This is a genomic window from Tardiphaga sp. GW822-FHT04G09 (genome assembly GCF_058800725.1).
Map to the genome: position 1 here is coordinate 1 of NZ_JBXAMO010000021.1, position 104718 is coordinate 104718.

Sequence of the window (104718 nt, forward strand, 5' to 3'; positions counted from 1 at the left end):
GCCTCCGCCGATTCGAGATGATAAAGTGAATCATCAAGCCCCCTCCGTGGCGAGGGGGTTCTTCAGCAGACTGCTAGGACCGCTCAGGAACTCAATGGCGGGAGCCTCAAGAGATCTAGCCTTGAAGTAGGACACCGTCAGCGATTGTCTCGATGCGCTCACTCGTCTGGGCATCGTCCTGCGTCTCGGTCCGTGGTCTTCCGCCAAAGCAAAGCGATAGGTCAAGTCACCCAAACTTCATCTCATGGACACAGGATTGGCAACGGCTCTTCGAGGCGAGGACTCCAAAAGCTTTGGCATTGATGCCGACCCCACCGCGTTCGGCTCCCTTTTTGAAACGTTCGTCTTTAACGAGATTTACCCTTTTTTATCCAAGGCGTTGGTCGTTGTGGCACTGGCGCGCCGACACTCGGGAGATCGACTTCCTTGCGGAGGCGCCAGGCCGCTTGATCGCGTTGTTCCAGATGAAGGCAACGTCCAAGATCGACAGCGGTGACTTTCGGCATATCAATTGGTTTCTGTTAGAGGGGCCCGGGAAAGGCTACCGCGGCGTGGGGTTCGTCGTGTACCTTGGAGAGGACTTGCTGTCCTTCGGCCCGGGAAGAATAGCCTTGCCTGCATCGATGCTGTGGTCCTTCTCGCCGTAATAGACGCCTCTGCTTGCAATCACGTGTTTTGCAATAACGTCAGATGATTATGGATGATTTAGTGGCCCTTACTACCTAATGCCGCATCCATGCACCTTCTTTCTGTTGTTTGGCCCATGCACCGAAGAGATAGGCCGCCCGGCAAGTTTTACGCTTACCGTCCTGGGCCAATGAGGTGCATGTCACCCGCCTTGACTATATTCTTGTCCACGAAATCGTATAATTCAAACGAATTCCTTCGCGAAAAATCTGCGCCGACCTGCAATTTGGGTGTAAGCTAGCTTTCCAAGCAAGGTATCCCGTGGAGGCTAAAATGCCTGCGACACGCTGGGGATTTGGTCGTTCAAGCGATGAGGGTGCGTTTCGGCTATTGGCGGCGTTCGCGGGCATACACGAACCGGCGCGCAGGCAAGCTCTCGTCGATTTAGCCGAATGTTTTGAGCGCGAGTCCGTTTCGCCGCGCCACAGGCAGCCGCCGGAGCTGATCCAGGACAACGCGCAAATGCACCTCGTGCGCCCGAGCCCTTAGACTTCGCGCTTACGACGCAGCTGCTCAACAGCCGTCACACCGGCGCTGACCATTCCGCCGAACGTGTACTCGCCCGCGTTCACGCGCTTAAGTATTTTCTTGGCGATGAAGCAGCGGTTCTTGTGGGTGTCCAGTTCGCGCGGCAAAAGCTCGCACGCTTTGGTCAGGGCCATTTCCATTTCTAGGATTGCCCGGTTGCCGAAGGCGTCGACAACCAACGGCGGTGCTGCGGTAACTAACGGTCGGGAGAACACCTCTTCCATAGACATGACTACCTCCTTCGTTTTCCAGATATCGCGCAACCATTCTCTTGGTTCCATAAGAACTCACGCAACTTGTGATGCGCCGCAATCTTCGTTGGGGTATCCGAATTTTCCCGACACGTCCTGCGCGTGTCCTGCCGTCGCTGTCATCGGATCGTGGAAGTCCAAACTTTCGATGCGATCCGCATCTACGGGGCCCATGCGATCTGGAAAGATGTCGGGATGAAGCTGCCCGACGACGGCTGCGGAAAAACGGAAAGGGCTCCTCGAGGAGGACGACTGTTGGCCGTCAATTGAGACGACGTAGCATTTTGATTTTGTATTTTGACCGTTACGCTTGGACGCCCATATGGCTCCGAAATTTCACCCAACGCCCCTATCCGGCGGCGACCGCAAGGCTTTCGCGCGTCCGATCGTCGAACGGATTGCAAAAGCTTTGCAGAAGCGTGCCGCCGCTGCGGCGAGCCGAAGGCAACGGTCGAGATCGACGATCCCATGACCTTCGCACGCACGACGACGTGCGCCGTCAAGACCATCGTGCGCGGTTCCAGCAACGACCTGCTGGTTGAATTGCTCACCGACCTAGCCAACCAAACCGTATGGGAAATCATCTGGAAAACGCCGCTGGACTATTAAACCCGCGACATCAGGATGCTCAGCGCCGACCTGATGGCATCCACGCTGAAAGCGATCCGGCAGCGCAGGCCAAACGCGGCGGTCACACATCTCGGCCAACTGCTGGAAGGCGACCGCGACCGCGCTCTGGCCACCCTGTCGCGCATCCGCGGTGAAACGTTTGACCTGACCGCATTGTCGCACAGCGATGAATCCGGCGGCTTGCCGGTCGACACGGCCCTCAGCAAGACGATCCTGCGTGCCTGAGCTCAACCCTCTCCCGCATGGGCTGCTGGCGGGTTCGACGACCGACGCGATCGGTCCAAAACAAGTTGCGACTGCGCCTCATCGCTGACGCGCACCCGACAACACGCGACCTTAGACCGCGTCTTTCACCACTTTCAGCGGGGAAGCCTTGACCGACCTGCTGGCAGGCTTAGCCGCAAATTCCATCGGCTCCTTGGTGAACGGATTGACGCCGCTGCGTGCTTCGGTCGCCGGTTTGTTGACGACGGACATCTTGACGAATCCGGGAATGACGAATTCGCCGGATTCATTCAACTCCTTATATCCGACGGTCGCCAGATGGTCGAAGACCGACTTGACGTCGTTCTTCGAGATCTGGCTGGCCCCTGAAATCGCTTCGATAAGCTGCGCTTTGGTCATTTTAGGCATCGGAAAGTTCCTTCTGATTCGCTGGGCGCACATTAGGAACTCTCGCGAAGATGTAAAACCACCGCTGCGGGGGCTCTGTATAACTTCTATGGCAGACGGTATTGAATGCTTCCGCACGTCTGCGCATCACCTGATTTTTCGTTTACCCGCCGCCCTGTGCGCCGCGGCATAGCAGACCCATGAAGAGCGGACGCGCATAGAGGCAGGCCACGTTGTCGATCGTCGCGCCGGGCACCCAGCGCTTGATCGAGGCTGACGCATTGATCATGCCATTGATCATTTGCGCGGCGATGGCCGGATCGACCGGGCGAACCGACCCGTCCGCAACCCCATCGACGAGCGCGCCGGCAAAATGCTCGGACAGCCGGTTCATGGTGCGGATAGTCTGCTCTGCTGCTGCTTCAGGCAGTCCGCTTCGTGCAGTGATGCGCAACAGCGGGCCATCCCGAGACAATTGATAGCTCACCAGTGCAGCGGCGGCGGCGCTCAACTTTTGCCATCCGGATTCGCACCCGTCCGCCGCAGATTGCGCGCGGCGTATCACACCGAATGTCCGCTCGAAGCAGGCGACGATCAGATCGTCCTTGTTCTCGTTGTGATGATAGAATGAGCCCTTCGTCACTTTCAACGCGGCCGATATCTTCTCGACCGAGGCACCACGGGATCCCTGCTCGTTGATCAGCCGCGTCGCGGCGCGGAGAAACGCATCAGGCGAAATGTCGTCGAGCGCTGACGGACCAGCAAGCGTCGGCAGCGCCGGCGGCGCCCAGGCCGCCTTTGCCGCGCCGAAGCCGCGCAACAGGATGTCGCTGGCCTGTCCAGCTGCCCGGGCATATCCGGTCACTTCGTAACGATGCACCCAGACGCGCGCCCATTGTGTCAGCGTGAATAGCAGATGTGCCCGCGCATTGCGTTCGGCGCGCGTGAGACCGAGCCGTTCTTCCGGGCCCATCAGGTCGCGGACACGTCGGAACATGCGGGCGTATACCGCGGCCACATCCGCGCGCATCGCGCTCAGCGCATTCACCTCGGAGAAGTTGACGAATTCCGGTCGCAGGCCAGCCTCGACATCGGCGAGCAACTGAAAGAATCCCGTGACGAAGGCCGTGATCCGCCGTTCCGGCGTCTCCGCTCTCTCGGCCTCCGCGAGCAGCGCGTCGAACACCGCGACGGAGCGAAGCACGCAAGCGAGCGCGAGATCCTCTTTCTTGCGATAATAATAGGTGACGCTGTTGGTCACGAGCCCGACGCTCGCCGCAACATCTGACAGCGTGGTGCCGCGAATACCGCGTCGGTCGAAGAGGCGGGCGGCGGCATCGAGAATGGCCTCGCGCTTCTCGACGAAGCGGCGGGTCTGACCCTCGTCAACGATCGGCAGATCACTCATGCGATTCAGTCATGGGGATACATACCGGCCCGGCTGCGTGACGTTCAAGCGACTGCCGCAACGCCGGACTGCGCGGCATCTGCACGTGCTGCGGCCTGCACCGCGTGCGGCAATGCATTGCGATCTATGCCGGTCACTGCTGGGTCGTGCAAGTGGCACGCCGAGGCGCGGCCATCTCCCATCTCCCGCAGGGGAGGATCGACCTCGGCGCAGACCTTCATCGCCATCGGGCAGCGCGGATGGAAGCGGCATCCCGACGGCGGATTGACCACGCTCGGCGGCTCGCCAAGGATCACCTGCTGCGGCCGAAGCGCCTCGGCCGACGGGCTGGGGATCGGGACCGCAGCCAGAAGTCCCTGCGTATAGGGATGCAGCGGCGTCTTGTAGAGTTCGTTGCGCGGCGCGATCTCGACGATACGGCCGAGATACATCACCGCGATGCGGTGGCTGACATGCCTGACCACGGCCAGGTCGTGCGCGATGAAGAGATAGGAGAGACCCAGCCTCTCCTGCAATTCCTGGAAAAGGTTGACGACTTGAGCCTGGATCGAGACGTCGAGCGCCGAGACCGGCTCGTCGCAGATCAGGAGCGCAGGATTGAGCGCGACCGCGCGCGCGATCGAGATGCGCTGCCGCTGCCCGCCGGAAAATTCGTGCGGATAGCGTTCCGCCATATCGGGCCGCAATCCGACCAGCCGCAGCAATTCCTGGATCCGGGCGCGATACACCTCGCGTTCGGTATCGACGCCGTGCACGATCAGGGGCTCGCCGATGATGTCGCCGACCTTCATGCGCGGATTGAGCGACCCATAAGGGTCCTGATACACCATCTGAATGCGCCGCCGGACAGCGCGCATCGCCTTCGCGCCATAGGATGCGATGTCCTTACCTTCGAACTCGACTGTGCCTCCGGTGATCGGCGTCATGCGCAGGATCGCAAGGCCCGTCGTCGACTTGCCGCAGCCAGACTCACCGACCAGGCCCAGCGTTTCGCCCTTGCGCACTTCGAACGACACCCCATCGACGGCGCGCACGCTGCCAACCTGCTTGCGAACGACAACACCCTTGAACAACGGAAAATGCACCTGCAGGCTACTGACCTTGAGGATGGGCTGATCGAACTGGTCAGGCACTGCACGCATCGGCATTCACTCCCTTTGCAACATCGGCGAAGCACGCCCGGAAATGCTGCCCGTCGATATGTTCGAGCGGCGGCGATTCCTGCCGGCACCGTTCGCCGACATAACGGCAGCGCGCCTGAAACGCACAGCCCTGCGGCAAGGCCGACAGATCCGGCGGCTGCCCCTCGATCGGCACCAGGCGCTCCTGGGCGTCCTGATCCAGCCGAGGGATCGAGGCCATCAGGCCGAGCGTGTAAGGATGGCTTGGGCGCTCATAGATCTCGTGCGCGGTGCCGCTCTCCACGATGCGGCCGGCATACATCACGCAGACCCGGTCGGCATATCGCGCGACGACCCCGAGATCATGCGTGATGAGCACCAGCGCCGCTTTGGTTTCGCGCGTGAGATCCTTCAGCAGCGACAGGATCTGCGCCTGCACGGTGACATCGAGCGCGGTCGTCGGCTCATCTGCGATGATCAGCTTCGGTCTGCAGGCAAGCGCCATCGCGATCATCGCGCGCTGCCGCATGCCGCCGGAGAACTGGTGCGGATAGGCCGTGACCCGGCTCGCAGCGTCCGGGATGCGCGCGCGTGATAACAACTCGCCGGCTTTGGCGATCGCCTTCTTCCAGCTGAGCCCATGATGCAGTTGCATCGGCTCGGCGATTTGCAGCCCGACCGTCAGCGACGGGTTGAGCGACGACATCGGCTCTTGGAAGATCATCGCGATCTCGTTGCCGCGAATCGCACGAATCTCCTTGTCAGACAATTTCAGCAGATCACGGCCGTTAAACAGTATCTGTCCGGATTTGACCCGGCTCGGCGGCGACGGGATCAGCCGCAGCAATGACAGAGCTGTTACGCTCTTGCCGGAACCGCTTTCGCCGACGATCGCCAGCGTCTCGCCGGGGGCAACCGAGAACGACACACGATCCACCGCACGGAGCGCCGAGCGACCGACGCCGAACTCGACCGCCAGATCGCGCACTTCGAGCAGCGGCTGCGGCCGCGATGCAGCATCCGCCTGCGGGGAGGTGCCCGTCTGCGGGGGGGCCGGTTCGTTGGGGTCGAGGAGAAGTTGCGTCAATCTCGGCTCCTGGGAAAGTGCGCTTCAGGGCGAGCCATCAAGGTCCCGATGCCGCACGGATGTCGGCATCGGGGAGTTTGATCGCCGGCGGTGCGAGCTTCAGAAGCCCATCTTCTTCTTCATGTCCTGGTCGATCCAGATCCGCGCATAGATCGGTCCCGGTCGCACCGCTCCGGCGCGGAGCTCGCCGGCATAATTCTTCACCCACGGCCACCAGGCCGAATAGATATACGGCGTCGGCAACCAAATATACGGAGCCTTGTCGAGGATCTCGATCGTCATCTCCTTGAGGATGGCCCGACGCTTGGTCTCGTCGCGTTCCTGATAGGCCACCTCCATCTTCTTGTCGTAGGCCGCGTCCGCATATTGCGACGGGTTCCAGGTCTGGCCCGTCACGAAACTCTTGCGGATCGTCGTGGTCGGATTGGTATGACCGTTGTTCATCAGGTAACCGGCCGCATTGGTCTTCGACGTCATGGCTGACAGGAACGCGCCATATTCCATCGGCTGGATCTCGATCTTGACGCCGACGCGTTCGAGATAGGCGCCGATCAATGGCAGGAGATCGAGATGGTCGACCTGACAGGTGCAGACCTGCACCTTGAAGCTGAAGCCCTTCGGCACCCCGGCCTCAGCCAGCAGCTTCTTGGCCTTTTCCGGATTATAGGCGAACAGCTCCTTCACCGTCTCCGGCATCGCGCTGAGCGGTTCGTAATAGCCGTCATAGTCGGGATGCTGCGGATAGGAGAACAGTTCGGCATGGCCGTTGTAATAGGACTTGACGATCTCCTGCTTGTCGACGGCGAGGTTGAGCGCGCGGCGCACGCGGATGTCATCGAACGGCTTGGTGTCGACACGCATCGCAAGGAACTGGCCGTTCATAGACAGCCATTTTGACCATTTGAGCTGCGGCACGCTCTTCTTCAGCTCTTCCATGTCGGTCCAGCGCACGAGTTCGGCAATATCCAGCTTGCCGGTGCGCAGCGCTGTCGTCACCGTCGCCTCGTCCTTGATGTTGCGATAGACGACCTTATCGACGAACGGCAGCCTGAATTCCTCGCCGCCGATCTTTTCCTTATCCCAGTAGACCGGGTTCTTTGAATAAGTGTTCTGATTGCCCTGAACGTGGTCGGTGAGCAGGAACGGCCCTGTGCCGTTCAGATTCTTCCAGTTGTTGGCACCGGCATCGGCGACTTCCTTCGGATAGATGCCGGAATAGTAACCCCAACCAAAACGGTAATCCCATTCGGCATTGTAGGATTTCAGGCTGAACACGACTGTATGCTTGTCGGTCGCCTCAACCTTCTCGATATGATCGAAATAGGTCGCGATCTTCTTCGGGCTCTTGTCGAGGCGCGTATAGCTGAACACGACGTCGTCGGCGACGAGTTCGCGGGACGCCATAATACCGGGCTTCTCCGGGAACATGACGCCCTTGCGCAGCTTGACTTCGATGCGAAGCGGATTCTCCTTCATCTCCCAGCTTTCGGCGAGTTCGCCGCGCACCGCATCGGACGGAATCCAGGCATCCGCATAGTACGGATATTTGCCGCCGTTTCTCTTGGATTTCGAGAGGTCCGCCGAGAACAGCTGCTCGTAGAACTGCCCAGTGTCGTGGTTGACCTTCCAGTTCCAGTCCGCAGGATCCCAGGACAGCACGTTCAGCGCACGGTTGACCGTGGCGACTTGCAACGTACCTCCGTATTGCGGCTTCTCCTCAGCCTGCGCGACCGACGCCGCACCGAACGCGACCGACAATCCCACCGCCGTCGCCAACAGCCGTGTCGTGAACCTGCGCTTCAATAGACTTGTGTTCACCATCACCTCCCGTTTGTCATTCACCGCGGCCTTACCAACCATCGGCACAGCACGTCGACATCATTCATGCCTCACCGCGATCCGCGCATGCGCGGATCCAGCAGGTCGCGCAGGGCGTCGCCGAACACATTGGTCGCATAGACCACCAGCGTCAGGCAGAGGCCGGGCGCCAACGCCAGCCATGGCCCCTGCAGCATGTAGGTCCGGCCGCTACCGGAGAGCATGCCGCCCCATGTGGGCGCCGGCGGCGGAACGCCGAGTCCGAGGAACGACAGGCCGGACTCAGCCAGGATCACGAAGCCGACGCGAGTCGTGAACAGGATGATGATCGGTGGCATTACATTCGGCAGGATGTGGCGGATCAGGATGCGCGGCAGCGACGCGCCCATCGACTGCGCGGCATTCACATACATGTTCTCGCGCACCGAAATAGTCGCGCCCCGGATGATGCGCGAACCGCCGATGCCGAGCAGTAGCCCGAGAATACAGATGATCGGCACGAGCCCCGGCCCAACCACGGATACGACGACGATCAGCACGATCAGATCGGGAAAGCTCATCCATGCATCGACTAATCGTTGCACGATCATATCGAAGCGACCGCCGAGGTAACCCGTGAGAATGCCGACCACGACGGAGATGATCGTTGCTATCCCGGCGCCGCAGAAGCCGATGATAACGGACAGTTGCGCGCCATAGAGGCAGCGCGACAGCACATCGCGCCCCAGATTGTCAGTGCCAAACGGAAACTGCCAGGACGGCGGTTTCAGCCGATTGATCGGGTTGATCTGGTTGTAGCCATAGGGCGCGATGAAATCCGCGAACAGGCCGCACAGCAGGAATAGTATGAAGACAACGGCGCCCGCGGCGCCGAGCGGCTTCTCGCGAAACAACCGCCCGATGAAGGCCCAGGTCGGCGAACGTCGGCGTGGCGCCGGCGGCACGGCGGTCTCGACCACGAGTGTCATCAGCGATACCTCACCTTGGGATCGAGCAGTCCATAGCTGAGATCGACGATCAGGTTGATCACCATCACCGCTATGCCGACCACGAGGAATACGCCAGCTACGATCGGATAGTCACGCTGCGTGACGCCTTCGAGCAGCAACATGCCCATGCCGGGGATGACGAAGATCTGCTCGATGATGACGGCGCCGCCTATCACAAGTGGCGCCTGGATGCCGACTAGTGTGACGACTGGGATCAGAGCGTTGCGCAGCGCATGCCGCGTCACGATCGTCCATTCGCTCAGGCCCTTCGCCCACCCTGTGCGGATGTAATCCTGCCGCAGCACCTCGAGCATCATCGTGCGCGTCAGCCGCATGGTGATCGCAGACAGGGACATACCGAGAATAAGCGCCGGCAACAGCATGTGGCGGATGCTGCCGATCGGATCGGTCGCGAACGGAATATAATTCAATTCCGGCGACCACCCCCACCAGATGGCAGGAAACACCATCACCATAGTGCCGGTCCAGAACGCCGGCACCGCCAGCATCAGAATCGACAACGAGCGCATGATATAGTCACCAGCGGTGTCCTGGCGCAGCGCCGAATAGACGCCGATCGGTATCGCGATGACGAGGCCGATCAGGATGGCGAGGAAGCCGAGGCCGAAAGTGACCGGTAGACGGCTGAGGATCTGGTCGAGGACCGGCGTGTTGTGCCACAGCGACTGACCGAGATCGCCGTGCAGTACGCCGCCGACCCAGCGGAAGTATTGGATATACATCGGCCTGTTGAGGCCGAGCGCCTCCTCCAACTGCGCACGATCTTTGGCGCCAGCAGAGATGTCATTTTGTGACATCATGAGGTCGATCACATCGCCGGGCACGAGACGCAGCGTGACGAACACGATGAGACTTGCGAAGAATATGGTTGGAACCAGAGCCAGCAGACGGCGGGCAGCATAGGCGCGCATCAGCGTGGCGCCTCCGATGCGAGACTCGAATTACACGAACAGCGGTTACGCGGACATGACGAAATGGCAGCGCGACGCTTGCCATGACGCGCGATGGGGCGCGTCGTAGAGATGCATACCCGTTCTTCTAATAGGATATAGACACCCATTAGATTCATGTTTCCACCCTTTGAAGCTTGCAGATGCGTGCATCCTGCTTCTTGATGGAAACATCCTATCGCTTCTAAAATCGAAATGTAAACTGCGACCGAAGCTCACGCAGAGCAACATGCGGACGCGGCCCGTATATTTGCGGAGTTCGCACCCATGAGCTGCGACAGCGGGTCGCATGAATTCACCCAAGGACGCATATGCACAGTGATGGATGCTGCACTGCGACTGCGCGGTCTTTGCGATCGTTCGCTCGCACTTGTCTTCGACACCACGAGAGTTCGTGTCTATAACTGGCGCACAGCCATCCATTCGAGATGGCGCATCAATGCGATCATCGCATCGGGAGAACGACAACAATGAAGACGGCATATGCAGCCCGCCAGACGCCCTACACGCTTGCCCCAGAAGACACGTTGAACGACCTGCGGATGTCGGAGCAGGTTCGACCGCTCTACGACCATGTCCGCAAGTTCATCGCCACGACCGTAGAACCGATGTCGCATGAGTTCTATCGTGCCGGCGAGAAGAAGACGGACCGCTGGTCGTTCACACCAGAGCAATTGGAGATTCTCGGCAAGGCCAAGAACAAGGCACGGGAAGAAGGCCTCTGGAATTTCTTTCTGCCGGATGCCGAAACCGGCGAAGGCCTGAAGAATCTCGATTACGCGTATATCGCGGCCGAACTTGGCAAAAACCCGCTGGCTTCGGAGACGATGAACTGCTCCGCGCCGGATACCGGAAATATGGAAGTTATTGAGCGCGTCGGCACAAAAGAGCAGAAGGAAAAGTGGCTGAAGCCGCTATTGGCAGGCGAGATCCGCTCGGCCTACGCGATGACCGAACCGAATGTCGCCTCGTCGGACGCGAAGAACGTCTCCACCTCGGCCAAGCTCGTCGGCGACGAGTGGGTGATCAATGGTGAGAAGTATTACATCTCCGGGCTTGGCGATCCGCGCTGCAAGATCATGATCGTGATGGTGAAGACCAGTCCCGACGCCGCGCCCAGCAAGCAGCAGTCACAGATCCTCGTCCCCGTCGACACGCCCGGCGTGGAAATCATCGGTCCCATGCATGTGTTCGGCCACGACCATGCGCCCCGCGGCCACATGCATATGCGGTTCAACGATGTGCGCGTGCCCAAGGAAAACATCCTGCTCGGCGAAGGGCGGGGCTTTGAGATCTCGCAGCTCCGTCTCGGCCCCGGCCGCATTCATCATTGCATGCGCACCATCGGCAAGGCCGAGAAAGCGCTCGACATGATGGTGGCGCGCGGCCTGACGCGCGAAGCCTTCGGCAAGAAAATCGCGCATCTCGGTGGCAACCTGCAGATCATCGCGCAGGCACGCTGCGAGATCGAGGCCATGCGGCTGATGGTGCTCAAGGCAGCGAAGGCCATGGACGTGCTCGGCAACAAGGAAGCGCGGATCTGGGTCAGCATGGTCAAGGCCATGGTCCCCGAACGCGCCTGCAAGATCATCGATCAGGCGATCCAGATGCACGGCGCCACCGGCATCTCGCAATGGACGCCGCTGGCTGAAATGTACACCGACGTCCGCCATCTGCGCTTTGCGGATGGTCCGGACGAGGTGCACTGGATGGTCGTCGGCCGCCACGAATTGACTCTCTAACCTCCGGCCGGCTGCCGTTGGACCAACCAACGGCAGCCGGCAAACCAACAGAGACTCCGCCGCTCTTATTCGACTTCACCTACCTCACAGGCGGTGTTGTCGTGCGCGACATTGGGTTCGGTGGACGTCGCACCGATGGACGCGTGATAGCTGGCAGACCCAGCCGCTATATCGGTAGCCGTGGCAGCGGCGATCCCGGAGGCGGCGCTGCAATCACTGCACGGCATCCGGACCAAAAATGATGGCAGGGCTGCATGCGCAAAAGATGTCGAGAACCGCACTCGACAGGTTGGCGGCCAACAGCGCGCGATGGCGAGGCGCCGGCCTCCTCCATTGCGCTTATCCCTGTCGGCGCAGGAAGCCGGTGATCGTGACCGTTTGCCAGATGCCGGCGGCGAAGAACGGATCGGCGTGATGAAACCTTTCGACAGCCGCGCGCTCCGCGGCCTCGACGAGAAACAAACTGCCGATCATGGTCTGGCCGTCATCGGCTGTCAGCGGGCCGGACATGACGATGGTCACGCCATAGGCCGAGGTGTCGGACAAAAAGGCCTTGTGAGCTTCGTAGTGAGACAAGCGCTTGTCGAGCGCCCCGGCATGATCGACGGCATGAATAGCAAACAGCATATGTAGCTCCTGGAAAGCAGAAGACGGCCGCCGACCTGCGGCGACCGTCCTGAAGTGTCGAAGACGTTATTTGGTGCCGAGCTTCGCAGCCTCGTCCCAGCTCGGGCAGGTCCGCGATTCCAGCGGTACGTCGTAGGGCTGATAATTCTCCTTGCCGATCACCGTCGGCTTGAGAACGATCTCATTGATCACCGGCTCATTCCGCAGCGACCGAATGGCGATCATCATGCCGAGACATCCCTGCATGAAGCCGTTGTAGTCGCCGCTCGCCAGCAACTTGCCGGCCTTGATCGCGTCGATCGCCTCCTTGGTGCCATTGACGCCGATCACTTGCGCCTTGCGGTTGGCGCCATCGAGCGCCTCGATCGCGCCGATCGCCATCGCGTCATTAGCAGCCAACACACCGTCGATCTGGGTGTTCGACTGCATGAGATTCTCCATGACCTGAAGCGCCTGCAGCCGCTGATAGTTGCCCGGCTGCGACGCAAGCAGTTTGGCCCCCGGGTTTTCCTTCAAGGCGTCGTTGAAGCCGCGGACGCGGTCGATGCTCGTCAAGGAACCTTTGACACCCTCAATGATCACGAAATTGCCTTTGCCGCCCAGTGTCTTCAGCAGATAGCGCCCGGTCTCGAGACCGAGGCTGTAATCATCGGCGCCGACAAAGGCGACGAACTTTCCGCCGGCGGAACGATCCGTCACGTTCACAACCGGGATCTTTGCGTCATTGATCTTCTCGACGCCGGGGACCATCGCCTTGTAGTCGACCGGAATGAAGACGATCGCCGACGGCTTCTTCACCACCACGTCCTCGATCTGGCTGAGCTGCTCCGGAATGCTGTCAGGCTTTGTCGGGATATAATGCAGCGTCTTTGCCTTCATCGCCTTGGCGGCCGCATCGGACCCGACCCGCACGGTCTGGAAATACGGATTGGTCTGGTTTTTCGTAAACACCGCGATCGTCTCACCGTCGGCGAATGCGTGGGATGAGAGTGATGTCGTCAGGAGCAGTGCAGCAAGCGCGCCATAAGCTTTCTTCATAGTCGTTCCCTCCGTTATATTTTTGAGATCGAACACTTACGCCGCACGGCGCCGTGTTTTCATATCCAGCCATACTGCCAGAATGACGATGACGCCGGTCACCAGTGGCTGCCAACTCGCGTTGACGGACAACAGGTTCATGCCATTGAGGACCAGGGTCAAAATGAGTGCGCCGACGAACGTGCCAAACACTGTTCCGAGACCACCGAACAGCGAGGTGCCCCCGATCAGAACCGCGGCAATCGCTGGAAGTGTCAGGCTTTCGCCGATGTCAGCCTCGGCTGAATTGAGCCGCGCAAGAAAGATGATCGAGGCGAGCCCGGCCATCGCCCCCGACATTGTGTAGACCAGCAGAAGCCGGCGAGCGACGGGAATACCCGACAATCGCGCGGCCACCGGGTTGGCGCCGATGGCATAGATTTCCTGTCCCCACGTGGTGCGCTGCGCGAAAATGGTTCCGATAGCGAGGAACACCAGCAGCAGATAGACCGGGATCGGAAGACCGAGAAAATAGCCACTCCCGATCTGGCGAAAGCCAGCCGGAAAGCCATGCATGGTCTCGCCTCCCATATACCAGTAGGTGACGCCGTGCAGCACCCACAGCATGCCGTAGGTCGCAATGAAGGATGGAATCCGCAGCGCCGTCACCATCACGCCGTTCAGCATCCCCACCGCCCCACCAACGCCGATGCCCGTCAAGACCCCCAAGGTCGGCGAACCCGTCTGGTGGATCACCGTTCCGGCAATACAGGCGGAGATCGCGACATTGGCACCGATCGAAAGGTCGAGGCCACCTGTCAGCACCACCAGAGTCAGACCCGACGCAATGAAGAACAGCAGACTCGCCTGACGCAGGACGTTGAGGATGTTGCCGAGACTGAAGAACGAATTGGTCAGGATGGTCAGCGCCGCACAGATCAAAAACGCGGCGAGCAGGCGATAGAACACCTGAATCATCTCGTCGGAGAGCAACATTCTGCCGCCCGTGATCGGCTTTGAGATATCGGTCATGATCGGCTCCGCAATCCATCGACGAACAACGCTGCAATCACCAGCAAGCCGACGCTTGCCACCTGAATCGAAGACGGCAGCGCCAGCAGATTCAATCCGTTGCGCAACACGCCTACGGTGACCACGCCGAGCAAGGTACCGAGCAGCCAGCCATTGCCGCGCTCGAACGATGTTCCGCCGACGGCGACCGCTGCAATGGCATCGAACTCAAGACCGAGGCCAGCGGTTGGATGCCCGGAGTTCATGCGCGCGGTCATCAGGAGACCGGCGAGGCCAACCATCGCGCCCCCCAGTGCGTAGACCAGGATCAGCAAGCGACGCGCCGAAATGCCGGCGAATTTCAGCGCTTCACGGTTGCCGCCGAGCGCGAAAATATAAGTCCCGAAACGCGTGTGGTAGAGCAATCCGTGGAAGGCAAGGTAGCTTCCCAGCGCCAGCACGATCGGAAGCGGAACGCCGCCGAGCGTTCCGGAATAGACGCCCCGAACGGCGGCCGGCATGCCGACAACGCTCTGGCCATCGCTGACGATCAGCGAGAGCCCCTGCGCCATCCCGAGTGTGCCCAGCGTGGCGACAAAGGGGGGAATGCCGACAACGGCCACCAGCCAGCCGTTGATCGTCCCGAACGCGATTCCAACGGCCAGAGCCGCAAGCAGGCCGAGCAGCAACGAGCCAGTGGCCAAAGCGACGATGGCCACGATCAACGAGGTCAGCGTCAAGACCGCCCCCATCGACAGGTCGAGACCTTCGGTCATGATGATCAGCGTCATCGGCAGCGCGAGCATCAACAGGATCGTCGATTGGACGAGCACGTTGGAAATGTTCGGCACCGTCAGGAAGCCCGGCGTCATCAGGCTGAAGACGACACATAGCAACACCAGCATGACGGCAACGCCGGGAATCCGCTGAAGCGGATTGGTGTTCAATACCATCGCTTGTTCACGCATGATGCATCCCCAGCTTCACAATGTTTTCCTCACTCAGTTCGTGGCGAGCCAGTTCACCCGCGATCCGCCCGTCGCGCATGACATAGGCACGATCGCAGACGTAGCAGATTTCCGCCTGTTCCGACGAGATCATCAGCGCAGCGGCACCATCCGCGACCAGCCGGTCGATGAGCGCGAAGATCTCGGCTTTGGCTCCGACGTCGATGCCGCGTGTCGGTTCATCGAAGATGAACAGCTTGGCGCCGGCCGCCAGCCATTTACCGATGACGACCTTCTGCTGGTTGCCGCCGGACAGAAGACCCACGGCCTGCTTGTCCGATGGCGTCGCGATCCTCAACTGCCGGATCAGATCGTTGGCGACCTGCCTGGATTTCCCCTGGTCGAAGAGGCCACGCGGAAAAATCTTGCGTAGCGCGGAAACGATCAGATTGTCTCCGACGGAGCGGATCAGAGCCAGACCTTCGGCCTTGCGGCTCTCCGGAATCAGCGCGAGCCCCAGTCTGGCCGCTTCATCCGGACCGCCGGACTTCTCCTGGCCGCCGAACAGGATCTGTCCCGCCGTCGCCTTGTCGGCCCCGAAAATGGCCCGCACCACTTCGGTGCGCCCCGAGCCGACAAGCCCGCACAGCCCGACGATCTCGCCCTGCCGCACCACCAGGTCGATGCCCGCAATGCCGGAGGCAGAGGCGAGACCCTTCACTTCGAGCATGACCTTGCCGGGAATCTGGGCGAAGGTCCGCGGGTAACTCATATCGACACTGCGACCGACCATCATCCGGACCAGATCGTCCGACGACACGGCACCGGGTTTCACCTCGTCGATCCTGCGCCCGTCGCGCAGCACCGTGATGCGGTCACCGAGCGAGAACACCTCCGCCATGCGGTGGGAGATGTAGATGATGGCGACGCCGTCCGCCTTGAGCCGCGCGATCAGCGCAAACAGCAATTCCGTCTCGCGATCGGACAGCGCCGCCGTCGGCTCGTCCATCACGAGAATTCGCGCGTTCTGGCTGATGGCCTTCGCAATCTCCACCATCTGCTGCTGGGCAACGCCCAGCTTCTCGATCCGGATCGACGGGTCTATGTCGAAGCCGATCGAATCCAGCACACGCCTGGCATCGGCCAGGATTTGCTTGCGATCGATGGTGCCGGGAACACGTCCTGCCGGCTCACGCCCGAGAAAAATGTTCTGGGCAATGTCAAGATAGGGAACGAGCGAGAATTCCTGGAAGATGACGGCGATGCCGAGCTTTCGCGCATCGGCCGGCGACGCGATCTCGACTGTCTCGCCGTTGTAGTGGAATGAGCCGCTGTCGGCACGATAGGCCCCGCACAGCACCTTCATCAGACTCGATTTGCCTGCTCCGTTCTCGCCGAGCAGCATGTGCACCTCGCCGGGCCAGACCGAGAACGACACATCGTCGAGCGCCTTCACTCCCGGGAAGTCCTTGGAGATGCCGCGTAGTTCAAGCAGTGGTGGTGGGGACTGAGCGGGCACGGCGCGCGCTTCGGATTGTTCGGCAAGCATCATGACTGCACCGCCATGTTGGGCAGGAATATCTTTCCGGGATTCATCATTCCCTTCGGATCGATCGAGGCCTTGATGCCACGCATGATATCGACGGCATCGCCGAGCTCGTCCTGAAGGAATCCGATCTTTCCGGTGCCGATGCCGTGCTCCCCGGTGCAGGTACCCTCCATCGCGATCGCCCGCGCCACCAACCGCGCATGCAGTGCCTTGGCGCGCGCGACTTCGTCGGCATTGTCCTGATCGATCAGGATCAGCAGATGGAAATTCCCGTCGCCGACATGGCCGACGACAGGCGCAATCAGTCCGTTGGCATCGATGTCGCGACGCGTTTCGGTGAGACATTCCGTCAGCCGAGAGATCGGCACGCAGACATCCGTGATCATGGCCTTGGCGCCTGGCTTCAGGCTCAGGCCGGCATAGAGCGTGTTGTCACGGGCATGCCACAGCTTCGTCCGGTCTTCCGCCGCACGCGCCCATTGGAAGCCCTGGCCGTCATGTTCGGCGGCGATCGCCTCGGCCAGTTCGGCCTGCTCCGCTACGCTCGCCTCGGTGCCGTGGAATTCGAAGAACAGTGTCGGCGCCTCGCGATAGCCCAGCTTGGAATAGCCATTGATGCCGCGCATCATGACCTCATCCAGCAATTCCATCCGGGCGACCGGGATGCCCGACTGGACCACTTCGATCGCGGCATCGATCGCCTGGTCGAGCCGCCCGAAACTGCAGACGGCGGACGAGATCGCCTGCGGCCATGGATGCAGCTTCAGCGTAATTTCGGTGATCACGCCGAGAGTGCCCTCGGAGCCGACGAATAGCCGCGTGAGATCGTAACCGGCCGATGACTTGCGGGCGCGCTGGCTGGTGCGGATCACCCGCCCGTCCGGCAGCACGACTTCGAGCGCCAGCACATTGTCCTTCATGGTGCCGTAGCGGACGGCCATGGTCCCGGACGCACGCGTCGAGGTCATGCCGCCGATCGACGCATCGGCGCCGGGATCGATCGGAAAGAACAATCCGGTGTCACGCAGATGCGCGTTGAGTTGCTTGCGGGTGATGCCAGGCTGCACGACGACATCGAGGTCCTTGTCATGCACCCGCAGCACGCGGTTCATCCGCGCAAAATCGATACAGACGCCGCCAGCGACCGATGCCGCATTGCCTTCGAGCGAGGTGCCCGCGCCGAACGGAATGACCGGCATGCCGAACTCACCGCAGAGTTTCACGATCTCGGCGACTTCCTGCGTGGTTTCCGGAAACACCACGACATCCGGCGGACGGCTGGCGTGATAGGCCTCGCTCCGGCCGTGATCATCGAGCACGCCGCGTGCGATCGTCGCACGCGCCCCGATGATCTCGTTCAGACGGACCACCGCCGTCTCGGCGCTCACTGGCGCTCCCATAGCATCCTCCCCTTCCAGATCAGCGCTCAGGCTCTGCGGCCCTTGATGCGCATTGTTAGCTACACAGCATGCGCCTTGTTGGCGTCTGGCTTCAAACCAAAATCGTAGTTCAAATGATAGTATGGCGTGTTCTGCATGCGCCCGTCGGGAGCTTCGCCAGAATCTTTCCGGACGAATTCGCGAATGAGCGTATCCTTGACGCCGAAGACGACATCGGAGTCGAGATACTTGTCGCCGGCGACGAATACATGGGTCACCAGTTGCTCGAAGCCAGGCGCCGAGATCATGAAGTGAACATGGGCAGGTCGCCACGGATGACGCCCCTGAGCCGTGAGCATATCGCCGACCGGCCCGTCATGCGGGATCGGATAGGCTGCCGGCTTGATCGACCAGAACCGGAAACGGCCCTCGGCATCGGCACGAAACCGCGCCCGCATCGCCAGATCGCCGATCTTGTCGAGCTGCTGGACGTCATAGTAACCGTCGTCGTCCGAGTGCCAGACGTCGATCGTGGCGTTTGCGATCGGCTTGCCGTCCGGTGTCGAGACCGAGCCTGTCACGATCATCGGATCGCCCTCCATGCCGCCGGAGATATCGTCTCCAAGCTTCTTCTCCGGAGCTGCCTGGACAAAGAACGGCCCGAGCACGGTCGTGTCCGTCACGCCATCCTCGGCGCCATGATTGATGGCATCGACCAGCATCGACACGCCGAGCGTATCCGAAAGCAGGATGAACTCCTGGCGCTTATCGTCGCACATGTGACCGGTGCGCGTCAGGAATTCGATGCCCTGCTCCCATTCCCGCTGGGTTGGCCGAACCTCCCAGACGAAGGCATGCAGATGACGTACCAGCGCCTCGCTGATCTGCCTGATCCGCGGCTGTCCGGCATCCGTGATGCGATCCAGTACCGCGTCGGTAATGGTGTTCTCGTTGAAATTCCGCATGGCCTTTCCTCACCCAAGCTTCGGCTCGCCGAGACCCGAAAGTCGCTCGACGTAGCGCACGGTGGCAATGAAGTCGGATTCGCCATCGCCCTGTGCAACAAGCGATCCGTAGATTTCCCGCACCTGCGCTGCGAGTTGCAGCGGCACGCCGACGTGATGGCCGGCGCCGATAATGAGGTCGAGATCCTTGGCCATCTGGCGGCACGAGAAAGTGGAATCGAAGTTGCGCGTGGCCAGCGGCGGCGTCTTGTACTTGACCATCGGCGAGGCGACCGCGCTGTCGTCCAGGACTTTGAGGATATCAGGCCAGGAGATCCCACCCTTGCGCGCCAGCGCGAGGCTTTCGGCCATCATTCCGGCGGACACCGCGATCATCAGGTTGACCGCGAGCTTGGCAAATCGCGCCTCTTCAGCCACGCCGAGATAGGTTTGCGCGCGGGTGAACGTCGCCAGCACCGGCTGAACCGCATCGAACGCGTCGCGCGGCCCGGACACGAAGCAGGTCAGCGCGCCGGTATGCGCGATGGCTGCGTTGCCGGACACCGGAGCGCGCAGATAGGCCACGCCCCTTGCCTCAGCCGCGACACCGACTTCAGCCGATATTTCGGCACTGACCGTGCTCGTCTCGATCAGAATCGCACCACGTGTCAGCTTGTTCAGCAGCCCGTCAGGCCCGAGCAACACCGCCCGCAGCGCCGTATCGTCTGGCAGCGATGTGAAGATGATGGAGTGGTTCACCGCAGCGTCTGCGGCCGAGCTGGCGGTCTGAAGCCCAAGCTGCCGTGCCAACACCATGCGCTGCTGGCCCGGGTCGTAACCGGTGACGCGGATACCGGCCTCCACCATACGGCCCGCGATCGGCAAGCCCATCTTGCCAATACCGATCCAGGCAACGGCCTGTGCTTGATCCTTGGACGGAACTGTCATGCCGCTCTCTCCTGACGTTCGATCTCAGAGACGATGCGCATGCCTGATCGCTCGAGTTCATTCTTCTTGTGATCGAGGTTCTCCGCCAGCAGGCGTCCGCCTCGCTTGCGCCAGACGCCGTCGATCATGACCGCCTCGACATTGGCGATGCTGGACTGCATCAGGACCGTGGAAACCGGGTCATGGACCGGCCAGAGGTTAAGGTCGGTGGCATTGATGACGACCAGATCCGCCTTCTTGCCTGGTGTGAGCGAGCCGATACTATCCTCACGCCCGAGCATGCGGGCGCCCTCGATGGTGATCCAGCGCAATGCCTCACGCGTCGTGATCGTCGTGGCGGCGGGGATGGCGCCCGTGGCCTGCCGACTCTCGGCGTTGTCCAGCGCACGCTGCATCGACAGCGCGATGCGACCCACGTTGAACATGTCGCCGGGCAGGACCGATTCCAGATCGACGCCAAGCGATGGCCGTGATCCCAGCTTCAACAGCCGCCCGGTGATCGGGTAGCCGTGGCCCTGATTCATCTCGTTTTCCGGGGTGACCGAGAACGACACGCCGAGATCGACAAGCTGGCGCAGCAGATCGTCCGGCAGATCGTTGCCGTGCACGATGTTGATGCCGGGACCGACGAGACCGGCTGCGATCAGCCTCGCCCAGCCCCCTGGCGTCTTGGCCGGGCCTCCGCCCTGATGCATCGAGGCAATCAGGTCGAACTCACGCGCCAGTTCGAAATCATGGATGGCAACATCCATGGTCGAGTAATGTGGACCAAGAATCGCGAGCCCGAGCGTGACGCGGTCGCTGCGGTTGGACAGTGCCCCTGCCAGGAAGCGCTCGACCTCGTGGCGCGGATGCGGAACCTCGGAGAAGTGCGGCTGCCCAGGCGCCGCCTCCGGTTTCGGCGAGCCGTGGAAGAAGGCGGCACGGATGCCGCTTTCCTTCAGCGCCGCGACGGCGCTATCACTATGCGCAGGTGTTGGGTTGTTGTGACACCAGTCGACCAGCGTGGTGGTACCGCAATTGATCTGGTTCAGCGCCCCCATCAGCGTGCCGATATGGATATCCTCGGGACGGAAGACCGTGGCCAGTCCTGCATGCATGCGTCGGAAATATTCCGGCAGCGTCCAGTTCGCGGAGAAGCCGCGCAAGGCAGTCTGCCACGTATGCATATGCGCATTGACGAGGCCGGGAATGACGATGCGGCCACGACCATCGATGATCTCCGCATCACCCGCATCGAGGCCCGGCCGGATGTCAACGATGCGATCACCCTCCACCAGCAGGTCCGCCAGCGTAAGATCGCCAATCGCATCATCCATCGAAAGGATCGTCGCGGATTTGATGAGCGTGCGCATCGCCGTCATCGCACTGTTTCCTCAACGACAGGAGGCTCGCCCGCCCAGGCCCGCGCGATCAGATCGCGGATGGCATCGCGTTCCAGCGGCCGCGGATTCCAGTAGGCATTGCTGACGGCAAGATCGGCGGCGCGCTCGATGCCGTCCTTCGGCATTCCCAGATCGCGCAGCGCGACTTTGGCGCCGAGGCCCTGCGTGAGATCGAACAATCCCCGCGCGGCCTGTCCGGCGCCAAGTGCGCGCGCGACACGAGCTGCTGCGACCGGCACAGCGGGAGCATTATAGGCCATCGCATGCGGCAGGATCACCGTATGGGTCTCGGCATGCGGCAGATTGAACGTGCCGCCCAGCGTATGGCAGAGCTTGTGGTGCAGCCCCATGCCGACGGCGCCGAGACAAGCCCCGCACAACCAGGCGGCACGCAGGGCATCATCGCGCGCCGTCGCGTCGTCCTCACCACCCGCGAGCTTCGGCAGCGCGCCGGCGAACAGGCGGATACCCTCTTCCGCCATCAACGACACGACCGGATTGGCATCGCGCGCATAGAGTGCTTCGACAGCGTGAGCGATTGCATTGACGCCCGACGTCACCGCAAAGGCAGGCGGCAATGTGCGCGTCAGATCGACGTCATAGATGACCGTTTCGGGAAGTATCTTCGGGCTCGATTGCGTGGTTTTCAGTCCCTCGCGGGTTTCACCGAGGATCGGCGTCATCTCGGACCCGGCATAGCTGGTCGGCACGACGATCTGCGGCAGGTCCGTCCGCAGCGCGATCGCCTTGCCGAGCCCGATGGTCGACCCACCACCCACCGCGACGATGCCGTCCGCCTGGAGCAACCTGACCTGCTGCATTGCAAGTTCGGTCACATCAACCGGCGTATGCATCACGGCGCCCGCATAGACGCCCGCCGCGCGGTTACCGATCAGAGCGGCAATCTGCTCGCCGTGAGATTTTTGCTGGGCTGTGGTCAGAACCAGCACGCGCTTGACGCCGAGTCGGTCGAGCTCGGCGGCAAGATCTGCCAGCCGCCCCGAGCCGAAGACGACCCGCATGGGCGCCGCCTGATAGACGAAGCTCTCCACCATTTCCATCCCTGATCGTCGACGCCGTTAGGCGCGTCTTTGCTGCGTTGCATCAAGAAGTGCCGCAGAGTTTCGCTACCATTGTTCTCGTGCACACGTTTGTCAAGAAACTCTGCACACGTTTGTCATCCTGTGCAAGATGAGGCATTCTCACGTGATCGTTAGCGGACACGATGATGCGCGCGAGCAGCTGGATGGCGATGCCCAAAAAAACCAAGAACACCAAGAACACCAAGAAGTCATCCCCCGCCCTTCAGGAGCGGTCGTCGCGCAAGACGATCATTGATGTCGCGAAGTGCGCCGGAGTTCATTGGTCGACCGTTTCGCGCGGTCTCAATCCCGAGAAACGGCACCTGATCTCGCCGGAGATGATCGAACGCGTCGAGGCCTGCGCGAAGAAACTCGGCTACCGCGCGAATGCCATGGCATCGGCACTCCGCACGCAAAGGTCTCGTACCGTTGGCGTCATCGTTTCAAATCTGGGCGACCCCGTGCATCCGCCAATTGTTCGCGCGATCGAAGACAGCTTCGCCGAGATTGGATATGTCACGATCGTCGGCAATACCGACAACCATCCGCTCCGGCAGGCCGCGCTGATCGATCGTTTCATCCAGCAAGGCGTCGAGGGGCTGATCGTCGCGACCTTCGAGCGAAACGATCCTGGTATCGCGGCCTGCGTCGAGGCCAATATCCCCGTCGTCGCAGTATTTCGCGATCCTGAAAGCGAATTCATTCCGAGCGTCCGGGTCGATGACGCCAAGGCAATGGAACTGGCGGTCCATCATCTCGCCGAACATGGACACAGGCATATTGCTCATGTCGGCGGCCCTCAGAATGTTTCGACGGGCTATCACCGCTATCGCGGCTTCCGGCGCGCTTGCAAAGCCTTGGCTCAAGACGGAGTTGTGCCAACGGCCGTTTTCGGTGAGGCCTTTACGGTCGAGGAAGGCCAGTTCGCATGCGAACGTTTGCTGGCGGAGAACCACGATATTACGGCGATTGTGGCGGGCAACGACATGCTGGCCGTGGGTTGCCTTCGGCACATGAGAAACAGGGGCATTTCGTGTCCCGGCAGCATCTCGCTGGTCGGCATGAACGACATGCTTTTCATGGATGCGATCGCACCGGCGCTGACGACTATCAGTACGCCGACTGCGGAGCTGGGAACGCAGGCGTCTCACATCCTTATTGCGATGATCAAGGGGACGCCGGTTCAGAACGATCGGATCGTGCTGAAGCCGGTTTTACTCGCACGGGATTCTGTCGCTGCGATCAAGCTGCCGGCCAGGACACGCCCGTCAGATTTTTCTGACGCGGCCAAAGGAGAAGTCAGAATACGGTCCCGACAAAGCTGAGCGAACCTGATACCCTCTGCGGCGGTGGCATCGAAAGGCGCCTGCGACTGATCCGAATTTGCCGTCCAAGAGAACGTTCGCAACACGCGAGGCCCACTATCCCCCTCGGCATGCAGCCATCAGCCGCGGAGCGCTTTTCCGTTCAGCCGCCAAAGCTTTTCATCACTGGTCGATACCGCGACAGCACCGTTCTTGATGGCATCCAGCACATGACCGCGATCGCAAATGAAGCCTGATGCGATGATCGGCGGCATTGCTTTTCGATGCTGGGCGGGCACGTAGGACAGCATCGGCGCCGGCATCAGCTGCACAAGATTGGGCTCGCTCTGCCCGAGGGCGGCCACGCTCCTCGGAAAGGTCGAGCGATCCGTCACGAAGACTTTCTGGATAGCAACCAGCCCTGATTTCTTCGCGCGCTGAATGGTCGCCACCCGCGTCGAGACGACGCCTTTAGCGCCGATCTCGACGAGATAGTCGATGCCGCCCTTGTCCTGCGACAGACCATCGGAGCTGTCGATATTCACGACAGGATACTTGTCGGCATCGACAAGTGCCTTGATGACCGCCCCGAGCTTTCGCAACTCGAAATTGGCAACGATCGCTATCTCCGCTTCGCCGCCGAGGAATTCCTCGACGAGCTCGGCGCCATAAAGCGTTGCAATCACGGGGTGCCTTGTCAGGCGCAAGGCCAGAGATTTGTCCATGGCCTCAATCTAAAGTTACGCGTTGATTTTGTCACTCAATCCGAGTTTCCCGGGATTTAGGATATTCTTCGGATCGAAGGCCGCCTTTACCGTTTCGAGCACCGAAAATGCCGAGCCCAACGAATCCGCCATATAGGGCGCGCGAAGCAGGCCGACGCCGTGATGGTGACTCAACGTCGCTTCATATTTGATGATGACGGCGTTGGCCGCATCCCACGCCTGACGGTACCACTTTTGCCGGTTTTCCACCTCGACCTCGCCGCGCAGCGAGAAGTAGAGACAGGCACCATCGACATAGGCATGCGACTGATGCGCCGAACCGGCCAGCGTGCCTGGAACGGCATTGATGGCCTTGACGACCTCGTCATAGATCGCGGGCAGATCGCGCCATGGCCCGATCATTTCCAGGGTGTCGGCAACGAAGCCCGGGCTTGGCGTGAAGCCTTCCGCGCTCTTGCCCGTGAGATAGCGGGTGTCGAGCCAGCGCTCGAGGATCGCCTCGCTGCCCAGTTTGTCGCCGAGCTCTGCGCAAGCTGTTTCGCTGATCGCCATCACCGCATCGACCATCTCGGGCGCGCCCTCATCGGCGATCAGCAGCACATTGCTCTTCGGCATGCCGAACTGGACGCCGCTCTCAAGCTCGTCATAGAGCCGCAGCGCTGCCGGATTGGCCCCGCGCTGCATGATCTGCCGGCAGGCTTCGAGGCCGACCGCGAAGGTCTTGAAGCTATAGGCGATGGCACGGCCGTAGTCCGGCAGCCTGTGCAGCTTGAACCGGATCTTCACGACGACGCCCAGCGTGCCTTCCGAACCGATGAACAACTGCAGCAGATCCGGCCCGACGGCTGCGCGCGAATAGCCGCCGACGGTAATCAGCCGACCATCCGCAAGCACGACGTCCATGCCGAACACCATATCCTCGATTTTGCCATAGCGCGTGGAGAGCTGTCCGGCTCCACGGCAAGCGACCCAGCCGCCCACGGTGCTGATGCCGAAGGACGACGGCCAATGGCCCATGGTCATCTTGTAGTCGCGCTGGATCGTGTTCTCGAAGACGTCGCCGAACATGCCGGCCTCGACCTCGACGATCTGGCTCTGCTCATCGAAGCCAATGAGCTTGCTGAGGTCACAGAGATCCAGCACGATACCGCCGCGGACTGGCAATGCGGCGCCGGTAACGTTGCTGCGCCCCGCGGAAACCGTCACGGGGATGCCGCCGTCATTTGCGATCCGCATCACGCTTTGCACCTGCGCAACGGACGACACGCGGACGACGACCGCGTTCGGCGTTGCCGGCTTCCCGGCAGTTTCGGTCATCATCGATCCCGCCCACCAGTCGCGGGTCCAGGCCACAACATCGGGCGTCTCGGTGATGACGTGGTCCGCCGCCTTGCGCAGCGCCGCAATGATGTCGGGACCGACGGCGACGGGATCGCGTTGCAAACCGGGCGTTGACGACGTCTCCTTGACGCGCGCGACATAGGCCGGTGGCGTATGCGCGCCGACAACGTATTTGCCGCGATTGTAACCGCGACGGATGGCATCTTTGCTCAGCATTTTCTACTCTCCCAGAAGAATGGATTTCTCGCGCGCAACACCGGCCGTGTAGTCGGCTACCTGTTGCGCAACAATCTGTTCGGACAGTCCCAGTTCGGACTGCAGGATCCGGCCGACGCGCACGGCCGCGCACGCCGATGAATCGCGTGCATTCATGCGGGCACGCATGCGGCGCGACAGCACGTCATCGACGGTGCCGGCCATCTCATGGCGCACCGCATAGATCACCTCGGCCTCGCTATGCGGCAGGCCTTCGACGATCGGCACGGCAGAGGCAGGATCGGCCTGAAGGATATCGCTGACGAAGCGCGCCTCGGTGCCATAGCGCTCGCCGAGATGTGCCTGCATACCGCCTGTGGCGGTGATGGCTTGCGCGTCATAGCCGGCGGCGCCGAGCAGATAGGCCTTCTTGGTTTGGCACTTCCCGCTCTTCTCGATCACTTTCTGCGCGGCGTCGATGGTCTGCTCGGCCATATGCCGTGAAGTCGTCAGCTTGCCGCCGACGATGGTGATGAGTCCGTCATCCGCGATCTGGATCTTGTGATTACGCTTGATCTCCAGCGTCTTGCCACCGGGCGGCGCGACCAGCGGCCGGCATCCTGCGATACTGCCAACGGCGTCTTCGGGTCCCAAATCCGTCTTTAGTGCCGACCGGGCACCTTCGAGCAGGAAGTCGAGTTCCTGGCGCGTGCAATGCACGTCATCGAGATCGCCCTGATAGTCCTCATCGGTCGTGCCGAGATAGGAGACGTTGCCCCAGCGTGTGATCGTGGCGCGCCGGCTGCGGCCGGGCACCGGGATCGTCACGGTGCAGTCATTGCGGATCTTCAGCCAGGGGATGGCAACATGGACGCCCTTTGCCGGACGGATCTCCAGCTTGCGTTCCTCGCCCTTCCTGATGCCGCTCCAGTCGCGCAGCCACACGCCGGTAGCCATGACGACGGCTGCGGCACGGACGTTGATCTCACGCCCATCGGCCTGCACGACGGCACCGGTGACCTTGCCATGATTGCTGCGGGTGATCTCGACACCCTTCGTATGATTGGCGATCGCTGCGCCGTGATAGGCAGCCGTCCGCGCCAGGTTCAGCGTCAGACGCGCGTCGTCGACGCGCGCGTCGAAATACATCAACCCTCCGATCAGGTTGTCGTCCTTGAAGGTCGGACAATGCGACAGCACCTCCGCCTTGCTGAGACGCTGATGCAGAATGCCCTCACGCCAGCCCCCGGCGAGATCATATGTCCACAGCAGACTCTCGAATGCCCGAGCGAAGCGCTTGTCGAAGACGCCGTCCTTTTCGAGGATCGGAAACAGGAACGGCAACCGCTGCACCAGATGCCGCGCGTTGCGCCGAAGCCGCTGACGTTCCAGCAACGAATGGCGCACCAGACCGAGATTGCCCTGCTCGATATAGCGCAGGCCGCCATGAACCATCTTTGACGACTTGGAGGATGTTCCCGACGCGAAATCGTCTTTCTCGACGAGCGCCACGCGGAAGCCGCGCAGGCTCGCATCCAGCGCCGCATAGGCTCCGGTCACGCCGCCGCCGATGATGAGAATATCGAAGCGATCACTCTCCAGCCGTGCCAGATGTTCGCTGCGCACGAAGGCGAAAGGCGTCACACCGGTCATTTCGGCGCGCTCGCGATTGGGTTTCAGCGATGGAAAAAAGTTCATGGTCTATAGTTCCGTCTAGTACGCCCCGAACGCTTCGGCATGTTCGAGTTCGGATTTGATACGCGCATGCCACAGCGCGCGACGTTCGGCCCGCATATCGGTCGCCATTTTCGGCTCGAAGACCTGTTCTTCAGTTGCGAATGCCTTGCTGCGCGGGATGTCGTCCCAGAACAGACCGGACGAACCTGCGAGATAGGCCACTCCCCGCAATGTCGCACGCGCCGTATTCGGCTTGCGTCGGATCGGCACGCCGATCAGATCCGCCTGCATCTGCAACAATGGATCGCTGGCCGACAAGCCGCCGCCGACGATCAGTTCGGCGACATCGACTCCCGACATGTCACGGTCGGATTCGAGACAGCTCGCGACGGAATGCGCGATCCCTTCGAGGATGGCATAGGCGACTTCGGGTCGCGTCGACGCCATCGAAATCCCGGTCAGCGATGCGCGTGCGTTGGGCTGCATGTCGGGCGTCCGCAGGCCGGTGAGCGCGGGAATGAAGGTCACGCCATTCGACGACTGGACCTCTGCGGCGAACCGGCTGATCTCTGTCGCGCTCTCGAACCAATGCAATTTCTCGCAAACCCAGTCGAGCGCGGATCCCGTCGTCGCCGCGAATGTCTCGACGGCGAATTGCGACTGACCGTTCCTGCGGCGCGCGACCATGGTCGTGGTGCCGGCAAACAGGCCCGCTTTGGCCGGCTGTTCCGGCCCGATGATCAGATCAACGAAGCTGCCGGTCCCGTGGATGCACATGGCCTGTCCGCGATCAAGACATCCGAGACCGATCGCACCGGCATGCTGGTCACCCATGCTTGCCAGAATCGGGACATCGATTCCGAGCAGCGCCGGATCGGTCCGTCCAAGATCGTCCGCATCCGAGCGCAGCTCGGGCAGCAACTCCTGTGGAAATGCGAGCGCATCGAGCCAGTCGCGTTGATAGCGATGCTCGGCCAGCACGTAGGCGCCGGCCGATGTGGCATTGGTGGGCGTCGTCACATAGATGCGATCGCGCGACAGATGCCACAGCAGCCAGGTATCGACCGTGCCGAAACACAATCGCTTTTCGGCAAAGGCCTTGGCGACCTCCGCGGTATCGCGGATGTGCCGCGCCGCCCACAGATAGGGCGAGCGAACCCCGCCTGCGCGTCCGACCTGCCTGGCAAGAGTTGCATCCCAGGCCGGAGCAAGTTTGTTCAACTCGCTGGCATAGCGCGTGTCCTGCCAGACCATGGCGGGCACAAGTGCCCGCCCGGTGTTCTTGTCCCATAACACGCTGGTCGCGCGCTGGGTGGCGATCGCCAATGCGACGATCCGCAATCCCGCCTGCCCGGCCTGCGCGATGGTCGCGCGACAGGCCGCCACAGTTTTCTCGAGGATTGCGTTCGCATCCTGCTCGACGACGCCCGGTCGCGGCGTGTCGACCTCAAGTGACAGATATTCGAGGCAAGACACGTCGCCGTCGGCGGAGACCGTCGCGGCACGGGTGCCGGACGTTCCCTCGTCGATCGCCAGGATCACGTTTTTGAGCTGACCGGTCATCAGGACTTGGACGGCTGCAGCGCGGCGCTGACAGGAGGTGCATCGTCGGCAAATTGCGGCGCGCCTGCCTCGTTATCCGGATTGATGGCGGTCCGCGTCGGATCCCACTTGATCGAGAAGCAGATGATGCTCGCGATCAGCGGAACGGCCGACAGGATCAGGAACGTATGGTTGAGACCATACCATTCACGGAACAGCGGGAAGACCAGCAGTCCCAGCGCAGCACCGATCGATCCCAAAGCACCGATCACGCCATTGGCGCCGGCGCGAAGTTCGCTGCGGAACGACAGCGACGACAGGCTCTTGCCGTTCGCGCCTGGGCCACCGGAGTGGAACAGGATGAACAGCGACGGCACGATCGCCGCCAGCCAGATCGGCATCTTGTCGCTGAACAGGCCGAGGATCAGCAGCATGACGAAGACTGCGGCAAAGCCCACGGCCGATGCGATGCGCAGCCCGAACACCCGCCCGATCGTCGGCGACAGGAAGCCGCCGAAAATGCCGAATACGTTGAACATCAGCGCACCGAGCGTCGCATAGATGAAGTCCTTGCCGAACAGCGCAGCGCTGATCAGCGGGAGATACCAGCCGACAGCGAAATACTGGATAGACTGTCCAATCTGCACCGTGGCGGCAAGGATCGTGCGCGGGAGATAGACGCCGCGGAAGATCAGCGCGACATTCGCGAAGCCGCGACGTGCCTGATTCAGGACCGGAATGCGCTCTGCGACCGAAGCAGCCACGAAGGTCTGACCGTAGATGCGGGTCATGGCCACGGCCGCTTCATCCAGACGCTCCTTGCGCGCAAGCCAGATCGGGCTCTCGACCAGGAAAGAGTACTGCAGGATCAGGATCGCAATGGCGAAAATGGCCGTCGCAGCGACCGAGTAACGCCAGATCGTGTCACCTACGTCCCATGAGAAGAACAGCAGCGCGAGTAGCAGGTTGGTACAAACCGCGGTGTACCACATCCCCTGCCAGGTATTGAGCCGGCTTCGGAGGCGCGCCGGCGTAAATTCCGCGAGCACGGCCATCGCGATTGCGAAATCGATGCCATAGGCGGCGCCGACGAAGAAACGTCCGACGATGATGGTCTCGAAATTCGACGCGAAGACCACCAGCAAGGCGCCGACGATCGCCAGCACCTTCGCAGTGACAAGAGGCGCCACACGCCCCCAGCGATCGGCCATCCAGCCACCGATCGGGTTGAACGCGATGGCGACCCAGGACGCAAAGGATGTCAGTAGAGCAACCTGCGCAGCCGTGAGCTGGAGGTTACGGGTCATCGGCCCGAGGCCTGCGCTCAAAGCGGAATTGGCGAAGGCGTCAAGAAAAAGCCCGCCGAGGGCCAGCCACCAGATGACGCCGGCACGGCCGTTGATACCAGTGCGTGAATCGATGAACGACAGGATGTCGTCCACGCCACGCAGCTTCATTGTTGTTGATTTCATTTTGCTTTCCTCCCCAGAATTTTGATCTGTAAGGGAGGTCAAAGCAAAGTATAGACGTGCAAGATGACCATCTTACAGACAGTCTTAAATCTTGCTTCTGTGCGGGCAACCTAGGGCGACCTGCTGAAGGTGTCAACGCGTCAATGCAAATTAGTTGAACGGCGCGGCGCAGACGCGCGCGCGATCCGCGAAGAGAGCTGACGTCTGATGATGACCAGCTTCGCTAGCCATGTTCGGGGATTCAGTCACGCATCAAGCCGCAGCGTTACCCGGTTACGTTCCGGCCAGCTCTACGGGAGGTCCGTATGCGTAGACGAGAATACATCGGGTTGCTCAAGCTCGTCCGGCATCGCCCACCCTTCAGCCATCAAGGCGACATGGAGCGCCGTTCGAACTTCGGGCGGCTCAATTTTCCCCAGGGTCGCCTCGTTCAAAACAGCGATCAGCTTCGCCCATCGCGGTGTAGTCTTGGCTTCGCTGTCGACGTAGCGCTGGACCCATCTAATCGCCGCCAGGAGAGAAAAGATCGTGCGGTTCTTCGCCGGGGTTTGCCCGGGTGCATCAGGCATCAATCGAATTGGCTCAAATATCATTTGTGCACAAACCCAATGCCGGCTGTTGCCTCATCGTGCCACAGGGGCAGCCACATGCAACGGGTTGGGACACGACCTCGAAGCAAAAGCACACGGCTCTGAAGTCCGCGATCAAGCGCACGCCCGCCAAACTTCATGATGCATCGGCCGGTGATCACCGATACGACGCCGATCGGCCCGCGCGGCAAGGTGTGGATCGAGACGCCCGCTTCATGAAGCAGAGCCGGCGACTGAACGACGGGCGGAACAGGATCAGCAGAAGGATGTGGCGGGTTGATTGGCGGGCTACACACTGCCCTTGAAGGCTGCCTGAAGAAGACGGGGGTGCGTGCGTCTATGTGGCGTCGGCTGGGACGGCGTGCCAGGTCGGAATGAAAACCGAAACCCGTTCGGAATGACTGGCCACCGAAATTCTAACAAATTGATTTGTTGAGATTTAATGGTGGGCGCACTAGGGCTCGAACCTAGGACCCGGTGATTAAGAGTCACCTGCTCTACCAACTGAGCTATGCGCCCGGATCCAGATCCGGATATCCCCGTGGGGACGGCGTCGTTTAGCAAAGCGATCCCGGGATGTCCAGCGACGCTGTCACAAAAAATGCACCGAATTTCGCATTCGCAAAAATGCGAAAAAGCCGCTGGGATTCAACGGCTTCTTCGTCATTGCGGCAGTGGAAAACAGCCTAGCGTCAGAGCCGTTCGGCGTCTGGCGCGGCGTCGCGGTCGAATCTGTCGCCGGGGGCGCCGGGACCGCGGTCATCATGGTCGCCGAAGCGCGGGCGATCGAAGCCGCGCGGGCCGAATCCCTCGCCTTCGAAGCTGCCGCGCTCATAGCCGGAACGCGGGCCGCGCTGGCGCCAGCCCTCCCCGCCGAAGCCGCGGCCCATATGGGTCAGCACTGCCAAACGGCGCTTCTGGCCATCGTCCAGGGTCTTGTAGAGCGGATCGGCCGCATCGGCGATCTTCTTAAGCGCCGCAGCTGTCGTGGCCATGTCGCTGGCGCGCTGCTGCAGACGGGCGACCGGATTGTCCGGTGTCTCCGGTCCCTTGGCACTGTCATCGCGATTCTTGCGCTCTTCCATCCGCGCATTGGCGCGGTCGATGCGCAGCTTGGCGAAATCGCGCACCGCGCTCTCCACCGCCGGCCACAGCTTCTCCTGGTCCGGCGTCAGCTTGAGCCCGGCCTTGACGGCAGCGATGCGCGCATCGGCGAAGGCGGCGCGGTCTTCCGGATTCATCCAGGCTTGATGATGCATCCAAGGCCGATGCTGGGCATAGACCGCGGTGGAACCGGCGATCACGGCGACAGCGGCACCGGCGAGCAAAATCTTCTTCATGGCAACCTCCTTTGGAAAGTCACCTGAGGATGATCCCGCACCGCCAGACCTTCAACTTACGCTTTGGCCATGTGGTTTCGCGATGTGTCGCCGCAATATTTACCGCCGCAATTTCGTCACAGCATCCCGAGCATGCGCGGCAGCCACAGCGAGATCTCCGGGATGAAGGTCACCGCAACGAGGAACATCAGCATGGTCAGCAGCCACGGCCACACCGCGATGGTGAGTTCCGTGATGCCCATCTTGGCGATGCCTGAAGCCACATAGAGATTGAGGCCCACCGGAGGATGGCACATGCCGACCTCCATATTGACCACCATCAGGATGCCGAGATGCACCGGATGCACGCCGAGCTTGACCGCGATCGGGAACAGGATCGGCGCGGTGATCAGCACGATGGATGAGGCCTCCATCACATTGCCGGCGACCAGCAGCAGGATGTTGACGAAGATCAGGAACGTCCACCAGTTGACGCCCATGTCGACGATCCAGGCGGTAAGCTGCTGCGGGATCTGTTCCGACGTCATCAGGAACGAGAACAGCACCGCATTGGTGATGATGTAGAGGATCATCGCGCTCATGCTGGCCGAGCCGAGCAGCACCCGGGGGACGTCCTTCAGGCCCATGTCCTTGTAGACGAACACCGCGATGACGAAGGCATAGACGGCGCTGACCGCCGCGGCTTCCGTCGGCGTGAACCAGCCGCGATAGATGCCGCCGAGCACGAGGAAGATCAGCAGCAGGCCCCAGATACATTCGCGGAAGGCCTTCCAGCGCTCGCCCCATGACGCCCGCGGCAGCCGCGGATAATCGAACTTCCAGGCGCGATACACCGTGGTGGCGCCGAGCAGCGTCGCCAGCATCAGGCCGGGAATGACGCCGGCGATGAACAACTGGCCGACGGAGGCCGAGGTGACGCGCGCGCCATCGGGGCCGAGCGCGACGCTGCCGCCGGTCGCCACCGCATAGATCACCATCACGATCGACGGCGGGATCAGGATGCCCAATGCGCCCGACGTCGTGATGACGCCGGCGCCGAACCGTTTCGGAAAGCCCTGTGCGACCATGGCGGGCAGCAGGATCGAGCCGATCGCGATCACGGTGGCCGGCGACGAGCCGGAGATCGCCGCGAACAGCGCGCAGGCCATCACGCCCGCGAGGCCGAGGCCGCCATACCAGTGCCCGACCATCGAGGTCGCGAAATTGATCATGCGCCGGGCGACGCCGCCATGGGTCAGGAAATTGCCGGCGAGGATGAAGAACGGGATCGCCATGATCTCGAAATTCTCGATCCCCGTAAAAAGCTTCAGCGCCACCGCCTCGATCGGCACCTGCGTCAGGAAGAACAGGAAGGTCAGCACCGTCAGGCCGAGCGCGATCGAGATCGGCATGCCGGTGAGCATCAGCGCAATCAGCAGCGCGAAGATAATCAGCGTGGTCATCGGACGCCCTCCGGCGTCGGACCAATCGCGGTATCGACTTCGATGCCCTCCACATGGCTGTGGTCATGATGCGGCAGATCATCGAAGCGGAAATAGCTGTAGGCGACCTGCAGGAAGCGGAAACACATCAGATAGGAGCCAAGCGGAATGCAGAGATAGACGATCCAGCTCGGCAGTTCGAGATCGGGCGATGTCTGGTCGGTCTGCGACAGACCCATCACGAAGCTCGCGCCCATGGTGCCGATGATGCCGGTGAACAGCGCGCCGCACAGAAGCCCAAACAGGATGGTGCCCTTGCGCCATTTCGGCGGCAGTTGCAGCACCAGCACATCGACGCCCACATGGATGCCGGTGCGCACGCCGTAGGCGGCGCCGAACTTCGCCATCCACACGAACATGTAGATGCAAAGTTCCTGCGCCCAGGACAAATGGATGCCGGCGAGAAACTTGTAGGCCGTCATCGCGCCGGGCAGATTGCGATACGACACCACGAAATCGGTGGTGTAGCGATGCGCCACAGCGACGAAGATCACCACCGTCGCAGCGCCGATCAGCGTCGCGATCAGGGTTTCCTCGAGACGATCGAGGATGCGTAACAAGAACCGCACGGAATATGTCCCCTTCCCCCTGGCCACCTGGCGGCGGCCTCATGGTGAGGAGCGCGCCTCCTGGCGCGCGTCTCGAACCATGAATGTCGTACCCTCACCCTTCGAGACGCGGCCCAATCAGGCCGCTCCTCAGGATGAAGTCTCAAGCTACATTGCGCCTCAATTGGTCTTGGCGTTGGCTTCCTTCTGGAACGCCGCGATCAGGTCCTTGCCGACGCGCGACGCCATGTCCGCGGTCACCGGCTCCATCGCCTTCATCCATTCGGCGCGTTCTTCCGGCTTCAGCTCGTAGAAGGTGGTGGTACCGGCCTTCTTCATGGCGACGATGGCGTCGTCGTTTTCCTTCTGCGACAGGCCGTTGGCATAGGCCGTGGCTTCATCCATCGCCTTCTCGACCTGCGGCTTCACGTCGGCCGGCAGACCGTCCCAGAACTTCTTGTTCACGATCACCGCGTAGCCGATATAGCCGTGGTTCGAGATCGTCATGTGCTTCTGCACTTCGTGCATCTTCTGGGTATAGACATTGGACGGCGTATTCTCGTTGCCGTCGACGACGCCGGTCTGCATCGCCTGATAGACTTCCGAGAAGGCCAGCACCTGCGGGATAGCGCCGATCGCGCGCATTTCGGCTTCCAGCACCTTCGACGACTGGATGCGCATCTTCATGCCCTGGAAGTCGGCGACCTTATGCATTGGCTTGTTCGAGGTCATGATCTTGAAGCCGTTGTCCCAGTAAGCGAGACCCTTGATGCCCTTGGGCTCCAGCTTCGCCAGCAGGCCCTTGCCGATCGGCCCGGTGGTGATGCGATTCAGCGCCGCCTTGTCCGGCAGGATGTAAGGCAGGTCGAACACCTCGAATTCCTTGACGCCGAGCGGGCCGAATTTGGCGAGCGACGGCGCCAGCATCTGCACGGCGCCGAGCTGCAGCGCCTCCACCTCTTCCTTGTCCTTGTAGAGCTGCGAGTTCGGATAGACCTCAACCTTCACCTTGCCATTGGTGTATTTCTCGGCGAGTTCCTTGAACTTGTCCGCGCCCTGCCCCTTCGGCGTGTTCGGCGCGACGACGTGGCTGAACTTGATGACGATGGGCGATTGAGCGGAGGCCGGACCGGCCAGCGCGAGCGCTGCGATCGACGCTGCTGCCAAAATAAACTTGCGCATGATGTTCTCCCTGTTGGTCGCGCGGAGCTGTTTCAAAAAGTCGCTGCGCTTGGATGCCACGGGCAGCTTTATCGTCATCGGCGACCAAATGCCATCGCTCCCTTCGCAGGGGTTGCAGCAAAAGCTCTACTGCAATGCAAAAAACGCGGCGTCTTGCGACACCGCGTTTCATTGCGCGTATAGGTTTTGGAAAGCGATCAGCTCGCGGCAGCAACCGTTGCCGGCATGTCGCGCTCACGCTTCATCACGATCTTGTTCAACGCACCGAGATAGGCCTTGGCCGATGCGACCAGCGTATCCGGATCGGCGGCGCGCGACGTCATCGAGCGACCTTCATGGGCCAGCCGCACCGATACTTCCGCCTGCGCGTCGGTGCCTTCGGTCACGGCGTGGACCTGATACAGCTCCAGCTTGGCCTCATGCGGCACCAGCGCCTTGATGCAATTGAACACCGCATCGACCGGACCATTGCCTTCGGCTTCCTCGATCTTGGTCACGCCGTCGACGTTCAGCTTCATGGTGGCGCGCTGCGGACCGTGGGTGCCGGCGATCACCGTCAGCGAGGTCAGCTTGATGCGGTCGTGCGACTGCGCGATCTCCTGGTCGATCAGCGCCTCGATATCCTCGTCATAGATATCCTTCTTGCGGTCGGCCAGCGCCTTCATGCGGATGAAGGCGTCTTCCATCTGGTTCTTGCCGAGCTTGTAGCCCAGCTCTTCCAGACGGTGCACGAAAGCATGGCGACCGGAATGCTTGCCCAGCACGATGGACGACTGCTTGAGGCCGACCGAGGCCGGCGTCATGATTTCGTAGGTCGATGCGTCCTTCAGCACGCCATCCTGATGGATGCCGCTCTCATGGGCGAAGGCGTTCCGGCCGACGATCGCCTTGTTGTACTGCACCGGGAACGAGGTCGCCGCCGAGACCACCTTGGACGCGCGGGTGAGCATCGTCGGGTCGATCCTGTTCCAGTACGGGAATTTGTCGTTGCGCACATTGATCGCCATCACGACCTCTTCGAGCGCCGCATTGCCCGCGCGCTCGCCGATGCCGTTGATGGTGCATTCCACCTGACGCGCACCGCCATCGATGCCGGCCAGCGTATTGGCCACCGCCATGCCGAGATCGTTGTGGCAATGCACGGAGAAGATCGCCTGATCGGAATTCGGTACGCGTTCGCGCAGAGTGCGAATGATGCGGGTGTATTCCTCCGGCGTGGTGTAGCCGACGGTGTCAGGAATATTCACCGTGGTGGCGCCGGCCTTGATGACGGCTTCGGTGATGCGGCAGAGGAAGTCGATATCGCTGCGGGTCGCATCTTCGGCCGACCATTCGACATTGCTGACCAAGTTGCGCGCGCGGGTGACGCCGGCCACCGAGGCGTCGATCACCTGCTCCGGGGTCATGTTCAGCTTGACGCGCATATGCAGCGGCGAGGTCGCGATGACCATATGCACGCGGGCACGATCACCGGCAGGCTTCACGGCTTCGGCGCAGCGATCGATGTCCTTCGGATTGACGCGGCCGAGACCGGCGATGACCGAATTCTTCGAGCGCTTGGCGATCTCGTGCACCGCCTCGAAATCGCCTTCCGACGAGATCGGGAAGCCGGCCTCGATAATATCGACGCCCATATCGTCGAGCATCTCGGCGATTTCCAGCTTCTCTTCAAAAGTCATGGTGGCGCCGGGGCACTGCTCGCCATCGCGCAAGGTCGTGTCGAAAATGAAGACGCGGTCCTTGTCGGACTTCGTGGTCGCGGTCATGGGATATTCCTTAAGTCGGGGCGCGGTCTGTGTGGGCGCCAGGGGAAGCTGATGGTCTGCGTGTCATGATCCCCTGAGTACCCAGGCCAGATGGCCCAGACGGCGCTCAGGGGCAGATAAGCAGAAGCAGCCCGCCGAGGAGGGTCGACGCCGAAGAAAGGGACAGCGAGGCAGCCGGAATCGCGTCGGGACCAGCGGCAACAGCCACTCCCCCGGAAACTCCAACCATGTCGCTGCGAATCAGCATTGCCACACCTTCAGGCCTACATCCTCGGCGCAAACCATTGATGGTTCGTTGCCGACCGGAGCCTGAGGTGGTTCTAGACGACAAATACGGGGGCCTGCAACGGCTAAGAGGGTCAGGAAGCCTGACCTAAATCCCTCCGAAAGGCGGCCGGCGCGAACGGCCAACTGGCTTACCCGGAACATCGCCAACTGGACGTTTTCCCGGCCCCCCTTTTGCCCTAAGACCGAACGGTAATGACGAGGACAGGACGATGACTTTCGCCAAGGGATTATCCGCTTTCCCGATCACGCCGATGAACACGAATGGCCGGGTCGATACGCCCGCACTCCAGCGACTGGTAGCGCCGCTGGCGGCCGCCAAGGTGGATTCCATTGGCCTTCTGGGCAGCACCGGGTCCTACCCTTTCCTCACCCGCGACGAGCGCCGCCGCGCCACAGACGCCGCCATCGCCGAGGTCAACGGACGCGTCCCCGTGCTGGTGGGTATCGGCGCGCTGCGCACCGACGAGACGATCAACCTTGCCCGCGACGCCAAGGCGGCCGGTGCTGCCGCCGGCCTGCTGGCGCCGGTGTCCTATACGCCGCTGACCGAGGATGAGGTGTTCGAGCACTTCAAGGCGGTTGCCGAGACAAGCAAACTGCCGATCGTGATCTACGACAATTTCGCCACCACGCATTTCAAGTTCACGCCCGACCTCGTCGGCCGCATAGCGCGGATTCCCGGAGTCGTGGCCGTGAAAGGGACATCGCCTGAAGCGAGCCTCGCAGCGGATCATCTCAAGCAGATGCGCGCTGCCGTGCCATCAGGCTTCTCGGTCGGCTATGCCGGTGACTGGAATTCGATGGAGACGCTGCTCGCTGGCGGCGATGCCTGGTATTGCGTGGCGGCGGGTCTGTTTCCCAAAAGCTGTCTCGCCATCACGCGCGCGGCACAAGCCGGCAATGCCGACGAAGCGCGCCGCCTCAATAGCGCGATGCAGCCGCTGTGGGATCTGTTCAAGCAATATTCAAGCCTGCGCGTGATGTATGCGGCTGCGGATATCATGGGCCTGACGGATGCGAAGCCACCACGCCCGGTGCTGCCATTGAACGATGCGGCGCAGGACAAGGTGGCCGCGGTGTTGAAGGAATTGAAGCTGAGTTAAGCCCACACTGTCATTCCGGGGCGGGATCGTCGCCAGAGGCGACGGGACCGAGCCCGGAATCTCAAAATAGGAGTCTCCCCAGCACTACTTTGGCAGATTTTTGCGATTGATGGGCGCAACTGGATTCCCGAATCAGATTTTCAATGATTCATGGGCGGTCGGCTTTTGGAGGGCCGACCATGGTGGACACGAGGTCGAAGTGGGAAGACGAGCTTGGACGCTGGCTCAAGCCATTCCTGGATCGTCGAGGTCACAAGGCCCAGCGGCGGATGGTCGAGCGGGGCACCGAGCCCTTCATTCCGCCCCGCAAAAACCGCAAGGTCCTGTACGAGTACGACCGCGCCATCTACAAGCAGCGCAACGTCGTCGAGCGCATGTTCTGCCGCTTCAAAGACTGGCGGCGCATCGCAACCCGCTTCGACCGCAACATCAAGCCTGGCCGCCGCCGACATCTGCCGGCTGTAGTGAGTCCGAACCCTAAGCCTTTCCGGGTCATTTTCGGCTCGCGACGCGGCTTTTTTCGGTACAACGGCAGTCAATTATGGACGAGAGGGCGTCACCCCATGACGAGCAAGATCAAGAAGCTGGTGTCGGTGCAATCGACCCTCGGTCACAAGGCCGCTGCCGATGCTTGCGGCTGGCAGAACGAGGTCGTGAAGACCGTGATCGCCAGCACCGCTCCCGATCCGTCGATGTCAAACGCCTATGAGGAACGCGCAGCCTGCCCGCTGTGCGAGAGCATCGGTAGCGGGGCCATCACGCCGGGGTTCAGCTTGCCGAACGGGCTTGAGTACCATCTGCGGGGCACGCACGGCGCGTGGCGGACCCAGTACCCCGTTACCGTCGCTGCCTTTGAGGAAGAGCGGCGGGCGCGGTTTCAGCGAGAGCCGGAAGAGCCGGCTTCCTTTCTGGAGCAGCAGGCCAAGCGCCGGAGCGGGCGATGAAACCGCTCGTCGTTTCGAACCTCGATCCGCTGGCCGATGAGGTGGTCTACTCCAACGATCGCGGCTCGCGGAACGTATCCCGCGCCCTGCGCGGCTGCCCGGCCGGGAAGCACAAAGTCTGGAAGCTCGACGCCGCCGAAGCCTATGAGGCGAGCAAGGCGGTCGAGGTTGATGAGGCCAAGGTCGAGCGGTTCATGCGGACACCGGAGGCGTTCGCGGAGCCGTGCATCGGCATCATCGAGGACGGGGCGTGCTGGTTCATCGACGGGCACCACCGGCTGCGGGCGCTGCACCGGCTGGGCATCAAGGAGTTCGCCTGCGGGGTCATCGAGGAGGGCGACGCCGCGCCCTATCAGGTCTGGTACAACGGGCAGCGCAAGCCGCCGCTCAAACCGTACTGATCCCAGATGCCGATCACGTGCCCACGCTGCGGTGCCGTCAGCCATCATCCAAAAGACGAGCAATCAGGCTATTGCGGTCGCTGCCATGATTTCCCGGACGCCAAGCAGCTGGTGCTATCGTTCGGCGACATGACCGTCGTCGGGCGCTGGCCCGGCAAGATGATAAAGGCGCTGGCGGTGGTCGCGATGCATCTGCACCCGACCTATGACCGGCAACCGGATGCGCCGCCGGGCGGCTCCAAGGTGAGGTGCCTGTTCGCCTCGCTGGCGGTGCGGGACTTCTTGGTCGAGATCGGTTTTAAGGACGCCGCGGTGCGCGGCTGCGGGCTGGTGATGCGTTCATTCGACAAGGCTCGCACCGAGATATATTCGCTCGGCATCGGCGTCCCCGGCGCGCCTGATCACCCTGAGAAATTCAACGGGCACGCGGTGGTCACGGTGCCGTCGCTGCATCTGCTAATCGACATCACACTCTATCAGGCGATCCGCCCGGCATGGGGCGGCGCTCTGCGCGGGATGTTCGCGACCGAATATTGGGCACCGGCAGGTTTCAAGGTCTACGATCGGTTGCCATTCTCCGGCGCGGAGGTCGAGCTTGAAGATCGCCGGTTCGAAATGATCTGGATCGACCGCCCTGAATTGCGCTGGAAGCGCGAGGTCGATTTCGTCAGGTCGCCGCGTCGCCGGGCGCTAACGCGGGCACTAATCGAAGCGTATGGCGCTTGGCACGAATAGCGTCGTCAACGAACCGCTCCATCGCCACGACCGCGTTCTCCATTGAGGCACCTCCGCCGATCTAGTAATGCAGCACGCCCGCCAACCAGAAGCCGGAGCAATCGTTCGCCCTGACCCATTCGATTATCTCGTTTCGCAAATCCAATTGCAGCCCTCCCTTATCGTCTGCATCTCCATGATCTGCCGCCGCCCGTGATGACCTTGTGCATGCCGTGGCGCGTGCAGATGTTGTGGCGGGGCCGTTCGTTGCGCTCCCGGGGCTGGTCGGCGCGGTTCTGCCGGATGTCGGCGACGAACGCCACCGGCTCCGGCTTCGTGACATCGATCGCCGCAGGCGCTGGCACGTTGACCGGCAGGCGATCACCCTTCGGTGCAACGTGTGGCTGGGAAGTCTCCTCGTCTCCTCGATAGGATCGGCTACAAGCTCTCGCGGCGGGTCGCGCTTCGCATGGGGTGAGGAGCGTTACGCCAAATACAGCGAGCGGCATCGGCATGGGCGGCGGGCGTTTGTTCGTCTCGTCCTTGCCCTCGGCAAGGTCAGCCCTCCAAAAAGCCGACCACCCAAAGTAGTGCTAAAGCCAAGCACTCTGGGATTCCGGGTTCGCGCGAGCTACGCTCGCACGTCCCGGAATGACGAGCCAAGTCCTAGTGCTTCGCCGCTTTCTTCTTGGCCTTCTTGGCGACCTTTTTCACCACAGGCGCGCCCTCCCTCGGCGGCCCTTCCTTCTCCAGCGCCTCGCGGATCAGCGTAAAGTCCTTCTTCGCCTCGCCGTCCACGGTCGGAAAGTGCAGGTCGAGCTTCTCCAACGCGTTGACGATGGCCGAACCGATCACCACGCGTGAGAACCATTTGCGATCCGCCGGCACCACATGCCACGGCGCTTCCTCGCAGGACGTATGCCTGACCAGGTCTTCATAGGCCTCCTGATACTTGTCCCACAACGCGCGCTCGGTGATGTCCGCCGATGAGAACTTCCAGTTCTTCGCCGGCTGTTCCAGACGATCGAGGAAACGCTCGCGCTGCTCCTCCTTGGAGACGTTGAGAAAGAATTTCAGCACCACGGTGCCGTTGCGTGCGAGATACTTTTCGAAGGCGGTGATGTCCTCGAAACGCTCGCGCCAGATTCTCTTCGTCACCAGTTCCGCCGGAATCTTCTGCTTGGCGAGGATTTCCGGATGCACCCGCACCACCAGACATTCCTCGTAATAAGAGCGATTGAAGATGCCGATCCGGCCGCGCTGTGGCAGTGCGATGGTGTGACGCCACATGAAATCATGATCGAGCTCGTTCGATGACGGCGTCTTGAACGACGTCACCTCGCAGCCTTGCGGATTGATGCCGTCGAACACGCTTTCGATGGCGCTGTCCTTGCCGGCGGCGTCCATGCCCTGGAAGATCAGCAGCAGCGACCAGCGATCCTGCGCATAGAGCTTTTCCTGCAGCTCCTGCAGCCGGCGGCGGTTGGCCTCGATAATCTTCTTGCCGGTTTCCTTGTGCAGCCCGCCTGACGCATTGGTGTCATGCGCCTTGAGGTGAAAAGCCTTCGAACCATCGACCCGATATGGCTCAATATAGGACTTCAACGCAGACACAACTGGCTTGGCAGACATGAGATCGGCAACTCCGGGACACAGAAGCTCGGAGCGTAGCGCGCCGACGTCCCCGGCGCCAGACGTCAGAGCTTGGCCGCCAGGAAGGCGCGAATATAAGCCGGCATCGTCTCGGTGAAATCGCTGGGGCTCCGTACCAGATGAATGGCGCTCAGCTCCCGATCATCCTGCGTGGCAAGGTTGGCTTCGATCCGCGCCCGCACAGCGTCGCCCGACACGGCTAGATCGAGCATACGGATCATCGCGGTCAGCGATCCGGCCTGCACGATGTCCCACTGATCGGCCGCACAGTAGTCATCGGGCATCAGGCCGACCTCCTCCTCCGTCTCCCGTGTGACGCTGCCGGGAATGTCGACCGTGTCACCGCGCAGGTCATTGAGATCCGGCGTACCAGCCGGAAAGTAGATCTTGCCGGCGTTCGCTGTGTGCTGGCCCATCTCACCGAGCACGAAGGCGCCGTCGTTCGTCCTCAATGCGCCCATACCGAAACCGTTGAACACCGACGCGTCCGGGAAGCCCCAATCGCGCCAGGCAAGAAAACTGGCGAAGTCGGTCTGAAAGTACCGCGCGCTGAACGTATCCCCTGCGAAGACCGGATCGCGAGCCATCAGAATTTGACCGTTGAACATTTCCGGCTTCGCGCGGCGCGCCTCGGCAAAGTGCGCGTCGATCTTGTTGCGATGCTCATGTGCGAACAGCCATTGCCACTCACCAAAGACGAGATCGAGCTTCTTGACGGAACGAAGAACGAGCTCTGCCGTCATTGCGTATCTCTACTTCGCATTCGTTCCCATCGTCCTGGCGAACTGTTCGACATATTTGTTGGTATAGGTCTTGCTGACATCGATATTGGCTTTCGCTACTTCCGGCGAGCCCTCGCTGAATACGGCGAGCACGGCCGCTGCGCCCTTCGGATCCATCAATCCTGTTTCCGAATACATCGGGATCGTGTTCCTGAGTGCGGCGAGATAGAGTTCCTTGTCCTTGCCAACGATGCCTTCGGGCATCTTCGCCATGATTTCTTCCGGCGTATGGCTGTGGATCCATTTCAACGTATTCATGATCGCGTTGGTGAGACCCTGCACTTCCTTCTCGTGACCATTGACCCAGGCCGTCGTCGAATACAGCGCGCCACCGGGATATTCGCCGGAGAACACGGCCATTGTGTCTTTCTGCGTGCGGGTATCGCTGAGAATCGTGAGGTCTTTGTGGCTGCCCTGCAGCACGCTGACGGCAGGATCGAGCATCACGGCGGCTTCGATCTGGCCCTGCTCCATCGCTGCCACCGCGGTCGCGCCGAGGCCGACGCCGATCACTGCCGTGTCGGCCGGATCGAGGCCGTTCTTCTTGAGCTGATACTTCAGAAAGAAGTCGGTGGACGAGCCCGGCGCGCTGACGCCGACCTTCTTGCCGGCGAGATCCTTGATCGACGTGATCTTGCCGGTGTGCTTCGGCGACACCACCAGAACCAGACCGGGATAGCGGTCATAGACCACGAAGCTCTGCAGCTCCTGCTTCTTGGCAGCGAGATTGACGCAATGATCGAAATAGCCGGAAACCACATCGGCGCTGCCGCCGAGGACAGCCTTCAGCGCATCCGAGCCGCCCTTGAGGTCAACGAGCTCGACGGCGAGACCCGCTTTCTCATATTCGCCGAGCTGCTTGGCCAGCACCGTCGGCAGATAGCACAGGCACGCCCCGCCACCGATGGCGATCGTGATCTTGCTTTGCGCTGCAGCAGGCTGAACGAGAAACAGTGACAGGAGACCCGCAAGGAAAAAACGTGCAAGGAATAAACGGCTCAAGCCGGTTTTCATGTTCGTTGTCATTGTTTCCTCCGCTGCTTCGCAGCGCGGAGGATAGATGAGCCTCTGCCGGTTGGAAAGCCGGCACTGGTCAACGGACATCCCGCGACATAGCATCCGCGCGGCAAATCATTGTCATCCAGGGGGAACGTTCATGAAGCGCATTACCGCGACACTCTCCATCACGGCCGCTTTCGCCGCCGGCTGCCTCATCACGCATCTCGTGCCCGAGGGCATCACGCCGGCACAGGCTGCAGAAAACATCACCGCTCAGGTCATCCACGTCCCCGAACTCACGGGCGACGCACTGGGACCCGCCTCGCCCACCGGCTTCCGCTCGAAGATGTTCATGTCCGCCGACGGCGCGACCATCTCGGTACAGGACGGCAATGTGGTGAAGCACATGCATCCCAACACCAATGAGATCCAGTACATTCTGGAAGGCACCGGCACGGTGTGGCTCGGAGACAAGGAAGTGCCGGTCAAGGCCGGCGACCTCATCATCATCCCCAAGGGCACGCCCCATGGCGGCACCAAGCCCGAAGGCAAGCCGTTCCGCGCCATCGCCATCAAGACCCCGCCGCAGGCGCCGGATGATACCAAGGTCCTGCCGTAGGTAGCGACGCTCCTGCTTAACCTCTCCCCGCAAGCGGGGAGAGGTCGGATCACAAGCGACAGCGCGTGATCCGGGTGAGGGCGAGCCAGTGTTTCACGCGCTGGCTTCCCCTCACCCGTCTCGAATGACCTTCGGTCATGCGAGCCACCCTCTCCCCCCAAGCGGAGCGAGGAACCTCTCAGCTCCGCCCATCACTCGTCACCGGTTTCCACACCAGCAACCGTTTCTCGACCATCGTCACCAGCACATCGATGGCGATCACAAACGCCGACAGCACGAACATCCCCGCGAACACGCCGGCCACATCGAACGTGCCCTCCGCCTGCTGGATCACGTAACCCAGCCCGGCCGCCGAGCCGAGATATTCGCCGACCACGGCGCCGACGACCGCAAAGCCCACGGCGGTATGCAGCGACGAGAACATCCATGACAGTGCCGATGGCCAGAACACGTGGCGCATCAACTGCCGCTCGCTCATGCCCAGCATGCGGCCATTGGCGAGCACCGTGGGGCTGACTTCCTTGACGCCCTGATAGACGTTGAAGAAGACGATGAAGAATACCAGCGTGACGCCGAGCGCCACCTTCGACCAGATACCGAGCCCGAGCCACAGCGCGAAGATCGGCGCCAGCACCACGCGCGGCAGCGCATTGGCCATCTTCACATAGGGATCGAAGATCGCGGCGAGCCGCGGCTGGCGGGCAAACCAGAAACCGACCAACACGCCCAGTGTGGAGCCGATGACAAAGGCCAGCACCGACTCCAGCAGCGTGATGCCGAGGTGCTTCCAGATAATGCCTGATGCGAACCAGCTGTAGATCTGGCTGCCGACATCCCAGGGATTTGAGAAGAAGAACGGCGGCAACAGGATGCGGCCCAACACCGGCACGGTGGTGAGCAGATGCCACAGCCCGATGACGACCACGGCAACCAGCACCTGACACAGCAGCAGCACAGGCCGCGTCATGACGCGGCTCCCACGCCGGACGACTGCGCATAGCCCTTCATCACCTCGTCCTTCAGCACGCTCCAGATCTCGCGGTGAAGCGCGTGAAAATCCTTGTCGAGCCGCACCTCGAAAATATCGCGCGGCCGCGGCAACGGCACTTTCCAGTCGCCGATGATGCGCGAGCCCGGCCCCGCCGACATGATGACGACGCGGTCGGCCAGCGCGATCGCTTCTTCGAGATCGTGGGTGACGAACAGCACCGCCTTGCGATCCCTGCTCCACAGATCCAGCAGCAGGTTGCCCATCACCTGCCGGGTCTGCGCATCGAGCGGACCGAACGGCTCGTCCATCAGCAGGATCTTCGGATTGCGGATCAGCACCTGCGCAAGACCGACGCGCTTGCGCTGGCCGCCCGACAGCATATGCGGATAGCGGCCCGCGAAGGCGCCGAGGCCGACCGACGTGAGCCAGTCCTGCGCCCGCGCCAGCGCCTCGGCGCGCGCAACGCCGGCGATCTCCAGCCCGATGGCGACATTGTCGAGCGCGGTCTTCCAGGGAAATAGCGCATCGGCCTGAAACAGGTAGCCGGCCTGTGCGTTCAAACCGTTCAATGGCTGATCGAAAATCCGGACGGTGCCGGAGGCCGGTGCGAGCAACCCGGCGGCGACATTGAGCAAGGTGGATTTGCCGCAGCCGGTCGGTCCAACAATGGCTACGAATTCGCCATCCGCCACCCGCAGCGTCGCCTTCTCCACCGCCGTATAGATGCGATTGTCGGCGACGCCGAATGCCACTGTCGCGTCATCAAGCGCCACCGCCATCGATGCCGCGGCTCCACCTGCCTGCACGCGCGTTCCCCAGAGTGTTTTTGGTCAGGCACTGGCTTAGCGCTGCGAGGCCGACAATTCAACGGCCGGCCGAGCTTGGTGGGTCGCCACGGCTGTGATAGTCCGGGACATGACCTCCGCTGCCCCCCTGATCACCTTCCAGCATGTCAGCAAGAGCTTCGACGGCGGGGCCGTCAACGCCGTCGATGACGTTTCGCTCGACGTTGCCGAGGGCGAGTTCCTCGCGGTGGTCGGCAATTCCGGCTCCGGCAAGACCACGCTGATGCGGCTGGCCAACCGGCTGATCGTGCCGGACGCGGGCAGCATCATCATCGCCGGCGAGGACATCGCGCAGGTCGACCCGATCGAACTTCGCCGGCGTATCGGCTACGTGTTCCAGAGCGGCGGGCTGTTTCCGCATATGAGCATCAAAGACAATATCGGCATCACGCCCAGACTGCTCGGCACCCCGCCCAGGGAGATCGCGGATCGCGTCGACGAACTGCTCGATCTCGTGCGCCTCGATCGCAACCAGCATCGCGATCGTTTCCCGCACGAGCTCTCCGGCGGCCAGCGCCAGCGCGTCGGCGTTGCGCGTGCGCTGGCGGCCAGGCCACGCATCGTGCTGATGGACGAGCCCTTCGGTGCGCTCGATCCGCTGACCCGCGATGCGCTCGGCGACGATTTTCGCGACCTGCATCGCACGCTCAAGCTCACCACCATCATGATTACCCATGACATGACGGAAGCGATCCTGCTGGCGGACCGCGTCGCGGTGATGCGCTCGGGCAAATTACTCGCGCAAGGCACGCCCACCGAGTTGTCCAAAAGCGCTGATCCCTATGTCGGCGAGTTGCTCGGCACGCCGCGTCGGCAGGCAAAGCGGCTTCAGATGTTGCTGCCAAAGAATGGCGCCCCGCCCCAAGGCAATGCGACATGAGCCTGTTCAGCGATCCGCGCTGGAGCGACGCGCTCGGCCATCTGCCGGATTATCTCGGCAATCATGTCCGCGTCAGCCTCGCCGCGCTGGCGCTCGGTCTCGCCATCAGCCTGCCGCTGGCGATCATCGCGCGGCATCGCCCGGTGATGCGCGGCGCGCTGCTCGGCATCGCCAGTATCGTGCAGACGGTGCCCGGGCTGGCACTGCTTGCGCTGTTCTACCCGCTGCTGCTCGCACTTGCGGCGCTGTCACTGCAATATCTCGGCGTCAGCTTCTCGGCCTTCGGCTTCCTGCCCGCGGTGCTGGCGCTGGCGCTGTATTCGATGCTGCCGGTGCTGCGCAACACCATCACGGGATTGAACGGAGTCGATCCTGCCCTCACCGAAGCCGCGCAAGGCGTCGGCATGACGCCGCGGCAATCGCTGACCATGGTGGAATTGCCGCTGGCGCTCCCCGTGATCATGGCCGGCATCCGCACCTCCGCGGTGTGGGTGATCGGCACCGCGACGCTGTCGACGCCGATCGGCCAGACCAGCCTGGGCAACTACATCTTCGCGGGCCTGCAGACCCAGAACTGGGTGCTGGTGATCTTCGGCTGCATCGCCGCAGCAGTTCTTGCGCTGGCCGTCGATCAATTGCTGGCGCTGATCGAAACCGGCATCCGCCTGCGCAGCCGTATCCGCACCGCCATCGGCATATTCGGGATCGCCGCGCTGGTGATCGTGACACTGGCACCGAGTTTTGCTCGCTCCGGCACACGCATCGTGGTCGGCGCGAAGACCTTCACCGAACAATATGTGCTGGCGGCGCTGATGTCGCAGCGCCTGCAGGCCGCCGGGCTCGCGACCTCCACGCGGCAGGGCCTCGGCTCCAGCGTCATCTATGATGCGCTGGTCTCGGGCGATATCGATGTCTACGTGGATTATTCCGGCACGCTATGGGCCAATCAGTTTCATCGCAGCGAGATCCTGCCGCGCGAACAGTTGCTCACCGAACTGAAGACGACGCTGGCGAAAGCCAATATCACGCTGTTCGGCGAACTCGGTTTCGCCAACGCCTATGCGCTCGTGATGCCGCGCACAAAGGCGCAGGCGCTCGGGATCAAGACTGCAGCCGATCTCGCGGCGCTGAGCGGCACCATGACCATTGCCGGCGACTACGAATTCTTCTCACGGCCGGAATGGGCGGGGTTGAAGGCGGCCTATGGCCTGTCCTTCAAGACCCAGCGCACCATGCAGCCTGATTTCATGTATGCCGCCGTCGCCTCCGGCGAGGTCGATGTCATCGCCGGCTACACCAGCGACGGACTGATCGCGAAATATGATCTCGTGGTGCTGGATGATCCCAGACGCGCGATCCCCCCCTATGACGCGATCATGCTGCTGGCGCCGAAACGCGCGGGCGAGCTGCGCGCGGCCCTGCAACCATTGCTGGGCAAGATCGATCTGCCGCTGATGCGCGAGGCCAACCTGCGCGCGTCCGGCAATGATGCGACGAGCTCGCCGGAGAGCGTGGCGCGGTGGATGTGGGAGAAGATGGGGAAGAAGTAGGATGGGTAGAGCGTCTTCGCGAAACCCATCACTGCAGCCCGCTCTGCCGATGGGTTTCGCTGCGCTCGACCCATCCGACGCGCCACACGCGCGTTTACAGATCCTTGATCAACCCCGCATCGATCAGCCATCGGTTGAACCGGCTGGCTTCATCGCCGCCCTTGCAGCCATAGAACACGCCCTTGCAGCGGAGCATGATCTTCTTCTGCTCGACAAAGGACGGATCGAGCGGCACGCGTGCGGCCTCCTGCACCATGAGCGGCAGATAGGCAGCATCGAGCACCGGCAGCGCCGATGACAGGTCAGGCCGGTAGTTCAGCGCATCGATGGCATAATAGGTCGTATAGTATCTGATATCATGCGTCATGATCCGGTCGGCGCGCTGCGGCTGCGGCAGCTCGGGCTCGAGCAGCTTCTGCGCAATCGCCGGCTGGTGATCACCGAACCGCACCAGCAGGAACGGCTCGGCCGGATGATCCTTCTTCAGCTGCGCCACGAAGCCCTTGTAGTCCGCAGCCGTCATGGCCTGGCGGCGGATATACTCATCCGCCTCGGCCGTATTGCCCGACGCCTGCCAGCCGGCGGGCGTCAGGTCGTCGCGATAGGTCGTCGTCCACGGAAAATGATTGGCGGTGAGATAGACCAGCACGAAGACCGGCTGGTCGGTCTTGCTCTCGCGCGCGATGAGATCCCTGGCCTGATCGAAATAGAATCTGTCGGGCTGCATGTCCTCGCTGACGCCCATCGCCGCCATGTCGATGAAGCCATCGATGCCGGCGCCCTGCTGGAAGCTGCGGGCGCTGAGGAAATTGCCGTAGGTCGGATAGAGCGAGAAGGTCTTGTAGCCGCAGCGCTGCAGCGCCTGCGGCAGGCCGCGTGAGATCTTCCCGGCGGCGATGCGGGTCACATAGAATCTCAGCGCGCCGAACGAGCGGGCCGACAAGCCGGTGAAGATGTTGAACTCGGTGTACCAGGTCGGCCCGCCGCTGGATTCGGTGATCAGCGCGCGCTGCTGGCCGTCCGCGGATTTGAAGTAATCATGATAGCCGGCCGGCACCTTGATGCCGGGCGCCGCCGAGATGTCGAAGGACGACTCGTCCAGCACCATCACGATATTCGGCCGCTTCACACCGGGCTCGCAGGTGGTCATCGGCGATGCCAGCGCCGAACTCACGAGGCTCTTGGAATCCGCCTCGATCCAGCCGGTCGCCGTCAGATGCGACACCGAGACGACGCCGGAACGCGCCAGATTGGAAATGTGATTGACGCCCTGGAACGGCTCCCATGGTTTCTCGGGATTGGCCGCCGACAGGCCGACGATCCCCGCCAGGCAGATGCCTGCACAGGCCAGCGCGCTGCGGCGGCGCAGGCGGAACGGATCGGCGCGCCAGATCAGCCACAGGATCGGCAGCGCCACGGCTGCCGCGATCAGCAGCCAGGTGCGCAGTTGCGGGAAGATCGAATGCAGAAACGAGATCGTGTCGCGATCGATGATCAGGAAATCGAGGAAGGTCAGCGTCAACTGCGTGATGCCGAACTTGAATTGCGACAGCACGATCAGCACCGTGACCAGCAGCAGCGACAGCACCGCACTGACGCCGGGCCGCTTGAACAGCGCGAGGAACAGGAAGTTCAGCAAGGCCCAGGTGAGCAGCGCCAGCGTCATGGCGAACGGGCCGTATTCGACCGAGGCGAGAACATAGATCGCGAGGGCATGGATCGCGGCGATCAGCGCCGCGCGCAGCGGCCGGTGCCGGGCATATTGCCAAGCGACCGCCAATCGCTCCCTGAAGCGGCGGCCGGCTTGCGCCGGAGAGGTGGAGATCGGCGACGGCAGCATGGCTTGCCTGCGAACACCCGGCAAGAAGACTGCCCTGTCTGGCAACGGCCAGCCGGCTCACGCCGCGCCCGGACCCTGCGGAATGTCACAAAATCGTAATACAAACGTCATGAACGGACAATGAACCTTTCGACGCAGGCGGTGCCGGTCCGGGCGCCGCCTGCCCGTCGTCATCCCTTGCCTACCGCACTGCGGTCGGCGTCTCGCCCTTGATGATCTCGCCGAAGCGCTCCCAGCGCTCGCCCTTGAAGCTCATCATCTGGAACTGGTCGATGGGCGAGAAATCGGTCGGGCTGGTGTTGACCGTCACGCCCGGCAGCAGTCCGTCGAGCTGCAGGCCCTTCAGGTTGGCCGCCTGCTTCATCAGGTTCTCATGGGTGAGATCGTCGCCGCATAGGCGCAGCGCCTCGACCATGGTCTGGGCGATGCTGTATCCGGACAGCACGGTGCTCTCCATCGCCTTCCCTTCCGGAATGTACTTCTCGACATAGGCATGGAAGTTCTTCATGCCCGGATCGTCCTTCCATTGCGCGTCGGTCGGATCCTTGGCGAAGGTCGCCGAGACGATGTCCTGGGCGTTTTCGAGCCCGGCCGGGCGCAGCACGGTGCCCACCGACGAACTCGCATTCGGCACGATATGCAGCGGCTTCCAGCCGAGCTCGGCAACCTTCTTGATCGACTGCGCGGCGAACTTGCCGGTCGCGAAGGAGAACATCGTGTCGACGCCGGCAGCCTTCAGCTTGACGATGTGGGAGTCGACGGTCGGCTCGGACACCTCATAGCTGGTTTCCATCACGATCATCGTTGCGGCCTTGTCGCCGAGGCCTTCCTTCAGACCCTTCACGTAGTCCTTGCCGAAATCATCGTTCTGATAGAACACGCCGATCCTGGCATCGGGCTTCTCCTTCAGGAGATACTTCGCATAGGCCGCGGCTTCGGCGTGATAGCTCGGCAGCCAGCCCATGGTCCAGGGAAACTGCTTCGGATCGTTCCAGCGCGTGGCGCCGGTCGCGAGGAAGAGCTGCGGCGTCTTCTTGGCGTTGACGTATTTCTGGATCGCGGCATTCGCGGCGGTGCCGACATTGCCGACGATCGCCATCACCTCGTCGCTCTCGACCAGCTTGCGCGTCTGCTCCACGGTCTTCGGCGGCGAATAGGCATCGTCATAGGAGATGAACACGATCTTGCGGCCGTTGATGCCGCCCTCATCGTTGATCTTCTTGAAATAGGCCGCGTAGGACTTGCCGAGAATGCCATAGGCCGAAGCCGGACCGCTATAGGGCACGGTGTTGCCGATCTTGATTTCGGTGTCAGAGGCGCCGGGGCCATATTTCTCCTGCGCCAGTGCCGGGCTTGCGGCCATTACGACAGCCACCGCACAAGCGGCCATCGAGGTTGCAGTCATGGCAATCGTCTTCATACGCATCATACGTCCTTGTTTTGCGTTTCCAGTGCTTGCGGTGGTTACCGCTACGGCCGTTGCCGTATTCGATCTGAGCCTTCCCGTTGGTCGGGATTGTTGTGCGGCTCGTCAGGTGCTTGTGTCGTTCGCGATCAATCCTTGATGACGGAGTCCGTAGCGCCCTGCTCGGCCAGCGCCCGCACGTCTTCGGCTGCGGTCTGCACGTGGCGATGCACCAGCATCGTGGCTGTCGCTTCGTCGCGCGCTGCGATAGCGGCGACGAAGGCGCGATGATCGATGAGCGAGCGCTGGCGGATCTCTGCGGAGCCGAAATAGCGACGGCGCCAGCGCGTGCTCATCAGCATCAGCGGCGTCAGCGTGCGCACCAGCACGCGATTCTGGCTGGCCGCGACCACGGCGAGATGGAATGCGACGTCCTCGTCGGCGAGATTGCTGCCATTGGCGACGAGCGCCGCATAGGTATCGAGCAGCTGATGCAGCTTCGCGAGATCGGCGTCGGTGCGGCGCTGGCAGGCCAGGCGGAACGCCTGTTCCTCGCACAGGATTCTGGCCTCGGTGACATCACGGGTCACCTGCGCATCGAAGGGCAGCCCGAGATCGGCCTGCAGCACCAGCACATCGAGCCCGCTGTCTTCCAGCGCGTTGCGCAGATAGATGCCCGATTTGGGCTTCCGCTCGGTGAGGCGCATGGCATCGAGCACCGCCAGCGCCTCGCGGACAGACCCCCGCGTCACGCCGAACCGCTCCGACAGATCCCGCTCCGACGGCAGCCGGTCGCCTTTCGCAAGCCGGTGATGCCGGACGAATTCGAGCGTTTTCCGAACGGCGTCGGAGGTTTCGGTGCTGACGGTGGCAAGCATGAATTGACCCTACCAATCTGGTAGGACCAGTTAGGCGATTTTGGCCGCGCTGTCGAGGCGACAAATGGCCCCGCTATTTGAGCTGTAATCCCAACTGCTTCGCCATGATCGCATCCAGCCAGCGCCGCGGCAGGCGGCAAGCAATCCATGTCTGGACCGGCTGCGGCGATGCCACCACGCGTGCCCTGGAGCGGGATGCGGTCAGTGCCCGGTAAACCCGCGCGGCGATCATCTCCGGCGACAGCCCGATCCGCCCGAGCTTGAGCAGCATGGTACGGAGCCTCGTCAGCGCCGGCAGGAATGGCGAATTCGCGAAGCGCGCCATGTCGGCGGCCTCACGGCATCATCCGTGACATCGAACAGCAGCGGGACGAAGTTCGCGCCGAACTCGGCTTGCAAGCGCTCTGCATGGACCTGTCTGCGCACGCTGCCGAACACGCGAAAACCGCGCTCCAGCAGAAGCTTCGCGGTGGTATGGCCGATGCCCGTGGAGACGCCGGTGATGACGATGGATCGCATGAAAAGCACCTGAGACTTGTCGATCTGCGACAGCAAGCCGCGCAGGTTCGATGAATATTCGACGCAATCGCTCTTCAGACAGGCTTTGCGATCCCATCAACGAACAGCGTGATGATCGCCTCGGCCATCTGATCTGCCTCGGCATCCGCGACACCCCAGCGCGGAAAATGCCCGTCGATATTCATGCGGGCAAAGCCGTAGACCATTGCGCGACCTGCGATCTTCATGATGCGCAGATCCGCGGAGCGCAACTGGCCCCTGTCCTGCGCATCACCGAGCAATTGCCCGGTTATGTCGATCAGTTCGGCATTGTCCTCGCGCACTGCCGACGACTGGTCATGGGCAAAATACTTTCCGCTCGAGATCACCTCGAAATGCGCGGGATTTTTCATCGCCCAGCGCAGATAGGCCAGACCAAACGCGCGAAACCGAACCAGCGGATCCTCGGAAGACGTTTCGGCGATCGCGGCAGCAATCGCACTACGGAAACGGCGCTGTGCCTCTTCCGCCACCGCGCTCATCAGGTCATTGCGGCTGGGGAAGTGCCGGAACGGCGCCCCCGGCGACACCCCGGCGCGGCGCGCGGCCTCACGCACACTGACGGCATCCGCACCGCCCTCCTCCGCGAGTTCAAGCGCCGCCGCAATCAGCACACGGCGCAGATCGCCGTGGTGATAGGTCCTCGGCGACGGCGTTCGACCTTTGGCAGCGCGCGGCGCGGCGGATGACTGAATGGCTCGTTTTCGAACCGGCGACTTTGGCGCTGATCTGGACGGCGGCGGCTTTGCGGACCTGGACATGCCCCAGCATAGCATCACCGTATCGTGAATGTAATCACCGATTACACAATTGACTGGATCGGCCGCACCGAATGTAACTGGTGATTACATATAGCAATACAGGGGAACGTCATGACACGGGATCGTCGCAACTGGTTCGAAGGCTGGCACCTGCTCGCCATACTGACGCTGGTCCTCACCGCGCTCAGCATCTGGATCGCCGGCATGCGCGGCTTCGAGGTCGACGGCATCAGGATGGCGATCCGCTTCACGGCGCGCAGCTCGCTGCTGTTCTTCTGCCTCGCTTTCGCAGCATCCGCACTCGCCCTGCTCTGGCCGACATCCGGCACGCGCTGGCTGCGGCGGAACCGCCGCACCCTCGGCCTGACCTTCGCGGCGTCCCATGCCATCCATGCCGTCGCCATTATCTGCTTCGCCGTGATGGCGCCTGCTGACTACGCCGCGGCAACGACGCCCGCCTCCTACATCTTCGGCGGTATCGGCTACGCCTTCATTATCGCGATGGCGGCAACGTCATTTGACCAGACGGCGGCGGCGATCGGCCCGCGCGCATGGCGCATCCTGCACACGAGCGGCATCTATTATCTCTGGTTTCAGTTCATGGTCAGCTTCGGCATGCGCATCCCGCAAATGCCGAACTATGTCTGGTTCCTGATGCCGTTGATTGTGGTGATGGCGCTCAGGATCGCGGCGGCCGTGCTGAAGCGCCGTCGGGCGCGCGTGGCGTTGTCTGCAAACTAAAAACGGGACCGCGTTGCCGCGATCCCGTTGGTAGCTGCGATGTGAAAAGCGCTTAGTTCTTGGTCTTGTCGACCAGCGCCTTTTCCTTGATCCACGGCATCATGTCGCGGAGCTTGGCGCCCACTTCCTCGATCGGATGCGCGTTGTTGCGCTGGCGGGTTGCCTTGAACGAGGCCTGGTTGACCTTGTTTTCCAGCATCCAGTCGCGCGCGAACTTGCCCGACTGGATGTCGGTGAGCACGCGCTTCATCTCGGCCTTGGTTTCCGAGGTGACGATGCGCGGGCCGGTGACGTATTCGCCGTATTCCGCGGTGTTGGAGATCGAGTAGTTCATGTTGGCGATGCCGCCTTCATAGATCAGGTCGACGATCAGCTTCAGTTCGTGCAGGCACTCGAAGTAAGCCATTTCCGGCGCGTAGCCGGCTTCCACCAGCGTCTCGAAACCGGCGCGGATCAGTTCGACGGTGCCGCCGCAGAGAACGGCCTGCTCGCCGAACAGATCGGTTTCGCACTCTTCCTTGAACGAGGTCTCGATGATGCCGGCGCGGCCGCCGCCCACTGCCGAAGCGTAGGACAGACCGAGGTCATGGGCATTGCCCGAGACGTCCTTGTGAACCGCGATCAGGCAGGGCACGCCGCCGCCGCGCTGATATTCCGAACGCACGGTGTGGCCCGGGCCCTTCGGCGCGATCATCAGCACGTCGAGATCTTCGCGCGGATCGAGCAGGTTGAAGTGCACGTTGAGGCCGTGAGCGAAGACGAGCGCTGCGCCCTTCTTCATGTTGTCGTGCATGTGGTCGCGATAGATGTCGCCCTGCAATTCGTCGGGGGTGAGCATCATCATCAGGTCGGCCCACTTGGCGGCCTCGGCGACTTCCATCACCTTGAAGCCGGCGGCTTCCGCCTTCTTCGCGGTGGCCGAGCCCTTGCGGAGCGCGATCACGACGTCCTTGACGCCGGAGTCCTTGAGGTTCAGCGCATGGGCATGGCCCTGGCTGCCGTAGCCGACGATGCAGACCTTCTTGCCCTTGATCAGGTTCAGGTCGGCGTCGCGATCGTAATAAACTCGCATGGGTATTTCCTCTCTTCAGCAACTATATTTCAAAGCTGCCCGTTCGAACGGGTCACCACCGCGTGGTGGATGACCATGAATTGCCGCCGGTTTCTAGGGCGACGGGTGCCGCGAGACAAGCCCGCGACGGTGATTTTGCGCTGCGCGTCGGGCTCATAGCTCGACCAGCACGGGATACAGGGAGGCGATCAGAAGCAACGCCATGGTGATGTTGAACACCCGGACCGCCCGCGGCGATTTGACCAGCGATTGCAGGGCACTGCCCGACAGCGCCCAGGCGCCCGATGACAGGCCCCCCATAGCCACGGATACCGCCACCTGCACGCACACGTTCCACGGATAGCTGGCGACCGCGGCATAGGCCGTGATGGTGCCGATGGCCATCACCCACCCCTTCACATTCACCCATTGAAACAGCGCCGCCCCGATGAAGGTCATCGGCCGGCGTGTCTCCGCCTCGCCCGGATCCGGCGGGCCGGAGCGCGCTATCGCAACTGCGAGATAAACCAGATAGGCCGCACCGCTATATTTCAGGATGGTCTGCAAAACGGGAACGGAGGCAAACACTGCTCCGAGACCGATACCGGTGACACCCACCATGAACGCAAAGCCGAAGGTCACACCGGCCATATGCGGCAGCGTGCGGCGGAATCCGAAGTTCAAACCGGACGCCAGCAGCATGATGTTGTTGGGACCGGGCGTGAAGAACATCACGACTGCAAAGACCAGGAATGCGTAGAAGAGTTGCTGCGACATGTCCGCCTCACGCCACTTCGACGAGCGCGGGCGGGCGCTTCGACAGCAGCATCACGGCAATGCCGCAGACGACGACGATCATGCCCGCGAGCCGCAGCGGTCCGAATGTTTCGCCGAAGGTGATGCTCGACGCCGCCGCGCCGATGAACGGCACCAGCAGCGCAAACGGCACGACCTGCGCCGCAGAGTAATCGCGCAGCAGCCGGCCCCAGATCCAGTAGCCCAGCGTGGTGCCGATCACTGCGAGGAACAGCACACAGGCGAAGGCCTTCAGCGATGCATGCGTCAGTGCGTGCCACGTCGCGCTGGCGCCATCGACGCTGAACAGCACGACCAGCAGCGGCAGCAGGGCGACAAGGCTGATCCAGGCAAACAGATCGAGCATCGACACGTTCTTCGCGCGCCGCAGCAGCAGATTGGAAAAGGCAAAACTCACCGGCGCAGTCATCAGCACCGCGAAGGCGAACACGCTGAAATCATAACCGACGGTGAAGCAGATCAGCAGCAATCCGCCCATCGCGATCACGATCCCCGCGACCTGCTGGCCCGTCGGCATCTCGCGCAGGAACAGCGCGGCGAAGCCCACCGTGAACAGCGCTTGGCTCTGCACGATCACCGCGGTCAGGCCGGCCGGCACGCCATGGGCCAAGCCATAGGTCTGCGCCAGAAACTGCGCCACCAGCAGCCAGCTGGTGGCGACGATCAGCAGCCATGACAGTTTCGGCTTCGGCAGGAACAGACACGGCAGCGCCGTGATGCCGAAACGCAGCGTGGTAAGCAGCGTCGACGACATCTCGTCGACCGCCATCCGGGTCAGCACGAAGCCGACGCCCCAGATCACGGCCACCGCAACGGCCAGTGCAATATCGAAGGGTTTCATGACTGCGATGCGCGCGGAGGCTACATCCCCTCCGGTCCGCGGCTGATCGCGGCCACGCCGGTCCGCGAGACCTCGACAAGGCCCAGCGGCCGCATCAGGTCGATGAACTGGTTGATCTTGCCGGTATTGCCGGTGATCTCGAACACGAAGCTCTCGATGGTGGCGTCGATGACGCGCGCACGGAACGCTTCGGCCAAACGCAGCGCCTCGACGCGATGCTCGCCAGTGCCGCGCAGCTTGACCATGGCAAGCTCACGCTCGATGGAGCGACCGGTCAGCGTCATGTCGACAACGCGATGCACCGGGATCATGCGATCGAGCTGATGCTTGATCTGCGTGATCACCATCGGCGTGCCGGTGGTGACAATGGTGATGCGCGAGACGTGCTTGTGGCTCTCGGTCTCCGACACCGTGAGACTTTCGATATTGTAACCGCGGCCCGAAAAGAGCCCGATAACGCGCGCGAGCACGCCGGGCTCGTTGGCGACGAGCACCGTCAGCGTATGCGTCTCATTGGGGTCGTGACGCTCTTCCATGAAATAGGCGGAGGCAGGCTGTTCCATTGTCGTTCCCTGTCGAATTCTCGTTTGGCTTTCGCCACGATGTTACATCCCTCATGGTGAGGAGCGCGGCTTCGCGCGGCTCGAACCATGAGCTTGGACACTCATCCTTCGAGACGCCGCACAAGGGTGCGGCTCCTCAGGATGAGGGCCTGTGTTATCTGCCTCACACCAGCGCCTTGCCGCCCGCGAAAGCCGCAGCCGTGGCTTCGTCATTGGCTTCCAGCGGCAGCAGCATTTCGTTATGGGCCTTGCCGGACGGGATCATCGGGAAGCAGTTCTCCAGCGCCGCGACGCGGCAGTCGAACAGCACCGGCTTCTTCACCTTGATCATCTCCTGCAGCGCGCCGTCGAGATCGCCGGGCTTGCTGCACTGGAAGCCGACGCCGCCATAGGCCTCAGCAAGCTTGACGAAATCGGGCAGCGCCTCGGAATAGGAATGCGACAGCCGGTTGCCATGCAGCAGCTGCTGCCACTGGCGCACCATCCCCATATACTGGTTGTTGAGGATGAAGATCTTGATCGGCAGTTCATGCTGAACGGCTGCCGACATTTCCTGCATCGTCATCTGCACCGAGGCATCGCCGCCGATATCGATGACCAGCGAGTCCGGATGCGCGACCTGCACGCCCAGCGCCGCCGGCAGGCCGTAGCCCATGGTGCCCAGGCCGCCGGACGTCATCCAGCGATGCGGCTCCTCGAAGCCGAAGAACTGCGCCGCCCACATCTGATGCTGGCCGACTTCGGTTGTGATATAGGTGTCGTGACCACGCGTCGCCTCGAACAGCCGCTGGATCGCATATTGCGGCAGGATCACGTCGTCGTTTTTCTTGTAGGCCAGCGAATTGCGCGCGCGCCAGGTGGCGATGGTCTTCCACCAGTCCTTGGTGTCCGGCTTCTTCGCCTCGGATTTGAACACCTGCAGGATGTCGCCCAGCACATTGCCGCAATCGCCGATGATCGGGATGTCGACGCGGATATTCTTGTTGATCGACGACGGATCGATGTCGATGTGGATCTTCTTCGAGTTCGGCGAGAACGCGTCCGTACGGCCGGTGATGCGGTCGTCGAAACGCGCGCCGACGCACAGCATGACGTCGCAATCATGCATCGCCATGTTGGCTTCGTAGGTGCCGTGCATGCCCAGCATGCCCAGCCAGTTCGGGCCGGAGGCCGGATAGGCGCCGAGGCCCATCAGCGTCGAGGTGATCGGAAAGCCGGTGACCTCGACCAGTTCGCGCAGCAGCTTCGAGGCCGCGAGGCCCGAATTGATGACGCCGCCGCCGGAATAGATGATCGGCTTCTTGGCACCCGCCAGCAGCGACACCGCCTTGCGGATCGCGTTGGCATCGCCCTTCACGCGCGGCGCGTAGGAGATATGGACGTCCGACTTGCGCGGCGGATGATAGGTGCCGGTAGCGAACTGCACGTCCTTCGGAACGTCGACGACGACCGGACCCGGACGGCCGGTGGTGGCGACATAGAAGGCTTCATGCAGCACCTTGGCGAGATCGTTGACGTCGCGGACCAGCCAGTTGTGCTTGGTGCAGGGCCGCGTGATGCCGACGGTGTCGCATTCCTGGAACGCGTCGTTGCCGATCAGATGCGTCGGGACCTGGCCGGTGATGCAGACCAGCGGGATCGAATCCATCAGCGCGTCAGCCAGCGGCGTCACCATATTGGTGGCGCCGGGACCCGAGGTCACCAGCACGACGCCCGGCAGGCCGGTGGAGCGCGCATAGCCTTCGGCGGCGTGGCCGGCGCCCTGCTCGTGGCGGACCAGAATGTGCTCGACCTCAGACTGCTGAAAGATCTCGTCATAGATCGGCAGCACCGCACCACCGGGATAACCGAAGATGTGCTTGACGCCGTGATCCGCAAACGCGCGCACGATCATCGCTGCGCCGGTCATCTGATTGGGATCGTGGGGCTTGCTGTCGCTCATGGTTCGCTCCGGATGCGCTCTGCGGCGCGGCTTGGTCTGGGTGGTCGCTGGGGTTCGGAAAGCTTGAAGTTCAGACAATAAAAAAGGGCCCGTTCAGGACCCTCTGCACACCGCTCGGTTCGTGGGTAGCCGTCAGCTACCCCCGGCGGTGCGCCAGGGTACCACGATAATAAGGAGGCTTGTAACTTTATTGCGCACAGGATCAGTCCGACTTTTCATAACTTGCGCGGAACATAGCCAGCAAACCGGGGATGTCAAGGGAAGTTGCTGTGATCGCGCTGATTTCGAAGCCTAGCCGGGTCTTTCGCGTTCGGCGAGCGGAAAAATCGGGCGGGCAGATATGCACCAGCTCGTGCCCCGCCCTGGCGCGGACATACGCGCCGCACGACGGATACTTGCACGCGCGGATTCCTTGCCCAATCCTGTCGGGATAGCCGGCACGGAGCGAGGGGTAAGCGACCATGAGCGACGAAAGGCAGCGCCGCCTGATCTGGCACGGCATGTTCCTGTTTCTACTCGGGCTGCTGACAGGCTTTGCCGAACCGCACTTCAGCAACCCGCGCATGGGTCTCGCCGCGCATCTCGAAGGTTTGATGAACGGCACATTCCTGATCGCGCTGGGCGCGGCGTGGCATCACGTGCGTCTGTCCGGCCGCATGCCGACAGTCACCTTCTGGCTCGCGCTGTACGGCACCTATGCGAACTGGGCGACGACGACGCTCGCGGCGATCGTCGGTGCCAACAGCCTGTCGCTGATCACCGGAGCCGGCCACAGTGCTCCGCCGTTGCAGGAAACCATTGTGACGCTGGGTTTCGTCACCGTAGGAATGGCGATACTGGCGACCGCGCTTCTGGCATTGTGGGGCCTGCGCCGCAGACTATAGGGTGGGCACAGCGAAGCGTGCCCACCATCACATGCAGAGCATAGAACGGTGGGCACGGCGCAAGGACGCCTTTGCCCACCCTACAGTTTCGCCCTCGCCTCCTCCGGCGTCATCCATTCGAACTCCGGCAGTTGATGCCGAAACCAGGTGAACTGCCGCTTGGCATAGTGCCGCGTATCGGCGCGGCCGATCTCCGCTGCCTCGTCGCGCGAGATCTCGCCGCGGATATGCCGGATCAGGGCCGGCACGCCATGCGCCTTCATCGCCGGCAACAGCGGATCGAGCCCACGCGAGGCCAATGCAGCGACCTCGTCCAGTGCGCCCTCGTCCAGCATCTTGCCGAAGCGCGCATCGATCCGCGCATAGAGTTCGTCGCGTTCTGGCGCGAGAAACAGCGCGGTCACGCCCTCCGGCGGCAACAGCGGCGGCAGGCCCTGGCTGTGCCAGTCGGTGAGCGACCGCCCGGTCGCTTCCACGACTTCCAGCGCACGGGCGATGCGCGTGCGGTCGCGCAGGTTCAGCCGTGCGGCAGAGACCGGATCGACGCGCGCGAGCTGCGCATGTAGCGCCTCGGGCCCAGCGCGCTCCAGCCGCGCCCGGACGCCGTCGCGCACCTCGGCGGCAATCGGCGGCACGGCCGAGAGCCCGCGCGTCAGCGCCTTGAAATACAATCCGGAGCCACCGATGAAGATCGGAAGCTTGCCCTGCGCCCGCACTTCCGCGAGCACGCGTGCCGCCTCCTCCACCCACGCGCCTGCGGAGAAATTCACCGCGGCATCGACCGTGCCATAGAGCCGGTGCGGCGCCAGCGCCTCTTCCTCCGGCGTTGGTCGCGCGGTGAGCACGCGCAGGTCGCGATAGACCTGCATGCTGTCGGTATTGATGACCACGCCATCCTGCGCACGCGCCACGGCCAGCGCCAGCGCCGACTTGCCGCTGGCGGTCGGCCCTGCGATAAGCAGCGCTCTGTTGTCTGGCCTGGAACTCACGTCATGTCTCTCGTTGCGACCCTGATCTGCAACCCCGCCGATCCCGCTCTCGATAGCACGGTGGTCGACGGACTGCGCGCGCTTCTGCCGGGCGACACCGAAGCGCACTGGCTGAGCGACGGCGTCGCCGCCGACATCCTGTTCACCAGCGACCACAACATGCTCGCGCTCGGCGATCGCCTCCGCGCTGCCCGCGGCGACATGCCGATCGACGTTGTCGTGCAGCCTGTCGAGGGCCGGCGCAAGAAGCTTTTTCTCGCCGACATGGATTCCACCATGATCGGCCAGGAATGTATCGACGAGCTCGCGGATTTCGCCGGCCTCAAGGCCCATGTCGCTGCGATCACCGAACGCGCCATGCGCGGCGAGATCGAGTTCGAGCCGGCGCTGCGCGAACGCGTGGCGTTGTTAAAGGACCTGAATGTCGGCGTCGTCGACGAAGTGCTGGCCGAGCGTATCACGCTGACACCGGGCGGCCGTGAACTGGTACAGACCATGCGCGCCAATGGCGCCTATACATGCCTCGTCTCCGGCGGCTTCACGCTGTTCACAGCCAAGGTCGCCGAGCTCGTCGGCTTCCAGGAAAACCGCGCCAACGTGCTGCATGTGAATGACGGCAAGCTCACGGGCACCGTTGCCGAGCCGATCCTCGGCAAGGCCGCAAAACTCGCGACCCTCGTCGAACTGCGCGAGTCCTTCGACCTCGACAATCTCGACACGCTGGCTGTCGGCGACGGCGCCAACGATCTCGCCATGATCCAGGATGCAGGCCTCGGCGTCGCCTATCACGCCAAGCCGGCAGTGGCTGCTGCCGCAGCAGCCCGCATCGACCACGGCGATCTCACGGCACTGCTGTATGCGCAGGGATATAGGCGCACCGAGTTCGTGAGCTAGGCGAAATTCTGACTTGGTAACGCCCGTCTCTCCCTGGTCATTCCGGGTTCGGTCCCGTCGCCTCGGGCGCCGGGACCGCTCCGGAATGACAGCTTGGGGCAGTAAGTAGCCGCAAACATTTTTTCCTATTTGTATTAACAACATCCCCATCTTGATTATTTTCCCCTTCGTCCTGCCCCACCGAGAGGGGCGATCGCGATCGTCACGATTGCGGGGCGGCATGCGGTGGACGCCGGAGATGCGGCGTCACGGGATGCGTGGGTAACGGCTGTCTGCGGATAGGCCGCATCGTCTGTGGTCAGGATACCACTGGGACAGGCGGCACGGCCTGGTTGCAGATGGAACGAGCCCGCGGATCACGCGACGGACGACCAGATTCGAAACGCGTCCGGCCCAGTAGCTTGTGCTCCCCCGGCGCTGTCGCGCAGGGCCCAACAAGGGTGACCTTGATCGGTCATCTGGGCAAGCATTCAGCAAGCCGACAAAACACCGCAGGCGGAACGCCGGGCAATCGCCCGTGCTTTCCGAAAGTCCTGATGCATACCCTTGCGGAAGACCGCATCGGCATCAGGCCCAAGGGTGCATCGGGCCCCCGGCGTTCCGCACGCCCTCTCGCAAGGGGCGGGAATGCAAGAGACGACGGCGCCCCCGCGCCGCAAATAACAGGACGATGACGCATGTCTGAAGAGCACGTGTTGTCTGAAGCAGTGGCTGTTTGACAGTTGAATCTGGTGAGGCCGTAGGATGGGTAGAGCGCAGGCGCAGCGCGCCGGAGCGAAACCCATCAATCGCAAACCGTTCGAAGATGGGTTTCGCGAGGACGCTCACCCCATCCTACAATCGCAACAGCGCCCTACTGCACGCTCAGCGCGACGAAGCGCAGCTCGCCTTCGGCGTTCGACACCAGCAGCAGCACCGACTTCTTGCCGTCCTTCTTCAACGCGTCGACGCGCTTCTTGACGTCGGCGGCGTTGGTGACGGCTTCCTGCGCGACCTCGACAATGACATCACCGGCGGCCAGGCGCTTCTCGGCTGCGTCGGAGCCGGCGTCCACGCCGGTCACGATCACGCCCTTCACGCTGTCCTTGATCTTGTACTTGGTGCGCAGATCCTTGCTGAGGCCGGTGAGATCGAGACCCAGCGCCTTCTGGGTCGCCGGCTTCTCGGCTTCCGGCGTAGCCTTGATCGAGGCCTGCACAGGCTTGTCGTCTTCCAGACGGCCGAGGGTGACCTGCTTGGTTTCTTCCTTGCCCTTGCGGATGATCAGCACATTGACGGCCTTGCCGACGGCGGTGCCGGCGACGATGCGCGACAGGTCCTTCGGCTCCTTGACGTCGCGGCCGTCGAACTTGATGACCACGTCGCCGGGCTCGAGGCCCGCAGGCTTGGCGGGACCCTTGTCATCGACGCCGGCGATCAGCGCACCGCGCGCGGGCTTGATGTTCAGGCTCTCGGCGATCTCGTCGGTGACCGGCTGGATGCGTACACCGAGCCAGCCGCGGCGGACTTCCTTGTATTCGCGTAGCTGCTCGATGACGCCGACCACGGTCTTCGACGGGACGGCAAAGCCGAGGCCGATGGAGCCGCCGGTGGGCGAGATGATCAGCGTGTTCACGCCGACCACTTCGCCATCGAGGTTGAACAGCGGACCACCGGAATTGCCGCGATTGATCGAGGCGTCAGTCTGGATGTAGCTGTCATAGGGACTGTTATTGCTGATCTCGCGGTTACGCGCCGAGACGATGCCCGCGGTGACGCTGCCGCCAAGCGAGAACGGATTGCCGATGGCGATCACCCATTCGCCAAGGCGCAGCTTCTCGCTATCGCCGAACTTGACGGCGACCACAGGCTTTACCGGGGTGAACTTCAGCACCGCCAGATCGGTCTTCTTGTCGACGCCGACCAGCTCTGCCTTGATCTTGGTGCCGTCATTCATGATGACGGTGATCTCGTCGGCGCCATCGATGACGTGGTTGTTGGTGACGACAATGCCGGATGCGTCGATGATGAAGCCGGAGCCAAGCGAATTGGTCTTGCGCGGCTGCATGCCGCCATTCTTCTCGCCACCGGGGCGACCGCCGCGGTTCTTGAAGAAGTCGTCGAAGAATTCCTCGAACGGCGAACCTGGCGGCAGTTGCGGCATCGCCCCGCGGCCACCGCCCTCGCCCTTGTCGCTGTTCTTCGCCTCGACGGTGGACGTGGTCGAGATATTGACCACGGAATCGATCACCTTCTCCGCGATATCGGCGATGCCGTCCGGCCCGCGGGCCGAGGCCGGCACGGAAAACGTGGCAACGGCGGCACCAAATGCGAGCGCCGCCAGCAGCGGACGCAGGCCGGCAGACGACGCGCGGCGCGAAGCGGGGCTCAGAGAGGGATGAGCGATGGACATGTCGGAAACGTCTCCAAAAGAGAGTCGGCAAATTTGGCCGAGAGTGCGCCCGAACGGCGACGTCACGCAAGCCTTCGCTCGGGCCATCCGGGTGGCCCATCTGGGACGCGGATTGCGGCGGAATGCGGACGTAAGCGTGCACGATCACGTTGATCGGGAAGAGCTTTTCGAACTCCCGATGAAGGCCGCTAGTGCCGGATTGCCCAGATCAGGATCAGGCCACCGACCGCCGAGACCAGGCCCGCGATGCGCAGGATATTGTCAGGGCTGTGCAGCGCGCTCTTCATGGCGCGACGCATCCATCCGGGGAATGCCAGAAACAGGATGCCTTCGAATACGAACAGGATTCCGATGCCGATGAGGAAGTCGGCAAACGCTATGGACCTCATCCGACTTCCACTCCCGAACGTTCGCACCCTGGCCGTAGTTTCTTGGCAGTTTTCTTGGCGCTTTTCTGAAAACAAATGAGGCGCACCACGATGGCGCGCCTCATCCTTAGATCAGAGTGACAGCGAACGCAAAACAGGTATCTGCGTAAGCTTAACTGACGACGCCGTTACTGCGGCTTTGCCGCGGGGGGCTTTCCCGACGGATTGGCGAAGAAGCGGAAGAACTCCGAATCCGGCCGCAGCAGGAAGCGGGTGTCGTTGCTCTTCAATCCGTTCTCGTAAGCCGTCATCGAGCGATAGAACGCGAAGAACTCCGGATCCTGGCCGTAGGATTCGGCGAACAGGCGGTTGCGCTCGCCGTCGCCCGCACCGCGGGTTTGTTCAGCCGTCGAGTTCGCATCGGCGATGATCACCGTTGCTTCACGATCGGCCTTGGAGCGAATCTCCTGCGCCTTCTGGCCGCCCTGCGCGCGGAACTCGGCAGCTTCCCGCTGACGTTCGGTCTGCATCCGCTGATACACCGCCTGGCTGTTGGCCTCGGGCAGATCGGCGCGGCGAATACGAACATCGACGACCGAGATGCCGTAGCCGTCGGCTTCCTTGTCGAGCTGTTCGCGGATCTTGTTCATCAGGTTCTCGCGCTCGTCGCGCACGATCTGGATGAAGGTGACCTCGCCGAGCACACGGCGCATGGCCGCGTTGAGCAGCGTGGTCAACTGGATGTTCGCCGCCTGGATCGACCCGATGCTCTGGTAGAAGCGCAACGCGTTCTTGATCTTGTAGCGGGCGAAGGCATCGACCACCAGACGACGCTGGTCGTTGGCGATGATTTCCTGAGCCGGGTTTTCCAGATCGAGGATACGCTTGTCGATCGAGATCACGCTGTCGATGAACGGGATCTTGAAGTTCAGACCGGGCTCGGTGACCACGCGAACCGGCTCACCGAGCCGCACCACGAGGGCCTGTTCAGTCTGGCGCACCGTATAGATCGAGCCGAAGCCCACGATGACCAGCACCAGCACTACAATCAGTGCAACGATACCTGAGATGCCGGTTTTCATCGGGTGCTCCCGCTCTGCTGAGGCTGACCAGATGGCGCCGGAGGCTGACGCCGCGGCGTCAGTTCGTTCAAGGGAAGATAAGGCACGACGCCTTGCGAAGCGCCGGCACCCTGGCCGCCGTCATAGACCAGCTTCTCGGCGCCGCCGAGGATCCGCTCCATGGTTTCGAGATAGATACGCTGACGGGTCACGTCCGGCGCCTTCTTGTACTCGTCATACACTTTCAGGAAGCGCGCGCTCTGGCCCTTGGCTTCGGCGATCGCCTGTTCGCGATAACCTTCGGCGACCTGCAGGATCTGCGCAGCACGACCGCGCGCATCGGGAACGACGCGGTTGGTATAGGTCTGGGCTTCGTTCTGCAGACGCTGGGCATCGGCCTGCGCCGCCTGCACGTCACGGAATGCATCGATCACCTGTGCCGGCGGATCCACCTTCTGCAGCTGGACCTGCTGGATCAGGACGCCGGCGCTATAGCCGTCGAGCGTCTTCTGCATCAGTTCCTGCACCTGGCTTTCGGTGGTGGTGCGTGCGCCGGTGAGGATCGGCTGAATGTTGGCGCGGCCAACCACTTCACGCATCACGCTTTCGGCCACCGCTTTCACGGTGCCTTCGGGGTTCTGGATGTTGAACAGGAAGTTGCCGACACCGTCGGGCTTGATGCGCCACAACACGGTGAAATCGACATCGACGATGTTCTCGTCGCCAGTGAGCATCAGGCTTTCTTCCGGCACATCGCGGATGCTGCGGCCACGGCGGCCGGTGTCTTCCATGATCGACATGCCAACCGACAGCGTCGATACGCGCAGCGCCTTCGGCAACAGCACGGTCTCGATCGGATAAGGCAGGTGATAGTTCAGGCCGGGTTGCACGGTACGCACATGCTTGCCGAAGCGCAGCACGACACCGAGCTCTTCGGACTGCACGCGGAAGAAACCGGACAGACCCCAGATCACGAGCGCCACGGCAAGCACGAGCGCGATGCCCATGCCGCTGATGAAGCCGCCGGGCAACAACGACTGCAGACGGTCCTGCCCCTTGCGCAGCAGATCCTCAAGATCAGGCGGCCTCGGTCCGGACGATTGTGGACCAGAACCCCAAGGTCCCTTCGGACCAGAGCCCCATGGGCCTCCGCCTTGATTCTTCCACGGCATTCAACACTCTCCTCTGCGCGGCCGGACATACCGGTCTCGCCACGTCTGCATGGCTTTATAGGGGACGACCCCAGCTCTTACAACGCGGGGTTCTTGATCGCTGGAGCTATGCCCAAGGTCGCAAAAGTCAATGTTAACGGGCGGAAACGCAGTTAACGGGGCGCTCTCCGGCAATATGTCACATAGGAGAAATCGACGCTGTCCTCATCCGCAGCGGCATTCCTGACGCGGGCAACTTCTTCCCACACAGTGAGATCGACTGGCGGCATAAAGGTGTCGCCAACCGGGTTCGCATGCACCTCCGTAACTTCGAGGCGGTCGGCGATCCCCATCCACCGGGCATAAATCTCGGCGCCGCCGATAACGGCGATCTCGGTGACCAAACGCCGCAGCGCATCGCCAGTCGCCACCGCGTGCGCATCGGCAAGCGACGTAGTGACTACGGCTCCTGCGACCTCATAGCCCGCATTGCGCGTGATGACGATATTGGTGCGTCCCGGCAGCGGCCGCTTCGGAAACGACTCGTATGTCTTGCGCCCCATCACGATCGGCTTACCCATGGTCAGCGCCTTCAGGCGCTGCATATCTGACTTCAGCCGCCATGGAATGGCATTGCCCTGCCCGATCACACCGTTCTCCGCGACGGCGTAGATGAGAACGATCTGAGGGGCAGCCGTCATTGCGATCACACCGCAACCTCGGCCTTGATATGCGGATGCGGGTCGTAGCCCTCGAGGGTGAAGTCCTCATAGCGGAACGCGAAGATGTCCTTCGCGTCCGGATTGATCTTCGTCACCGGCAGCGTACGCGTTGCCCGCGTGAGCTGCAGCCACGCCTGGTCCAGATGATTGGAGTACAGATGGGCATCGCCGAGCGTATGGATGAAGTCGCCGGCCTTCAGCCCCGTGACCTGCGCGATCATCATCGTCAGCAGCGCGTAGGACGCGATGTTGAAGGGTTTTCCGGTCAGGTGTTTAACCGCTATCTTCGCTATCATATGACAATATTCCACAGAAGATATGAACGGTATTTAGATGCCGCATTCTATCACTTTGATACCTGATTCCAAAGGGAGACACTATTTGAAGCTGTCGGTCCCCGTCCGGAATGAAGGACAGCCCCGGGCAAACGAACGCACGGGTGGCTCTCACACTGCGGCAATCAAATTTCGCCGTTCAAGTCGATCGTTTCCGTCACCGCAGCGGGGGTTGGCGTTCATCATCTAAAAGCATCGCTGTTATCTGGTAAAAGATAAGGGAAACCTATGAAACTTTCGCCCTGCCGCCTTCGTATATTTAAATCGATGATACAGGAGGGGAACACGTTTTGACTTACGACAATCAGATTGAAGCGGCCATTGCAGACCGGGACATCGATAGATTGCTAATATTTGCATACGGCGACACGTGCAGATGCACCACCGTGAAAGGCGAACCGATGTGCGTCTGCAAGATGTTGGCCACAACACTTCGTTCCAAAATTGTTCCGCGCTCGTTGTTCGACAACAGGATCGAGCGAGTTGAAGCGATCTAGCGGTCGATGGATTTCGGGTTTGAGTTAACGCAAGATAACACCGACCCAATCTTGACCCAGAAGCCTTTCTTCGGTCGGCCCGGCGGGAGAGCGACCTACTCGCCGGGCCTTTAAGAAACGATGTTCCTCACGCCGCTCAATGACGTCAGATGATTATGGATGATTCAGTGGCGTTCGCTACCTGATGCCGGAGATTTCTTCGGGAGGAGCCGACGAGCTTCGTCTGCCTCCCTATTTCGATGGGGCATAGTCAACGTCTGCAAGAACGCGCTTGTCCGATCCGTTGGCGTCCATACCGAAATCGCGGACCGGAGATGCCGCCCCAGCCCAAACACTAACGCGCGATCGGCCCTAGACGTGCCTAATCCGCATCGTCCATCAGCACGAACTGGAAGCCGGTGATCGTGGCACCAAATGCAAAATAGAAGGAACAGCCTCCTATCAAGATAATCCCCATTGTAGTGGGAGCGCTGCTGCTCTGTACCACGTCCCACAGGCGCTGGACATTCAGGGCCAAGAGCGAGCAAGCGAATGCGCCTCCTAAACCTGCACCCATGAATGAGTGAGGCAATAATCGTTCAAAGAGTTGATGATCGCTCATCGTCGATACTCGCCATCATGACAAGTCGAACGCGATTTTTGTGCGACAGCTCCAGTCCCGAAATGCAGAATAGCAGTTATTGGCAGTCTTTTGCGCGGCCTGACTTACAACGGCGATCCGTACCTGCATGCCGTCCGCAAGGTCTCGGGCTCATTCGGGCAGCCGTCGCTTTCTGATCCAGCGCCGCTGATCCGTTGTCAAAGAATTAAGCGGCTACGCTCATGGTACCTTACTGCATTTTATCTTGAGATTGTTTCAATCGATAAGAATTGCTGAGTTTTGCGATGGTTGAGACACGGCTTAAACCTCGTTTCCGGGCCTCGAAAACGGCTACAATTCAGACGGGCCTAGACGCTATTAAATGCGTCATTCGCAATCTATCGACAACTGGCGCGACTATCGAAGTTGAATATCAGATTAGAATTCCGGACAAATTCTCGCTCATTGTGGCTGAGGACAACCTAAATTTGTCATGCCAGGTCGTTTGGCGAAGAGGGTTTCGGATCGGAGTTACCTTCGATTGGCCTTGACCTAAGTCAAGCAGCGGCCAACGCAATCGACGGCGGTATCGCCCAATCCAGCGGAGAGCGTTTCTCTGACAAATTGCGACCGCAAGCCGATCCATCTTGGATCATTCAACCGACTGGCTTTTTGCTTTCCGTGAGCACCGATGAGCGAGTTCGGGCATCGGCCAACAGCGAACAAATATTTAGATCTGTCACCCGACCAGGTTATTGGGCTTCCCGTTAACAACGTACTCGCTGCCGATCTCGTGCACGACATCCGAAGCCGACTGCAAACTGTTGCTGGCACGGGAATCGTCGAACGCATGTGTGGACAGCGCCTGAAACTGAATGGACGCCCGTTCGACGTCGCGGTTCTTGTGTCTGGCAAGCGGTTGTCGAGTTCGAGCTGGCCCTTGACCAATTGCCTGCTCCGTTAAGTGTTCTGCGACCGGCATTTTCTTGAAGTTTTTGACCCACGTCAAAGTCTCAGGAGCCACGCGGATCAACATGCGCACAAGTGCATGACCAAACCAGGTCGCCCATGGAGGCATCAATGTCTGAAAACAACAGCGTACCGCATAGCGTCCCCGCAATCGCAACCGCGCTGCGCCAACGTGCTGCGCAGGCGGCTGCAGTCCAATCCGAGCTCGCCAAGAAGGTGATGGAGATCAACCAGCATTGGCTGGAGCGGGTTCAGAAGGATTCGACCGAACTGTGGCAATTGCTGTTCAAGTTCGGTGGAACGCCTGCGGTGGGCGAAAAGATCAGGCTTTGCGAACAATGGATTGAGGGCGTGATGAAGAACGCCGCCGACGACGCCAGCTACACGCTAGACAGCGCGCGGGCTCTCGGCGAGCTCGAAATGCACTTTTTCTCTCCGGTCAGCGCCGCGGAAACGGAACTGTCGAAAGATGCTGCGGAGTCCCGAAGCCCATGATCCAAGACGGCCCCCGCGAGATAACGCGCGACCGGGAGGCGCTCATGCCGATTGAACACGAATGGCAAAACATCCAGTCCGCTCCCGATGATTGCGATCTTGAGCTCGCGGTCATCGAGAGCGAGGTCCCCCATGCGCTCGTTTTCCCGTGCCGTCGCAGACCGGGCGGGTGGATACACTCCGAAACCAGGGCAATCATCAGGGTGGAGCCGACCCATTGGAGGCTCTGGCAGAGATGCGACTAGCAGCCGGACGGCTTCCCCGGTTGCGATCGGTTGTTCAGCAATGACGCGATCTTTGCCTCTTCCTCGGCCAGCAGCCGCATGAGCAACTGCCGCTTGTCGCCGTTTGTTTCGGTTTCGATTAGCCGTTTAAAATGCGCGATGTTGAGGTCTGCTACGCTTTTGTCCATGGCCCGAATCCCCGATCTGTCGCCAAGGTATGCCAAGGTAGCTTGACTATCGCACGCGAAGGGTACGATGGGAAGGAACTCGAAGCCGCACCATGTTGCGGTGTTTTGGTTGAGCGATACCGCATATCGACGTGGGCGTGGGTTGAGGTGATCGGGGAGACGCTAGTTTGAACAGTCGGGCGCGCGCTTTTATTCCGTACGGCATGGCTGCAGCCGCGGTCGCCGTGGCGGTATTGCTGCGTATGCTGCTCGAATATTCTTTCGAGGGCCGTACATTCACGGTCATTTACGTGCCGGTCGTGGTTTTCGCTGCATTCGTGGGAGGCCGCGGTCCCGCAATCTTCGCCACGTTGCTCTGTATCGTCGGCAGTTTGGCCATCAGCGGCAGGGAATTGCTGCTGCATCCCGCCAATCTGATTGACCTTTCGTTCTTCGCAGTGGTGGGGCCCGTGCTTGGCCTTATCGGCGATCGGCTGTTCAGAGAGTCCGATCACGCGCGGAAACGACAGGCGCATCTGCAATCGATCCTGGAAACCATGCCTGAAGCCATGATCGTCATCGACGACAGAGGCATCATAAGCTCCTTCAGCGCGGCGGCGGTCCGCCTGTTCGGATGGAGCGCAGCCGAAGCGATAGGCAGGAACGTATCCATGCTGATGCCGTCGCCATACCGAGCGGAGCACGACGGCTATCTCGGCCGCTACCGACGAACTGGTGAGCGCCGCATCATCGGCATCGGCCGCATCGTCGTCGGGGAACGCAAGGACGGATCAACATTCCCGATGGAGCTCGCCGTCGGCGAGGCCAAGGTCGGCGACGCCCGGTTCTTCACCGGCTTCGTTCGCGACCTCACCGAGAGGCGCACGCAAGAGCGACGCGTTCAGGAACTGCAATCAGAACTCGTCCACGTCTCCCGTCTGAGCGCGATGGGCGAGATGGCGTCCTCCCTGGCGCACGAACTCAATCAGCCGCTTTCGGCGATCACGAACTATGTGCGCGGCGCGAAGACGCTGCTCGCGCAGCCGAATTCCGATCCATCGCGGATAGCGGCAGCGCTCGACCGGACGGCCGAACAGGCGTTGCGGGCGGGTGAGATCATCGCCAGGCTGCGGGAATTCGTCGCCAAAGGCGAGACGCAGTCCGCACTGGAGAATCCCGGTACTTTGCTGGAGGAGGCAGCGGCGCTCGCTTTGTTCGGAGCCCGAGATCTCGGCATCCACGTGACGCTGCGTGCCGAACCGGACATGCCGCCGGTTCTCGTCGACAGGATCCAGATCCAGCAGGTGGCCCTGAATCTCATCCGCAACGCCATCGAGGCAATGGCAACAGCAGATCGGCTAGAACTCAGCATCACCGTCCGCCGTGACGGCGATTCCGCCCTGTTCGAAATCTCGGACACCGGGCACGGTCTCGGTGCGGAGATGCAAAGTCGCCTCTTCCAGCCCTTTGTGAGCACCAAACCGGATGGCATGGGCGTCGGCCTCTCGATCTGCCGCACGATCGTCGAGGCCCATGGCGGCCGCATCTGGGCCGAGCCGGTGATCGAGGGCGGCACGCGCTTTCAATTCACTTTGCCCTTTGCAGAGCAGGTCCCGCAACATGAACGATAGACCCACCATCGATATCATCGACGACGACCCGGCCATGCGGGATTCCCTGGCCTTCCTGCTCGATGTCAATGGATTCAATGCCCGCTCGCACGGGACCGCCGCTGCGTTCCTCGACCATGTTCGAAAGACGGTCCCCGACTGCGTCGTTTCGGACATCCGCATGCCCGGCATGAACGGGCTGGATTTGGTCCGCAGACTCAAGGCGGACGGCGTGACCTGCCCCGTTATAGCGATCACCGGTCACGGCGACGTCGCGCTGGCCGTCGAGGCCATGAAGGCAGGTGTCGCCGATTTCATCGAGAAGCCCTTCGACGACGATGCGCTGCTCTCTGCCATTCGGTCGGCCATCGCGGCCAAGTCGGTTGATGGGGCCGACACCGGACGTGACGGCGCGATGGCGCGTCTTGCCGACCTGTCGCCGCGCGAGCGCGACGTGCTGCAAGGCCTGGTATCCGGGAAGATCAACAAGGTGATCGCGCACGATCTCGGGATCAGTCCGCGCACGGTCGAGGTCTACCGAGCCAATCTGATGGCGAAGACTGGTGCACGAAGCATGTCGGAGCTCATGCGGCTCGCGCTTGCTGCGGGGCTCTAGATATGGCGCGCACGCTTCGCGTGTTCGCTATAACGCCCGAGCGGTCCACTGCACTATATCTCGGGCGAGTTTCTGGAACGCCGTGTTGAAGGCCGTCGCCGCCGTGGCTGGATCCATCGCGCCGACCGGCTGCGTCGTGCTGAATATCCGTGCGGCAATCACCTTGTTCGATTCATCGAGGATTTTCGCCGACATGATGATCACCGCTTTGGCATCAGCCGACGGGTCGATCTCGAACTTGCGCAAATCCAGCAAGATCCGGGTGCCGACCTGCGCAGAATTATCGGGCCTCAGCGGTGGATGATCGATGTCGTAATTCTCGAAGCTCTGGAGCAGCTTCGCCTGCAAGAGGACCGGTAGGCTGTCGCTCCATTGCGACGCCGCGAAGCCGGGCGGCTCCTCACCCGCCGGAAACAGAAAGCGTTGTGTCTGCAACCTCGCGATCGCGCTAGGTTCACCAAGGGTGATCTGCGTCCTGAGCCGCGGCTGCCCCGGTTCGAATTGCGGAGCTTCTAGATCGTAGGTAACCTTCGCTTGCGGCGACTGGCCTCCCCCCATCGTCCGGTCCAGCCCGGCCAGAATGCTGTCCACGCGCGGCGTATTGCGCGCCAGCCCCTCCGCGAAGATCTTCAGGTTCGCCACCGTATCGCGGAGCGGGTCCGCGTTCTCCGACAGGACAGCGTCCACGCGCTGCAGCGCGTCCCGCGCCGCCTGCGTCATGCTTTGGCCAGCGCCCGGCCCTGCCTCCAGGACATCGCCAGAATCCAGACCCGCAGTACCGCTGCCACCTTCGAGCGCAACGACCGGCACGCCGGTGAGCCCCTGAAAGTCCAGCCCGATCTTGGTGTCCTTGCGCACAGGTGTCTCGATAGCCACAGCAACGGTGGCGGCCACGGCCCGCGGACGCGCGGGGTCCAGACGAAGGGACGTCACCTCTCCGACGCGAATTCCATTGAACAGGACAGCCGCTCCGGTCAACAGTCCGGGAACGGGACCGTCGAAGGCGATCTGATAGGTCGCGCGGCGTCCGACGGCACCGGCGTTGTTCAGCCAGTAGACGAAGCCGAACACGCCGACGATCACGGCGAGGACGAACGCTCCGACGATGACGAATGGTGCGCGCGTTTCCATGTTCTTCTCCTAGGCGGCGGGGCTGTGGATCATCTTGGCGCGTACGCCGTGGAAGTAGCTCCTGACCCACGGATGATCCGAGGCCCGGACGTCATCGAGGGAGCCCAGCGCAACGATCTTTCCGTTTGCAAGTGCCGCGACTCGGTCGCAGATCGATGCAAGACTGCTGAGATCGTGGGTGACCATGAACACCGTTAGACCGAGCGTCTTCTGCAGCACGGTGATGAGGGCATCGAACTCACCCGCGGCGATGGGGTCGAGCCCCGACGTAGGCTCGTCGAGAAACAGGATTGCCGGGTCCAACGCAAGTGCGCGCGCAAGGGCTACGCGCTTGGTCATTCCGCCTGATAGTTCGGAGGGAAGTTTTTCGCCGTCGGCCGCCGTCAGGCCCACCATTTCGAGCTTGGCATTGGCGATCTCGTCCAACAACTCGTCCGAGATGTTGACGTTCTCGCGCAACGGAAACTGTACGTTCTGACGGGCGTTCAACGACGAGAAGAGAGCTCCCTGCTGGAAAAGCACGCCCAAGCGGCTGACCGCGCGGCGTTCGATTTGCGGATCGATGCGTATCTCGCCGCTCCGCTTCGGGAGCAACCCGATCATCGCGCGCATGAGGACGGACTTGCCGCCTCCGGAGGCGCCGACCAGTCCCATCGTCTCGCCGCGGCGAACGGTGAGTGACAGGTGATCGATGACCACGTGGCGGCCAAAGCCAACCACTAGGTCGTCGATTTGGATCGCTGCATCGGGCTCGGACATGGGCTACATTCCGATCGAGGCGAAGAACACGGCGAAGATGCCGTCGATGACGATGACGAGAAAGATCGATTTCACGACCGACGCAGTGGTCTGACGCCCAAGCGACTCGGCGCTTCCCTTCACGCGCAAGCCTTCCATTGCGGCGACGATTCCGATGACCAGGGCCATAAATGGCGCCTTGATCAGGCCGACCTCGAAATGGGTCACGGAAACCGCCTCGCGGAGTCGCGCGATGAAGATCGCAGGACTCATTCCGCCGTAGAGCCATGCGACGAGACCGCCACCATAGAGCGCTGCCAGCGAGCCGAGGAAGGCGAGGATCGGCAATGCGATGATCAGCGCCAGCACGCGCGGAATGATTAGCACTTCGATGGGATCCCGCTCCATGGTGATCAGGGCGTCGATTTCCTCGCGCATCTTCATGGAACCAATCTCGGCAGTGTACGCGCTGCCGGAGCGGCCAGCGACCATGATGGCGACGATCAGAACTCCGATCTCGCGCAGCACCAGAATGCCGACCATATCGACCACGTAGGATTCCGCGCCGAAGCGTCTGAAGTGGAAGATACCCTGCTGGGCGATGATCGCGCCGATCAAGAAGGTGATGAGCAGCATGATCGGAATCGCCTGCCAGCCGACCCGAAATAACTGATAGACGGTCGAGGTCAGGCGCAGCCGCGCAGGTCGCAGCATGATGCGTCCCAGGCTAGTACTGACCGCCCCAAGCAGATGCAAGAATGCCACGGCATCACGGAATACGCTCGTCATGTAGTCCGCTGCGCGCTCAATCTGAACCAGCGGCCAAGCCTTTCGCGGTTCTACTTCCGGCGGCCCCCTGTTGAGTTGATGTGCCTGCGCGATCAGCCCTGACAGGGATGCCATAAGACCATGGGCTTTCACGGCGCCGCCGCCGGCCGGCGCGCGGGTGACCTTCTCGAGGATCCAGGCACCTGACGTATCGAGGTCCGTCACAGCCGTCAGATCGAGTTCGCCGCCAGGCGCCGGGCGGAGACGCAGTTCCGCGTCGCGCAGCAGCCGCTCCATCAATTCGGCATGCTCCACTGTCCAAGAGCCACCGGCGGCCAAAGCGAGCGGGCGCCCGGGCTGCGCTGTCAGAGTCGGAAGTAGATCAGGCGGGCTTATGGCGTCTTGCATGAGCGCAGATAGAAGGATCGCCCCCTATCGCGCCTTGATCAATCGCAAGGCGGCCCCTCTATCGAGGTGGGTGAGTTTGACGTGGGTCAATCGGCAGAAGCGAAATCGGCTTACTCTGCGGACGATGAGGGAACAGGATGCCAAAACATACCGAACAGCAGGATCGCTACACTGCGCCGCGATGTGGGCTTGCTTCGAGCGTCGTCCGCGTTTGGGCGGCCATAAAGAGGATTCTGAACGATCGACAGCGTCCTTTTGAGACAAGGGTGATCGAGCAGTCCGCCTCCGCTGTCGTCTCCGCCCTCATGATAGGCATTCTGGTCGGCGCGGCACTGCGTGCGACCCACCGAACGGGAGGTCCGGATCGGCCTCGCCGGCCGGCATGACCAATACCGATCCTGACCAAAGGGACATCCCATGCAGCAACACTCCTTCCAACCCTTCCGTAACAGCAGCCTCCCCGCGACTTTCCGCAGAATCCGCCTCGAATTTGCGCGCAGTGCCAAGCATCCCGAGGGAAACTCCGAGATCGGCTACGTAATCGCTGCGCCGCTCGACGGGAACGATCACATCGATGCTGCGTCGTGGAAGTCGCACCGCGAGGCTTGCCGCGTCACGCGCCTGCGTCCGGGCGGAGATGACATCCGCGGCCATCTCGTCCGCAGGCCCGGCGGAAGCTGGGCATTCCACTACGACGTGGCTGGAGACGTGTCGGACGAGGCGGGATTCCATTTCGAGGAGGAAGCGTTCCGGCAAGGCGAATACGTTTCGTTACGCGAGGCCGACGCAATCCATACCTATCGGGTGATGTCCGTCACCCCGCTTTAACCGACCGCGCATCAAGCCGCTCTGATGTTCTCGGAGTAGAAACTGAGCCATACGTCAGAGGATCGGTCCTCGCTTCGGGCGGGTCAGTCATCGCACCTGCAGCTTCAGCGAAACGAGCGCGACGGCCGGATCCTCCGGGTCGTTTACGACCTGGAAGCCCAAAGCCCGGCACATCTGCAGCATGCCGTCGTTCGATTGCAGCACGTCGCCATGCAGCTCGAGGAGACCTTCGCTCTTCGCGTAGCGGATCAGTTCGGTCATCAGGGCCCAGCCGAGGCCGTGCCCCTTGTGGTCGGAGCGGACCAGAACGGCATATTCCGCCGTCTTGTACTGGGAGTCTGAATGCAGACGCGAGACCCCGAATATTTCGCCGCCGCCAGGAGCCTCGGCGGCGAAAGCCATGGCGCGTGCATAATCGAGTTGCGTGAGCCGGGCCACGAACGGGTGCGGGAATTCCTTGATTGCCCCGAGAAACCTCGAATGCAAATCGCCGGCATCGGTGTGGTCAAGCAGATGCTTGATGGCGGCCTCGTCTTCCGGCACGATAGGACGCAGGTGAACGGTCTCGCCATCCTGCAGAACGACGTCGCGTTGCCACGCTGCAGGAAACGGCCGGATGGCCAGCCGTGTCTGTCCAGCGAAAAGGCGCTCCGGTACGGCCACCGCGATCCGCGCATCCAGCGCCAGAACGCCGGCTTCGTCCGCAAGCAACGGATTGATGTCGAGTTCGCGGATCAGCGGAAGGTCGATCGCCATCTGCGATAATTTCAGCAGTGTCATCTGGACGGCGTCTTCCTTGACGGCGGGAACATCGCGGTAGCCAGTCAGTTGCCGCGCGACCGCGGTGCGCTTCACCAGATCGTCCGCCAGCTTCATATCGAGCGGCGGCAATGCGAGCGCCTTGTCGTTGATGATTTCGACGGCAGTTCCGCCACGACCGAAAGCGACCACCGGTCCGAACGTCGGATCGTCGGCAAGGCCGGCGATCAATTCCCGCGCGTGCGGCCGCACGATCATCGGCTGAACGATAACGCCAGCAATGCGGGCGCCCGGACACTTGGCTGTCACGGCCTCCATCATCGCACCATGGGCAACGCGGACAGCGTCGGCGTTCCGCAGGCCAAGCGCCACGCCCCCGACATCGGACTTGTGCACGATGTCGCGCGACAGGATCTTCATAACTACCGGATGGCCCTTCCGGAAAAAGCTCTCCGATAATGATACGGCTTCGTCCACATTCGCCGCCATCCGCGTCGGGACGATCGGGATGTCGTAGGCGTCAAACACGGTCGCGATTTCCAACGGGTCGAGCCAACCGCGCCCCTCCCCGATGGCCTGGTCCAAGACGCGTTGCGCAGCGGCACGATCCGCCTTGACGCCCGCCATGCCGCCGGGAGGCGTCGCCATCAATGTTTGCATCGACTCATGATGGTGCACGCCGTAAATGAAAGCGCGTATGGCATCGTCCTCCGTCGGGAAATTCGGGATGGCGGCGGAGTCGAGGGGCCCCGACACCGCTGCGTCGGCACCGACGAAGGCAGCCAACACCGGCTTCGGTGGTGATCCGGACCCGTTTCCCCTGTGCTCCGATACTGTATCGGCCACCGCATGGGCAATGGCGACGGGGTCCGCCACGGCGGTCTGGACATTCATTACCAGGACGGCATCGTTGCCGGCGTCGTCAAGCAGGGCATCCAGCGCTGCCCGGTAGGTGTCGGCACCCGCATCGCCGCCGACATCCACCGGGTTAGATCCTGACCATCCGCCGAGTGCATCGTCCAGCCGCGATCTGACGGCACCGCCAAGGTCCGCCGGAACGCCACCGAGTTCGACCAACCGATCGACCGCCAGGATGCCCAGACCCCCACCGTTGGTGAGGATGGCGAGACGCTTTCCGCGAGACTCTACGCCCCCTGCCAGCACCTCCGCGCAGTCGAACAACTCCCTGAGGTCGAACACGCGCAGCAGACCTGCGCGGCGAAAGGCGGCATCGTAGACAGCGTCGGCGCCGGCCAGTGCTCCGGTATGCGTCGCCGCCGCCTTGGCGCCCTGCGCCATGCGGCCCGCCTTGACCACGACCACGGGCTTCACGCGCGCCGCAGCGCGCGCCGCCGACATGAACTTGCGCGCATCCGGGATCGCCTCCAGATAGAGCAAGATGGCCCGGGTGCCCGGGTCCGATGCGAAGTAGTCGAGACAATCGGCAAGATCGACATCGAGTTGATCCCCGATCGAGACAATCCCGGAGAAGCCAACCGGCCGCCGCGCCGCCCAGTCGACCATGGCGGCGACAATCGCACCCGACTGTGAAATCAGAGCCAATGATCCTTCGCCCGGCATATGCGCCGCGAAGCTCGCGTTCAGGCGATGCCGCGGCACAAGTAAACCTAGGCAGTTTGGCCCGATCAACCGCAGTCCGCCCTTCTTCGCCGCATCGAGTGCTGCTGCCGCGAAGGAATTGGCGCCGTGGCCCAGACCAGAACTGAGGATGACAGCTCCTGCCGCGCCCTTGATGGCGGCTGCGGAAATGATCCCCGGTACGGCCGCCGCCGGCGCCGTGACGACCACGAGATCCGGCGGGAAAGGCAGAGCGTCGAGGGACGCGAACGTCTTGTGGCCCTCGATGTCCGGATGCACCGGATTGACGACCTCAAATTTGCCGACGTATCCAGCCGCGCGGATGTTGCGCAGAACAGCTGCTCCCAAGGATCCTGGGCGGGGGCTCGCACCAACGAGAGCGAGTGCCTGGGGAGCCAGCAGCTTCTCTAATTTGTACGTCGACATACCGCAGCATCCGGGCCAGGGGTGGGCACGCCCGCCGGGAGCGTGCATTTTCGCAAGGCTCGGAATATGTCTCCGCGCCCCACGATACCGATGAGCTTGTTCTCGCGATCATGTACCGGCACGCTCTTGATCCGGTGCTGCACCATGGTCTGCAGGACGTGGGTCAGACGGGTATCGCTATTCGCAGAGATCACGTCGCGTGACATGATTTCCTCGACCACGGTTCCCATGATCTCGTCATAATGCGGAAGGATCTGATCCGTACTGAAGGCGAAGGGCCGCAGAGAATCGAACTTCGAAACGATTCCGATAACCTCGCCATTGCGGACCACGGGATAGGACTCGACGTCGTCCATCGCGAACAACCGGTGCAGGTCGCCGACAGTCGTCTCTGGAGAGACCTGCCTGCAAGATCTGGTCATTACATCGCCAGCTGTCTCTTCAAGAAACTCATACATAGTTCGCTCCCGGGCGGCCGGAGACGTGCCGCGGATGAGTGCGGCACGTCGCGTGCCGGATCAGGCTGCGCTCTTGATTTCGATCTGCTTCGAGACCTTGGGTGCCGGCTTCTGAACCGTCACCTTCAGGACTCCCTTGGCGATCTCGGCCGAGATGTCTTCCGACTTCACTCCAGCGGGTAGTTCGATGGACCGGGAGAACGAACCGTAGCTACGTTCGACGAGATGATAGTCCTTCTCCTTTTCCTCGCGCTCGTTCTTCTTCTCGCCGCGGATAGTCAGGGTATTGTCGGCGACGTTGAGCGTGACATCCTTCTTTTCAAGACCGGGGAGTTCGGCCGTAATCTCGATCACCTTGTCGGTCTCGCTCACATCCATGTTCGGGACGACGCCCGCATGGGTGACGAAGCCGGGGAAACCGCGCGTGAAACCGTCGAACAGTCGGTCGATCTCCTGCTGCAGGAAGGATAGCGGATTTGCCTCGCGGCGCGAAACCTGACGCTCGGCGCCGACGGGAACAACAGATTGCTTGGACATATACTTGCCTCCTGTTTGAGCCTTGATGGCAACGAAAGCATACTCTGCTGAGGACTGCCGGCTTTGCGCAAAATCAAAAGGCCGCCCTGGATGGGCGCAATTGATATGCCCGGCTGTCCGATGAAATCCTGGTGCTTGTCCAGGACGGTTGGATCACATTGACGGTACCGTCGACTGGCATTTCGAAAAGACAGCGGCGGATGACAACGTCAGGAAACTCGCCGGCTTCCGCGGGATCACGAACAAGATCGAAATCAAGCCGCGAGCAGAACCCTCCAACGTGAAGCTGACGATCGAGTCTGCGCTCATGCGTCATGTTGGTCGCGTCAGGCGCATCCGCGTCACCGTCAAGGATGGCCATAACGTCACTCTCGAAGGCAACGTGGACAACTGGGACGAAAAACGCGCTGTCGAGAACGCGGCTTGGTCCGCCCCGGGAGTATCCGCGATCGACGACCGGCTGACGATCAAGTGAGAAGTGGCTCATCCTGCAGGCGATCGTCTCTGCAGGAGGCTGCCCGACCGAACGAACTTCGAGCCGAGGCGGTATTTGGGCGCTCCCGAACATTAGAGCGGAGCGAAGAGCATTCTCTCCCTCAGGGCCTGTATCGTATCGCAGATCTGTTGTTGGGCCCCCGCCACATCCTTCAACGTCTTTTCCTTGTCAGTCGACGTATAAACTTCGAGCGCGCCCATGCAGTGTCGGCTTGCCTGCTGGACCGCCTCCAGGACCTCTTCCGCCGTGAAGTTCAGCCGATGTCCCATGGCCGTGGCCCGGCGGATCCTGTCGGCGTATCCGCGCAGGCGATCGCCGGCGACTGCGACGGGACTTGCTTCAGGCGCTTTGCGCCGAGTGGCACGATGCATAGCACCCTCCTATAGGCAAGATAATCCACGACCCGTCCGGTGAGTTTGCCCAAAGCCGAGACATCAACCGGCCTCGACGACGACTTCGCGGCCACCGGTCCTGTCTGGATGCGGTCGCGGGCGGGAGGCGGCAAGCCCCTTTCGAGGGCCGCGATCCGGCGCTCCAACGCCACGGCTTCCATGCAATCTCTGGTCATTGCCCTGTTGCCATTCGACAGATCACAGATCCGCTGCAGGCGAGCAAGCTCGAAGGGCGTTCTTTCACTGTCCTCACGGCGTCCCCTCCAGAATTTTGTCTAATGCGTTTCGCGTGAAGTATCGAACAATTGCCGCAAAGCTAATCCGCGCAGAGCTCTTCACCTTTGACGAAGATCAAAGCAAGCATGTCACGCCATGCGATGTTTCGTTGCCGCTGGATGTGGCGGTGCCATCCTACTTCATCATATCGCTGGAACATCGGGCGATCGTCGGAAGAACGCTCAGGAGGACATTCCATGAAGGCACGCGATCTAATGACTTCACCGGTCATCTGCGTCGGTCTCAGCGCGACGGCTCGAGATGTCGCAAAACTGATCGTTGAAAAGCGCATCAGTGCAGTGCCCGTCTTGGACGGCGCGGGCAAGCTGGTCGGAATCGTGACCGAAGGCGATCTGCTGCGCCGGGTCGAATCCGGGACCGAGAATCGTTATTCCTGGTGGGTGCACATGCTTGCCGGAAATCACGCTGTGGCAGCAGACTACGTGAAATCGCACAGCACCAAGGTCAGTGACATTATGACCCGCGACGTCGTGACCGCATCACCTGAAACGTCCGTTTACGACATTGCGGGCCTGATCGAGGAGAAACACGTCAAACGCATTCCGATTCTGGATGTGGACGGGGCCACTGTCGGGATAATCAGTCGATCGAACATTGTGCAACTCGTCGCGGGCGCGCGGCCAAGGATCGAAGTCACCCTTGCCGACGAGACAATCAGGAGCGATCTCATGAGCAAGATCAGGACACTGCCTTGGGCGCATCCCCAACACCTGAGCATCACTGTCAGTAACGGCATCGTCGACCTCTGGGGCGGCGTGGAATCGAATGACGAGCGAAACGCCATCCGCGTCGCCGCGGAGTCGCAACCCGGTGTTTCATCGGTCAACGATCATCTGCTGGAGATGCCCATTTTCGGTACCTGACCGCGCGATATGCAGGCTCCAGCACGCCCCTTCGGGAGGAGAAGCAGCAGTGTATGCGATGGTGCTCGAAGCTCCGGGGACGCCGCTGGTCTGGCGCGAGCGGCCAGACCCCATTCCAAAAGCGGAACAGGTCCGGGTCGTGGTCGACGCTTGCGGTGTCTGCCGCACCGACCTCCACGTAGTTGACGGAGACCTGCCGACCATCCGCTACCCTATCATTCCGGCCATGAGATCGTCGGCCGGATCGACAAGGTGGGTACCGGCGTCAAAAACCTGAAGTCGGGAGACCGCGTCGGCGTTCCGTGGCTAGGATCGACCTGCGGCACGTGTCCCTATTGCCGCCGCCACGCCGAGAACCTCTGCGATCATCCGGAGTTCACCGGCTATACGCGGGATGGCGGCTTCGCGACCCACGTTATTGCCGAAGCGCGCTATTGCTTCGAACTCGGAGAAGCCGGCGATAGCGACAAGCTCGCACCATTGATGTGCGCGGGTTTGATCGGTTGGCGGTCTCTAAAAATGGCGGGTGGGCCCAAAGTACTGGGACTTTACGGCTTCGGCGCCGCCGCGCATATCATCGCGCAAGTCGCCGTGAGGCAGCAGTGTCGTGTATATGCATTCACGCGCAAAGGCGATGCCGCCGCACAGGACCTCGCCCTGTCGCTCGGCGTCGCCTGGGCGGGGGCTGCGACCGCCATGCCACCGGAGGAACTCGACGCGGCGATCATCTTCGCTCCCGCAGGCGAGTTGGTCCCTATCGCGCTGCGCGCCGTTCGCAAGGGCGGCCGCGTCGTCTGTGCCGGAATCCATATGTCCGACATTCCATCATTTCCCTATCGCGATCTCTGGGGGGAGAGGCAGATCGTTTCGGTTGCCAATCTGACCAGGGCAGATGGAGATGAATTCCTTAAGCTGGTTCGCCGGACGCCGGTCGAGACCCATACGACCACCTATCCGCTTGCTGAAGCGAACGCCGCGTTAAACGCCCTGCGCAGCGGGACGCTCGTCGGCGCTGCGGTATTGTTGCCATGACCAACGATCAGGATAAGAGCACCCAGGCTTCCGCACAGGACGTGATCATCGCATTCTTGGGTTCGATGGAACCGGGCATCAAACGCATCGACACTCATGCATCGATCATCTTTCTCGGCGCTGACCGTGTCTGGAAGATCAAGCGCGCTGTCCGCCTTCCATTTCTCGACTATTCGAGCCTCGATAAGCGGAAGGCCGCCTGCGCGGCGGAGCTCGATGTCAACAAACCCTTCGCGCCAGACCTCTATCTGCGCGTCGTTTCGATCACAGAGGGTTCAGACGGGCTCGCTATCGACGGACAGGGAACACCGGTGGAATGGGCGGTGGAAATGAAGCGGTTCGACGAGACCGCGGGCCTGGACCGTATTGCCGCGGCGATCGGCATCGCGCCTACGCTGGCTGAAGAGATCGCGGACGCAATACTGGCCTCGCATCATCGTGCGAAGGCAGCCGATGGGACCGCTTGGCTGGCCTCGATCGGAACGCTGATCGCCCGTAACACCGCCAGATTTCGCGAAGTCAGCGGACTGGAGCGGCAGGCCGTCGAAAACCTTCACAACTCCAGCCTGGCCGTGCTCGACGCCCAGAAACCTTGCCTCGAGCGCCGCGCCGCAGAGGGCTTCGTGCGCCGATGCCATGGCGACCTGCATCTTGGGAATATCACCATGATCGATGGGAAGCCCGTTCTGTTCGACGCCATCGAGTTCGATCCTGCAATAGCCACGACCGATGTTCTGTACGACCTGAGCTTCGCACTCATGGACATGCTTCATCACGAACAGCGGACAGCGGCAAATGTGTCATTCAATCGATACATCGCGCGCAGCGCTCCCGTTCATCTCGACGCACTCGGCCTGTTTCCGCTTTTCCTGTCGATCCGCGCCGCGATCAGGGCGCATGTCCTCTTCATGAAAGCGGGGCAGAACGACGGCGATCGACAGGTCGGTGACGACGCCGGAAAGTATTTCGAACTCGCAGTCCAGCTCATCAATCCGCCGCCAGGTGGTTTAGTTGCGATTGGTGGAATGTCCGGTACGGGCAAGAGTATCCTCGCACGCGCCGTAGCCCCCTTTCTCGGACCGGCTCCGGGCGCTGTCGTCATCCGGTCGGATGTCGTCCGCAAGGCGATGTTCGACGTGCCTGAGGATCACCGTCTTCCGGAGGCCGCCTATGCTCCGCGTGTGACGCAGCGCGTTTACGACGCGCTCATGACGCAGGCGCACGGCGTTGCGTCGCAAGACCATTGCGTTGTCATTGATGCCGCTTTTCTGCGCCCGGAGGAGCGACGCGCGTTCGCCGGGGTAGAGCCAGCTTCGTCGGTCCACCTCGGTCTGTTCTTGCGGGCGGATCTCAATGTGCGGCTCGCGCGGATCGCGGGACGGCACAACGACGCCTCGGATGCGACAGCAACCGTCGCGCACATGCAGGAAGGTCACGATTCCGGCAATATGGATTGGCCTGTCATCGATGCCGGCGGCACGCCGGAGGCCACGCGCGCGAAGGTCATGCCGTTTCTGGCGCCGCTTATCGCGCAATGTGCGTGTGATCCATGACGAAGGTTCTCTCCAAGAAACGCCCCCTGACTTGTGTACGTGCCTTCCAGCGGATCGCGCAGGCATGCCTTGGGGACATCGAGCGCAGCCATCGATCGGCACGAAGAGGCGATGCCGAGGGTATCCACCGCATGCGGATCGGATTCACCAAGCTTGCCGCCGCTCGAAAATTCTTCTCAGCGATGGTCACTGATGACGGGTGGTCAGCCATCAAGAGGGAGATCGCCTGGTTGAACGGCATCCTGGGAGAGGCACGTGACAACGACGTGGCTCTTGCCTACGTCCGCGAGATGCCCAAGTATTCGTTGCTCGGCGTCGGCCGGCGCGAAATCGACCGAATGGTCTCCTCCGGTCACGCCCGGGTGGCACGGGCGTTGGCGTCGAAGCGATACCAAACGCTGCTCACGAAGATTCGAAGTTGGATCGACCATGGGCTCTGGACGACCACTTCAGATAGGGCGAACGGAAAGTTGCGCGAGACCCCGCTCGAACGGTTCGCCCAGCATCGGCTCAGGCGATGGTCGTATCGGCTCGCCCGGTACAAAGACCGTCCGATCGAAAGCCGCCGGCAACATCGCGTCCGGATCATGGCAAAGCGCTATCGTTACGTGGTCGAGGCGTTATCCGAACTTGGCATCGAAGTCTCCCACAGTCGACTGCGGGAAGCCAAGGCGGCGCGGGAGCTGCAGCGCGCCTTGGGCGACCTGCGGGATCTACATCGTATCCGACGCAGGATCGATGCTGCTCGCAAGGGTCCGTTCAAAGCGCGCGAGAGCAAGCTGTCGCGGCAGACCGAAAAGGCGATCGCCCAATTTTCCTGACGCCGACCTACGTGTTTTCCCCGAATGGACCCGGCGTCGGGAAATACACATGATGGGCCATGAAACCGACTTCGATCATATCTCGCCTTACCCTGCTGACGGTGACGGCCACCGCTCTGACACTGCTGCTGGTATGGGTATTCCAGACTTATTTCTCCGACATCCTGCCGCTTGCCGCTGCTGACACACTGCCGCCAAGCTGGCGTTTCCAGGGCGCTTACCTGCTCACCATTCTCATCTACTTGTTGACTGCCGTCGCATTCATGTCGATCCTCGGACTGATCGCGCTAATCGGCAGGCGCTACCTACCCGAACGACGGCAGAACTCCCGATAGCGAGATCGCCATTTACTCTTGATGAACGTAGCTCCCCGGTGCTTCCGGAAGCGATTCAGCGGTCACCGGATACGCTGGAGGCGCGACCGGGCCGCCCGAGTGCGTCGCCAGAAACGCCGTCAACGCTTCCCACCAAGAACCTTCGGTGATCGGAGCAAGCCGTTGCCATTCTTCTGGCCCGAGATAGGAGTCGTTGGCCGCTCTGCTCATGATTTGATAGCGATGCCCGGCTTGGTCCGGTGGCGCGAGAATGCCCGCATTGTGGCCACCGCTGGTCAAGACGAAGGTGACCGCTGCGTCCGTCAGGTTATGTACTTTGTAGACCGAACGCCATGGCGCGACGTGATCCTCGCGCGTTCCGACGACGAACATCGGGGTCCGCAGGTCGGACAGAGCGATCGGGCGACCACCCGCGATGTGGCGCCCCTCCGCCAGATCGTTCTGCAGAAACAGAGACCGCAGATATTCCGAATGCATGCAGGCCGGCATCCTGGTGGCATCGGCATTCCACGCCATCAAGGTCGCTAGGAGACGTGCGTTCGCCGAGCAGATAGTGGCGGACGATGCGCGACCAGATTAGATCGTTCGACCGCAACATCGAAAAGGCCCCGGCCATTTGCTGGGAGCCGAGAACGCCCTTTTCGCGCATCATATCTTCGAGAAATGCGACCTGGCTTTCGTTAATGAACAATGTCAGTTCGCCCGCCTCGGTGAAGTCTGTCTGTGCTGCCAGCATTGTCAGCGTTCGCCACGCTGCGCGCCGCTCTGGCGATGCCGCCGCCAAGGCGATCGCCAGCAACGTGGCCGCCAAGACAGTATCCCATGCCGTGCACGGCTCGCCCGGGCATGATCGACTGGATTTCGGATAGCGCTGCCTCTACGCCTAGCAGGCGGTAGTCTTCAAGGGATAGATCCCGGTCCTCGCTGGTCGGATTGCGCCAGGAGATCATGAAGACTGTGAAACCCTTACCTGTCAGGAACCTGACGAGCGAATTTCCGGGTGACAGATCCAGAATGTAGTATTTCATGATCCAAGCCGGCACGATCAGCAGCGGCTCAGGCTTCACCGTGGCGGTCGTCGGCTCATATTGGATGAGTTCGATCAGGTGATTGCGAAAAACCACCCGTCCCTTCGCCGTCGCGACATCCTTCCCGATGACAAATCCATCGCGGCTCGCCCCAGCGCCGCCGGCCAGACGCCATGCATCGGCTAGCCAGTTCTCAAAGCCATTCACAAAGCTCATGCCGCTGCTCTCAAGCGCGCGTCGGATTACCTTCGGATTGGTGGTGGGAAAATTCGTAGGGGCAACGGCATCCAGCATCTGGCGCAGCGCGAAGGCTGCAATCGCGGCGTCGCCCGTCGCCAATCCGTGCAAGTCGGTGGTCGACCGCCACCATCGTTCGCAGAGAAGAAACGCCTGTGCGTTCAGATTGAAGGGAGGCAACAGCCAGTCGTCGCCGACGAAGCGACGATCGTTCGCTGCCGGTGAAAGTAGTTGCCAGGGGCGGAATTGCGAGAAAGGCCGTGAGCCATCGCGCAAAAACGTGCGACGTCCTGGACCGCATTGGCGCAGAGCTCAATCTGCCGTCCAGGCGACGCCGCAAGGTGAAGCGCCAGATCCGTGAACGACAGCGCCAGCGCGGCAGGTGAAAGGCCACCGGTCGCCGCTGCCACAGCGGCATGGAACGATTGATCCAGAGCCGCACCACCTGTGGCATCGTGGGACCGAGGTTCAGCAGCAGAAGGCGAGATCTCCGACGTGTTGGCTTTGGCAATGGAGTGCGGGCGTTCTGGCATTGGGAAACCTCGGTGCGAATGTCTGGATCGACCCAGAGTTCGTGACCGTCCGCCAAATTTCCGGTTACCGCTTTGCGTCTGGTCAATTCCCGCCGGCACTCTTTGGCCCATGGCTTTACAGATCGGGTTCTCGATTCAGAAAGCAGGCCGCAATGACCGACGGAGTTGTCAGGGACATATCCCCGCAGAACGTCGCGTTCTGGCGGTCCGGCGCAAGCGAGTTGCTGACGCAACTTCAGAGCCGATCCGGAGGCCTCACCGAGAGCGAGGCGGCCGCCAGGCTACGCACAGTGGGACCCAATCGCTTCATCGCATCCGGGCGCCATAGCCTGTTCCACAAACTTGCACACCGCCTGCTCAATCCACTCGTCCTGATCCTCATCGTCGCTGCAGCCGTATCCGGGCTCGGCGGAGACATGGGCAGTTTCGTCGTCATCCTCGCGGTGATCTCGTTGTCTCTGACGCTCGACATCGTTCAGGAGCATCGTGCCGAGCTGGCAGCGGAAGCACTGCGCCAATCCGTCGCCATACAAGTAGACGTGCTGCGCGGCGGCACGTGCGAGACCGTCCCGGTCGCAACGATCGTACCCGGCGACGTCGTCATGCTGCGGATGGGTGACCTCATTCCTGCGGACGGCGTGGTGCTCGACCAAAAGGGGCTTCAACTCGACGAATCCCTGCTGACCGGCGAGGCCTTCCCCGCATCTAAATCAACCCTCCCCTGCACCGCCACCAGTCCGTCGGAGGCGCACAACGCGCTCTTCGCAGGAACGTCCGTCGTCGCAGGCCAAGGATCGATGCTGGTGGCGGAGACCGGCAACCGCACCCGCTTCGGCGCCATCGCCTCCTCCGTCGAAACGGATGCCGCTCCAACGGCTCTCGAAGAGGGTGTGCGACGACTCGGGCTGCTGATCGTGAGGCTGACGGTCTTCTTGACGCTATTCGTGCTGCTGGCTCACCTCGCCTCGGGACGGCCGGCGCTTCCATCCTTCCTGTTCACCGTTGCCCTAGCGGTCGGGCTCACGCCAGAGTTGCTGCCCATGATCATGACCGTGACCCTCGCCAAGGGCGCGCAACGCATGGCGACCAGACAGGTCATCGTCAAACGTCTTTCGGCGATCCACGATCTAGGTGCCCTGGATGTCCTCTGCGTCGACAAGACCGGTACACTCACCGAGGCGAAGATAACGCTGACCGAACCAATCGACTGTGAAGGCGGGCAGTCTGAGCGCGTGCTTCAACTGGCGGCCGTGAACAGCAGGTTTCAATCCGGGATGCGGAGCCCGTTGGACGTCGCCATCCTTCAGTCAGCGCCCACCACGGGGTCGGATCAGTGGGCGCTGAACGGCGAAATCCCATTCGATTTCAGCCGGCGCTGCCTCTCGGTCGCCGCGACCCTCGACGACAGGACGTTTCTGCTGACCAAAGGAGCGCCGGAGGCCATTATTGCCAAATCAGTCGCCGTCGAAATCGATGGGCTCGCACGCCCGCTCGACGAGGCGTGGCGCGAGAAGTTGGATGCGATCCAACAGCGCTACCAAGACGGCGGCTTTCGCCTGCTCGGCGTCGCTATCCGGGAGCTGGCGCCACTCATCCCGCCCAGATTGGAGGACGAAACCGAGCTTACTTTCGTCGGATTTTGCGTCTTTGCCGACCCGGTCAAACCAGACGCAGCATCAGCCGTGGCGCAGCTCGCAGCACTTGGCGTCAAACTGAAAATCATCTCCGGAGACCAGCCAGGCGTCGTACAGCACGTGGCTGCACAGGTCGGTATTCCGGCAGACCGCGTCATCGTCGGCACTGAGATCGACGGGCTCGCGGATGCCGCTCTTACCGAGCGGATACGGACCGTCGACCTGTTCGCTCGCGTCGATCCGAGCCAGAAACGGCGCATCATTGAGGCTCTGCGCCGCGACAAACATATCGTCGGCTTCCTGGGCGACGGGGTGAACGATGCACCCGCCATCCATGCGGCCCATGTGGGGCTTTCGGTCCAGGGGGCAACCGAAGTCGCTCGGGCGGCGGCGGACATCATTCTCCTGGCACCGAGCTTGAACGTGCTCTCGGCGGGCGTTCGCGAAGGCCGCAGAACGCTCGCAAATATCCTGAAATACGTGCGGATGGGCACCAGTTCGAATTTCGGCAATATGCTCTCGATGGCGCTGGCTTCCGTGGTGCTGCCGTTCCTACCACTGCTTCCGCTGCAGATCCTCTTGAACAATCTCCTCTACGACCTTTCGGAGATCGGCATACCTTTCGACGACGTCGAGCCTGACGACATCGCCCGGGCGCGGGCCTGGGACATGAAGTCGATCCTCCACTTCACCATGGTGATGGGAGCGATCTCCTCATTGTTCGACGTCGCGACCTTCGTAATTCTACTAAAAGGCTTCGGAGCCGACGAAGCGGTCTTCCGCACCGGATGGTTCCTGGAATCAATCGTGACGCAGATCCTGGTGATATTCATCATCAGGTCCTCACGCACGCCTTGGCGGGCGATCCGGCCGCACCCCGCGCTGATTCTCACCTCCATCGGCGCGCTCTTTGGCGCCCTATCGCTCGTTTTCGGGCCATTCCGCGCGTGGTTCGGCTTCGTACCGGTACCCTGGCAAGCCACCGCAGCCATCGTCTGCTTGACGGTCGGTTATCTCGTCGCAGCTCAAGCCGTCAAACGTTGGGCGCTCCAAGGGAAGCCAAGCACTATCTAGATCGCTTTGGCGATAGTCGCCTTCGAATTGCGGAAGATCAAAGCATCGTCCTGATCGGCAAGGTCATAATACTCTGCTCTAACCTGGAGAACGATCATGAAGCGTAATGTCGGACGTCTCGATCAGTTCATTCGAATCTTCATCGGCATGGCGCTCGTCGCCTACATTTTAAGGGATGGAACGCTCATGCCGAACTGGCCACTCGTTGGGCTGGTGGGGGTCGTCCTCCTGGTCACCGCGGCCTTCTCGTATTGCCCTCTCTACGACGCATTCAACGTCAGTTCGCGGGACCAATCAGATCGCACTGTCTGATATGAGAACGCAGGAACGTGGCTTCGCGACCAAACAAGCCTACGGATCCCCCACGTCGGCCGCATTGGCCGCATGAATGAATGCGGCTAATAGTTCGGTGCGGCCAATGAGACCGACGACGCTCGAGCCGCACATGACCGGCACCTGCGCGACGTGGTGACGATCCATGAGTGCAACAACGTCATCCACGGTCGCGTTCGCGTCGATGCACACGGGCACCCTGCTCATGATCTCGCCAACCGTGCGGGCAGTCATGCGACGCGTGGCCGGTGTGTCCTCTTCGAACCCAAGCACCCGCTCTACCCAGTTACCGGGCGGGGGTAGGACCTCCAGTTCCGCCCGATGAAGAAAATCTCCCTCGGACACTACACCGACAACGGCGCGATCCGAACCGACCACCGGGATGATCCTCTGGTTGGTCTCCAGCAAAATATTGGCGGCCTCCAGAACCGGCTTCGTGGGTGCGATGACCGCGAAGGAGCTACGCATAACATACGCGACGTTCATGACGGCTTCCGTTCCATTTCAAGAGACGATCGTTCGATCGCTAACCCATCCACTGTCCGCCATTGATGGAAAGCGTCGAGCCGGTGATGAAGCTTGCGTCGTCAGAACCAAGGAAAAGGACGCCGCGTGCGATATCTGCCGCCGTCCCTAGCCTCCCGACCGGGATCTTTGATAAAATGTCCTTCATCAAAACGTCGTCTGACACATTCTCAAGCATGTCCGTGTCAATATATCCTGGGCATATCGCGTTGACGGTGATCCCCATGCGGGCCGACTCGAGGGCCAATGCGCGCGTGAATCCCAGCAATCCGGCCTTCGCAGCAGAATAGTTCGTTTGCCCATACTGCCCTTTCTGACCATTGATCGATGAGACATTGATGATGCGCCCGAACTTGCGGGCACGCATTCCTTCGATAACGACGCGGCACATATTGAAGGCGCCTCCGAGGTCCGCGTCGATTACCTCCTGCCACTTCTCGTGATCCATCTTATGTAGCGCTGCATCCCGCACGATACCCGCATTGTTCACCAGAACATCGACGGGACCGACTGCCGCTTCGACCTCCTTGATGCCTTCCGAACAAGCTTCGAAGTCACCGACGTTCCATCGATACGGCGTCAGACCGGTCTTGTTGCGGAAAGCCTCAGCCGCCGCTCGGTCGGCGACATAGGTCGGCACGACTTTGTAGCCCGCTTGCAGGAACGCCAAGGACACGGCTGCTCCGATGCCCCGCGTACCGCCAGAGATTAACGCTACTCTTGCCATCGTCGCCTCCCAATCGAGAAAGATGATGGGTAGCCCGCTCGCTCGCGTTACTTCTTGCGTTAGATCAAAACAGCCCGCTGCGAACTGCTGTTTGCTGGGACCCCGTACAAGCGCGTCTGCCAACGGGTCAGGAGCACGGTCATGAACAGCATTCTTGCGAGTATTCCAACCGAACGCGGCTTTCAGGGCCTCATCGACGCGGCGGCCTCGCTGGCCACGACGTTCGACACGCGGCTCGACGCCGTCGCCATCGGCTATGAAACGACGAGCATAGGTCTCGCGATCGAAGGCGGTACCGCCGTGGCTGCCATCTACGAGATCGAGCGAGAACGCGCCCAGGCGAGGGCCGAGGCCGCGCTGTCGATTGTCGCGACCGAGGCCCAACGGAGGTCTTTTCAGTACAAGTGCATTCCGATGACGGCGACGCCGTTCGAGGCCGCTTCTACGATCGGCGCGCTTGCGCGGCTCTACGATCTGACGATCGTGCTTCAGCCTGAGGTGGAGGTCGAGTCATACGACAACACGCTACCGCAGGAGATCCTCTTCGAGGCGGGTGGCCCGGTCCTTTTCGTACCCTACACCTTCAGGGGCCCGCTCAAGATGTCCAACATCGGAATCGCCTGGGACGGTAGCCGTTTGGCAGCGCGCGCGGTGCGTGACGCAATGCCGTTCCTGAAGAGTGCCGAAAATATCACCCTGATCACCTTGAACGATACGACGCATCCCGAAACATCGACCCAGGCGCTTCAAGCACGCCTGATCCACCAGGGATTGCGAGTGACCGTCAACCGCAGCGTTGCCGCGCCGGTTGACATCCAGCCGATGCTGCTGTCGATCGCTGCGGACTCCGGTCTCGATCTCATTGTGATGGGCGGTTATGGCCACTCGCGGCTGAAGGAACGCATCCTCGGAGGCGTGACCCGCGGAATGCTGGAGTCGATGACGATCCCAACTTTAATGTCGCACTGACGCCAGGGCCTTCGGAAACACCGGGAACATGGCATCGTCGCGACGGAAGGAGAAATCATGCATCCATCGATCATCGCGCGCTCTACCATCGTCGCGCTCGCTCTTGCCATGATGGGATCGTTCGCGGCATCCGCGGCGAGCGTGGAGCAAGGCAGACGCCTCGCCGTCGTGTATTGCATGAAGTGCCACGCGATCGATAAAGTCAGCCCAAGTCCACTGCGGATCGCGCCCCCCTTCCGGACGCTGCATGAACGATATCCGGTGGAGACGCTCCAGGAAGCGTTGGCTGAGGGAATCGTTACGGGGCACCCGAGCATGCCGGAATTCAGGTTCGACGCGGATCAAATCAACGACTTTCTCACATTTCTAAAATCGCTCGAATGAATTCAGAGCGCAATTTGCGCAAAGTCAAAGGCAAGAGGCGACACAACGCCGTATTCTGCAATCACCAGACTAGGAGAACTCAGATGCGCGCCCATCAGATCATGACACGCAACGTCCTTACCGTCTCTCCCGTCACATCCGTCGAGACTGCAGCCAACACGATGCTCGAGCACCACATCAGTGGGCTTCCGGTGCTGAACATGTCCGGAGAACTCGTCGGCATCGTATCTGAGCGTGACTTCCTTCGCCGCGCCGAGATCGGCACGCAGCGCAAGCGACCTCGCTGGCTTCAGTTCTTCAAAAGCCCCGGCGCGATCGCGGAGGATTTCGTTCGTGAGCGGGGGCGCTCGGTCTCTGATGTTATGACGCCGGATCCAGTGACGGTCAGCGAAGACGACACACTGGATGACATCGTGGCCTTGATGGAAAAGAAGAACGTCAAGCGTCTGCCCGTCACCCGCGGGCGCCAATTGGTTGGAATTATCACCCGCGCCAACCTGATGCGGGCTGTCGCGAGCATGGCCCGCGACGTGCCGGATCCGACGGCCGATGACGATCACATGCGGGAACGGATCATCCGGTCGATCGAGGCTCAGGATTGGCGCCCAATCGGTCTAGACGTCACCGTCCGCGGCGGCATCGCTCATCTGTACGGATTGATCGTGGATGATCGCGCGCGAGAGGCTTCGCTCGTCGCGGCTCGGAATGTCGCCGGCGTCAAGGAAGTTCATGATCACCTCTGTTTCGTGGACAGCTGGTCCGGATTCTATCTGGAATCCGCCGAGGACAGGAAAGCGGCCGGCTGACGCCGTCGGAGAGTGCAGATGGCTTGGATTCTACGTATTGTATCGATAGCTGCGGCAGCGATCACATCGCTTTTCGTAGCCAGAGACGCCCTGAATTTTAGCGTCGTCCAAACGCTGGTGACCATCACGCTGATCGTCGGTTTCGGTATCGCTGCCGTTGGGTGGAGCATGAGGCGCGACATATAGGCCGTGACAACGCATTCATTGGTCCGAGATCGTTTTCACTATCGTGCGGCATCTCAGTATCGATTGCGATGACCGGCAAACTGCACCGGAGGTCACCATGACCCACTTTCACGTCCGTTTTCTAAAGAAGATCTGCAACGATACAGGCCACGAATGCGTGACCTGCCAGGGCGAGTTTCTCGTCGAGAACACATCGATCGGCCTGGCGCTCGAAGAAGCCGAAGCCGCCTTCTGCGAATTACGTAAGACGGATCGCTGGGATATGTTTGCGGACACCGCGGAAATCCGGATCACAGGTGGGCGCGAGGGCTTCGCACCCCGCCTGGCCGGAGTAGATCATCCGACGTCGCGGGCGATCTGACTGCGCCGTCGTGAGCCCCGCCGAAATCGAGCTGCCCTCTGCTCCCCCCGGGTGATAGGCGTCGCGACTACGTAACAATACCTAGGGGAAACATCCAAATATCCGGGCGAAGCGAGCCGGCGCACAATCTGACCGACAAAATCGGACACAGAGGAGCCGTCCATGCTGAGCCAGACGACACACGCAGCCGCACTCCCCTTATTGCCTTACGAGGTCTTGTCCCAACCGCAGCAGGAGCGTCGACCACACCTTGGCGCGACCAGATGCTTCGCGCGCAACACCGAGATCTTCGGGGAAGACGAGGCCGCGACGCACATCTATCGCGTCGTCTCCGGCGCGGTCCGCGCCTACAGGATTCTGCACGACGGACGCCGGCAGATTACGGCTTTCTACCTGCCGGGGGATTTGTTTGGCTTCGAGGCCGGCAGCCACCATCTCAATTCTGCTGAAGCGATCTGCGAAAGCCAGATATCTGCGATCAGATTAAATGCCGCCTCACGCCCGATGGCAGGGTCGGCCGATCCGACCGGCGATCTTTGGTCGATGGTCAAGGAAGAGCTTCGCCGCATGCAGGATCACATGGTCCTGCTGGTCCGTAGCGCCGAAGAAAGGGTTGCCCACTTCCTGCTTGAGATGTCGCGCCGGAGCGGCAATCTAGCCACAGTGAACCTGCAAATGTCCCGTCAGGACATCGCCGACTATCTGGGCATCACGATAGAGACCGTATCGCGAACCCTAACCCACTTCGAGCAGGCCGGCTTCATTTCGCTGCGCACGTCAAGGCAGATCGATCTTTGCAGGCGCTCGGCGCTTGCGCGACTCAATGCATAACGGCCGCAGCGGAAACTTCGGCGACAGGCAGCACGTTCGGTAGCGGCCCATGAAGCGCCCGCAGGGCATTGATAATGGCGGCGACGTCGATCACCTCCTGCAAGAGGGCGCCTTGGACGGGGGCCAAGTACCCAAATGCAGCCGCGATCATCCCAATAAGGGATAGGCCAGTCCCCAACAGAACGCTCTGATAGGCGATCGCCTTGGATCGCTTCGCGATGTCGATCGACACCAAAACGCGATCGAGACGATCAACGAGAAGCACAACGTCAGCGGCCTCCGACGAGGCGGCGGCGCCTCTCGCGCCCATGGCGACACCTATGTCGGCAGCCGCCAGAGCTGGCGCGTCGTTGACCCCATCGCCGACCATCATGACCCGTCCGCCCTTACGTTCAGCGCGGACGACCTCCGTTTTCTGGTCCGGGCTCAGCTCGGCATGAACCGCATCGAAACTCAATCCCGTCACTGTCGCCTCGGCGATATCCCTCCGATCTCCCGTCGCGAGCACGATGCGCTGGACGCCCCTGCCTCTAAGATCGTCCAACAGCGCCGACATGCCCCGGCGGATCCGGTCTCCGAGGACGATCTCGCCGACCGCCTGACCGTCCAGCCCAACCACCACTACCAGCGATCCGGCCTGCGGAGGCGGAGCGCTCATCGGGGAGATGCCGGAGGTCGTATTCCGCGAAACGAAGCCCGAGCCCCCGACCACGACGCGTCTGCCATCAACTCGCCCGATGATGCCATCCCCCGGTGTCTCGACCACCTCTGCGGGAAAGGATAACTCCAACCCGCGCCGGCGCGCCTCTTCAACGATGGTGCCGGCGACGACATGTTTCGACGCCTGGTCGAGCGATGCCGCGAGACGCAATACTTCAAGGTGCGAAACTCCGTTGGTACGGATCGAAAGGACGTTCGGACGCCCGTCGGTGAGAGTTCCGGTCTTGTCCAAAACCAATCGTTGGATTCTAGCTAGACCTTCAATGGCGCTTCCGCCCTTGATCAGGATGCCGTGCCGGGCCGCGCGCGATAGTCCCGCGATAAATGCGATCGGGACCGCGAGGATCAACGGGCATGGTGTCGCCACAACAAGAACGGCGACGACGCGAATAACGTCACCGCTGACATACAAGGCAAGACCGGCGATGCAGGCTGTCAGCAACAGGAATACTATTGCGAAGCGGTCGGCGAGCCTCGACATCGGCGCCTTCGATTGCTGCGCTGCCTCGACCAGGCGGACGATGCCGGCGAAGGTGCTCTCGGCGGCCGGACGCGAAGCCACCATGGTGAACGCGTCACCTGCATTATAGACGCCGCTCAACACGCCTTCCCCTACGCTTCGCCGCACCGGCATCGCCTCGCCGGTTAGCGCCGATTCATCAAGAACGGCCACTCCGTTCGTTACGATCCCGTCGGTCGGCACCGGATCGCCTTGACGTATGAACAGGCGATCGCCGGACGCGAGCGCGTCCACGGCGACCTCTTCCAGGCGGTCATCGTGCAGTCGCATCGCGACCAGCGGTACGCGGGACAATAGCGCCGTCATTTCGCGTCGTGCGCTGCCGTCGGCGTAGGCTTCGAGGAACTGCCCGCCGGCATACATGAGTGCCACGACCGCCGCAGCAAGCTGCTCGCCGGTGCTGAGGGCGGCGATCATCGAAAATGCCGCCACGATGTCGAGCCCGAACTCGCCGCGGCGCAGACCTATCACGATCTGCGTCAGGAGAGCGATCAGGACCGGAATCGTGCTTACTGTCCAGACGGTTGCGCGCCACGCAGAAAGCCCCATCCACGGCGAGGCGAGTCCCGCACAAAGCCCTAGAGCTGTGACTCCGATGAGAGTGACGCGCACCAGGAAGATAGGGTTCATCAAAAGACATCCTCCGGCAGGGTCCGCCCCGCCCTACGCGCAGCATCATCAGCTCAAATCGGCCTCCATTGGTTGATGCGGATCAATACGCGGGCCAAAGACCCGCCCCATGATGGAAGTCGCCGCTCGACGGGTGTCCGAGATTGCAAGCGGCCACCAGCAAGACCAACGCAGCGAGAGCTAGTCCTTGGAGGAGGCTATGAAATTGATGAAGAGTCGTCGTGTCGCGTCGCGACCTGCTCCGGGCCGAAGCGGAGACGGGCCCGCTGGCGGCGTCCTGGCATTCGAACAAATTTCTCAATCCCGTCCATGACGGCACTGGCAACTGCGGGCGCTCTCGCCAAGCAGCGGCATCGCGATCGCCTGATCGAACATGGTCGCTATATCCGTGAACACGGCGAGGACATGGCTGAAATCCTCGACTGGCGATGGACCGTTCTTACGCGCGCGGCATTGAATTAGGGAGACCAATCATTGAGAATCCGCCTCACCATCGATCCAAGAAGCGGGCTTCCTCCGTTCCGGTGGCGTGTGGTCGGCGGCACCAGGGAACGTTACCGCGATTTGCGGGCGATGCCGACATCGGCACCCGTCTCAACACCAAGACGATTTGACCACCTGATCTGCGCCACCCTTTGCACCCTGAGCTTCTCCATATTTTCGGACGCACATGCAGACGGAAGCCGTATGACGGAACTCTGCAATCGAACGCATCGAGACCTGATCTCGACGTATGTCGAGGGCGCGCTTGACAATGCCGCGAGCGATACAACGGCAATCATGTCCGATCTCGAAAAGGCACTTCAAGAAGGATCTTCAGAAATCGCCGGCCTTAAACAATCATGGAAGCTGGTGATGAGTTACTGTCCACCCACACGGTTCACGGCGGATCAGGCCGCAGATATCTTTTGTGATTTCCTCACGCTCAATCCGCAAAAGCGTAGACGCGACGCGATCGCATTGCTGAATGAGGCTCTTCAAAACGCGTGGCCTTGCTCCAGTGGTCAGAAGAAATAGGGATCGCTGCCGACGCAGTTTTGGTACCGCCTCAAAAAGCTATTTCGGATGAATCCGCGACAAGCGGCGCTATTGTGGAAGCGGATATTGCCGCGCCTATCAGAAGATGGCGCGCTGTGTCGGGGCCATCTTATCGAGCAAGCGGAGTGCCGCTTGAGAGTCACCGGGTGTCGATCGACCTCTCGAAACATCGTTCTGCCATGTACGCGCACACAACACGCTCTCTTCAGAGCCGAAGAGCTTCGTCAACGGACCGCTAGACAGCCACCTCTGCATTGATTGCAGCGTGCGGATCGTAGCCATCGATCTCAAAGTCCGTGATCTTGTAGCCGTCGATGCTATCGGACCGTCGCGTGAGCTTCATCGTTGGGAACGCGCGCGGAACGCGCGAGATTTGCTCACGCGCCTGCTCGAGGTGATTCAGGTAAAGATGAACGTCGCCTCCTACCCAGATAAGCTCGCCCGGGGTTAAGTCGGCTTGCTGCGCCAGCATCAATTGTAGAGCCGAAGCGCCAGTAAAGTTAAAGGGTTTTCCGGTCAGGGGTGTAACCGCTATTTTCGCTATCATGCCACCGTCTCTGAGCAAAGGCATTGAAAGGTATCCTGGTGCCTTATTGTATCGATAGTCTACTTGATTCCTGACGATCAGATGAGATTACGAGACTTCATCCTTCAAATGAAATACGGCCCTGCGCAGCAGCTCCCACATTGCAAGCAAGCAGGGCCGTTCATCACTGGAAGCAACTGGGTTGGCGATACCCCTTTTTGAGCAAGGGTGATTCCATGCCCCCTAAGGGGGGTGGATTAGATAGCCGTGCCAGACGCTAAAGCTGATCGAAGGGCGCGTCATCCACCAATCAAACCGCAGCATGGAATCGAAGGTAAGCGAAAACTAAACCGACAGAAAAATAATCTCGAAAACTCTTGGTTCAGAATCGCTCGATTATGTTGGGCGATGAATGTGACCAACCATTGGCGTGTCCGGAACCTGCGGACGATCTTGATCGCCACGTTGCTGGCTGCCTGTGCGATTAATCTGACGCTCCTAGTCGGACGGCTCTAGGCTATGCTCTGTGCCGTGCTTTTCCCGTGAATCATTCAGCCTTTCGTACATGCGACACATCGCATCGACCTGCACAGGCCGTTTATCTTCCCTTTTTTCGTGGACTGAATGCTTACGGGCGCACTCACGTAGCAGGCCTGGTAAGCAGCCGTAAGGCGTTGTTGGCTATCTAGAACCAAACGCAAGGACGAAGGTTTCGACAGACCGGACGCAGGCGCGCCACTGATCGCCCGATGCTCCGTCGACAGGGCATCCACGAGCATAGGAACTCCAATCGAATGGCCATCTGCTATCGATTCCAGCAAGTCGCGGATATCATCGCTTGACCACAACCAATCGCGCTGAAAATGCGGCAGCCCAATTAGGCCGTCATGGATATCGTCGAGAACTGCTTTCAACCGCGGTTGATGGATATCGAATGAGTCACCTCGAGCCGTTTGTCGTGCCGTAACGATCTGCCGTCTCCCTGTCGATACAACAACGGTCGGGCGCATTTTGATACATCGTCAAGCGCAAACGAGCGGGGCAAATGAGGCGCACGGCCTGCAGACCTGTGTGGGGACAGAACGTCAAGCAACCTCGATACTGCGGCCGTCAAGAGCATCATGCAGTGTGGACCCGAGGAACTCGATCCTTATCTGCTGCTTGGCGGCGGCCGCGAACGGTTCCCGATGACTGGTACCGAGGATGCCGGAATGCTGGCTACCGCCTTTGCGTCAAGAGCGTCCCTGCCCGTGACCGATAATTTGAAAGATTCGAGAAGGATTCTCGCCGGGTCGAGACGCCAAGGCTCGAGCGCATTCGGGCTAGCCGACATCTGCTAGCTTTTGCTGGGCTTCGGCTTGGACTTGGGATTGGCCTTGCGTGGAGGGCGATGCCTCTTCTCGGGCACTCCGAAATGACCACGAGGAAAGCGAATACCAAATCCCTGTTTTTCGTCTTCTGGAAGGAATTGCACCCCGTATTTCGTGACGAGTGCCATCTGAACAGCTTCGAGTGTCTTGAGCGTCGTCCCAGGGCCATCCATCTCGAAACTGGCAAGAGTCCGCACGCCGATTTTTGCGGCCTCAGCGAGTTCTTCCCGGCTTACTCCGAGAAGCTGTCTCGCCGCCATTAAGACCTTGGGAGGGTAGTACATCCCGCCACTTTCGAGGCCTACGGATACTTGTCAACAATTGCACTATTTCCCGGAATTATTGCACTTTTAAAACGAATCCTTGCACGCGTTGGCCGAGGATGTTCCGTTTTCGACCACTTGGCTTCCGGAAGAGACGGCCACTCTTGATGCAATTCGGCGAGCTATCGAGGCGCATCCAGAGTGCCGTACGGTTGTCATTGATATGACCCGACGAACGGTTTGGGAGCTTGCGTTGAACGATCCAAAAGCTGTGGTGCTGCTCCCCATGAGGCGCACTGCTCGCGAGGTCGAAACGGTCGTCCAAGACTATCGCGATTATTTCGCCTACCGCACACCAGCCGGCGCGAGGCATGACTCGCCAGTTCCAAAAAAGCGCTCAATCTGCCTTTTGCCAATCACATGGCCCGAAAATTTCAGCGCAGGTGATATGGCGTCGAGAATCGCACGGCTCGATCCGGCGGCGGGATCGAGATCCTCGGCGCCATCTATACTGATGCCGATCGTGTCCCAACGCGTGGTGTAGCTTCTTGATGGCCACCACGATTTCCGACCTAGGCCGGGCTGGTCAGTTTGCCACTGCGGGCAACCCGACGATGGGATTATCGCTGATCGGAGCGATGGTTTCCAGTGTCATGTAGCGGGCGCGCTGGACCGCCCATTCATCGTTTTGTTCGAGGAGGATGGCACCGACGAGACGCCTGATGGCCGCCTCGTTGGGAAAGATGCCGACGACCTCGGTGCGACGCTTGATCTCGCCGTTGACGCGCTCGATCGGATTGGTCGAGTGCAGCTTGGTGCGATGTGTGGTTGGAAAGCTCATGAAGGCCAGCACGTCGGGCTCGGCCTCGTGCATCAGCTTGGCCAGCTTGGGTAGCCGTTGCGCTGCACCAGCCGCTCCGCGCTCTTCTCGCCATGACCGGCACCGGTCAGCGCCGCTACCTCCATCTCCATCAGCCGCTCGGGGCAAAGCCGATCATCTCGCGCAAAATATCCGCGTCAGGGGTCTTCTCCACGAGCGCGCGAAGGCTCATCATGTCATTGGTCATCGGTGGTTCCTCGGTTGCATTGCGTGTTGCAACCCGATCCTACCGGCGGATCGCCGGTGACCACCACATGCCGCGCTCGCTACAGCGCTATGGAAAAGCGCGCTTCGCGAGCGGCATCAGACCAAAAACCTACACCACCACTTGGGACACGATCCTGATGCCTGATGTGATGCCTGGCATTCCCGAGTTGTCACGGTACGATCTCGACGATCTGATAAACGGAAGCAAATTCTGTTGCAGCCGCATCATCAGTGACGCCGCACTAGATATCGCCAGAGCGGCCACACAACTTATTCGCTGATTACAACTTCAACGAAGCGACCCATCTCGTCACCACTCGAAATAAACGTCATGTTCGAAATTCGAAGCGGATACTCCTTGGACATTGTCAAATTGGCGTCAGAGGTTGATCGCCTTCAACGGCTAGCTGTGAGCTTTCAAGAGGTTGTCCACCCGGTCCGGACCGAGGAAACTGAGGTTGCGAAGCTTCAGTGTTCAAC

Annotated in this window: 104 protein-coding genes, 1 tRNA gene and 5 pseudogenes; 37 read left to right on the forward strand and 73 right to left on the reverse strand. The window is 61.5% G+C overall.

Annotated elements, in window-relative coordinates; genetic code table 11:
* The first annotated feature begins 302 nt into the window (after positions 1 to 302).
* Positions 303 to 647: a DUF4143 domain-containing protein gene (locus tag AC1RLZ_RS25520; protein ID WP_493190986.1), complete on the forward strand. Its 345-nt coding sequence runs from the start codon at positions 303 to 305 to the stop codon at positions 645 to 647.
* A gap of 525 nt (positions 648 to 1172) precedes the next feature.
* On the opposite strand, the gene AC1RLZ_RS25525 is transcribed toward AC1RLZ_RS25520, so the two are convergent.
* Positions 1173 to 1445 carry a hypothetical protein gene (locus tag AC1RLZ_RS25525; RefSeq protein WP_493190903.1) on the reverse strand — a complete coding sequence of 91 codons (273 nt, stop codon included), beginning with the start codon at positions 1443 to 1445 and terminating at the stop codon, positions 1173 to 1175.
* A gap of 318 nt (positions 1446 to 1763) precedes the next feature.
* Here AC1RLZ_RS25525 and AC1RLZ_RS25530 point away from each other — a divergent pair, with 318 nt between their 5' ends.
* Positions 1764 to 2075, forward strand: coding sequence for a hypothetical protein (locus tag AC1RLZ_RS25530; protein WP_493190904.1), 312 nt, complete (start codon positions 1764 to 1766; stop codon positions 2073 to 2075).
* Positions 2076 to 2090: 15 nt separating this feature from the next.
* On the forward strand, positions 2091 to 2321 hold the full coding sequence (locus AC1RLZ_RS25535; RefSeq protein ID WP_493190905.1) for a hypothetical protein: 231 nt from the start codon (positions 2091 to 2093) through the stop codon (positions 2319 to 2321).
* Positions 2322 to 2432: 111 nt separating this feature from the next.
* Here the strand turns inward: AC1RLZ_RS25535 and AC1RLZ_RS25540 are convergent, their stop codons facing one another.
* From AC1RLZ_RS25540 to AC1RLZ_RS25570, 7 genes are all read right to left on the reverse strand, one after another.
* Positions 2433 to 2729, reverse strand: a complete 297-nt coding sequence (locus AC1RLZ_RS25540) for an HU family DNA-binding protein (protein ID WP_493190906.1) — start codon at positions 2727 to 2729, stop codon at positions 2433 to 2435.
* A gap of 142 nt (positions 2730 to 2871) precedes the next feature.
* Positions 2872 to 4116, reverse strand: a complete 1245-nt coding sequence (locus tag AC1RLZ_RS25545; RefSeq protein ID WP_493190907.1) for a TetR/AcrR family transcriptional regulator — start codon at positions 4114 to 4116, stop codon at positions 2872 to 2874.
* Positions 4117 to 4160: 44 nt separating this feature from the next.
* The gene (locus tag AC1RLZ_RS25550; protein ID WP_493190908.1) at positions 4161 to 5258 is read right to left on the reverse strand and encodes an ABC transporter ATP-binding protein; all 1098 of its coding nucleotides are present in this window, start codon (positions 5256 to 5258) and stop codon (positions 4161 to 4163) included.
* On the reverse strand, positions 5242 to 6234 hold the full coding sequence (locus tag AC1RLZ_RS25555) for an ABC transporter ATP-binding protein (RefSeq protein ID WP_493190987.1): 993 nt from the start codon (positions 6232 to 6234) through the stop codon (positions 5242 to 5244). The genes AC1RLZ_RS25550 and AC1RLZ_RS25555 overlap by 17 nt, the downstream gene beginning before the upstream one ends.
* Before the next feature lie 189 nt (positions 6235 to 6423).
* Positions 6424 to 8142, reverse strand: coding sequence for an ABC transporter substrate-binding protein (locus AC1RLZ_RS25560; RefSeq protein ID WP_493190909.1), 1719 nt, complete (start codon positions 8140 to 8142; stop codon positions 6424 to 6426).
* Between the two features lie 71 nt (positions 8143 to 8213).
* A complete protein-coding gene (locus AC1RLZ_RS25565) occupies positions 8214 to 9110 on the reverse strand; it encodes an ABC transporter permease (protein WP_493190910.1) in 897 nt (298 codons plus the stop codon).
* Entirely contained in the window at positions 9110 to 10063 is a 954-nt protein-coding gene (locus tag AC1RLZ_RS25570; protein WP_493190911.1) for an ABC transporter permease, read from the reverse strand. The genes AC1RLZ_RS25565 and AC1RLZ_RS25570 overlap by 1 nt, the downstream gene beginning before the upstream one ends.
* Before the next feature lie 509 nt (positions 10064 to 10572).
* Between AC1RLZ_RS25570 and AC1RLZ_RS25575 the strand changes: the two genes are divergently transcribed.
* The gene (locus AC1RLZ_RS25575; RefSeq protein WP_493190912.1) at positions 10573 to 11844 is read left to right on the forward strand and encodes an acyl-CoA dehydrogenase family protein; all 1272 of its coding nucleotides are present in this window, start codon (positions 10573 to 10575) and stop codon (positions 11842 to 11844) included.
* A 339-nt stretch (positions 11845 to 12183) separates the two neighbouring features.
* Here the strand turns inward: AC1RLZ_RS25575 and AC1RLZ_RS25580 are convergent, their stop codons facing one another.
* The 10 genes from AC1RLZ_RS25580 to AC1RLZ_RS25625 form a co-directional block, all read right to left on the reverse strand.
* Positions 12184 to 12471, reverse strand: coding sequence for a YciI family protein (locus tag AC1RLZ_RS25580; protein ID WP_371423127.1), 288 nt, complete (start codon positions 12469 to 12471; stop codon positions 12184 to 12186).
* A gap of 66 nt (positions 12472 to 12537) precedes the next feature.
* Positions 12538 to 13509, reverse strand: a complete 972-nt coding sequence (locus AC1RLZ_RS25585; RefSeq protein WP_371423126.1) for a sugar ABC transporter substrate-binding protein — start codon at positions 13507 to 13509, stop codon at positions 12538 to 12540.
* A gap of 36 nt (positions 13510 to 13545) precedes the next feature.
* A complete protein-coding gene (locus AC1RLZ_RS25590; protein ID WP_493190913.1) occupies positions 13546 to 14520 on the reverse strand; it encodes an ABC transporter permease in 975 nt (324 codons plus the stop codon).
* Positions 14517 to 15467 carry an ABC transporter permease gene (locus tag AC1RLZ_RS25595; RefSeq protein ID WP_493190914.1) on the reverse strand — a complete coding sequence of 317 codons (951 nt, stop codon included), beginning with the start codon at positions 15465 to 15467 and terminating at the stop codon, positions 14517 to 14519. Before AC1RLZ_RS25595 ends, AC1RLZ_RS25590 begins: the two co-directional genes overlap by 4 nt.
* Positions 15460 to 16998: a sugar ABC transporter ATP-binding protein gene (locus tag AC1RLZ_RS25600; RefSeq protein ID WP_493190915.1), complete on the reverse strand. Its 1539-nt coding sequence runs from the start codon at positions 16996 to 16998 to the stop codon at positions 15460 to 15462. Before AC1RLZ_RS25600 ends, AC1RLZ_RS25595 begins: the two co-directional genes overlap by 8 nt.
* Positions 16995 to 18395, reverse strand: a complete 1401-nt coding sequence (locus tag AC1RLZ_RS25605) for an FAD-linked oxidase C-terminal domain-containing protein (RefSeq protein ID WP_493190916.1) — start codon at positions 18393 to 18395, stop codon at positions 16995 to 16997. Before AC1RLZ_RS25605 ends, AC1RLZ_RS25600 begins: the two co-directional genes overlap by 4 nt.
* 59 nt (positions 18396 to 18454) lie before the next feature.
* Positions 18455 to 19339 carry an intradiol ring-cleavage dioxygenase gene (locus AC1RLZ_RS25610; RefSeq protein ID WP_493190917.1) on the reverse strand — a complete coding sequence of 295 codons (885 nt, stop codon included), beginning with the start codon at positions 19337 to 19339 and terminating at the stop codon, positions 18455 to 18457.
* A gap of 9 nt (positions 19340 to 19348) precedes the next feature.
* On the reverse strand, positions 19349 to 20266 hold the full coding sequence (locus AC1RLZ_RS25615) for an NAD(P)-dependent oxidoreductase (RefSeq protein ID WP_493190918.1): 918 nt from the start codon (positions 20264 to 20266) through the stop codon (positions 19349 to 19351).
* Positions 20263 to 21630 (reverse strand): amidohydrolase family protein, encoded by a 1368-nt coding sequence (locus AC1RLZ_RS25620; RefSeq protein ID WP_493190919.1) that lies wholly within the window; start codon positions 21628 to 21630, stop codon positions 20263 to 20265. Before AC1RLZ_RS25620 ends, AC1RLZ_RS25615 begins: the two co-directional genes overlap by 4 nt.
* Positions 21627 to 22706, reverse strand: a complete 1080-nt coding sequence (locus AC1RLZ_RS25625; protein WP_493190988.1) for a maleylacetate reductase — start codon at positions 22704 to 22706, stop codon at positions 21627 to 21629. The genes AC1RLZ_RS25620 and AC1RLZ_RS25625 overlap by 4 nt, the downstream gene beginning before the upstream one ends.
* Before the next feature lie 197 nt (positions 22707 to 22903).
* On the opposite strand from AC1RLZ_RS25625, the gene AC1RLZ_RS25630 reads away from it, so the two are divergent.
* The gene (locus tag AC1RLZ_RS25630) at positions 22904 to 24058 is read left to right on the forward strand and encodes a LacI family DNA-binding transcriptional regulator (protein WP_493190989.1); all 1155 of its coding nucleotides are present in this window, start codon (positions 22904 to 22906) and stop codon (positions 24056 to 24058) included.
* A 119-nt stretch (positions 24059 to 24177) separates the two neighbouring features.
* On the opposite strand, the gene AC1RLZ_RS25635 is transcribed toward AC1RLZ_RS25630, so the two are convergent.
* The 12 genes from AC1RLZ_RS25635 to AC1RLZ_RS25690 form a co-directional block, all read right to left on the reverse strand.
* On the reverse strand, positions 24178 to 24762 hold the full coding sequence (locus AC1RLZ_RS25635; RefSeq protein WP_371423116.1) for a glycerol-3-phosphate responsive antiterminator: 585 nt from the start codon (positions 24760 to 24762) through the stop codon (positions 24178 to 24180).
* Between the two features lie 15 nt (positions 24763 to 24777).
* A complete protein-coding gene (locus AC1RLZ_RS25640; protein ID WP_493190920.1) occupies positions 24778 to 26319 on the reverse strand; it encodes an FAD-binding oxidoreductase in 1542 nt (513 codons plus the stop codon).
* Positions 26320 to 26322: 3 nt separating this feature from the next.
* On the reverse strand, positions 26323 to 27996 hold the full coding sequence (locus AC1RLZ_RS25645; protein WP_493190921.1) for a glycerol-3-phosphate dehydrogenase/oxidase: 1674 nt from the start codon (positions 27994 to 27996) through the stop codon (positions 26323 to 26325).
* A 15-nt stretch (positions 27997 to 28011) separates the two neighbouring features.
* A complete protein-coding gene (locus tag AC1RLZ_RS25650; RefSeq protein WP_493190922.1) occupies positions 28012 to 29538 on the reverse strand; it encodes an FGGY family carbohydrate kinase in 1527 nt (508 codons plus the stop codon).
* On the reverse strand, positions 29538 to 30989 hold the full coding sequence (locus tag AC1RLZ_RS25655; RefSeq protein WP_493190923.1) for an MFS transporter: 1452 nt from the start codon (positions 30987 to 30989) through the stop codon (positions 29538 to 29540). The genes AC1RLZ_RS25650 and AC1RLZ_RS25655 overlap by 1 nt, the downstream gene beginning before the upstream one ends.
* Before the next feature lie 290 nt (positions 30990 to 31279).
* Positions 31280 to 31558, reverse strand: coding sequence for a hypothetical protein (locus AC1RLZ_RS25660; protein ID WP_493190924.1), 279 nt, complete (start codon positions 31556 to 31558; stop codon positions 31280 to 31282).
* A gap of 464 nt (positions 31559 to 32022) precedes the next feature.
* Positions 32023 to 32098: transfer RNA gene (locus AC1RLZ_RS25665), tRNA-Lys, on the reverse strand.
* A 173-nt stretch (positions 32099 to 32271) separates the two neighbouring features.
* Positions 32272 to 32919 (reverse strand): Spy/CpxP family protein refolding chaperone, encoded by a 648-nt coding sequence (locus tag AC1RLZ_RS25670; RefSeq protein WP_493190925.1) that lies wholly within the window; start codon positions 32917 to 32919, stop codon positions 32272 to 32274.
* 116 nt (positions 32920 to 33035) lie between these two features.
* The gene (locus tag AC1RLZ_RS25675) at positions 33036 to 34361 is read right to left on the reverse strand and encodes a TRAP transporter large permease (RefSeq protein WP_493190926.1); all 1326 of its coding nucleotides are present in this window, start codon (positions 34359 to 34361) and stop codon (positions 33036 to 33038) included.
* Complete coding sequence (locus AC1RLZ_RS25680; RefSeq protein WP_493190927.1) at positions 34358 to 34969, reverse strand: TRAP transporter small permease; 612 nt, start codon at positions 34967 to 34969, stop codon at positions 34358 to 34360. The genes AC1RLZ_RS25675 and AC1RLZ_RS25680 overlap by 4 nt, the downstream gene beginning before the upstream one ends.
* A gap of 159 nt (positions 34970 to 35128) precedes the next feature.
* Positions 35129 to 36130: a TRAP transporter substrate-binding protein gene (locus AC1RLZ_RS25685; RefSeq protein ID WP_493190928.1), complete on the reverse strand. Its 1002-nt coding sequence runs from the start codon at positions 36128 to 36130 to the stop codon at positions 35129 to 35131.
* Positions 36131 to 36327: 197 nt separating this feature from the next.
* A complete protein-coding gene (locus AC1RLZ_RS25690) occupies positions 36328 to 37896 on the reverse strand; it encodes a 2-isopropylmalate synthase (protein ID WP_493190929.1) in 1569 nt (522 codons plus the stop codon).
* Between the two features lie 497 nt (positions 37897 to 38393).
* On the opposite strand from AC1RLZ_RS25690, the gene AC1RLZ_RS25695 reads away from it, so the two are divergent.
* The 4 genes and pseudogenes from AC1RLZ_RS25695 to AC1RLZ_RS25710 all read left to right on the forward strand — a co-directional run bounded on the left by AC1RLZ_RS25695 (position 38394) and on the right by AC1RLZ_RS25710 (position 41367).
* Positions 38394 to 39287: a dihydrodipicolinate synthase family protein gene (locus AC1RLZ_RS25695; protein ID WP_493190930.1), complete on the forward strand. Its 894-nt coding sequence runs from the start codon at positions 38394 to 38396 to the stop codon at positions 39285 to 39287.
* Positions 39288 to 39466: 179 nt separating this feature from the next.
* Positions 39467 to 39610: pseudogene (locus AC1RLZ_RS25700) on the forward strand (IS701 family transposase); the annotation flags it as partial.
* A 617-nt stretch (positions 39611 to 40227) separates the two neighbouring features.
* Positions 40228 to 40632: a hypothetical protein gene (locus tag AC1RLZ_RS25705; protein ID WP_493190931.1), complete on the forward strand. Its 405-nt coding sequence runs from the start codon at positions 40228 to 40230 to the stop codon at positions 40630 to 40632.
* 6 nt (positions 40633 to 40638) lie between these two features.
* Positions 40639 to 41367 carry a hypothetical protein gene (locus tag AC1RLZ_RS25710; protein WP_493190932.1) on the forward strand — a complete coding sequence of 243 codons (729 nt, stop codon included), beginning with the start codon at positions 40639 to 40641 and terminating at the stop codon, positions 41365 to 41367.
* Between the two features lie 645 nt (positions 41368 to 42012).
* On the opposite strand, the gene AC1RLZ_RS25715 is transcribed toward AC1RLZ_RS25710, so the two are convergent.
* From AC1RLZ_RS25715 to AC1RLZ_RS25725, 3 genes are all read right to left on the reverse strand, one after another.
* Positions 42013 to 42978, reverse strand: coding sequence for a polyphosphate kinase 2 family protein (locus AC1RLZ_RS25715; protein ID WP_493190933.1), 966 nt, complete (start codon positions 42976 to 42978; stop codon positions 42013 to 42015).
* A gap of 65 nt (positions 42979 to 43043) precedes the next feature.
* On the reverse strand, positions 43044 to 43742 hold the full coding sequence (locus tag AC1RLZ_RS25720; RefSeq protein WP_493190934.1) for an NUDIX hydrolase: 699 nt from the start codon (positions 43740 to 43742) through the stop codon (positions 43044 to 43046).
* 9 nt (positions 43743 to 43751) lie between these two features.
* Complete coding sequence (locus AC1RLZ_RS25725; protein ID WP_493190990.1) at positions 43752 to 44795, reverse strand: ABC transporter substrate-binding protein; 1044 nt, start codon at positions 44793 to 44795, stop codon at positions 43752 to 43754.
* Between the two features lie 142 nt (positions 44796 to 44937).
* Here AC1RLZ_RS25725 and AC1RLZ_RS25730 point away from each other — a divergent pair, with 142 nt between their 5' ends.
* Complete coding sequence (locus AC1RLZ_RS25730) at positions 44938 to 45399, forward strand: cupin domain-containing protein (RefSeq protein ID WP_493190935.1); 462 nt, start codon at positions 44938 to 44940, stop codon at positions 45397 to 45399.
* A 178-nt stretch (positions 45400 to 45577) separates the two neighbouring features.
* On the opposite strand, the gene AC1RLZ_RS25735 is transcribed toward AC1RLZ_RS25730, so the two are convergent.
* Both AC1RLZ_RS25735 and AC1RLZ_RS25740 read right to left on the reverse strand, forming a co-directional pair.
* Positions 45578 to 46366: an ABC transporter permease gene (locus tag AC1RLZ_RS25735; protein ID WP_493190936.1), complete on the reverse strand. Its 789-nt coding sequence runs from the start codon at positions 46364 to 46366 to the stop codon at positions 45578 to 45580.
* Positions 46363 to 47169, reverse strand: coding sequence for an ABC transporter ATP-binding protein (locus AC1RLZ_RS25740; RefSeq protein WP_493190991.1), 807 nt, complete (start codon positions 47167 to 47169; stop codon positions 46363 to 46365). The genes AC1RLZ_RS25735 and AC1RLZ_RS25740 overlap by 4 nt, the downstream gene beginning before the upstream one ends.
* 136 nt (positions 47170 to 47305) lie before the next feature.
* Between AC1RLZ_RS25740 and AC1RLZ_RS25745 the strand changes: the two genes are divergently transcribed.
* Together AC1RLZ_RS25745 and AC1RLZ_RS25750 are read left to right on the forward strand one after the other, a co-directional pair.
* Positions 47306 to 48115, forward strand: coding sequence for an ATP-binding cassette domain-containing protein (locus AC1RLZ_RS25745; RefSeq protein ID WP_493190937.1), 810 nt, complete (start codon positions 47306 to 47308; stop codon positions 48113 to 48115).
* The gene (locus tag AC1RLZ_RS25750) at positions 48112 to 49665 is read left to right on the forward strand and encodes an ABC transporter permease/substrate-binding protein (protein ID WP_493190938.1); all 1554 of its coding nucleotides are present in this window, start codon (positions 48112 to 48114) and stop codon (positions 49663 to 49665) included. Before AC1RLZ_RS25745 ends, AC1RLZ_RS25750 begins: the two co-directional genes overlap by 4 nt.
* 94 nt (positions 49666 to 49759) lie before the next feature.
* Here AC1RLZ_RS25750 and AC1RLZ_RS25755 read toward each other — a convergent pair whose 3' ends face one another.
* From AC1RLZ_RS25755 to AC1RLZ_RS25780, 6 genes are all read right to left on the reverse strand, one after another.
* On the reverse strand, positions 49760 to 51505 hold the full coding sequence (locus tag AC1RLZ_RS25755) for a sulfatase-like hydrolase/transferase (protein WP_493190939.1): 1746 nt from the start codon (positions 51503 to 51505) through the stop codon (positions 49760 to 49762).
* A gap of 181 nt (positions 51506 to 51686) precedes the next feature.
* A complete protein-coding gene (locus tag AC1RLZ_RS25760; protein ID WP_493190992.1) occupies positions 51687 to 52916 on the reverse strand; it encodes an ABC transporter substrate-binding protein in 1230 nt (409 codons plus the stop codon).
* Positions 52917 to 53059: 143 nt separating this feature from the next.
* The gene (locus AC1RLZ_RS25765; protein WP_493190940.1) at positions 53060 to 53788 is read right to left on the reverse strand and encodes a FadR/GntR family transcriptional regulator; all 729 of its coding nucleotides are present in this window, start codon (positions 53786 to 53788) and stop codon (positions 53060 to 53062) included.
* A 73-nt stretch (positions 53789 to 53861) separates the two neighbouring features.
* Positions 53862 to 54059, reverse strand: coding sequence for a hypothetical protein (locus tag AC1RLZ_RS25770; RefSeq protein WP_493190941.1), 198 nt, complete (start codon positions 54057 to 54059; stop codon positions 53862 to 53864).
* Between the two features lie 14 nt (positions 54060 to 54073).
* Positions 54074 to 54343, reverse strand: coding sequence for an SDR family NAD(P)-dependent oxidoreductase (locus AC1RLZ_RS25775; RefSeq protein ID WP_493190942.1), 270 nt, complete (start codon positions 54341 to 54343; stop codon positions 54074 to 54076).
* A 38-nt stretch (positions 54344 to 54381) separates the two neighbouring features.
* Positions 54382 to 55107 (reverse strand): TetR/AcrR family transcriptional regulator, encoded by a 726-nt coding sequence (locus AC1RLZ_RS25780; RefSeq protein WP_493190943.1) that lies wholly within the window; start codon positions 55105 to 55107, stop codon positions 54382 to 54384.
* A 111-nt stretch (positions 55108 to 55218) separates the two neighbouring features.
* Here AC1RLZ_RS25780 and AC1RLZ_RS25785 point away from each other — a divergent pair, with 111 nt between their 5' ends.
* Positions 55219 to 55848 (forward strand): hypothetical protein, encoded by a 630-nt coding sequence (locus AC1RLZ_RS25785; RefSeq protein WP_493190944.1) that lies wholly within the window; start codon positions 55219 to 55221, stop codon positions 55846 to 55848.
* Positions 55849 to 55900: 52 nt separating this feature from the next.
* On the opposite strand, the gene ilvC is transcribed toward AC1RLZ_RS25785, so the two are convergent.
* From ilvC to AC1RLZ_RS25810, 5 genes are all read right to left on the reverse strand, one after another.
* Positions 55901 to 56920, reverse strand: a complete 1020-nt coding sequence (ilvC, locus tag AC1RLZ_RS25790) for a ketol-acid reductoisomerase (RefSeq protein WP_089267877.1) — start codon at positions 56918 to 56920, stop codon at positions 55901 to 55903.
* 153 nt (positions 56921 to 57073) lie between these two features.
* On the reverse strand, positions 57074 to 57676 hold the full coding sequence (locus AC1RLZ_RS25795) for a LysE family translocator (RefSeq protein WP_371426103.1): 603 nt from the start codon (positions 57674 to 57676) through the stop codon (positions 57074 to 57076).
* A gap of 7 nt (positions 57677 to 57683) precedes the next feature.
* Positions 57684 to 58556 carry an EamA family transporter gene (locus AC1RLZ_RS25800; protein ID WP_493190945.1) on the reverse strand — a complete coding sequence of 291 codons (873 nt, stop codon included), beginning with the start codon at positions 58554 to 58556 and terminating at the stop codon, positions 57684 to 57686.
* Positions 58557 to 58576: 20 nt separating this feature from the next.
* The gene (gene ilvN, locus AC1RLZ_RS25805; RefSeq protein WP_116660748.1) at positions 58577 to 59119 is read right to left on the reverse strand and encodes an acetolactate synthase small subunit; all 543 of its coding nucleotides are present in this window, start codon (positions 59117 to 59119) and stop codon (positions 58577 to 58579) included.
* Positions 59120 to 59282: 163 nt separating this feature from the next.
* Positions 59283 to 61061, reverse strand: coding sequence for an acetolactate synthase 3 large subunit (locus tag AC1RLZ_RS25810; RefSeq protein WP_493190946.1), 1779 nt, complete (start codon positions 61059 to 61061; stop codon positions 59283 to 59285).
* A gap of 461 nt (positions 61062 to 61522) precedes the next feature.
* On the opposite strand from AC1RLZ_RS25810, the gene AC1RLZ_RS25815 reads away from it, so the two are divergent.
* Positions 61523 to 61945 (forward strand): styrene oxide isomerase, encoded by a 423-nt coding sequence (locus AC1RLZ_RS25815; protein ID WP_371426097.1) that lies wholly within the window; start codon positions 61523 to 61525, stop codon positions 61943 to 61945.
* 80 nt (positions 61946 to 62025) lie between these two features.
* Here the strand turns inward: AC1RLZ_RS25815 and miaA are convergent, their stop codons facing one another.
* Positions 62026 to 62934, reverse strand: coding sequence for a tRNA (adenosine(37)-N6)-dimethylallyltransferase MiaA (gene miaA, locus AC1RLZ_RS25820; protein ID WP_493190947.1), 909 nt, complete (start codon positions 62932 to 62934; stop codon positions 62026 to 62028).
* Positions 62935 to 62937: 3 nt separating this feature from the next.
* Here miaA and serB point away from each other — a divergent pair, with 3 nt between their 5' ends.
* A complete protein-coding gene (gene serB, locus AC1RLZ_RS25825; RefSeq protein WP_493190948.1) occupies positions 62938 to 63828 on the forward strand; it encodes a phosphoserine phosphatase SerB in 891 nt (296 codons plus the stop codon).
* A gap of 853 nt (positions 63829 to 64681) precedes the next feature.
* Here the strand turns inward: serB and AC1RLZ_RS25830 are convergent.
* From AC1RLZ_RS25830 to AC1RLZ_RS25860, 7 genes and pseudogenes are all read right to left on the reverse strand, one after another.
* Entirely contained in the window at positions 64682 to 66220 is a 1539-nt protein-coding gene (locus AC1RLZ_RS25830) for a Do family serine endopeptidase (protein ID WP_493190949.1), read from the reverse strand.
* 188 nt (positions 66221 to 66408) lie between these two features.
* Positions 66409 to 66609, reverse strand: coding sequence for a DUF2065 domain-containing protein (locus AC1RLZ_RS25835; protein ID WP_371424620.1), 201 nt, complete (start codon positions 66607 to 66609; stop codon positions 66409 to 66411).
* Between the two features lie 167 nt (positions 66610 to 66776).
* Positions 66777 to 67670 carry a protease modulator HflC gene (gene hflC, locus AC1RLZ_RS25840; protein WP_371424619.1) on the reverse strand — a complete coding sequence of 298 codons (894 nt, stop codon included), beginning with the start codon at positions 67668 to 67670 and terminating at the stop codon, positions 66777 to 66779.
* A complete protein-coding gene (gene hflK / locus AC1RLZ_RS25845; RefSeq protein WP_371424618.1) occupies positions 67667 to 68821 on the reverse strand; it encodes an FtsH protease activity modulator HflK in 1155 nt (384 codons plus the stop codon). Before hflK ends, hflC begins: the two co-directional genes overlap by 4 nt.
* 152 nt (positions 68822 to 68973) lie before the next feature.
* Positions 68974 to 69501: a dihydrofolate reductase gene (locus tag AC1RLZ_RS25850; RefSeq protein ID WP_493190950.1), complete on the reverse strand. Its 528-nt coding sequence runs from the start codon at positions 69499 to 69501 to the stop codon at positions 68974 to 68976.
* Between the two features lie 5 nt (positions 69502 to 69506).
* A pseudogene (gene thyA / locus AC1RLZ_RS25855) lies at positions 69507 to 69785 on the reverse strand (thymidylate synthase); the annotation flags it as partial.
* A 930-nt stretch (positions 69786 to 70715) separates the two neighbouring features.
* The gene (locus tag AC1RLZ_RS25860; RefSeq protein ID WP_493190951.1) at positions 70716 to 70955 is read right to left on the reverse strand and encodes a hypothetical protein; all 240 of its coding nucleotides are present in this window, start codon (positions 70953 to 70955) and stop codon (positions 70716 to 70718) included.
* Between the two features lie 284 nt (positions 70956 to 71239).
* On the opposite strand from AC1RLZ_RS25860, the gene AC1RLZ_RS25865 reads away from it, so the two are divergent.
* Positions 71240 to 71485: a PilZ domain-containing protein gene (locus AC1RLZ_RS25865; RefSeq protein WP_493190952.1), complete on the forward strand. Its 246-nt coding sequence runs from the start codon at positions 71240 to 71242 to the stop codon at positions 71483 to 71485.
* 188 nt (positions 71486 to 71673) lie between these two features.
* On the opposite strand, the gene AC1RLZ_RS25870 is transcribed toward AC1RLZ_RS25865, so the two are convergent.
* The gene (locus AC1RLZ_RS25870; RefSeq protein ID WP_493190953.1) at positions 71674 to 71970 is read right to left on the reverse strand and encodes a hypothetical protein; all 297 of its coding nucleotides are present in this window, start codon (positions 71968 to 71970) and stop codon (positions 71674 to 71676) included.
* A gap of 32 nt (positions 71971 to 72002) precedes the next feature.
* Here AC1RLZ_RS25870 and AC1RLZ_RS25875 point away from each other — a divergent pair, with 32 nt between their 5' ends.
* The gene (locus tag AC1RLZ_RS25875; protein ID WP_493190954.1) at positions 72003 to 72398 is read left to right on the forward strand and encodes a hypothetical protein; all 396 of its coding nucleotides are present in this window, start codon (positions 72003 to 72005) and stop codon (positions 72396 to 72398) included.
* Positions 72399 to 72639: 241 nt separating this feature from the next.
* On the opposite strand, the gene AC1RLZ_RS25880 is transcribed toward AC1RLZ_RS25875, so the two are convergent.
* Positions 72640 to 72810: a hypothetical protein gene (locus tag AC1RLZ_RS25880; RefSeq protein ID WP_493190955.1), complete on the reverse strand. Its 171-nt coding sequence runs from the start codon at positions 72808 to 72810 to the stop codon at positions 72640 to 72642.
* Positions 72811 to 73013: 203 nt separating this feature from the next.
* Between AC1RLZ_RS25880 and AC1RLZ_RS25885 the strand changes: the two genes are divergently transcribed.
* Together AC1RLZ_RS25885 and fixJ are read left to right on the forward strand one after the other, a co-directional pair.
* The gene (locus AC1RLZ_RS25885) at positions 73014 to 74420 is read left to right on the forward strand and encodes a sensor histidine kinase (RefSeq protein ID WP_493190993.1); all 1407 of its coding nucleotides are present in this window, start codon (positions 73014 to 73016) and stop codon (positions 74418 to 74420) included.
* On the forward strand, positions 74410 to 75015 hold the full coding sequence (gene fixJ / locus AC1RLZ_RS25890; RefSeq protein WP_493190956.1) for a response regulator FixJ: 606 nt from the start codon (positions 74410 to 74412) through the stop codon (positions 75013 to 75015). Before AC1RLZ_RS25885 ends, fixJ begins: the two co-directional genes overlap by 11 nt.
* Before the next feature lie 27 nt (positions 75016 to 75042).
* Here fixJ and AC1RLZ_RS25895 read toward each other — a convergent pair whose 3' ends face one another.
* The 3 genes from AC1RLZ_RS25895 to AC1RLZ_RS25905 are packed head-to-tail and all read right to left on the reverse strand — an operon-like array spanning position 75043 to position 77967.
* Positions 75043 to 76146, reverse strand: coding sequence for an ABC-type transport auxiliary lipoprotein family protein (locus AC1RLZ_RS25895; protein ID WP_493190957.1), 1104 nt, complete (start codon positions 76144 to 76146; stop codon positions 75043 to 75045).
* Between the two features lie 9 nt (positions 76147 to 76155).
* Positions 76156 to 76905: an ABC transporter ATP-binding protein gene (locus AC1RLZ_RS25900; protein ID WP_493190958.1), complete on the reverse strand. Its 750-nt coding sequence runs from the start codon at positions 76903 to 76905 to the stop codon at positions 76156 to 76158.
* Positions 76906 to 76908: 3 nt separating this feature from the next.
* Entirely contained in the window at positions 76909 to 77967 is a 1059-nt protein-coding gene (locus AC1RLZ_RS25905; protein WP_493190959.1) for an MlaE family ABC transporter permease, read from the reverse strand.
* A 510-nt stretch (positions 77968 to 78477) separates the two neighbouring features.
* Between AC1RLZ_RS25905 and AC1RLZ_RS25910 the strand changes: the two genes are divergently transcribed.
* Complete coding sequence (locus AC1RLZ_RS25910; protein WP_493190960.1) at positions 78478 to 78888, forward strand: hypothetical protein; 411 nt, start codon at positions 78478 to 78480, stop codon at positions 78886 to 78888.
* Between the two features lie 87 nt (positions 78889 to 78975).
* Here the strand turns inward: AC1RLZ_RS25910 and AC1RLZ_RS25915 are convergent, their stop codons facing one another.
* Genes AC1RLZ_RS25915 through AC1RLZ_RS25925 form a run of 3 tightly spaced genes read right to left on the reverse strand, consistent with a single transcriptional unit; the run spans position 78976 to position 82667 of the window.
* Positions 78976 to 81672, reverse strand: a complete 2697-nt coding sequence (locus AC1RLZ_RS25915) for a bifunctional acetate--CoA ligase family protein/GNAT family N-acetyltransferase (RefSeq protein ID WP_493190961.1) — start codon at positions 81670 to 81672, stop codon at positions 78976 to 78978.
* A complete protein-coding gene (locus AC1RLZ_RS25920) occupies positions 81654 to 82130 on the reverse strand; it encodes a CBS domain-containing protein (RefSeq protein WP_493190962.1) in 477 nt (158 codons plus the stop codon). The genes AC1RLZ_RS25915 and AC1RLZ_RS25920 overlap by 19 nt, the downstream gene beginning before the upstream one ends.
* Positions 82131 to 82190: 60 nt before the next feature.
* Positions 82191 to 82667, reverse strand: a complete 477-nt coding sequence (locus tag AC1RLZ_RS25925) for an Hsp20/alpha crystallin family protein (RefSeq protein WP_493190963.1) — start codon at positions 82665 to 82667, stop codon at positions 82191 to 82193.
* Positions 82668 to 82815: 148 nt separating this feature from the next.
* On the opposite strand from AC1RLZ_RS25925, the gene AC1RLZ_RS25930 reads away from it, so the two are divergent.
* Entirely contained in the window at positions 82816 to 83142 is a 327-nt protein-coding gene (locus AC1RLZ_RS25930) for a BON domain-containing protein (protein ID WP_493190964.1), read from the forward strand.
* Between the two features lie 92 nt (positions 83143 to 83234).
* On the opposite strand, the gene AC1RLZ_RS25935 is transcribed toward AC1RLZ_RS25930, so the two are convergent.
* Positions 83235 to 83534 (reverse strand): hypothetical protein, encoded by a 300-nt coding sequence (locus AC1RLZ_RS25935; protein ID WP_493190965.1) that lies wholly within the window; start codon positions 83532 to 83534, stop codon positions 83235 to 83237.
* A gap of 494 nt (positions 83535 to 84028) precedes the next feature.
* Here AC1RLZ_RS25935 and AC1RLZ_RS25940 point away from each other — a divergent pair, with 494 nt between their 5' ends.
* The 5 genes and pseudogenes from AC1RLZ_RS25940 to AC1RLZ_RS25960 all read left to right on the forward strand — a co-directional run bounded on the left by AC1RLZ_RS25940 (position 84029) and on the right by AC1RLZ_RS25960 (position 88456).
* Entirely contained in the window at positions 84029 to 84715 is a 687-nt protein-coding gene (locus AC1RLZ_RS25940; RefSeq protein WP_493190966.1) for a CBS domain-containing protein, read from the forward strand.
* Positions 84716 to 84764: 49 nt separating this feature from the next.
* Positions 84765 to 85747 (forward strand): annotated as a pseudogene (locus AC1RLZ_RS25945) (zinc-dependent alcohol dehydrogenase family protein).
* Complete coding sequence (locus tag AC1RLZ_RS25950; RefSeq protein ID WP_493190967.1) at positions 85744 to 87300, forward strand: bifunctional aminoglycoside phosphotransferase/ATP-binding protein; 1557 nt, start codon at positions 85744 to 85746, stop codon at positions 87298 to 87300. Before AC1RLZ_RS25945 ends, AC1RLZ_RS25950 begins: the two are co-directional and overlap by 4 nt.
* Positions 87297 to 88121, forward strand: coding sequence for a CHAD domain-containing protein (locus AC1RLZ_RS25955; RefSeq protein WP_493190968.1), 825 nt, complete (start codon positions 87297 to 87299; stop codon positions 88119 to 88121). Before AC1RLZ_RS25950 ends, AC1RLZ_RS25955 begins: the two co-directional genes overlap by 4 nt.
* 59 nt (positions 88122 to 88180) lie before the next feature.
* Positions 88181 to 88456: a hypothetical protein gene (locus AC1RLZ_RS25960; RefSeq protein ID WP_493190969.1), complete on the forward strand. Its 276-nt coding sequence runs from the start codon at positions 88181 to 88183 to the stop codon at positions 88454 to 88456.
* Positions 88457 to 88468: 12 nt separating this feature from the next.
* Here the strand turns inward: AC1RLZ_RS25960 and AC1RLZ_RS25965 are convergent, their stop codons facing one another.
* From AC1RLZ_RS25965 to AC1RLZ_RS25975, 3 genes are all read right to left on the reverse strand, one after another.
* Positions 88469 to 88972: a hypothetical protein gene (locus tag AC1RLZ_RS25965; protein WP_493190970.1), complete on the reverse strand. Its 504-nt coding sequence runs from the start codon at positions 88970 to 88972 to the stop codon at positions 88469 to 88471.
* A gap of 164 nt (positions 88973 to 89136) precedes the next feature.
* Positions 89137 to 89997 carry a hypothetical protein gene (locus AC1RLZ_RS25970; RefSeq protein WP_493190971.1) on the reverse strand — a complete coding sequence of 287 codons (861 nt, stop codon included), beginning with the start codon at positions 89995 to 89997 and terminating at the stop codon, positions 89137 to 89139.
* Positions 89883 to 90365 (reverse strand): poly-beta-hydroxybutyrate polymerase N-terminal domain-containing protein, encoded by a 483-nt coding sequence (locus AC1RLZ_RS25975; protein WP_493190972.1) that lies wholly within the window; start codon positions 90363 to 90365, stop codon positions 89883 to 89885. The genes AC1RLZ_RS25970 and AC1RLZ_RS25975 overlap by 115 nt, the downstream gene beginning before the upstream one ends.
* A 41-nt stretch (positions 90366 to 90406) precedes the next feature.
* Here AC1RLZ_RS25975 and mgtA point away from each other — a divergent pair, with 41 nt between their 5' ends.
* The gene (gene mgtA / locus AC1RLZ_RS25980; protein ID WP_493190973.1) at positions 90407 to 92962 is read left to right on the forward strand and encodes a magnesium-translocating P-type ATPase; all 2556 of its coding nucleotides are present in this window, start codon (positions 90407 to 90409) and stop codon (positions 92960 to 92962) included.
* A 96-nt stretch (positions 92963 to 93058) separates the two neighbouring features.
* Positions 93059 to 93274 carry a YgaP family membrane protein gene (locus tag AC1RLZ_RS25985; RefSeq protein ID WP_493190974.1) on the forward strand — a complete coding sequence of 72 codons (216 nt, stop codon included), beginning with the start codon at positions 93059 to 93061 and terminating at the stop codon, positions 93272 to 93274.
* A gap of 39 nt (positions 93275 to 93313) precedes the next feature.
* On the opposite strand, the gene AC1RLZ_RS25990 is transcribed toward AC1RLZ_RS25985, so the two are convergent.
* Complete coding sequence (locus tag AC1RLZ_RS25990; protein ID WP_493190975.1) at positions 93314 to 93781, reverse strand: CBS domain-containing protein; 468 nt, start codon at positions 93779 to 93781, stop codon at positions 93314 to 93316.
* Between the two features lie 40 nt (positions 93782 to 93821).
* The gene (phbB, locus tag AC1RLZ_RS25995) at positions 93822 to 94547 is read right to left on the reverse strand and encodes an acetoacetyl-CoA reductase (RefSeq protein WP_493190976.1); all 726 of its coding nucleotides are present in this window, start codon (positions 94545 to 94547) and stop codon (positions 93822 to 93824) included.
* A 141-nt stretch (positions 94548 to 94688) separates the two neighbouring features.
* On the opposite strand from phbB, the gene AC1RLZ_RS26000 reads away from it, so the two are divergent.
* The 5 genes from AC1RLZ_RS26000 to AC1RLZ_RS26020 all read left to right on the forward strand — a co-directional run bounded on the left by AC1RLZ_RS26000 (position 94689) and on the right by AC1RLZ_RS26020 (position 98084).
* Complete coding sequence (locus AC1RLZ_RS26000; RefSeq protein WP_493190977.1) at positions 94689 to 95516, forward strand: universal stress protein; 828 nt, start codon at positions 94689 to 94691, stop codon at positions 95514 to 95516.
* A 108-nt stretch (positions 95517 to 95624) separates the two neighbouring features.
* Positions 95625 to 95900 carry a c-type cytochrome gene (locus tag AC1RLZ_RS26005; protein WP_493190994.1) on the forward strand — a complete coding sequence of 92 codons (276 nt, stop codon included), beginning with the start codon at positions 95625 to 95627 and terminating at the stop codon, positions 95898 to 95900.
* 83 nt (positions 95901 to 95983) lie between these two features.
* Positions 95984 to 96706, forward strand: a complete 723-nt coding sequence (locus AC1RLZ_RS26010) for a CBS domain-containing protein (RefSeq protein ID WP_493190995.1) — start codon at positions 95984 to 95986, stop codon at positions 96704 to 96706.
* A gap of 283 nt (positions 96707 to 96989) precedes the next feature.
* Positions 96990 to 97253, forward strand: coding sequence for a hypothetical protein (locus AC1RLZ_RS26015; RefSeq protein WP_493190978.1), 264 nt, complete (start codon positions 96990 to 96992; stop codon positions 97251 to 97253).
* A 162-nt stretch (positions 97254 to 97415) separates the two neighbouring features.
* A complete protein-coding gene (locus AC1RLZ_RS26020) occupies positions 97416 to 98084 on the forward strand; it encodes a helix-turn-helix domain-containing protein (RefSeq protein WP_493190979.1) in 669 nt (222 codons plus the stop codon).
* On the opposite strand, the gene AC1RLZ_RS26025 is transcribed toward AC1RLZ_RS26020, so the two are convergent.
* Positions 98074 to 99954, reverse strand: coding sequence for a heavy metal translocating P-type ATPase (locus tag AC1RLZ_RS26025; RefSeq protein WP_493190980.1), 1881 nt, complete (start codon positions 99952 to 99954; stop codon positions 98074 to 98076). The genes AC1RLZ_RS26020 and AC1RLZ_RS26025 overlap by 11 nt on opposite strands.
* Positions 99955 to 100202: 248 nt before the next feature.
* Here AC1RLZ_RS26025 and AC1RLZ_RS26030 point away from each other — a divergent pair.
* The 3 genes and pseudogenes from AC1RLZ_RS26030 to AC1RLZ_RS26040 form a co-directional block, all read left to right on the forward strand.
* Positions 100203 to 100271, forward strand: a pseudogene (locus AC1RLZ_RS26030) (phosphoketolase family protein); the annotation flags it as partial.
* On the forward strand, positions 100264 to 100416 hold the full coding sequence (locus AC1RLZ_RS26035; protein WP_493190996.1) for a hypothetical protein: 153 nt from the start codon (positions 100264 to 100266) through the stop codon (positions 100414 to 100416). The pseudogene AC1RLZ_RS26030 and the gene AC1RLZ_RS26035, both read left to right, overlap by 8 nt.
* A gap of 12 nt (positions 100417 to 100428) precedes the next feature.
* Positions 100429 to 100971, forward strand: a complete 543-nt coding sequence (locus AC1RLZ_RS26040; RefSeq protein ID WP_493190981.1) for a Rap1a/Tai family immunity protein — start codon at positions 100429 to 100431, stop codon at positions 100969 to 100971.
* A gap of 256 nt (positions 100972 to 101227) precedes the next feature.
* Here AC1RLZ_RS26040 and AC1RLZ_RS26045 read toward each other — a convergent pair whose 3' ends face one another.
* From AC1RLZ_RS26045 to AC1RLZ_RS26060, 4 genes and pseudogenes are all read right to left on the reverse strand, one after another.
* Entirely contained in the window at positions 101228 to 101563 is a 336-nt protein-coding gene (locus tag AC1RLZ_RS26045) for a thymidylate synthase (protein ID WP_493190982.1), read from the reverse strand.
* Positions 101564 to 102069: 506 nt separating this feature from the next.
* Positions 102070 to 102528 carry a DUF262 domain-containing protein gene (locus tag AC1RLZ_RS26050; protein WP_493190983.1) on the reverse strand — a complete coding sequence of 153 codons (459 nt, stop codon included), beginning with the start codon at positions 102526 to 102528 and terminating at the stop codon, positions 102070 to 102072.
* A gap of 326 nt (positions 102529 to 102854) precedes the next feature.
* The gene (locus AC1RLZ_RS26055; protein WP_493190984.1) at positions 102855 to 103172 is read right to left on the reverse strand and encodes a helix-turn-helix domain-containing protein; all 318 of its coding nucleotides are present in this window, start codon (positions 103170 to 103172) and stop codon (positions 102855 to 102857) included.
* 565 nt (positions 103173 to 103737) lie between these two features.
* Positions 103738 to 104049: pseudogene (locus AC1RLZ_RS26060) on the reverse strand (transposase); the annotation flags it as partial.
* Positions 104050 to 104204: 155 nt separating this feature from the next.
* Between AC1RLZ_RS26060 and AC1RLZ_RS26065 the strand changes: the two are divergent.
* Positions 104205 to 104519, forward strand: a complete 315-nt coding sequence (locus AC1RLZ_RS26065; protein ID WP_493190985.1) for a hypothetical protein — start codon at positions 104205 to 104207, stop codon at positions 104517 to 104519.
* The last annotated feature ends 199 nt before the right edge of the window (positions 104520 to 104718 follow it).

Excerpts from the sequence above, each read along its gene's own strand:
- AC1RLZ_RS25520 (WP_493190986.1), top strand. The coding sequence starts at position 303 with ATGCCGACCCCACCGCGTTCGGCTCCCTTTTTGAAACGTTCGTCTTTA.
- AC1RLZ_RS25525 (WP_493190903.1), bottom strand. The coding sequence starts at position 1,445 with ATGTCTATGGAAGAGGTGTTCTCCCGACCGTTAGTTACCGCAGCACCG.
- AC1RLZ_RS25535 (WP_493190905.1), top strand. The coding sequence starts at position 2,091 with ATGCTCAGCGCCGACCTGATGGCATCCACGCTGAAAGCGATCCGGCAG.
- AC1RLZ_RS25540 (WP_493190906.1), bottom strand. The coding sequence starts at position 2,729 with ATGCCTAAAATGACCAAAGCGCAGCTTATCGAAGCGATTTCAGGGGCC.
- AC1RLZ_RS25545 (WP_493190907.1), bottom strand. The coding sequence starts at position 4,116 with ATGAGTGATCTGCCGATCGTTGACGAGGGTCAGACCCGCCGCTTCGTC.
- AC1RLZ_RS25550 (WP_493190908.1), bottom strand. The coding sequence starts at position 5,258 with ATGCGTGCAGTGCCTGACCAGTTCGATCAGCCCATCCTCAAGGTCAGT.
- AC1RLZ_RS25565 (WP_493190910.1), bottom strand. The coding sequence starts at position 9,110 with ATGACACTCGTGGTCGAGACCGCCGTGCCGCCGGCGCCACGCCGACGT.
- AC1RLZ_RS25570 (WP_493190911.1), bottom strand. The coding sequence starts at position 10,063 with ATGCGCGCCTATGCTGCCCGCCGTCTGCTGGCTCTGGTTCCAACCATA.
- AC1RLZ_RS25575 (WP_493190912.1), top strand. The coding sequence starts at position 10,573 with ATGAAGACGGCATATGCAGCCCGCCAGACGCCCTACACGCTTGCCCCA.
- AC1RLZ_RS25580 (WP_371423127.1), bottom strand. The coding sequence starts at position 12,471 with ATGCTGTTTGCTATTCATGCCGTCGATCATGCCGGGGCGCTCGACAAG.
- AC1RLZ_RS25585 (WP_371423126.1), bottom strand. The coding sequence starts at position 13,509 with ATGAAGAAAGCTTATGGCGCGCTTGCTGCACTGCTCCTGACGACATCA.
- AC1RLZ_RS25590 (WP_493190913.1), bottom strand. The coding sequence starts at position 14,520 with ATGACCGATATCTCAAAGCCGATCACGGGCGGCAGAATGTTGCTCTCC.
- AC1RLZ_RS25595 (WP_493190914.1), bottom strand. The coding sequence starts at position 15,467 with ATGCGTGAACAAGCGATGGTATTGAACACCAATCCGCTTCAGCGGATT.
- AC1RLZ_RS25600 (WP_493190915.1), bottom strand. The coding sequence starts at position 16,998 with ATGATGCTTGCCGAACAATCCGAAGCGCGCGCCGTGCCCGCTCAGTCC.
- AC1RLZ_RS25605 (WP_493190916.1), bottom strand. The coding sequence starts at position 18,395 with ATGGGAGCGCCAGTGAGCGCCGAGACGGCGGTGGTCCGTCTGAACGAG.
- AC1RLZ_RS25610 (WP_493190917.1), bottom strand. The coding sequence starts at position 19,339 with ATGCGGAATTTCAACGAGAACACCATTACCGACGCGGTACTGGATCGC.
- AC1RLZ_RS25615 (WP_493190918.1), bottom strand. The coding sequence starts at position 20,266 with ATGACAGTTCCGTCCAAGGATCAAGCACAGGCCGTTGCCTGGATCGGT.
- AC1RLZ_RS25620 (WP_493190919.1), bottom strand. The coding sequence starts at position 21,630 with ATGACGGCGATGCGCACGCTCATCAAATCCGCGACGATCCTTTCGATG.
- AC1RLZ_RS25625 (WP_493190988.1), bottom strand. The coding sequence starts at position 22,706 with ATGGTGGAGAGCTTCGTCTATCAGGCGGCGCCCATGCGGGTCGTCTTC.
- AC1RLZ_RS25630 (WP_493190989.1), top strand. The coding sequence starts at position 22,904 with ATGCCCAAAAAAACCAAGAACACCAAGAACACCAAGAAGTCATCCCCC.
- AC1RLZ_RS25635 (WP_371423116.1), bottom strand. The coding sequence starts at position 24,762 with ATGGACAAATCTCTGGCCTTGCGCCTGACAAGGCACCCCGTGATTGCA.
- AC1RLZ_RS25640 (WP_493190920.1), bottom strand. The coding sequence starts at position 26,319 with ATGCTGAGCAAAGATGCCATCCGTCGCGGTTACAATCGCGGCAAATAC.
- AC1RLZ_RS25645 (WP_493190921.1), bottom strand. The coding sequence starts at position 27,996 with ATGAACTTTTTTCCATCGCTGAAACCCAATCGCGAGCGCGCCGAAATG.
- AC1RLZ_RS25650 (WP_493190922.1), bottom strand. The coding sequence starts at position 29,538 with ATGACCGGTCAGCTCAAAAACGTGATCCTGGCGATCGACGAGGGAACG.
- AC1RLZ_RS25655 (WP_493190923.1), bottom strand. The coding sequence starts at position 30,989 with ATGAAATCAACAACAATGAAGCTGCGTGGCGTGGACGACATCCTGTCG.
- AC1RLZ_RS25660 (WP_493190924.1), bottom strand. The coding sequence starts at position 31,558 with ATGCCTGATGCACCCGGGCAAACCCCGGCGAAGAACCGCACGATCTTT.
- AC1RLZ_RS25670 (WP_493190925.1), bottom strand. The coding sequence starts at position 32,919 with ATGAAGAAGATTTTGCTCGCCGGTGCCGCTGTCGCCGTGATCGCCGGT.
- AC1RLZ_RS25675 (WP_493190926.1), bottom strand. The coding sequence starts at position 34,361 with ATGACCACGCTGATTATCTTCGCGCTGCTGATTGCGCTGATGCTCACC.
- AC1RLZ_RS25685 (WP_493190928.1), bottom strand. The coding sequence starts at position 36,130 with ATGCGCAAGTTTATTTTGGCAGCAGCGTCGATCGCAGCGCTCGCGCTG.
- AC1RLZ_RS25690 (WP_493190929.1), bottom strand. The coding sequence starts at position 37,896 with ATGACCGCGACCACGAAGTCCGACAAGGACCGCGTCTTCATTTTCGAC.
- AC1RLZ_RS25695 (WP_493190930.1), top strand. The coding sequence starts at position 38,394 with ATGACTTTCGCCAAGGGATTATCCGCTTTCCCGATCACGCCGATGAAC.
- AC1RLZ_RS25705 (WP_493190931.1), top strand. The coding sequence starts at position 40,228 with ATGAAACCGCTCGTCGTTTCGAACCTCGATCCGCTGGCCGATGAGGTG.
- AC1RLZ_RS25710 (WP_493190932.1), top strand. The coding sequence starts at position 40,639 with ATGCCGATCACGTGCCCACGCTGCGGTGCCGTCAGCCATCATCCAAAA.
- AC1RLZ_RS25715 (WP_493190933.1), bottom strand. The coding sequence starts at position 42,978 with ATGTCTGCCAAGCCAGTTGTGTCTGCGTTGAAGTCCTATATTGAGCCA.
- AC1RLZ_RS25720 (WP_493190934.1), bottom strand. The coding sequence starts at position 43,742 with ATGACGGCAGAGCTCGTTCTTCGTTCCGTCAAGAAGCTCGATCTCGTC.
- AC1RLZ_RS25725 (WP_493190990.1), bottom strand. The coding sequence starts at position 44,795 with ATGAAAACCGGCTTGAGCCGTTTATTCCTTGCACGTTTTTTCCTTGCG.
- AC1RLZ_RS25730 (WP_493190935.1), top strand. The coding sequence starts at position 44,938 with ATGAAGCGCATTACCGCGACACTCTCCATCACGGCCGCTTTCGCCGCC.
- AC1RLZ_RS25735 (WP_493190936.1), bottom strand. The coding sequence starts at position 46,366 with ATGACGCGGCCTGTGCTGCTGCTGTGTCAGGTGCTGGTTGCCGTGGTC.
- AC1RLZ_RS25740 (WP_493190991.1), bottom strand. The coding sequence starts at position 47,169 with ATGGCGGTGGCGCTTGATGACGCGACAGTGGCATTCGGCGTCGCCGAC.
- AC1RLZ_RS25745 (WP_493190937.1), top strand. The coding sequence starts at position 47,306 with ATGACCTCCGCTGCCCCCCTGATCACCTTCCAGCATGTCAGCAAGAGC.
- AC1RLZ_RS25750 (WP_493190938.1), top strand. The coding sequence starts at position 48,112 with ATGAGCCTGTTCAGCGATCCGCGCTGGAGCGACGCGCTCGGCCATCTG.
- AC1RLZ_RS25755 (WP_493190939.1), bottom strand. The coding sequence starts at position 51,505 with ATGCTGCCGTCGCCGATCTCCACCTCTCCGGCGCAAGCCGGCCGCCGC.
- AC1RLZ_RS25765 (WP_493190940.1), bottom strand. The coding sequence starts at position 53,788 with ATGCTTGCCACCGTCAGCACCGAAACCTCCGACGCCGTTCGGAAAACG.
- AC1RLZ_RS25770 (WP_493190941.1), bottom strand. The coding sequence starts at position 54,059 with ATGCTGCTCAAGCTCGGGCGGATCGGGCTGTCGCCGGAGATGATCGCC.
- AC1RLZ_RS25780 (WP_493190943.1), bottom strand. The coding sequence starts at position 55,107 with ATGTCCAGGTCCGCAAAGCCGCCGCCGTCCAGATCAGCGCCAAAGTCG.
- AC1RLZ_RS25785 (WP_493190944.1), top strand. The coding sequence starts at position 55,219 with ATGACACGGGATCGTCGCAACTGGTTCGAAGGCTGGCACCTGCTCGCC.
- ilvC (WP_089267877.1), bottom strand. The coding sequence starts at position 56,920 with ATGCGAGTTTATTACGATCGCGACGCCGACCTGAACCTGATCAAGGGC.
- AC1RLZ_RS25795 (WP_371426103.1), bottom strand. The coding sequence starts at position 57,676 with ATGTCGCAGCAACTCTTCTACGCATTCCTGGTCTTTGCAGTCGTGATG.
- AC1RLZ_RS25800 (WP_493190945.1), bottom strand. The coding sequence starts at position 58,556 with ATGAAACCCTTCGATATTGCACTGGCCGTTGCGGTGGCCGTGATCTGG.
- ilvN (WP_116660748.1), bottom strand. The coding sequence starts at position 59,119 with ATGGAACAGCCTGCCTCCGCCTATTTCATGGAAGAGCGTCACGACCCC.
- AC1RLZ_RS25810 (WP_493190946.1), bottom strand. The coding sequence starts at position 61,061 with ATGAGCGACAGCAAGCCCCACGATCCCAATCAGATGACCGGCGCAGCG.
- AC1RLZ_RS25815 (WP_371426097.1), top strand. The coding sequence starts at position 61,523 with ATGAGCGACGAAAGGCAGCGCCGCCTGATCTGGCACGGCATGTTCCTG.
- serB (WP_493190948.1), top strand. The coding sequence starts at position 62,938 with ATGTCTCTCGTTGCGACCCTGATCTGCAACCCCGCCGATCCCGCTCTC.
- AC1RLZ_RS25830 (WP_493190949.1), bottom strand. The coding sequence starts at position 66,220 with ATGTCCATCGCTCATCCCTCTCTGAGCCCCGCTTCGCGCCGCGCGTCG.
- AC1RLZ_RS25835 (WP_371424620.1), bottom strand. The coding sequence starts at position 66,609 with ATGAGGTCCATAGCGTTTGCCGACTTCCTCATCGGCATCGGAATCCTG.
- hflC (WP_371424619.1), bottom strand. The coding sequence starts at position 67,670 with ATGAAAACCGGCATCTCAGGTATCGTTGCACTGATTGTAGTGCTGGTG.
- hflK (WP_371424618.1), bottom strand. The coding sequence starts at position 68,821 with ATGCCGTGGAAGAATCAAGGCGGAGGCCCATGGGGCTCTGGTCCGAAG.
- AC1RLZ_RS25850 (WP_493190950.1), bottom strand. The coding sequence starts at position 69,501 with ATGACGGCTGCCCCTCAGATCGTTCTCATCTACGCCGTCGCGGAGAAC.
- AC1RLZ_RS25860 (WP_493190951.1), bottom strand. The coding sequence starts at position 70,955 with ATGAGCGATCATCAACTCTTTGAACGATTATTGCCTCACTCATTCATG.
- AC1RLZ_RS25865 (WP_493190952.1), top strand. The coding sequence starts at position 71,240 with ATGGTTGAGACACGGCTTAAACCTCGTTTCCGGGCCTCGAAAACGGCT.
- AC1RLZ_RS25870 (WP_493190953.1), bottom strand. The coding sequence starts at position 71,970 with ATGTTGATCCGCGTGGCTCCTGAGACTTTGACGTGGGTCAAAAACTTC.
- AC1RLZ_RS25875 (WP_493190954.1), top strand. The coding sequence starts at position 72,003 with ATGGAGGCATCAATGTCTGAAAACAACAGCGTACCGCATAGCGTCCCC.
- AC1RLZ_RS25880 (WP_493190955.1), bottom strand. The coding sequence starts at position 72,810 with ATGGACAAAAGCGTAGCAGACCTCAACATCGCGCATTTTAAACGGCTA.
- AC1RLZ_RS25885 (WP_493190993.1), top strand. The coding sequence starts at position 73,014 with ATGGCTGCAGCCGCGGTCGCCGTGGCGGTATTGCTGCGTATGCTGCTC.
- fixJ (WP_493190956.1), top strand. The coding sequence starts at position 74,410 with ATGAACGATAGACCCACCATCGATATCATCGACGACGACCCGGCCATG.
- AC1RLZ_RS25895 (WP_493190957.1), bottom strand. The coding sequence starts at position 76,146 with ATGGAAACGCGCGCACCATTCGTCATCGTCGGAGCGTTCGTCCTCGCC.
- AC1RLZ_RS25900 (WP_493190958.1), bottom strand. The coding sequence starts at position 76,905 with ATGTCCGAGCCCGATGCAGCGATCCAAATCGACGACCTAGTGGTTGGC.
- AC1RLZ_RS25910 (WP_493190960.1), top strand. The coding sequence starts at position 78,478 with ATGCAGCAACACTCCTTCCAACCCTTCCGTAACAGCAGCCTCCCCGCG.
- AC1RLZ_RS25915 (WP_493190961.1), bottom strand. The coding sequence starts at position 81,672 with ATGTCGACGTACAAATTAGAGAAGCTGCTGGCTCCCCAGGCACTCGCT.
- AC1RLZ_RS25920 (WP_493190962.1), bottom strand. The coding sequence starts at position 82,130 with ATGTATGAGTTTCTTGAAGAGACAGCTGGCGATGTAATGACCAGATCT.
- AC1RLZ_RS25925 (WP_493190963.1), bottom strand. The coding sequence starts at position 82,667 with ATGTCCAAGCAATCTGTTGTTCCCGTCGGCGCCGAGCGTCAGGTTTCG.
- AC1RLZ_RS25935 (WP_493190965.1), bottom strand. The coding sequence starts at position 83,534 with ATGCATCGTGCCACTCGGCGCAAAGCGCCTGAAGCAAGTCCCGTCGCA.
- AC1RLZ_RS25940 (WP_493190966.1), top strand. The coding sequence starts at position 84,029 with ATGAAGGCACGCGATCTAATGACTTCACCGGTCATCTGCGTCGGTCTC.
- AC1RLZ_RS25950 (WP_493190967.1), top strand. The coding sequence starts at position 85,744 with ATGACCAACGATCAGGATAAGAGCACCCAGGCTTCCGCACAGGACGTG.
- AC1RLZ_RS25955 (WP_493190968.1), top strand. The coding sequence starts at position 87,297 with ATGACGAAGGTTCTCTCCAAGAAACGCCCCCTGACTTGTGTACGTGCC.
- AC1RLZ_RS25960 (WP_493190969.1), top strand. The coding sequence starts at position 88,181 with ATGAAACCGACTTCGATCATATCTCGCCTTACCCTGCTGACGGTGACG.
- AC1RLZ_RS25965 (WP_493190970.1), bottom strand. The coding sequence starts at position 88,972 with ATGGCGTGGAATGCCGATGCCACCAGGATGCCGGCCTGCATGCATTCG.
- AC1RLZ_RS25975 (WP_493190972.1), bottom strand. The coding sequence starts at position 90,365 with ATGGGCCAAAGAGTGCCGGCGGGAATTGACCAGACGCAAAGCGGTAAC.
- mgtA (WP_493190973.1), top strand. The coding sequence starts at position 90,407 with ATGACCGACGGAGTTGTCAGGGACATATCCCCGCAGAACGTCGCGTTC.
- AC1RLZ_RS25985 (WP_493190974.1), top strand. The coding sequence starts at position 93,059 with ATGAAGCGTAATGTCGGACGTCTCGATCAGTTCATTCGAATCTTCATC.
- AC1RLZ_RS25990 (WP_493190975.1), bottom strand. The coding sequence starts at position 93,781 with ATGAACGTCGCGTATGTTATGCGTAGCTCCTTCGCGGTCATCGCACCC.
- phbB (WP_493190976.1), bottom strand. The coding sequence starts at position 94,547 with ATGGCAAGAGTAGCGTTAATCTCTGGCGGTACGCGGGGCATCGGAGCA.
- AC1RLZ_RS26000 (WP_493190977.1), top strand. The coding sequence starts at position 94,689 with ATGAACAGCATTCTTGCGAGTATTCCAACCGAACGCGGCTTTCAGGGC.
- AC1RLZ_RS26005 (WP_493190994.1), top strand. The coding sequence starts at position 95,625 with ATGATGGGATCGTTCGCGGCATCCGCGGCGAGCGTGGAGCAAGGCAGA.
- AC1RLZ_RS26010 (WP_493190995.1), top strand. The coding sequence starts at position 95,984 with ATGCGCGCCCATCAGATCATGACACGCAACGTCCTTACCGTCTCTCCC.
- AC1RLZ_RS26015 (WP_493190978.1), top strand. The coding sequence starts at position 96,990 with ATGACCCACTTTCACGTCCGTTTTCTAAAGAAGATCTGCAACGATACA.
- AC1RLZ_RS26020 (WP_493190979.1), top strand. The coding sequence starts at position 97,416 with ATGCTGAGCCAGACGACACACGCAGCCGCACTCCCCTTATTGCCTTAC.
- AC1RLZ_RS26025 (WP_493190980.1), bottom strand. The coding sequence starts at position 99,954 with ATGAACCCTATCTTCCTGGTGCGCGTCACTCTCATCGGAGTCACAGCT.
- AC1RLZ_RS26035 (WP_493190996.1), top strand. The coding sequence starts at position 100,264 with ATGACGGCACTGGCAACTGCGGGCGCTCTCGCCAAGCAGCGGCATCGC.
- AC1RLZ_RS26045 (WP_493190982.1), bottom strand. The coding sequence starts at position 101,563 with ATGCCTTTGCTCAGAGACGGTGGCATGATAGCGAAAATAGCGGTTACA.
- AC1RLZ_RS26050 (WP_493190983.1), bottom strand. The coding sequence starts at position 102,528 with ATGCGCCCGACCGTTGTTGTATCGACAGGGAGACGGCAGATCGTTACG.
- AC1RLZ_RS26055 (WP_493190984.1), bottom strand. The coding sequence starts at position 103,172 with ATGTACTACCCTCCCAAGGTCTTAATGGCGGCGAGACAGCTTCTCGGA.
- AC1RLZ_RS26065 (WP_493190985.1), top strand. The coding sequence starts at position 104,205 with ATGTCATTGGTCATCGGTGGTTCCTCGGTTGCATTGCGTGTTGCAACC.